This is a genomic window from Salinimicrobium catena (assembly GCF_900102915.1).
In the GTDB taxonomy this organism is placed as follows: Bacteria; Bacteroidota; Bacteroidia; order Flavobacteriales; family Flavobacteriaceae; genus Salinimicrobium; species Salinimicrobium catena.
In genome coordinates, this window is sequence record NZ_FNGG01000001.1 from 634386 (window position 1) to 749728 (window position 115343).

Consider the following 115343-nt stretch of genomic DNA (forward strand, 5'->3'; position numbering starts at 1 on the left):
CGCTGGCCGAATTGAACAGGTTGAACCTGGTCACCGACTGTGGACCGTACACCCTGCTGAGAGAAACAAATTCGGTAATAGGTGCCATTTCTCCACGGTCATTGCGCACATAGATCGAGTTGAGGTCTTCTACAGAAGAGCGATCTTCGGGCAAAGCCTGGACAAATACCCGGTATTGCTTTCCGAAGCGGGCGAAATCTGCTGCATAGACACTACCAATATAGGTTTGAAGCGTGCTAAAGATGCTGCCGATGTCCACCCCGGCTTCTTTGGCCTTGGTTACGTTCAGGTCGATCTCATATTGAGGGTAATTAGTGTTGAAAGAACTTCTGGCATAGAGGATCTCGGGTTGCTGAGAAAGATCGGCCAGGTAATTCTGGGTAGCGGCATCCAGATCTTCAAAACTTCCGCCGGTACGGTCAAGGATCTTCATATCGAATCCCGATGAGGCACCGAATCCGGGTACCGAAGGAGGCTGGAAAAAGAGAATATTGGCGTCGCTTATTCCGGCAGCAGCCTGAAAGAACTTCCCGATAATGGCTTCGGCAGACATGCCTTCTTCAGTCCGCTCATCCCAGTCATTCAGTCTTATGAACCCGATCCCGTAGTTGCTTCCCGCTCCTCCCAAAAAGCTGAAACCGTTCACCAAAGATACCGTCTGTACTCCCGGGATCTGTTCGACCCTCCTGTTCAGTTCAGCTGTTACCTGTACGGTTCGGTCTAAAGAGGCTCCTGCGGGCAGTTCGATATTGGCGAAGATCATTCCGCGGTCTTCATCGGGTACAAATCCCGTAGGCGTATTTGAAGAAGCCCAGAAAATGGCACCAATGGCAGCGATAATGATCGCTCCGGTGATCCATTTGTGCCTGTAGAGGAAGGAAACCGACCTCACATATTTCCTGGTCGTAGCTTCAAATGCCACATTGAAACCGGTAAAAAACCGCTTCAAAAAGCCTTTTCTTTTTCCCTCTTTTTCGTGGTGAGGTTTCAGGAAAAGCGTAGACAAAGCCGGGCTTAAGGTAAGGGCATTCACCGCTGATATGGCGATGGCCACCATCAACGTTACCCCGAACTGCTCATAGAAAACTCCCGTAGGCCCGGTAATGAACGTTACCGGAATGAAAACTGCTCCCATCACCAGGGTGATGGAAACAATGGCTCCTGCGATCTCTTCCATGGCTTTATGCGTGGCTTTTTTAGCATTTTCGGCACCCTGTTCCAGCTTGGCGTGCACCGCTTCCACCACCACTATGGCATCATCAACCACGATCCCGATGGCCAGCACCAGGGCGAACAATGTTAAAAGGTTAATGGAATATCCAAAGAGGTTCAGGAAAAAGAACGTACCAATGATCGAAACCGGAACCGCAATGGCCGGGATAAGGGTGGATTTAAAATCCTGTAAAAAGATGAACACCACCAGGAATACCAAAAGAAAAGCTTCAAAAAGGGTGACAACCACCTTATTGATGGAAGCATTCAGGAATTCATTGGTGTCGAAGTTAATACGCACTGAAAGGCCAGTCGGGAAATTCTGTTCCAGCTGGTCCAATTTCTCATGTACTTCTTCTATGATCTCCTGGGCATTCGAACCCGGTGTCTGGTAAACCCCCATGCTCACTCCGGGATTTCCATTGGTGAAGGAGATCACGTTGTAACCCTGTGCGTCAAGCTCAATATCGGCCACATCTTCCAGTTTGAGGAACCTTCCGTTGTCGAGGGCCTTAATGATGATGTCACGGTATTCTGATTCCTTGTTGTAACGGCCGCTGTATCTAATCACATATTCAAAAGCTTCGGCATTGTTCTGGCCCAGGGATCCGGCTGCGGCCTCCTGGCTCTGCTCGTTGATGGCTCTAATTACATCTGAAGGAATAAGATTATATGCAGCCAGTTTTTCAGGCTTTAACCAAATTCGCATGGCGTAAGTCTTCGCCCCGAAAACATTCACATCCCCAACCCCGTTGATCCTTTTCAGTTCGGGAATCACGTTGATGTTGAGGTAATTCTGAATGAAAGTAGCGTCGTATTCCTCATTTTCAGAAACCACCGTAAAGAACATCAGGGCGCTGGTTTGCTGTTTCTGAGTGGTCACCCCAGACTGGGTTACTTCCCGTGGCAACAACGGCGTGGCCCTTGCCACTCTGTTCTGCACGTTCACCGCAGCGATATCGGGATCTATGCCCTGTTCAAAAAATACCTGAATGCTGGCGCTCCCGTTATTACTAGCGGTAGAGGTGATGTAATCCATTCCTTCAACCCCATTGATCTGTTCCTCAATGGGAATGATCACACTCTCCAGCACGGTCGAAGCATTTGCACCCGGATAGCTGGCATTCACCTGCACCGTTGGCGGCGCGATGTCAGGATACTGGGTTACAGGCAAAGTAGTGATGGCGAGGATCCCCAGCATTACTATGACGATGGAAACTACCGTGGATAATACCGGCCTCTCTATGAAAGTTTTTAACATCTTCTAAAATTGATTATTTAAAAACGGGTTTAATGGAATTGGCGATGCTGTCGAATGGAATTGGCTGCGGGGTGATCGGCGTATTATTCCGAAGTTTTCCAATTCCCTGACCTACGATCAGCATTCCCGGTTCAACCCCGTCTCCCGCTACGATCAGATTTTCAACCCGGTCTCTTACCTGAATAGGTGTGGATATCGCCAGGGTATCTCCCTGCACCTTGTAAACATAAACCCTTCCCTGCTGCTCAAAAGAAGCCGACTCAGGGACAACAGGCACATCCTCATACGTGCGCGGAATGCGGATCTTCCCGCTGTTCCCGCTGGCCAGTAACTGGTTCGGGTTAGGGAATACCGCCCTAAAGCTTACAGTTCCCGTCGCCGGATCCACCTGTCCCGTAACGGTTTCGATCTTCCCTTCCTGTTCGTAAACACTTCCGTTCACCAGCACAAGCTGTACAGGAGGGAAATTGTCTATCTTTTGTGAAAGGTTCTTTCCCGGAGTTTCCTGAAGGAAATTCAGATATTCCTTTTCGTTCATGGAAAAGAAAGCGTAAACCTCTTCAATATCTGAAACCGTGGTAAGCGGCTGAGGGTCGTTAGGACTTACCAGCGCTCCTTCCCTGTAATTAATCGCACCTACAAAGCCGTCAACGGGACTTTTAATGGTAGCATAACCAATGTTGGCGGCGATACTGCTGTAGTTGGCTTTGGCCTGTTCCAGCCGGGCTTTGGCTGTTTCCAGCTGCACGTTGCTGATAATTCCTTTTTCAACCAGGGGCTTCAGTTTATCGACCTCTACCTGGGCAGCATTGACATTGGCTTTGGCCGCTCCCGCATCCTGTGAAAGCGCTTCGGTCTCCAGTCTGAAGAGGGTCTGCCCCTTATTTACTTTTTGACCTTCGTCAACAAGAACATCTGTGATATAGCCGGGGACTTTGGCACGTACGGCACTATTCACGGTACCTTCAAGGCTCACCGGGTAAGAGCTGTAACCGGTAACGGTCCTTACCGGCACCTCAATCACCGGATACGGCATTGCCCCCTGTTGCTGAGGCGCCTGCTGTTCATTCTTACAGGATGCCAGGAGGAAGATACTGAATACGATACTTGCAAAACTGATCTTTTTCATATAGTTAGAATGGCTTAAAGGCCTTTTTTATTTATAAAGTTTGTTTTTAGCTTTTTTAGTGCTCCTGTCGTCTCCTCAAGGAAGACCAGGAGGTTCTTTTGAAACTCAAGATCAAAAAGCGGCAGGTCGTGCTCCCGGTTATATGAATTCCTTTTTTCCTTGTACTCCAGGATCTCCTGATTCACCACCTTTTCTGTTTCCCAGCCCTCGATCATTTCGTCAAGAACTTCGACCGTAAAATTGGTATTAAGTTTAAAATACCTTTTTCGGTCACCCGGTTTGGTGAAGTATTCAATGCGCTTGATATTCTGCAGATGGTCCAGGTTTGTGGAGATGGTGCTTTTACTTGCCTGCAGTTGTTGCACTAGTTCATCAAAGGTAAGAGCCTGTTTCCCGCTCAGGATCAGGGAAGACAGGATGCGTGCCGCGACAGGTGCCAGCTTGTACCTCTTTTCCATGATCACCCCCAGCTTTTCTATAAGGCTCATTTTCTCCTTTTCCAGTTCTTGTTCCTTCATTTTTTCTGAAATAAGGGGGCAAAGATAAGGAATTAAGTTCGCTTATAACCGAACCTTTCAAACCGAAATTTTTGAACATAAAAAAAACAGCTTCCGAAAAAGCTGTTTTTGGTGTCATTTCAACAGGAACTATTCCCCGTAAATACCGATCTCAAGTTCGCCATCCTTATTCATTTTCGCCCGGTACATTCCCGCGGTATTGAATTCCATGGCCACATTTCCTTCATGGTCTATGGCCACAATCCCACCGTCGCCGCCAAGTGCGGGAATTTTTTCCTGAATCACTTCGCGTGCGGCTTCCTGCAGGCTTAACCCTTTGTATTCCATAAGGGCAGAAATATCATGCGCAACCATGCCGCGGATAAAGAATTCACCCCAGCCGGTGCTCGACACGGCGCAGGTGGCATTATTGGCATAAGTACCCGCTCCAATAATGGGCGCGTCCCCAATTCTTCCCCATCTCTTGTTGGTCATGCCCCCGGTGGAGGTCCCTGCTGCAAGATTTCCGTTCTTGTCGAGCGCGGCACAGCCTACGGTTCCGAATTTCGAATCTTTAATAAAAGGATCAACAAAGGCGGTTTTCCCATCGTGATCCAGTTCGGTCTTTTCTTTGTCCCTGATGCGTTGCAGGCTTTTATAGCGATTCTCGGTAAAAAAGTACTGCGGATCTACTATTTCCATCCCCTGTTGTTTGGCGAACTCTTCGGCACCTTTACCGCCAAGCATCACATGTTCAGAATTCACCATGACCTCATAGGCCAGATTTATTGGGTTTTTCACAGTGGTAACTCCGGCGACGGCACCTGCATTAAGGGTTTCTCCGTCCATAATAGAAGCGTCGAGCTCATTGGTGCCGGCATTGGTGAAGACGGCGCCTTTTCCGGCATTGAACAATGGAGAATCTTCCATAACATTAATGGTTCTTTGCACGGCTTCAAGAGCTGTCCCGCCGTTAGCCAGGATCTCGTGCCCGGTCCTGATGGCTTCTTCAAGCTTTGCTTTATAGGCCTTTTCCAGCGAATCGGTCATGTTCTCCTTCAGGATGGTCCCGGCCCCGCCATGGATCACGATACCAAAATTGGGAATTGTGTCATTTTCGGTTGCTTCGGAAGGAGTAGCGATCTGTTTCTCTTCAGTTTTATCGTTACAGCTTATAGCCACTATAACTAATAGTGCAAGTAATACTTTTTTCATGGTTGATCTATTTTGTGCTGAAAGTTATAAAATTTTTATCTCGCTTGATTTCCGCGGAAGGGATTGAACTCAAAAACCTTCGGTTAAGCGAAAAGATTCCGTAAATTTAGGCTTTCAAAAATCCTCAAGAATGCCGACAGCAAAACCTTTCAACCTTAAAAAATGGGTGGAACAGAACCGGGACCTTCTTAAACCTCCGGTAAGCAACAAAAGTTTATATCCAGACTCTGAAGATTATATTGTGATGGTCGTGGGCGGGCCCAATGACCGAAAAGATTACCACTACAATGAGACCGAAGAGCTATTTTACCAGCTGGAAGGGAATATTAAGGTGCATATCCAGGAAGACGGGGAAAAGAAGACCATGGAACTGGGTCCTGGCGATATGTACCTGCACCCGGCAAAGATTCCCCATTCTCCTGTAAGAACAGAGGGTTCTGTGGGGCTGGTCGTAGAAAGGAAAAGGACCGATATCGAGGCCACCGATGGGCTGATGTGGTATTGTGATAACTGCAACAATAAACTTTACGAGGTATTTTTTCCGCTGAACGATATTGAGAATGATTTTCAGAAACACTTCGATCATTTCTACAACAGTGAAGAATTACGTACCTGCAATAAATGCGGGACGGTAATGGAGAAAAAATAAGGGGAATAGGACCTGAAGCAGGATTGGGCCTGGAACAGAGGACTTTCCGTCTTTAATTTTTTATATTCGCAAAAATCCAAACAAAATCATAACAAAACAACAACAACAAATGAGCTCAATAGCTGAAAAATTCGGAATTGATAAAGCGCTTAAGGAATTAGGCATAAATGACATAAATAACGGTACCTCTACCGGAAAGGACTGGTTTTCTCATGGAGAGGAGATCGAATCGTATTCTCCCGTAGACGGAGCATATATTGGAAAGGTAAAGGCCACCACAAAAGAGGATTATGAAAGGGTGATCGAGACGGCTTCTAAAGCTTTCAAGACCTGGAGGAGCATGCCTTCGCCACAGCGCGGGGAGATCGTTCGCAAGTTCAATGATGAGCTGCGTAGACTGAAAGAGCCCCTGGGAAAACTGGTTTCTTACGAAATGGGGAAATCTTACCAGGAAGGTTTAGGAGAAGTGCAGGAGATGATCGACATCTGTGATTTCGCGGTAGGACTTTCTCGACAGCTACACGGATTAACAATGCACTCTGAGCGCCCCGGACATAGAATGTATGAGCAATACCATCCATTGGGAATTGTCGGAGTGATCTCTGCATTCAACTTCCCTGTAGCAGTATGGTCGTGGAACACGGCCCTTGCCTGGGTTTGTGGAGATGTGACCGTGTGGAAAGGTTCAGAAAAGACTCCGTTGACCTCTGTTGCCTGTCAGAACATCGCCGCCAGGGTATTCTCTGAAAACGGACTTCCGGAAGGAATTTCCTGTTTGATCACCGGAGATTACAAAGTGGGAGAGATGATGACCAATGATAAGAGAGTACCTTTAGTTTCGGCGACGGGTTCAATTAGAATGGGTAAAATAGTTGCCCAGGCTGTTGCGGCAAGATTAGGGAAATCTCTGCTGGAACTTGGAGGAAACAACGCCATTATCGTGACTCCCGATGCCAATATAAAGAATACAGTGATAGGAGCAGTTTTCGGAGCTGTAGGTACTTGCGGACAGCGTTGTACTTCTACAAGAAGGCTGATCATCCACGAATCTATTTATGACAAGGTGAAAGATGCCATTGTTGATGCCTATAAGCAATTAAGAATAGGAAACCCACTGGATGAAAATAATCATGTAGGACCGCTTATCGATAAAGATGCCGTTGAAAAATACCAGCACGCCCTTGACAAAGTCGTTGAAGAAGGCGGAAAGATACTTGTTGAAGGAGGTGTTCTTGAAGGCGAAGGTTATGAAAGCGGTTGCTATGTAAAACCGGCTATTGCCGAAGCTCAGAATAGTTTTGAGATCGTACAGCATGAAACATTCGCGCCGGTACTTTACATCATGAAATACAGCGGAGATCTTGAAAATGCCATAGAACTCCAAAACGGGGTGGTGCAGGGCCTTTCTTCGGCTATCATGACCAATAACCTGAGAGAGGCCGAAAGATTCCTTTCTGTTGAAGGGTCTGACTGCGGAATTGCTAATGTAAATATCGGAACCTCTGGTGCCGAAATAGGTGGAGCCTTTGGAGGTGAGAAAGAGACCGGTGGCGGTAGAGAATCAGGTTCAGATGCCTGGAAGGTTTACATGCGCCGTCAGACAAACACAATTAACTACACTACCGAGCTGCCATTAGCACAAGGGATCAAGTTCGATCTTTAGTGGTATAGTGATATTAAAATTGAATGTTGAAAAACCCGCTTCCAGAGAAGCGGGTTTTTTATTTCTATTGATATAAATCATTTAAAATTAATTGGTTAAGCGGTAAATTGAAAAGGTGTATGATGGCCAGTCTGGTCAATTAAAAATTATTGCTATGAAGAAGTTAGTCATTTTTACCGGATTCTTTTTCCTGCTGTTCATTTCCTGTCAGGAGAAGGAGAAAGAAAGAGAAGAGCCTGTGGCTACAAATCAATCTAATTATGAGGTCGCTTCAGAAAAGTATTCAGACCTCAGCGATGAGGCCTTAGATCGTATGTCAACTCTTGACTTTGATGCATGGGGAGAATTACTGGCAGAGGATGTTGAATATTATTTCCCAGATGGAGATGCCAATACCCGTACCATATTAAAGGGAAAAGATGAGGTGGTCAACTGGTGGAAAAGCTGGAAAAACAACACCGGCATAGACAGCATGGAATTCACCGAGAGGGTGCATGTGCCCATTCAGGCTAATACCAGACTTAATTATTCAGGTTTAACGGGAGTGATCGTGATCTCCTATTTTTCCAACAGGATGGTCTACAACGGGCAACCGGCTGACGTAAGGACCAATGTGGCCGTGCATTATACCGAAGACAGTCTTATAGACAGGTTTTACACCTACTATGACAGAACTCCAATTTTAAAGGTTGTTAATGCCAATGTACTTGACATAGTGGTGAAAAAAGATTCGGTGCAGGCAGTGGATTGATCATTGCTGAAGGTTGTCCTGATCGTAATTGCCAGAAAATTTATTCGTGAACCTGGAAAGGATCATCAGTTTTTTCCTGGTGTTAATAAAGTAGACCCCGGTGAGCAGCACGGTTGCTGCCAAACCGGACTGCAGCGTAATTTGCTCGTTCAGGAAATACCAGCCCAGAATCATCGCGATCACTGGATTGACATAAGTAGAAGTAGCCACTTTTTCTGGAGAAACCACCTTTAGCAGGTAATTGAACGCGGTGAAGGCGATTATGCTTCCCAGGAAGATAAGCAGCAACATAGAGATCTGAGTAGGTGCGCTCCAGCTTGTAGGATAGCTCCAGTCTTCCTGAAAAAGGTAACTAGCGATCATCAATTGAATTCCGGCGGTGAACATCTGGTACCCGGTATTGACAAAATGATTTGTGGGTAAATTAGATCTGCCCACGAACAAACTTCCGTAGGACCAGCTAAGCAAACAGGCAAAGATCATGGCTATGCCGGTGAAGGAATTCTCCTGGGATGCCACCTGTTTCTGGCTCACCAGTAGATAGATCCCCACCAGGCCAAGAAAGACACCAACCATTGACATGGGTTGGATCTTTTTCCCGTCGAGGATCAACATTAAAAGAAGAACAACAAGAGGTTGTGCAGAGATCACAAGGGCGGCAAAGCCGCTGTCAATGAATCTCAGTGCCCATACTGCAACCCCATTTCCAAAACCAAGGAACAGAAAACCGGCAATAACGGTATTTGTGAACTGCTGACGGGTTATGCGGAGGCTTTTTCCGGAAAGTTTGGCGAGGATAAAGATGAGCAGCCCTGCAGTACTGAACCTCATTGCTGCCAGCATGAAAGGCGGCAACTCGGTCACCGCGATCTTGTTTAGTACATAGGTAGAGCCCCAGATCACATAAATGGCAAAAAATGCCATGAGTATTAATATCGGACTGCGAGCCTGGGTCATCTTGGATTTTTTAAGAGGTGCAAAATTAGCAATAAACTTCCTCCAAATGATCTTAAAACAATTAATTACTGGCAAAGTTTTCATAACTTTTAAGGAGATGAATAATTGCCATATGTCAATATTTAAACCGCTGTTCTTGCTGTTGATGATCTTCAATGGATTTAACGGTATGGCGCAGGATAAGAAGGAGAAGATGGAGGAAAAAACGATGAAGATATTTCTTTGCGGAGATGTGATGCTCGGCCGCGGGATAGATCAGGCCCTCCCACATTCTGTCGCTCCTGTGCTTTATGAATCCTACGTGAAAGATGCCCGGGATTACATTCGGCTGGCAGAAAGGGAGAACGGCGAGATCGAGCTTCCGGTGAGTTACAACTATATTTGGGGAGATGCCCTTGAAGTATGGAAAGAAAACGCTCCCGACCTTCGGCTTATAAATCTGGAAACCAGCATTACAACTCATGATGTTCCGTGGAAAGGAAAAGGCATACATTATCGAATGCATCCCAAAAACGCAGAAGCCCTTAAGGTGGCAAAGATCGGTCATGTAAGTCTTGCAAATAATCATGTGCTGGATTGGGGCCGAACAGGACTTAAAGAGACCTTTTCTACTCTTAAAGCTGCCGGAATAGGATTTTCAGGAGCAGGGGTAAATGCTAAAAAGGCTTCGGAACCTTCTGTGTTTAGCCGAAAAGGCGGCAGGGTATTAGTGTTCTCCTATGGCTCTCCCAGCAGTGGAATTCCTTATGACTGGGCTGCAGAAAAAGAGCTTTCAGGAGTGAATTTTTTACCCTCTTTAGATCAGGAGCAGATCAATATTATTAAAACAAATGTAAAAGCCTATAAAGAACCGGGCGATCTGGTGATCCTTTCCCTTCATTGGGGTGGGAACTGGGGCTACGATGTTCCTTCTCGGCAACGCAATTTTGCGCACAATCTTATCGACGAAGCCGGAGTAGATGCCATCTACGGGCATTCCTCCCATCACCCCATGGGGATAGAGGTCTACAGGGATAAACTGATCATCTACGGTGCAGGGGACTTCATCAACGATTATGAAGGAATAAGCGGGCATGAGGAATACCGCAGTGAACTCACTTTAATGTACTTTCCTCAATTTGAAAAGAACGGAAAGCTGAAAGCCTTGAAAATGGTGCCGATGAGGATCAAAAATTTACAGCTGCACCGGGCTAAGGAAAGGGAAGCGGTTTGGTTGCGAAACCTGCTGAAAAGAGAGGGCAGGAAATTTGGCAGCTCGGTTAAAATGGATTCAGATCATGCCTTGTGGCTGGTATGGTAAGCTTTAAATTCAGTAATATTGAAGATCAATAGCTCACAAAATGAAATATTTATTGGAAGGAGAGGAGACAGAAAGATTAAAGTTTCGTCTTCTCGAGGAAGGAGATTTTAGGGACTGGGCGCCTTTATTCCGAATCGAAAATGTAGCCGAATTTCTCGCTTTAGATTCTTCCTTGTCGGAAAATGAGCTCTGCGCACTATGGTTTGAAAAGATCTTTCACAGGTACGAGAATGATCTCGGCGGGATGAATGTTCTGATCGATAAACAAACGGGTCGTTTAGTAGGCCAGTGCGGCCTTCTAGTACAATCTGTTGAAGAAGTACAAAGACTGGAAATAGGATATTCCATATTACCTGAATTCTGGGGGATAGGATATGCCTCTGAGGCTGCCCAAAAATGTAAAGATTATGCCTTTTCTAATGACCTTGCAAATTCTCTCATTTCCATGGTACATGTCGACAATATCAGGTCTGAAAAAGTAGCTCGCAAGAACGGCATGTCGCTTGAAAGAACGCTGGAGAATTACAAAGGCACTCGGGCCAATATTTTCAGTATTAACAAAAACGAATGGCTTGCAAGAGAATGAAATGAACTAAAAAATTGCTCCCCTTAATCAATATATAGAATCATGGAAAATGAAAAATGGCCTCGGCTATCATATGAGGAGGGGAAAGCAACTTATGAGACAATTCATTTATGGACCCAGATACTCGGAAAGATCAAATTAACATCTTTACCCTGGATCAGTCATTCCTGGCACGTGACGTTGCTGATCACCCCCACCGGACTTACAACCGGTGATCTTCCTTCTGAAAAAAAAGATTTTCAGATCAACCTGGATTTTTTGGAAAATCAGGTAACGATCACCACAAGCCAAAACGAAAACAGAACCATCAGCCTTCTTGATCTCTCTGTGGCCCAGTTCTATGAAAAATTAATGAGCGAACTTAAGAAACTGGGAATTGCTGTTGTGATCAATAAGGTGCCAAATGAGTTGGTTGATCCCATTGCATTTGATAAAGATCAACTCCATTCCACTTATGTACCTAAGGTGGCCGAAGATTTTCAACACGCACTTTTAAAATCAAATAAAATCTTTACCGAATTTAGATCAAGGTTCATTGGAAAGTGCAGTCCTGTCCATTTCTTTTGGGGCAGTTTTGACCTGGCTGTAAGCAGGTTTTCCGGGAGAAAAGCTCCAGAACATCCTGGCGGCTTTCCTAATTTACCCGACAGGGTGGCCAGAGAGGCCTATTCTCATGAAGTGAGCAGCTGCGGATTTTGGCCCGGAAATGAAATAGTTCCCTTCGCGGCTTTTTACAGTTACATTTATCCGGAACCCGATGGCTTCAGTTCGGCTTCAGTAAAACCTGAAGCTGCCTATTACCACAAAGAAATGGGAGAATTCATTTTACCCTATTCTGAAGTGCAGAGGTCAGAAAACCCGGAGAAAGATTTAATGGATTTTCTTCAAAGTACCTATGAAGCTGCGGCAGACCTGGCAAAATGGGACAGGAAGGAGCTCGAAAGACCTGAATAAGAGTATTCTCAACAAAGCCTTCTATAAAAAAACCCGCGAAAGCGGGTTTGAATATTTTATAAAGTTCCGTTTGGTGCTACCCAGGCAAATTGATGAGGATCCTGCGGTACTTTGATCCTTTCAGCGATCCTGGACATCCTGTCCGGAAGTTTCATCAGGTAATCGCGGGCTTTTTCGGCCCTATCTGTAAGCGAGTTCATCTTGTCGATCTCCCAAAAATCATTCAGCTTCTGAAGAATATCAATGTAATCCTGAGTAGTATACACTCCAAGTCTTTGCGCGGCGTTAGAGAAATTCTCAAAAGCTTCGCCAATTCCCTGGCCAGATTCTCTGATGAATTGCGCCGGCATCACGATCTTCTTCTTCATCATGTCCTCAAAGGCCAGCATCATCTCACTTGGGTCATACTCAAAAATGGTCTTGACAAATTCCCTGTATGCCAAATGGTGTCTCATCTCGTCACCGGCAATAATGTTGCACATCTTGGCCAGCATCTTATTTCCTTTTTTACGGGCCAACTGCCCCACTCTTTTGTGAGAAATATTCGTGGCCAGTTCCTGAAAGCTGGTATAGACGAAATTGCGGTAAGGATCCCTTCCTGTACCTATGTCAAATCCGTCGTTAATCAAGTATTGAGTAGTCTTTTCTATCTCTTTCATGTCTACCCTTCCGGAGAGGTAAAGGTACTTGTTCAAAGTGTCTCCATGACGGTTCTCTTCACCTGTCCAGTGGCGTATCCATTTCGCCCATCCGTTTTGCAGCCCTTTTTGTTGACCGTGCTGCTCCACGCCTTCCATATCCATCAACCAGGATTCGTAAGTAGGCAGGGCCTCTTCAGTAACCATGTCGGCTACCAGGACCACCCAGAAATCATACCCAAGTTCTTTGGCCTCTTCCCTTATCTGCGTTACCTCGTCAAAAAAATTTTCGTCCTGAGAATTAGGCAAAAGATCTGTAGGCTGCCAAATATCTTCTACGGGAACCAGGTATTTCTCCACGAACTCATCTATAGATTTCTCTACAGTTTTCATTACCTCAAGTCTAATATTCTCTAAAGCCATAATTTAATCTTAGGGTTTAATAAGGTCAATAACCAGACCAGGTTTAATTCTGGCGGGCTAATCTACAAATGTAAAAAGATAAAAATGCCCAAAATTTAAAGAAATCTTAATTTCTGCCGTTTTCACTGGGGTATAGCCTCCACACTTCGTCACTTTGATAGACCTCTTTAGAGTAGACATCCATCAGCGATAGCCTGCCTTTAAAGGCAGCCCCGGTGTCGACGTTATAGATATTGGCGGCTTTAAACGGTTTGGTCTGGCCAATGCGGGTCACGGGAGTATGGCCAATAAAGATCTCCTTGAATAGCTCCAGTCTTTTTGGATAGCCAATATCCCCCGGTTCCAGAGCCGGATCTATGCACAAAGCCATTTCCCACAGGGTGCGATCCCAATAGAAGGGAGTGGGAGTGTACTCCTCCTCGGGGCCTTTTTGATTGGTGAAGCCGGCATGTACAAAGAGTCGTTCTTCTTTATCGATGTAATAATTGACCATTTGATCAAAGAACCTGATATGCTCTTCTTTTTCTTCTTCAGAAAACTGCCGGTAAGCGTCAATGCTAGATTGCCCCCCGTGTTGCAGCCATTTTTCATTGAGCTCTCCATCCCTGAGCCATCTGTGCGTTAGGTCGTCATGATTGCCGCGTAAAAAGATGCAGGTGTTCTGTTTGGCCAGTTCGATCAAGTAGGTGACCACATTGGCAGAATCGCTCCACCCGTCTACATAATCACCCAGAAAGATCAGCTGATCATCTGGTGTGACCTCTGCTCTTTCTAACAGCTGCACGAGAGCCTTCAGTCCGCCGTGTATATCTCCTATGACAAGGGTTCTATTCATTAGTTGTATTTCACTTTTCGCAATATTCTAAGGCTTTCCTTGTATTGCTGGTAAACTTTATCATTGTGTTCCTTCAGCTCTTTCCGAGCTTCTTCCATACGTTCAATAGCGTCTTTGAAGCCGTTAAAGTAACAAATAAGATAGGTCGCGGGCAGGTTGAAAAGATCTTTTTCTTCATGCGGGGTCAATTCCAGGCCTCCCCGTAGTTTATTCAGCAATGCGTTATTGGTGTTGAAAATGTGGTGCAGGGTCTTCTTTTCAAATTGAGGAGGTTCAAAAAGCAGATCAGTCTTCATCTCGTAAGTAGCGTTGTCTTTAAAATGGATCTCGACTTCTTCGAGCGGATAATACCTGTATTGCTCCTTTAAACCAAGCCTCACGAATTCGACAATTTTAAAAGCATCTGCTGAAATATTAATGCTCACCTCATCCAGTTCAGAATAGAACAACTTCACCTGTTCGTTGATCAGGGCAATATCAACCCTTGAAAAATAGGTTTTTTCTTTGACCACTTTTTTCTTGCCAGACCAGCATACCACGAAATACTCTTTGAAGACCTTATATCCCGGGTTAAGATCTTCATGTTTCTTGTAAAAATCGAACACCCCGTCAAGTGTTAATTCAATGTTGTTACGGGAGTGAGCTTCAATAGAGGCTACCACTTCCTCGTTGTTATTCTTGAGCTTGGTGCTGAACTCTGCGGGCATGCTGATGCTTCCCTCCCTGTAAAATGCTGTTCCGGCGGTGTATTTCCAGAGGTTCTTCCGCAGAGAACATATTCTTTCATTGTTGGGCCGTACGGTTACCAGGCCCACCACCAGGTCATCGGGTAAATGCGGAAAGGGAATATTCTCATAAGAGATGAGCGGCGGATTCTCCAGGTACGCGTTTACCAGGTTCTGTATCTTGCTGTCGTCAAAGAAATCCACCCCTTTAATGCTGTTATCGGCATCTTCGACTCCAATTACTATGAAAGAATTGTTATGCGGATTGGAATTGGAAAGTGCGCACACATGCTTTAAAAATTTCGCTTTTCCCTCTTTTTCCCCCAGGTCTATCTGGCGCTTCTTGTCATAAAAGCTGTTCTCGCTGTTATGCGCAAGCAGGTTTTTAATGAGAAGCCGTTTGTTGATCATGGGGGATAATCTTTGAACGTTCTATTCCTTGTGAAGAATGGTGGAGCTGGCCTGCGCGGTGGGCAATACCAGCAGGTCGGCGACGTTAACGTGAGGAGGACGGGTCACCATAAAAACGATAATATCGGCAATGTCTTCAGGAGTCAGGGGCTGATAACCTTCATACACAGATTTTGCCCTTTCTGAATCACCTTTAAAACGAACATCGCTGAAGCCGGTTTCCACCAGCCCGGGGTTAATGGCACCAACCCTTATTCCGAGTCCATTGAGGTCTATTCTCATCCCTTTGTTGATGGCATCTACCGCGTGTTTGCTGGCGCTGTAGACATTGCCGTTAGGATACACCTCTTTCCCGGCGATAGATCCTATGTTAATTATGTGGCCCGATTTTCTCTCGGCCATCTGAGGAAGCACGGCATTGCTCACATAAAGTAATCCTTTAACGTTAATGTCTATCATGGCGTCCCAGTCTTCCAGGTCTCCGGTGTGAATGGGGTCCAGCCCATGGGCATTGCCGGCGTTGTTCACCAGGATATCGATGTGGCTGAATTCCTGCGGAAGTTCCTGAATGGCTTTGTTTACTTCTTCTTTATGGCGAACATCAAACCTAAGGGTGTGCACGTTCACCTGGTTTCCAAGTTCTTCTGCCAATTCTTCAAGAGCGTCTTTTCTTCTTCCGCAGATGATGAGGTTATGCCCTTCGGCTGCAAGAGCCTTGGCCGCCGCTCTTCCAATTCCGCTGGTCGCTCCTGTGATGAGTGCTGTTTTTGTCATTTCTAAAATGCTGTTTTTGAATCTATTTTCTTCGGAAGGTTTTTCCAGTCTTCCTCGATTAGTTTTAAATGCTGGCCTTTGGCTGCCGAATTTATCTGCTCTATACTATTAACCTGCAATACCGGATGAAAATGCGCCGGGTGCTGTAAAAACCAGGATAAAAAGATCTCCCGGGCATTATGCTGATATTTTTGTACCAGGGGCTCCAAAAGCCGGTCATATTTTTCAGTTTCCTGGAGGTTTATCCACACCATTTCCGTCATGTCAGCTGTACCGGGTTGTTTCAAAGTTAATGTTTTCATTGAAGCTGAAGTAAAATTCCAGCTGGTGAGACTGGCTTTGACCGAATTTTTCTCCAGGGGAACTGTGGTAGACGGATCATGAAGATCAAAAACTCCCATTTCCACTATTTTTCCCTGTGAGAACAGCCTTTCCACTGCTGGCATCACGATCTCCGCCGGGGTTCGCAGGTCCAGGAAAAAGAGATCCAAATAATCAGTTTTGAGATGGTTTAGAGTTTCTTCTACTTTGGCTATAAGCTCGTCCGGATCTTTTGGGACAGCGTTCATGCCGCCTATAAGCTGAATTTCGTCCCGGCTCAACCCGCTCTCGCTCAATGCAGTTCCCAGAGAATTGTCCTGCAAGATCTCCCTTTGGGGGCCAATGGCCAGGAAGGATGTAATGTCTTTTTCTACGCTGTGTTGAAAGAATCTGATTTTGTCTCCCCAAGTGCTTTTTTCCCATCCGGTTATATCCTGAATTATACGGGAATATGAATTTTTCTGCCTCATATTTTAAATGTATGAAACTAAAAGAGTTCAGGTAAAATGGCGGCTGTTAAAGCAGCTACGAGTAAAGTTAAAAAAAGTTAAAGTCCGTTCGTCGATAAATTAAATCCTTTTATCGGCCGTTATTAAGCCTGAAAACCTAAAAAACCTATTTATGAAAAAGTACAATTTATTTCTAATGCTCTTTGTTTTTGCCGCCACGCTAATTAGCTGTAGTGATGATGAAGACGATTCCATGAATACTGAAGGCACCGCACAGGTGGCTGTAAAACTTACCGATGCGCCCGGCGATTATGAGGAGGTATGGGTAGAAGTGGAAGACGTTATGGTTAAAATGGAAGCAGAAACCACTGCCGAAACCGGAACAGAGTCCGACGGTGAAACGGGCGACGAAGAAGGCTGGGTAAGTTTGGGTATCGCTGAAACCAAAGAGATCAACCTGTTGGAACTAACAGGTGGTGTCACCGAATTTTTGGCTGAAGCCGAAATCCCTGCAGGATATCTTCAGGAGATCAGGCTGGTACTGGGAGACAATAATACCATAGTAGTTGATGGGAATGAGTTGGTATTAGACACTCCAAGCGCACAACAATCCGGACTTAAACTAAAGGTAGGTCAGGAACTTCAAGCCGATACCTACTACACTTTTATTCTGGATTTTGATGTAGATCAATCTGTGGTGAGTCAGGGTAATGGCGGATACAGCCTGAAGCCTGTAATTCGTCTTTCTTTGGATGAGACTTCAGGATCGATCGCCGGCATTGTCACAGGTTCGACAGAGCCTGTACTGGTAGAGGCACAAAGTTCAGCCGGAACTGTTTCTGCTTATACCAATGCAGAAGGAGTATTTCAGCTGCATGGTCTTGAGCCGGGAACTTATGTGTTGACCGCGACTCCTGAAGAAGGACTTGGTCTTGAAGCCGCTGTTGTGAATAATATTGAAGTTGAGCAAGGCGTGGTGACCGAACTGGAGGAGCCTATCATCCTGGAAGGATCTACCGAAACCGAGACTGGTACCGGTACCGAGGGATAATTTTCACCTGACATATACAGATAAAAAAGGCAGCGCTAACCCCGCTGCTTTTTTATTTTAACTTAAATTTAACAAAAAACGGTTGAATATTTGTTGGGCTTGTGGCGTTCCTTTTGGTTGATTATCTTCACCACTCTTAAATTTAACATTCATGCAGGACAATAACAGTGCAATAGACATAGCCAGTATCAACGAAAAAATAGAGCGCGAGAGCGCTTTTGTAGACATTCTTTCCGCAGAAATGAAGAAGGTCATCGTGGGCCAGAAACACATGGTTGAACGTTTGCTGATTGGTCTTTTAGGGCAGGGGCACATTCTTTTAGAAGGAGTGCCGGGGCTTGCAAAGACCCTCGCCATCAATACGCTTTCTAAAGCGGTTCACGGAAGTTTTAGCAGAATCCAGTTCACACCGGACCTGTTGCCCGCAGATGTTGTGGGTACGCTGATTTATAACATGAAGCTGAACGACTTCAGCATTAAGAAAGGGCCGATCTTCGCCAACTTTGTACTTGCCGATGAGATTAACCGGGCGCCTGCCAAGGTGCAATCGGCTTTGCTGGAGGCAATGCAGGAAAAGCAGGTGACCATTGGGGAAGAGACCTTTATGCTTGATAAACCATTCCTGGTAATGGCCACCCAAAACCCGGTGGAGCAGGAAGGGACCTATCCGCTTCCCGAAGCTCAGGTTGACCGTTTCATGCTGAAGACAGTGATCAAGTATCCAGAGATGAGCGAGGAGCAGATGATCATTCGCGCCAATCTAAAAGGGGCTTTTGAGCAGGTGAATCCGGTGGTGAGCCTGGAGCAGATCCTGCGCGCCCAGGAAGCCGTTCGGGAAGTGTACATGGATGAGAAGATCGAAAAATACATTCTGGATATCGTTTTTGCGACGCGTTTTCCTGAAAAATACAATCTTGAAAATCTAAAGCCGCTCATCAATTTTGGAGCATCTCCAAGGGGAAGTATCAACCTGGCTACAGCGGCAAAATGTTATGCCTTTATCAAGCGCCGCGGTTATGTGGTGCCCGAAGACGTGCGAGCCGTTGTACACGATGTGCTGCGCCACAGGATAGGGATCACCTACGAGGCCGAAGCCGAAAATGTGACTTCAGAAGACATTATCAACAAGATCGTTAACGAGATCGAAGTACCTTAACAATGATCAATATTCAATTAGCAATGATCACAACTGCTGTTGGTCATTGTTAATTGTTTACTGTTAATTGTGAATTGTCAATTGAATAAATGGATACTAAGGAACTTCTAAAGAAAGTACGGAAAATCGAGATCAAGACCCGCCGGTTGAGCGATCATATCTTCGGCGGGGAATATCATTCTACTTTTAAGGGTAGGGGAATGACCTTTAGCGAGGTTAGGCAGTACCAGTTTGGCGATGATGTGAGAAATATTGACTGGAACGTGACCGCCCGTTATTCTGAACCCTTTGTAAAGGTTTTTGAAGAGGAGCGGGAATTGACCATGATGCTGGTCGTGGATGTTTCCGGCTCGGGATTGTTCGGGACAAGGAACAGTTTTAAAAAAGACATCATTACTGAAATTGCCGCTACTTTGGCATTTTCAGCAACCCAGAACAATGATAAGATAGGCCTTATCCTTTTTTCAGATACCATTGAATTATATATCCCGCCGAAGAAGGGCCGTTCCCACGTGCTGCGGATCATCAGGGAACTGCTGGAATTCGAACCCAAGAGTCAGAAAACAGATATTTCTGAAGCTCTTAGTTTCCTTTCCAAAGTCATGAAGAAAAAAGCCATCGTTTTTGTGCTTTCAGACTTTATTGCCGAAGATTACCAGCGTACGCTCAAGATCACCAGCGGCCGGCACGATGTGACCGGTATCAGGGTGTATGACGCCAGGGAAGAGGAGATTCCCAACCTGGGAGTGGTGAACATGCAGGACGAGGAAACCGGAAAGACAATTTTAGTTGACACGTCTTCCCGCTCTGTGAGAAACAGCTACGCAAAACATTACCGGGAGAGGGTCGACTACTTTCAGGAAAGTTTTAGGAAAAGCGGGGCAGGAAACTTAAGCGCCCGGGTCGATGAAAGTTATGTCAAGAAGTTGCTCGGATATTTCAAAATGAGAGGGTGACGATAAAAAGTGAAAATGAACGAATTGCAATTTAATAAAACTACCATTTTCAGATGTTTGCTGTTCTTTAGCATGGCATTTTCCGCGCAGCTTACTGCGCAGGAGGTCAGCGCTACCTTAGATACGGCTTCTATGAGAATTGGAGAGCAGATACGCTACAGTATTTCTGTGGAAACCGATTCGACCGACCTGGTGGTGTTTCCCGAAGGACAAACTTTTTCGCCCCTTGAAATGGTAGAGTTTTTTGCCGCTGACACCAGCCGGGTACAGGACAGGTTCAGGCTCATCAAGGAATATGCGCTTACCCAATGGGACTCCGGCAGCTATACCATTCCGCGGCAGAGGGTAAACATCAATGACAATATTTATTACACCGATTCCCTGCTGGTGGAGGTGGGAACAGTGGTAGTAGATACCACCAAACAAAAAATGTATCCCATAAAGCCTTCGGTCGAAGTGCCTTCAGGATTTTCTGTGCCTGAGTGGGCCTGGTGGGTGCTGGCCGTTTTGCTGCTCGGCCTTCTGGGAGCTTACCTCTTCTTCCGAAGAAGAAAAAAGAAAGCAGAAGCCGCCAAAAAATTACCGCCCTATGAACAGGCCATCTTTGAGCTGCAGCAACTCGATAATTCCCATTTGCTGGAAAAGCGGGAAATAAAAGAATACTATTCGCAGCTTTCGGCTGCCGTTCGCCGTTATCTGGATGGGGAAGTTTTTGACCATGCCATGGAAAGCACCACCGGCGAGCTGATCCTTTACCTGGAACATGAGCGGCAGACCGGCCACCTCAATCTTTCAGATGAGACCATTAAACGCTTAAAAACGATCCTGGAAAGGGCCGATCTTGCCAAGTTCGCTAACTCCCGACCAGATGTGATCACGGCAAAAGAAGACAGGAGCAGCGTTGAAAGTGTTATAAACGATACCAAAGCATCCATTCCGCAGCCTTCCGAAGAAGACCTGTTGAAGGATCAGCAGTACAGGGAGCGCCTGGAAAGGAAAAAGAAAGTAAGAAAGATCGTTATAGGGGTCATTGTCTTTGTGCTGATATTCAGCGGGGCCACAGCCTACATTATCTCTACCCAGGGATTCGATTATTTCAGGGATACCTACCTCGGAAATGAGAGCAAGGAGCTGCTGGAAGGGGAATGGATAAGAAGTGAATACGGTTCGCCGGCGGTGACCGTGACCACACCCGAAGTCCTGGTAAGGGTGGTCAACGATTCTACTGCAAGAGCTGCCGGAAAAGAAACTTTTAGGGCAGGCAGCGTGGAAGGCAATTTGTATGTTGATCTCAATACCCGGCCAGCCGGGCAGGACTTCAAACTGGAGTCTGCTGTCGAAGAGGTCTATGCCTATCTCGAAAAAAGGGGCGCCCGAAATATTATTACCAAGCAGGAGGAGATAGCCACCCTTAACGGCGCCAAAGGCCTCAAGATCTTCGGAACCATGGGAATGGAAATGGAAGATTCAGACAAGATCCTTCAAAAGGAATATGCTATCCTCAATTTTGGGGAAGGCGGGGGTTACCAGCAGATCGTGGTGATCTACAATGAAGGGGATTCCTTTGCTGAAGAGATATCTGAAAGGATCACGGCCTCTGTTGAACTAAGAAATGCTGAAAATTAATGTTTGAAAATATCATTTTTGAGGATCCTCATTTTTTCTGGTTTTTGCTGCTGCTTCCGGTAGCCATCGCCTGGTATATTTGGAAGAGGAATAGGCAAACCGCTGAGCTGAAGATCTCCAGTACCCGGGGATTCAAAGCCAATCCAGGATTCCTCGGAAGGTTACGGCCTGTGCTGTTCATCTTGCGGTTACTGGTACTGGCACTTGTAATTACAGCTCTTGCACGCCCAAGAACGGTAGATGTTTCCAGCCGCACCAGCAGTACTATGGGGATCGACATTGCCATGGCCATTGATGTTTCGGCCAGTATGCTGGCGCGCGACCTGGAGCCCAACAGGCTCGAGGCGACCAAAGAAGTGGCCGGGGAATTCATCAAGAATCGGCCGGGAGACAGGATAGGATTGGTGGTCTACGCGGGAGAAAGTTTTACAAAAACACCTATTACCAGTGACAAAAGCATCGTGCTAAGTTCGCTTGAAGATGTGGAATATGACAATGTCCTGGAGAACGGCACCGCGATAGGAATGGGGCTGGCCACTTCAGTGAATCGTCTAAAAGACAGTGAAGCAGAAAGCAAGGTGATCATTCTGCTTACCGACGGGATGAACAACGCCGGCTTTATAGAACCTAAGATCGCCAGTGAACTGGCTGTGGAATTCGGGATCAAGGTGTACACCATTGGAGTAGGGAGCAACGGTACCGCATTATCGCCGGTAGCTATCCGCCCTGACGGTACTTTCCAGTATGGTAGGGTGCCGGTAGAGATCGATGAGGATCTGTTAAAGGAGATCGCAGAGGATACGGGAGGAAAATATTTCCGCGCGACAAACAATGAAAAACTGGAGGAGATCTATGAAGAGATCGACGCACTTGAAAAAACAGAAATAGAAGAGTTTAAATTTTACAATTATGAAGAGAAGTACAGGCCACTCATTTTACTGGCCGGATTTTTCCTGATCTTCGAAGTGTTGTTAAGATTCACCTTTTTCCGAAGCTTTATTTAAAATACGATCGAATGTTCCTTTTAGAAGATAAGACATATTTGTGGTTGCTGCTCATCATTCCGGTGATCGTCCTGCTGTTCGGCATGCTGGTGATCTGGAAGAAGCGCACCCAGCGAAAATTCGCAGATAAGGAACTGCTGCAAAAGCTGAGTCCGGAAAGGTCTTTGGGAAAATCTGTCCTGAAGGTTGTGGTTCTTTCTTTAGCTATCGCCAGTCTGGCTATTGCCCTTGCGAATCCACAATTTGGCACAAAATTGGAAACGGTAAAAAGGGAAGGAGTTGATGTGGTTTTTGCCCTGGATGTCTCTAAAAGTATGCTGGCCGAGGATATCGCGCCCAACCGGCTTGAGAAATCCAAACAGCTGGTAACCCAGATCATCAATAACCTGGCGAGTGACAGGGTAGGGATCATAGCCTATGCCGGAAGCGCTTTTCCGCAGTTGCCTATCACGACAGATTACGGGGCGGCAAAAATGTTCCTCCAGGCCATGAATACAGACATGATCTCTTCGCAGGGAACGGCCATCAAAGAAGCCATTGAGCTGGCCACTACTTATTTTAACGATGAAGACCAGACCAACCGTATTCTCTTCCTTATCAGTGACGGGGAAGATCACGAGGGGCAGGTAGAAGAGATCGCCGAAGAAGCGGCCAGGGAAGGCATAAGAATAGTGACCATTGGAGTGGGAACCGCGAAAGGAGGGCCTATTCCGGAGAAAAGAAGGGGTGTCACCCAGAGTTATAAAAAAGACAACAGCGGTCAAACCGTGATCACCCGGCTTAATGCCGAAACCTTGAAAGAGATCGCCAATGCCGCGAACGGGGAATATATTGACGGAAGTGTGACCACCGAAGTGGTAGAGCAGGTGACAACCATCCTTCAGAACATGGATAAAAAGGAATTCGAGTCTCAGCAAATAGCCGAGTACAAAAGTCAGTTTCAGTGGTTCCTTGGATTAGGGCTGTTCTTTTTGTTCCTGGATATCCTCTTGCTGGAACGTCGCACTTCCTGGCTGAAAAGATTAAATTTGTTCAATGAAGAAAAATAGCCGAAAATGAAGCTGATGAAAATAGCATTTTTGAGTGTTCTTTTGCTGGTATTCGTACCTGCAATGGCTCAGGAAGATCCTGAGAAGGCGGGACGTTTGGCTAAGAAATACATGCAGGAGGCCGAAGCGGCGCTTGAGGAAAATGACCTGGCTGCTGCCGAAGCGCTTTACCGCAAGGCTATCGCCAAAGATCCGTCGAATGCCGAAGCGCGCTATAACCTGGGGAATATCTATTATAATAATGAGATCACCGGCGAGGCAGTCGAAAGACATACCCAATCGGCTAAAGTGGCAGAAGCAAAACCGCTTAAGCACGACGCTTTTCACAACCAGGGAAATTCCTTCATGAAGCAGGAAAAGTACCGGGAAGCCGTGGAGGCCTATAAGAATTCCCTTCGGAATAACCCCAATGACGAGGAGACTCGTTACAATCTCGCCCTGGCAAAAAAGATGCTGGAAGAAGAGAAGAAAGGCGGCGGAGATGAGAATAAGGATGATCAGAAAAAAGATCAGCAGGACCAGAAGAAAGATCAGAAACAAGATAATAAGGATCAAGAGGGAGACGAAGGAGATAAAGAGAAGAATGAGGACGGAAAGCCCGAAGATCAGAACAAGGGCGGAGAAAAGGACGATAAAGATAAAAAAGAAGGCGACGATAAGAAGGAAAATGACGGCAAGCCCAAGGACGATGAGCAGCAAAAGAACCAGGGCGATAAGTCTGATGAAGAGCAGCCAAGGCAGCCACAGCCACGGCCGGGACAATTGTCACCGCAGCAGGTAAAGAACCTGTTGGAAGCCATGGGGAATGAAGAAAAGAAGGTACAGGAGAAAATAAACGCCAAGAAAATGAAAGGCGCGAAGACAAAAACTGAAAAAGACTGGTAATAATCAAATGAAAAGTAAGTTTATATTTTTAGCTTTTTTGATGATCACAGGTTTTGCCTGTGCCCAGGTGCAGTTCGAAGCAAAGGCCAGCAAGACCAAACTGGGTGTTAACGAGCGCCTACGGATAGACTTTACCATGAATGAAGATGGCGATAATTTCAATCCGCCTTCTTTTTCCAATTTTACGGTGGTGGGTGGCCCAAACCAGTCTGTGAGCAACAGCTGGATCAACGGGAAGAGAAGTTATTCCAAAACCTACAGTTATTTTTTAGCGCCCAAAAAGCGGGGTAATTTCACCATCGGCCAGGCAGAGATCACTATTGAAGGCAATGTTTATAAAACCACTCCGGTAGATATTGAAGTGACCGCGGCCGTTGACGAACCTACAGATGGGAATAATTCTGAATACATCGCTTCAGAGAACCTGCACCTGGTAGCCGAGATCTCCAACACCAATCCGTATCTCAACGAAGCGATTACCGTGGTCTATAAGCTGTATGTGAGTCCGCGTATCAATGTGAGCGACTGGCGGCAGATCGACAATCCCAAGTTCAGTGATTTCTGGAGCCAGAACATAGACATGCAGCGCTTGCAGGTAGAGAACGGCGAGTATAAGGGCGAACCTTATCGTTACGTGGTGCTTCGGAAGACCGTCCTTTATCCGCAGAAGACCGGAAAACTCGACATTGAGCCGTTGACGCTTTCAGTTTCGGTAGATGTTCCCGGTGACCGAAGGGATATCTTCGGAAACCGTTTTTACGAAACCGTTGACAAGACCGTCGCGGCCGGTAACCGTACCATCAATGTGAAGCCGCTGCCGGCAGAAGGAAAACCCGCAGGCTTTACCGGTGCCGTGGGGAGAAATCTTAGCTTCAGAGTAACTGCAGACAAGCAGGAGCTCAATGCCACCGAATCATTGCAGGCAAAAGTGCAGGTAAGCGGGCAGGGGAACCTTAAACTGTTCGATCTTCCGACACTTACCGTTCCTGCTTCGGTTGAAAAATATGAACCGGAGTATGTTGAAGATGTCACCACTAACCTAAACGGAATGCAGGGAAGCATTTCCAATACCTATACCCTGGTGCCGCAGGCGAAAGGTAAATACCCCATTCCGCCGGTGTCTTTTTCCTATTTTGACCTTAAGAGTGAAACCTATAGAACCCTAACTTCAGACGAGATACTGCTGAACGTGAACGCTGCACCCGCAGGACAGATTGCGGGAGCTTCTGGAAGTTCAAACGTAGTGACCCAACAGGTGCCTTCCGCAGCAAGCCAGTTCAGGTATATCAAGCTTAATTCAGATTTAACACCCATCGGTCAAACACCTTTTATTAGATCGGTGCTTTTTTGGAGCCTTTTCGCCTTACCGCTGTTGTTGATCCCTGTAGCGATCTTTTTTGGAAAAAGACGGGAAGCCATTGCGGGAGACGTGAAAGGAAACAGGATCAAAAAGGCCGACAGGCTGGCAAGAAAATACCTTTCTGAAGCAAAACGTAATCTGGGTGACCAGAAGAAATTCTATGAATCGCTGGAAAGGGCACTGCACAACTACCTCAAGGCAAAACTGCATATTCAGACCAGCGAAATGAGCAAGGAGCGCATCAGGGAACTGCTCAGCACACGGCGGGTTGACGCCAACACGGTGACACAGTTCATCAAACTGCTTGAAAGCTGTGAATTTGCCAGGTATACCCCGGCTTCAAACGTGGCCATGCGACAGGATTATGACAAGGCTGTAGAAGTGATTTCAGAAATAGATAAACAGGTATGAAAAAGTTGATTTATTTACTGCTGATGTTATTCGGGTTGTCGGGAATGGCCCAGAACGAAGAGGCTTTTGAAAAGGCTAATTCTGCCTACGCCGATGGCGATTATGAAGAGGCCGTGGAGTTATATAACCAGATCCTCGAGAACGGGGAAGCTTCTGTAGCGGTTCATTATAATCTTGGAAACAGTTACTACAAGCTCAACAGGATCGGGCCAAGTATTTATCATTATGAAAAGGCGCTGAAAATGAAACCCGGTGACCAGGATGTGGTTAACAACCTGCAGTTTGCCCGCAACATGGCCATAGATGTCATTGAAGAGCCGCGGGAAGGAGGTTTTTCGCAGTTCCTGGATTCCACCACCCAACTTTTTTCACCTTCCGGTTGGGGCTGGGTCGCTATCTTTTGCATGCTGCTGTTCGTAGCCTTCTTTTTGGCGTATTACTTCAGCCGAAAAACCCTTTTTAAAAGGATGTTCTTCATCACTGGTATGATCTTTCTTTTGCTGGGTATCACTTCCGCAGTGATAGGCAACCTAAAGCAGAACCTGCTTGAAAACCGATCTTTTGCCATCGTTTTTTCTGAAGAAGCCGACGTAAGAAGTGAGCCAAATGTAAGGAGTGACGAAGTATTCCTTCTTCATGAAGGGGCCAAGGTAAAGGTAACCGAAGATTTTCAGGGCTGGTACGAAATCGAACTGCCTAACGGAAGCCAGGGATGGATAGAGAAATCGGCGCTGCGGCTGCTATAGCGAGCTGTTAAAGTCCAAAAAGATGACTGGCATCATTGGATAATTTTATACTTTTGCGCCCGTGAAAAGCATAGCTTACATCTTATCTATAGTTTTCCTGTCGTTCGTGGCAGGTCCTACTATCATCAGTATCATAGATGATTCTGTAGATGTGTCTTTTGCTTTCACTGCCAATGAGGAAGAAAATTCCTCGAAGAATCAGGTGAATTTTGAGTACATTATTGAAAAGGCCTTTTCAAATCACGCCAGTATTGAATATTTAAGAACTCACCAAAAGACGACCTATTCTTATAAAGAGGATTACCACAAGGTTTATCTAGAAGTTACCTCCCCGCCGCCTAAACATTCATAATACCTCCGTTTTTACAGATCTCCTGCACACAGGTCCATTTTCAATGGTCCCGAGAGGCTATTCCTATGCTTTTTAGCAGCTGAATGAGCCGGAGGTCATCAATTTAATTTTTACGTATTTATTTCATTAAGGCAGGTCTTGTCGAGGTCTGTCCCTAAAAACTATTATGAATGTTTAAGCAAATCAATAAAGATTTTCCGGCAAGTATTGTCGTATTTTTTGTCGCCCTTCCCCTTTGCCTTGGTATAGCACTTGCCAGTGGCGCTCCGTTATTTTCTGGTTTAATTGCCGGTATAGTTGGTGGCATCGTAGTGGGTGCATTAAGTAAATCCAGCCTTGGAGTGAGTGGTCCTGCTGCAGGTTTGGCGGCCATCGTCCTTGCAGCCATTGCGAGTTTAGGAAGTTACCAGGACTTTCTGTTAGCCGTTGTACTGGCAGGAGCGATCCAGATCTTATTTGGAGTCCTTAAGGCGGGGGTAATTGGGTATTATTTTCCGTCATCGGTTATTAAGGGAATGCTAACCGGTATTGGGATCATAATAATCCTTAAGCAAATTCCGCATTTCTTTGGATATACCAGTGGGCCAATTGGAGACTGGTATTTCTCTCAATCGGACGGGGAGAATACTTTTTCTGCTATAGGAAAGGTTTTTGATAGCATCAGTTTAGGTTCTACATTAGTAGCAATAGTAGCAATGGCGATCCTTATCTTATGGGATGCGGTACTTACTAAGAAGAGCAAAATTTTCAGGCTAATTCAGGGGCCTGTTGTGGCAGTAGTGGTTGGAATAATTTTTAACTTTTTCACCCAGGACCTTGGGAGTCTTTCAATTGCTAAAAACCTACTTGTAACTGTGCCGGTTCCTGATAGCTTTGATTCCTTTATCGGGCAATTCACTTTTCCTTCATTTCGTATGATAGGAAATTCTGAAATCTGGGTTACCGCATTTACCCTGGCATTGGTAGCGAGTTTGGAAACCTTATTATGCGTGGAAGCGACAGATAAACTGGACCCCCATAAGAGAACCACTCCTACCAATCGCGAGCTATTTGCGCAGGGAACAGGGAACATGGTTTCGGGACTTATTGGAGGACTGCCTATCACCCAGGTGATCGTAAGGAGTTCAGCTAATATTCAGTCCGGTGGACAGACCAAACTTTCTGCTATATTGCACGGAATCTTGCTTTTGATCTCGGTAATTATAATCCCAACAATATTGAACCTGATCCCGTTATCAGTTCTTGCCGCTATTTTATTTTTAGTGGGTTACAAATTGGCAAAGCCGCAACTTTTTGTGCAAATGTATAAGGCAGGCTGGAAGCAGTCCGTGCCTTTCCTGGTTACTGTGGGGGGAATCGTTTTTGCAGATCTTCTGGTTGGTATTACTTTAGGGCTCCTTGTAGGTATAGTTGTCATTCTTATCAAGAGCTACCAGAATTCTTATTTCCTTCACAAAGAAAACGTTGAAAATGGCAGTAAGACAGTGAAGATGACCCTTGCTGAAGAAGTGACTTTCATCAATAAAGGGGCTATCATCAAAGAGCTTAATAACCTCGAGGAAAATTCCTATCTTATCATGGATGTCACCAAGACCCATTATCTTGATAACGATATTGTGGAAATACTGGATGATTTTAAAGTAAAGGCCCAGGAGAGGAACATCAATATTAAAATTGTTTCAGAAAGAGGAATAATTGAAAATCCTGTAAGTTATCAGCAGTTTTTTAATAAGCCAAAAACGGCTTAATTCTGAAGTTAAAGAATTCAGTAAACAATTAATTTTACAATTAAACAGAGAATTATGATAAAAGATATTATTAACAAGGAAAAACAAGACGCATTAAATCCAGAGAAAGTACTTAATGAGCTTTTGGCCGGTAATGAAAGATTTACAGGAAATAAGATGCATGAAAGGGATTTCTCAAGCCAAATAGCCCAGACCAGTGGCGGACAATGGCCGCAGGCCGTGGTTCTAAGCTGTATCGACTCAAGAGTCCCTGTGGAAACCATCTTCGACCAGGGAATCGGAGATATTTTTGTAGCCAGGGTAGCCGGTAACTTTGAAAATACCGACATTCTTGGAAGTATGGAATATTCCTGTAAAGTTGCAGGTAGTAAGCTTGTGTTTGTTTTAGGACATGAAGCCTGTGGGGCGGTAAAAGCAGCCTGTGATCATGTGGAATTGGGAAATATTACTCACCTGCTCTCAAATATTGAGCCTGCCGTTTCTTCAACTAAAACAGATGGAGAAAGAAGCTCTAAAAATGACTCTTTCGTTGCTGATGTTATTGAAAATAACGTAAGGCTTACCATGGAAAGAATAAGAGAAAAAAGCCCAATTCTGAAGGAAATGGAGGAGAAAGGCGAAATAAAGATAGTGGGAGGAGTTTACTCAATTTCGAACGGAAAAGTAAGCCTGTTATAAAAGCGCCTTTTATCGAAGATTTACCAGATCCGGTTTTGGAACTTAGGGGTTCCTGCCGGATCTTTTAATTTATAGCAATTCATATCGGTGATAAAATGGACGAGGGTTGCCAGCTAAACTTCTAAATTGCCCTGTCAAAAGGGAATGTTACGCTTCTTCTTCCTGATCTTCTTCAGAAGGAGTTTCGAATAGTTCCCCTTCTTTTATTTCTTCGATTATAGTCGGCAGCAGCATGGGTGCGAATTCGTGTACCGGCTCATAAAGAATGGATTCTTCCTGAGTTTCTTCATCAACGTGGAAGAGTTCGAAACTTTCCAGGAACATAAAGAAAAGACTGGCCAAAAAAGCCATTTTCAGCATTCCAAAGACCCCGCCCAAAAGCCGGTTTACCAGGCCAAGAGCCAAGAGGTGAGCCGTTTTTGTGAGCACTTTTCCCAGCAGGGATATGAGCAGGGCAACGATAAAAAATGTAATAGCAAACGCAATTATCCCGAGAACCTTTTCATCCCATGAAAAGAAGATAGCCAGAAAATCGAACGTAAGGTGCGAAAAGTGAATGGCTGCATAAATTCCTGCGATAAGGGCAATAAGCGCCGCAAGTTCGGCTAGAAACCCCTTAAAAATTCCCCTAACGATCCCCAGGAGCAGAAAGATGCTAAGGATAAGATCAATGATATTCATGGGCTCAAAGATAGCAATTTCCCGTAGTTAGTAAGTATCTTTGCAGCATGTCAAGAGATGAACAATTAAAACAACGCTGGAACCAGGTAGAAGAGAAACTCTCTCGGCAATTTGCCGATGGGGAGAAACTGGAACTGGACGCCATTATATACTTAATAGGCCTGCAGGAACTGGGGCAGGTGCACAGAAGATTCAAGAAAGATCACAAGCTAGACCTCATGCATATAGCGATCTGCAGGTTACTTGAACCTTATGGTTACTATGAATTCGAGTTTTACGACGATGACGGCTGGCCGCATTACAAGATGCTTGAGCAGCTTCCGCAGTTAAAGGCGGGTGAACAGGCAGTGCTCATGAAAGAGGCAATTGTGCAATACTTCTTAGAGAAAGAGTATATTCAGTAACCTGTTTTGCCTTTTTTAGGACGGTTTTTCCCTCTCACAAAACGCGCAGGAGTTGGGGGCAGTAAATCCCGTATTATTTCTTAAATTTGCGCTTCCTAAAGTAAGGGATCATGATAGATAAAATTGAGAACTATATTTCTGAAATTGAAGCCTTCAAGGCAAAATCAAAAGAGGAAGTAGAAGATTTTCGTGTAAAATATTTAGGCAAAAAGGGAATTTTGAACCAGTATTTTGCCGAGTTCAAAAACGTGCCCAATGACCAGAAAAAGGAATTTGGTCAGGCGGTGAACAACCTTAAGACGGCGGCACAGGATAAGGTGCAGCAGTTAAAGGAGCAGATGGAGAGCAAGGAAGAGGAAAAAGGGATCTATGGTGACCTCACCCGGCCTGGGGAACCTGTTGAGATCGGCGCTCGTCATCCTATTTCTATCGTCAAGAACCAGATCATCGAGATCTTTTCCAATATAGGGTTCAATGTGTCTGAAGGTCCCGAAATAGAGGACGACTGGCATAATTTTACGGCCCTTAACCTGCCCGAGTATCACCCGGCGCGTGACATGCAGGATACTTTTTTCATTCAGACCAATCCAGATGTGCTTTTGCGCACGCATACGTCGTCTGTGCAGGTGCGCTATATGGAAGAGAACAAGCCGCCAATTCGTACGATCTCTCCCGGTCGAGTCTTTAGAAATGAGGCGATCTCAGCCCGTTCTCATTGTATCTTCCACCAGGTAGAAGGGCTTTATATCGACAAGGATGTTTCTTTTGCCGATCTAAAACAGACCCTGCTTTATTTTACCAAACAGCTCTTCGGAAAATCAAAGATCAGGCTGCGCCCGTCTTATTTCCCATTCACCGAGCCAAGTGCAGAGGTGGATATTTATTGGGGGCTTGAAACCGAAACCGATTACCGAATTACAAAAGGTACCGGCTGGCTGGAGATCATGGGCTGCGGAATGGTAGACCCAAATGTGCTTCGCAACTGTAACATAGATCCTGCAGAATACTCTGGTTTCGCATTTGGGATGGGGATAGAAAGAATAGCCATGCTGTTGTACCAAATTGGTGATATTCGCATGTTCTATGAAAATGACATGAGATTCCTCGAACAATTCAAATCTTCAATATGAAAACAGCAGGTTTAATTTTCATCGGTATAATCATAGCAGCGATAATTGTGCTTCTGATCGTCATTGAAATAATTGAACTCGCCCTGGGAGCTATTCTGCTGGGGATAGCGGCACTCATTCTTTGGGGCCTTTGGAAGTGGGCCAAAAAAAAGATCAACGATTAAGTGAAGAAAGATATTGAAATACCGGAAGTTGAAAGGGTATATATTGCTGCTGTTCGGGAGAAGCATGAAGAGTTTCAGTCAATGGACTGGAACGCGTATGTGATCAATGACCGTGATGCTGCTGTGGACACCGTTTTGATCGTTACCAGGGGTTATGATGACACGGATACCACCTCAACCATGCGGCATACCATAAAAGAACTTCCGCCGCAATCCTTTGCTAAAGTCGAATTTTTGCAGGATGATGTTCTTAAATTGAACAATGAATTTTCGGTTTCCTTTTTTTCTGAAGGAAAGATGTACCACAAAAAGTATGTTTTCAGGAAGAATACCATCAATGAAAACGCTCTGCAGGAGATCCCTGTAATGGGCAAAAAAGGTGTTCTGCTGAAGTAATTTTCTACCGCTTCACAGATCTTTCATAAGTGGAGATCCATTCCTGCGGAGTCATTTTGGCGGCGAGTTGGCCGATAAGCTGGTAAGGAATATCCTCCATTTTTTTAAACCGAATACAGCTTTTTCCCATGTCCAGTTTTCTTTTTGAGTAATTTAGATATTCATAGGTGAACCATTCCAAGAGTTCAGGACTGGAATAAAGGCCCATATGGTAAAGTAAAGGGCCACATAACTCTTTTGAGAAGCAAGGTTTATGAAAGGTAGCGGCAGTTCGGGGTTCACATGATATCCCTGCGGATATTTTGATAGCGGCACGTGATAGCTCAACATGGCATAGCCCATGCCTTCCTCGAAACCTTCAGGCAGATTTTCCAGCAGTACTTTGCGCAGCTTTGAAATTGCCTCCTTTCTCTCCTGCGGAAGAGAGTTAATGTAAGCTTCAGGATTTTCAGCTGAAGATCGCATGGGTGTTAATCCAGTTTTTCGGCGAGTTTTTTGAAGACCTTCTTAGGTTCTTTGCCTTCATACAAAATGCCGTGCACGGCATTGATGATAGGGGTCTTGGCGCCTGTCTTCTGCACGATTTTGTAGGCGCTGTCTGTGGCGTAGTATCCTTCGGCTACCATGCTCATCTCCATCTGGGCGCTTTTGACCGTGTAGCCTTTACCTATCATGTTCCCGAACATCCTGTTTCGGCTAAAGATGGAATAACCGGTAACCAAAAGGTCTCCCAGGTAAGCCGAATCATTGATATTCCGCTTCATCTTGTGCACCTTCTTGATGAACTTTTTCATCTCCCTGATGGCGTTACTCATCAAGACACTCTGAAAGTTGTCTCCGTAACCGAGTCCGTGGGCGATACCCGCCGCAATGGCATAGATGTTCTTCAGCATGGCGGCATATTCGGTCCCAATGATGTCATCACTGGTCTTGGTGGTAATGTAGTCGCTGCTGAGGTATTTGGCCACGAGTTTTGCTTTCTCCTCATCGGCACAGGCGATGGTGAGATAGGATAGCCGTTCCAGCGCCACCTCTTCGGCGTGGCATGGGCCGGTGATCACCCCAATATTATCATATGGAATATCGTAGGTCTTGTGGAAATGTTCTCCCACGATAAGGCTGCTTTCAGGAACTATACCTTTTATAGCTGAAAAAATGATCTTTCCGTCGAAAGAGGCAGTGAGATTATCCAGCTCGCGTTTCAAAAAGGCTGAAGGAATGGCAAAAATGAGGATATCGGCCTCATTTACGATCTCATTGATGTCGCTGCTTAAGTGCAGCTGATTGATGTCAAATTCAACCGAACTGAGGTAATTAGGATTGTGCTCCTGCTTTTTTATATGTTCAATGGCATACACGCTGCGCATATACCAGCTTACTTCATCAAGATTTTCGCATAACATTTTGACAATAGCCGTTGCCCAGCTACCGCCGCCCAAAACAGCGAATTTTGGAGATGATTCCATAGAGGTTTTTTTATCTGAATCCAAAAATAAGGAAAATAAAGAGGTTGAGAAGTAGCCCGCTACCAAAGATAAAATTAAAAGTTAAAGCGCCTCCTTAAAACTTTAACATTCAAAAAATTATAAAACACGTACGATAGAAAATAAATGTGCGTTATACCTGTAGAAGGATTATTTTTTAGAAGAGTTTAATCTTTTTGGTTGGTTAGTTAGTGAAGAATTGCCTCCGTCATTCAGATCGGGGGCAATTTTTTTATCGATAGAAGTTCATCTCGTCTATGTACTGCCAAACCACCTGCGGCAGTAACGGCCTTACATCTTTACCTTCTTTTATGGCCTGTCTTATAAAAGTGGATGATATCTCTATCCGCGGGGCGTCAATTCGTGTGATCTTAGGGTGATCCTTAAAAACCTCTTCCACGAATCCTTCAGAATACCGGGGGTAGACCACCAGGGAATAGCGTTCTAAAATGACCTCGTAATTTTTCCATTTTGGAAAGCTCTTTAGATTATCTTCTCCCATGATAAGGGAGAATTCATAGTCGGGATATTTTTCTTCCAGGTGGGCCAGAGTAGAGACGGTATAATTAGGTTGCGGAAGGTTGAATTCTATATCACTTGGCTTTAGGCCCGGATAATCTTCGCAGAGCCTCCACACCATTTCAAACCGATGGTGATCGTTCAAAAGGCTGCTTTTCTTTTTCAGCGGATTGTGCGGAGTGACAACGAGCCACACTTCGTCAAGATCTGAATACTGCCACAAATGATTGGCCAGGATGAGGTGCCCAATATGTACCGGGTTAAAAGTGCCAAAAAAGAGCCCGATCTTCTTTCTCACTTTTCAGCTTTTTTATCTGCACCCACAAATTCTGAAACTAAAGAATAGGCTTCTTCAAGTGCTGTATTAAGATCGTTGTTGATGATGATATGATCGAACTGCGGAGCAGTGGCAAGTTCAATGGAAGCTTTCGCGACCCTCATGTTGATCTTGTCGGCAGATTCGGTTTGGCGTTTTTTAAGCCGTATCTTCAGTTCTTCTATGCTGGGTGGCTTTACAAAGACAGCAAGGGTCTTTTCAGGGTAGATATTCTTGATGTCAAGTCCGCCCACCACGTCTATGTCAAAAATGACGTTCTTGCCTTCTGCCCAGATGCGTTCTACTTCACTTTTTAGGGTTCCGTAGAAATTATCGCGGTACACCTCTTCCCATTCCAGGAATTCGTCATTTTTGATCTTCTTCTTGAACTCTTCAAGACTCAGAAAATAGTAATCTTTACCGTGTTTTTCGTTGCCACGGGGTTCACGGGAAGTAGCCGAAATAGAAAAATCTAGCTTTAGTTCTTCCTGCGCCAGCAGGTAACGTACGATTGTTGTTTTTCCCGACCCTGAAGGTGCCGAAAATACGATGAGTTTTCCGTCGGCCATTAGAGTACGTTTAAAAGTTGTTCCTTGATCTTTTCCAGCTCATCTTTCATTTGCACTACCAGTTGCTGCATGGGCGCGTAATTGGATTTGCTCCCGATGGTATTGATCTCGCGACCCATTTCCTGGGAGATGAAAGCAAGTTTTTTCCCGTTCGAGTCGGCAGAATTCAGCGTTTCAAGGAAATAGTTCATGTGGTTTTCCAACCGAACTTTTTCTTCGGTAATGTCAAATTTTTCAATATAGTAGACCAGTTCCTGTTCAAACCGGTTTTCATCGACATTTTCCTTTAGTTCGGCCACGCCTTTGGCAAGACGGTCCCGTACTCCTGCGATCCTTTCAGGATCCATGGCGATCACCTGCTGCAGTAATTCCTGGATGTTCCTGGCGCGCTGCATCAATTCATCCTCGAGAACTTTCCCTTCAGCCGAGCGAAAATCATTGATCTCTTTCAAAGCTTCTTCCACCGCGGCCTGTATCAATCTGAATTCTTCCTCGTCAATTTCCTCTCTTTCGGTCTTCAGGGCATCGGGCATGCGTACAGCCATTTTCAGCAGTTCGGTCTCATCACCATCTACGATCTCCCTGAGCTGCTCAATGTATTTTTTGACCACGGCACGATTTACCGCTGCGGTGGTCTCCTCTCCCGTTATCTCAACATATACTGAAAGATCCACTTTTCCGCGGGTAAGTGATCTGGAGATCAGGTTGCGCAACAGTAATTCCTTTTCCCTGTACTGCGACGGAATGCGTGCGTTTAGGTCAAGGTTTTTGCTGTTAAGGGATTTGATCTCTACGGTGATCTTTTTGGACGGAAGCTGAGAAATGCTCTTCCCAAAGCCGGTCATTGACTGAATCATGCTTTATCTTTAAAGGTTGGGCAAAGATAAGGAAATCTGTTGCAGTGCAGCAAAGTCTGGCATTTCCAATTTTCTTCGGGAAAAGGTTTCAAAATCTTAGTTAAGGGTGGTGTAGTCGGCGTGCCTTGCGACCATAAGGTTAAATATTCCGTAGCCCAGAAGGCCAAGGGCCGTGGCGCCAAGTAAAAAAGAACCATAGGAGAAACTTAGCAGGTACTGCAGGGCACCTTCGGTTCCTTTATAAGCATCGGCATTGTGCTGTAGGATCACCTTGATGAGAAAGAAGGAGATGATCCCGAAAACAGTACCTCTCGCAGCATATCCCATTCTGCCAGAATTCCTGATGACATCATACTCATGTTTAATGTCAGGGTAATTATCGATCTTTTTCATGAATTTACCCGAATAGCCCAGTTTGAACTGCCAAAGCGCCTGTCCCGCGACAATGATGGCCAAAGCCCAGATCACATATTTTCCCCAGTCGGTTGAAAGCAATTCCCAAAGCGCCGCCTTTTGTTCATTAGCTCCTCCCGATGAGGAACCTGGATTTTTATGGCCACCCAGGTCCTTGATAAGCGGCCTGGCAAAAGAGTAGGCAATGAAGCCGTAAAACACAGCCGAATAAAAGTAACGGAACCTTTTAAAACCCTTTTTTGCTTTTTTAGAACTTCCTGGAATACCTGGAAGAAAAAACATTTCGTAAAGGCGCCACAGGGTGTAAGCCAGCAGGCCCAAAGCCACTACCGCCCCCAGTATTTTACCCAAGGGCAAAGAAAGCAGGAATTTTATCACCCCGTCTGTACTGGCAATGTCACCTCCCAGGTCAAAAGCTGCCATAAAGGTGAGCGCTCCTACCAGGGAATAAACAATGCCCTTGGTGAAAAAGCCGGCAGAACGAATCTTAGCTACATGGGCTTCATCAGGGTTCAGGTTCATAAATAATTTTTCCCTAAAAATAAACCTTCTGCAGCAGGAGGCTTTCGAATCTAAGCGTTTTTAACCTCATTTTAATATTTATGATGCTGGACTGTAACTGCTTTTTCCAGAAAGTGGAGCGCTCTTTTTTCATGATAGAATTCCGGCCCCGGCAGGGTGAAGCCAACATGTCCGCCGTGATCGGGAACCTCCAGGTGAAGGAACTCGGATGCTTCTGCAATACCGGTAGGATAAGAGGAATTGCATAAAAAGGAATCGTCCCGGGCATTGATGAGCAGGGTAGGGAGATGGATGTTTTCCAGGAAATGCAGAGAACTGCTTTTCCTGTAGTACTCTTCCGCGTTCTCAAAGCCATGGGCTTTTGAGGTGTAAAGCTCATCGATATCCCTAAGGGAATTACAGGCTTCTACTTCCTTTTTAGTGAGCTGGTCGGGAAACTTCCTGGCCCGGGACAGTAACTGGGACTTTAATTTGAGTTCAAAACGTTTGGAATAAACGAAATTGCGGGGCCGCCCAATTTCTCCCAATGAACCGGCCAGATCACAGGGTACTGAAACAGTGACTGCAGCTTTGATCTCAGTGGGAATTTTTCTGTTTTCACCAAGATATTTCAGCACTACATTGCCGCCAAGACTGAAACCAATAATGCCGATAACTTCATACTTTCGTGTCTTTAAAATATGATTGATCACCTCCTGCAGGTCATCTGTGGCGCCGCCGTGATAGCTTTTGAAATGTCGGTTCAGTTCCTCACTGCAACCCCTGAAATTCATCGCAACGGCATCCCAGTCATTTCGGCTGAAGATCCTGGCCATGCCTTTCATGTAAGGACGATCTGAACTTCCCGCCAAACCATGCAGGATGATCACCAGCTTTTTGTTTTGGGAACCTTCAGCAAAGCTCCAGTCCAGATCGAGAAAATCCCCGTCCTCTAAGGAAATTCTTTCCCGTTCGTATGGCTTCAGCTCTACCTTTCTTAAAGTGGCAGCATAGATGGTATTCACATCGGCTACCTTATAGATTCCTGAAGGTTGGTATGTGGATCTTTCAAGTGGCATTTCAAAAATTTTGGGGAGAAATTTAAAGAATAATGCTATGCATGCATAATAAAAAAATAGTAATTTTATCCCAAAATTTGAATATGTACAAGAAAAGTTTCGAGATAAGATGGAGCGATATTGATGCCAACCGCCATCTGGCAAATACTGCCTATATCAATTTTATGAGTCATACCCGTATGGGATTTTTGATGGAAAATGGTTTTGGACATGCCGAAATGGCTCAGCATAACCTTGGTCCTGTGGTGTTCTATGAGCACATTTACTATTTCAAAGAGGTATTCGCAGGAAAACCTGTGACGGTTACCTTGCAGTTAAGAGGTCTTTCTGAAGACGGTATGTACTTCGAATTCGTGCACGATTTCTACGATCACAAAGGCCGCAATTTTGCGAGCTGTGAAATGATGGGCGCCTGGATAGACCTAAAGGAGCGAAAACTCACCGGACTTCCTGCCGAACTTTTCGCAAAACTGGATGGCCTGGAACATACTTCAGATTTTAGGGTGCTGACCAAAGAAGATACCCGTAAATTCGGAAAAAAACCTAAGGAAGATCGCCCGGTTTCAGATCTTTAGGCCTGGGTTTCCGCGTTACCATATAAACACCAGCAAAGACCAGCAAGGCCGCAGATATCTTAACCGGGTTAAGACTGTCTGCTCCGGTGGCCACGGCATAAAAGATGGCGATAAGCGGTTGCAGGTAAATAAATGCGCTTATGGTTGCTGCGCTTAGCTCTTTAAGGGCAAAAACGTTGAGCAGGTAAGTCAAAAAGGTGGTACCCACAACCACAAACCCCATTCTTAAAACGGCATGTGCAGGCAGAGCTTGCCATTTCACTTCCATAAATTCAGAAATGGTGATTGGTAAATTGATGATCACCGCGAAAAGAAACAGCCATTTCATCAAGGTGAAAGAGTGGTATTTCGCGGTAAGCGGTTTCACCAGGATGAGGTACAATCCGTAGGAAAGAGCATTGACAATCACAAAGAAATTTCCAAGAGGAATGTTGGGAGCATTAGCTATAGACTCTTTGCTGAAGAAGACCAGCGCCAGCGCTCCTGCAAGACCGGTAACTATGCCCGCAGTCTTAAGCCAGGTGACCCTTTCCCCGATCAATACTGCTGCCAGGATAAGCACCAGGATAGGAGAAATGGTGATGATCACCGAACTGTTGATGGGAGTAGTAAGGCTTAGCCCTTTGAAAAAAAGCAGCATGTTGATCACCATTCCAAAAATGGTACAACCAAGGATCCTGGGCCAGTCGCTGGTGGCGATCTTCTCTTTGGGACCCCAAAAGCTGATGAGCCAGAACAAGATGGCCGCACCCAATACCCTCAACAGGATAAAACCGAATGGTTCAATGTAAACGGGCATCAGGCCTTTGGCAACTGTATGATTGATCCCGTAGATGGTGCTGGCTCCGGTTGCCGCGAAGATCGCCAGCAACCTTTTATTCATGAAGTGATTTTTTGGCGGCTTCTACAGTGCTTTTGGAATTCCCGATGAAAATGTCATTTTCATTCACGATCACCGGCCGCTTTAAAAACGTATAATGTTCCAGCAGCAGGTTCTTGTAATCGTCTTTGGTAAGTTCCTTATTTTTCAGATCCCGCTCCTTGTAAAGCCTCGCCCTCTTATTGAACAGCTTTTCATAACTGCCCGAAAGCTTTTTAAGGTCGTCCAGCTGCTCTTCGGTTAGCGGTTCTTTTTTTATATCCTGTAATGTGTAAGAATCCGGCGCGTCAATTTCCTTTAGAATTCTTTTGCAGGTATCGCAGGTAGAGAGATAGTAGATTTTTTTCATTTCTTTTTTTGCAAAACTATTGATTCTTGAGAAATGGCCTAACCTCTTCTATGGGTATTTCCATGTAGATATCTCCATCGGCGTAAGGAGCGATCTCATATGAGTTGTAGATGAGGATTACTTTCTCATCTGTGAAACCGATGTTTGCCGGTAAATGAAAAGCTTCATTCTCGAACCAGAAGCCGGTACTGTTGATGTTGTCTTCTGCAGGAATCTCATGTTCCTTACGGAAGCGCTGTTCAGCGTATTTTTTGAATTCGGGGGTGAAAATATCTTTCCAGGAAAGCTGTTCTCCCGTTTGAGGGTCAAAATTCAGAAATGAAAGATTCTTATATCCGTGAGCCCCGCCGCTAAAGATCTCGGTGGTGACGCCAATGCAAAGCAGTTGTTCGTCCTGCCTATAAATGCTTTGGTTAAGATAAGCCTCCCACGGCGGTTCACTGCTGAAGCTTTGCAATGCTTTTTTGTAATCGCTGATAAAGCTTTCGGTTAGCTCCTCTAAAGTGTTGATCTTCGGATCTTCTTCGGAAGAGATCGTAGAGATCACATGATCTTTGAGAGCGTTATTGATCTTTTCGGAAACTCCTTGAGGGCCTTTCGCTTTCAGAACCTCGAGCGAAATGATGCTGCAGTCATATTCCGCAGTGTCACAATTCTCACCCGCTTTTTTTACAAAAGTTTGCTTTTCAAAGCGCAGTGGAATTTCTGTTGATTTTTTTTCGTCCTGGCAGGCCGAGAAGAGAAGGACGATCAATAAGATCTGAAGGATTCTCAGGGTCATGAAATTGGTTTGTTAAACTGCTCTGAAAGGTAAGGGCTATTTTGAGAATGCCCAAAGCATATGCTACATTTGTCTCTTATAATCGTGGAAAATATGAAATTCAATACTAAGGCTATTCACGGCGGACAGGAGAACACCGATCCGGCTTATGGTTCGGTGATGCCGCCTATATATCAAACCAGTACCTATAAGCAGAGCACCCCGGGCGGGCACAAAGGATTCGAATATTCCCGAAGCGGCAACCCGACCCGTGCTGCCCTGGAGAAAGCTGTTGCCAGCATTGAAAACGGAAGTTTCGGGCTGGCTTTCGGTTCCGGTCTTGCAGCGATAGACGCGGTGATGAAAATGTTCAAACCGGGAGATGAGATCATTTCTACCAATGATCTTTATGGAGGTTCTTACCGACTTTTTACAAAGATCTTCCAGAACCTGGGCATTAAATTCCATTTTGTGGGCATGAACGATGCCGCGAATATTGAAGATTTTATCAATGAAAAAACAAGGTTGGTTTGGGTGGAGACGCCAACCAATCCAACAATGAAGATCATTGACATTGAAGAGGTCTCTAAAATTGCGAAAAAGCATGACCTGCTGCTGGCGGTTGACAATACTTTTGCCACTCCTTATTTGCAGCAGCCTTTGGAACTTGGTGCCGATATAGTGATGCACAGTGCCACCAAGTATCTTGGCGGACACAGTGATGTGGTGATGGGCTGCCTGGTGGTGAAAGAGGAAGAGCTGGCTAAAAAGCTGCGTTTCATCCAGAATGCCAGCGGCGCGGTTTGCGGACCTATGGACAGCTTTCTAGTGTTGAGAGGGATCAAGACCCTGCACATAAGGATGCAAAGGCACTGTGAGAATGGAGCAGCGGTAGCAGGCTTCCTTAAGGATCACCCAAAAGTAGATAAGGTTTACTGGCCGGGGTTTGAAGACCATCCCAATCACGAGATCGCCAAAGTGCAGATGAAAGATTTTGGGGGAATGATCTCCTTTACCACTAAGGAAGGTTCTTTGGAGAGCGCTGTGAAGATCGTTGAAAACCTCAAGATCTTTACTCTCGCCGAATCTTTGGGAGGAGTAGAATCTCTCGCCGGGCACCCGGCAAGTATGACCCACGCTTCCATTCCAAAGGAGGAAAGAGCAAAGACAGGGATAGTGGATTCCCTAATCCGTCTGAGCGTTGGAATTGAGGACGAAGAAGACCTTATTAATGACCTAAAGCAGGCACTGAAATAAAATCCTGTAAAAATTTAAAACTGGCCGTTCAATTTTTGTGTGGCCTTTTTTGTTAAAAGTTGAGGTAGTAGATATACCCGAAATTAAGCCAGAACATCATGTCGTTGAATTTGTTCTGCGGATTGTCATGATCCAGCCCGTCAATCCAATCGGTGTTGTAATACCGCCATTGCAGGTTTACCACCAGATCGCTAAAAGGAGCGACCTTATAACGGGTGCCGATCCCCAGAACTATGGACCATGTAGAACCGGCCTCCTGACTCACTCCACCCTGGAAGGTATGAAAAAGATAATCTTCTAAAGGTTCGCCTAACTCAGAATAGGTATATGGATCATATTCAACAAAATTGAACCCAAGGCTGGCAAAAGGGGAAATGGGATAGGCGTAAGCGGTATAATCCCTTATGCTGAAAGGGTAGTATTCCAGGTGCGCACCCATTTCAAATACTTTTGTTGATCCTATCATATTCCGTAAAAGTCCATTGGGACCCTCATTTCTGGCTATAGGTCCAAAATGGTTAAGCTCTCCCCAGTGGTAATCCACTTCTGCGCGAATCCTGAAGTGGTCATTAAAATACGTATCGCGGGTGTAGCAGTTACAATCTGCCCGGTAAGCGAAATTAATGTAATAGACCAGCCCCACTCCAATTCCGGTGTTGGAGGTGTTGGTCTCCATGTTGTAGCGCAGGCCGTAGTCGGTGTAATAAGCCACGGGTCCTGCCACGATCCCGATTTCCTGTCCCAGCAAACCTTTTTGTGCAAGAGCGCTCTCTTTTCCGAAGAAAAAAAGAAGCATTACTATGCAAAGGGTTCTGGTTAGGTTGGTCATAAGAAAAACGGTCTTAAACAAATATATAAATTTATAACCCAAGATTGTCCGAATTATTACCCCTTCAGGAATACCTTAAAATAAAAAGGAATATAAAAATTTTAAGACCTTTCTTTTAGAGAAACCGTATATTTGCCGGTAATTAAAAAAACGTTTTCGTTAAAACAAAATTTAGCCAAAACCATGGAAAAAAATGTACAAGAATTCCTGGATAGCGTTTCTAAAAGAAACAGTAATGAACCCGAATTTCTACAAGCGGTTCATGAAGTAGCAGAAACTGTAATTCCTTTCATTGAAAAAAATAAAAAATACCAGAACAAAAAATTGCTTGAGCGCATGGTTGAGCCTGAAAGGGTGATCATGTTTCGTGTACCCTGGGTAGATGACAATGGTGAAGTTCAGGTGAACCGCGGGTTCCGGATTCAGATGAACTCGGCTATTGGACCTTATAAAGGTGGTCTTCGCTTTCATCCTTCTGTAAACCTGTCTATCCTGAAATTCCTTGCTTTTGAGCAGGTGTTCAAGAACAGTTTAACCACTTTGCCTATGGGCGGTGGTAAAGGAGGATCTGATTTTGACCCTAAAGGCAAGTCAGATAACGAAGTGATGAAATTCTGCCAAAGCTTTATGACCGAACTTCAGCGTCACATTGGAGCCAATACTGATGTACCTGCAGGGGATATTGGAGTAGGTGGTCGTGAGATCGGTTACCTTTACGGGCAGTACAAAAGACTTAGAAATGAGTTCACGGGAGTGCTTACCGGAAAAGGGCTTTCCTACGGTGGATCACTTATTCGTCCTGAAGCTACCGGTTATGGAAACGTATACTTCGCCGAGAACATGCTAAAGACCAAAGGAGACAGCATTAAAGGTAAGACCGTAGTGGTTTCAGGTTCAGGGAACGTGGCTCAGTACGCTACCGAAAAAGCCACTCAGCTTGGAGGTAAAGTGGTAACCATGTCTGACTCCTCAGGATACATCCTTGATGAAGAAGGGATCTATGCCGAAAAACTTGCCTTTGTGATGGAGCTTAAAAACGAGAGAAGAGGCAGGATCAAAGAGTACGTGGAGAAATACCCTAACGCCAAATATTTCGAGGGAGAAACCCCATGGAATGTAAAGTGTGATATCGCTTTGCCATGTGCCACTCAAAACGAGCTGCACGAAAAAGACGCTAAAGCTTTGGTTGATAACGGCTGTATCTGTGTAGGTGAAGGTGCCAACATGCCTTGTACTCCAGAAGCTATTGCCGTATTCCAGAACGCGAAGATCCTTTTCTCTCCGGGGAAAGCTTCTAACGCCGGAGGGGTAGCAACTTCTGGTCTTGAGATGTCTCAAAACTCTTTGAGGTTCAACTGGACGTCAGAAGAGGTAGATACCAAGCTAAAGCAGATCATGAACGACATTCACGCGCAGTGTGTGCAGTTCGGAACTGAAGAAGGCGGGTACGTTGACTATGTAAAAGGTGCGAACATTGCCGGTTTCGTAAAAGTAGCCGATGCTATGCTGGCCCAGGGAGTAGTTTAGGACTTCAAATAATAACTTCCTTCTGAAAAAGCCGCTTTTTGCGGCTTTTTCTTTTTTAAAGAGGAATTTCAAATATTGTATTTTTGGGAATCTGAATTCTTCAATAAATGATTCAGGCGGGCAAAACATGTTGATCACCACTAAAGCCATAGTATTTAGCGCACTCAAATATGGGGAGGCCGATCTTATTGTGAAATGTTTCACCGAAAAGAGCGGATTAAAGACCTATCTGCTTCGGGGGGTGCTGAAATCCAAAAAGGGGAAGTTGAAAGCCTCTCTTTTTCAGCCTTTGACGCAGTTAGAGATCGTTGCCCAGCACAAGGATAAGGGCAGTCTGGAATACATCAGGGAAGCTAAGCTGCTTGTGCCTTATGAAAGCCTGCACACCAACATCCTGAAATCTGCCGTGGTGATGTTCCTTTCTGAAGTGCTTCGGAATGCTATCAAAGAGGAAGAGGCGAATTTTCCGCTTTTTACCTTTCTTGAAATGTCTCTGTTGTGGTTCGATCAAAATGAAAAAACTGCGAATTTTCATTTGTGGTTTATGTTGGAGCTAACCCGCTTTCTTGGTTTTTATCCCGATGATTCTCAAAGAGATGGGGAGGTTTTTAACCTGGAAGATGGTAGCTTTGAGTATGCGGAGACCAACAACAGCTGCATTTCTGACGAAAATGTTTTTCAATTGAAGCAGTTCTTAGGCACAAACTTTGATGAAATTTCGCACATTAAAATGAACCAGGTCACCCGTTCCCGGTTTTTATTGATGTTGCTGAATTATTATGAAATTCACCTGCACGGCTTTCATAAGCCAAAGTCCTTAGGGGTGCTCAATGAAATTTACAGTTAATGAGATTGAAAATTACCTTTATCCTGTTATTCCTCACTACTACTATAGCCTGGTCGCAGGAGATCACCGTATTAGATTCAGAATCAGGCGACCCTATCTTTAATGTCGCCATTTTTAACAGGGACAAGACTAAAAGTACTCTTACTAATTTCGACGGTAAGGCCAATATTTCGGCATTTTCTGAAGGAGAGATCCTATTTTTCAGACATGTAAGTCACAGAGAATTCCATGCTACCAAGAAGCAATTGAAGCTTAAAAAAAACCTTGTGTTGCTTGAGCCACAGGATCTCACCCTTGATGAGGTGGTGCTTTCAGTAGCCGGTTTCGAACAGAAGAAAAAAGATCTGGTGCAGAAAGTGGTCACCCTGAACCAAAAAGATATTATCACATCCAGCCCCCAAACCGCTGCCGATCTTATGGAAAAGTCGGGACAGGTATATGTGCAGAAAAGTCAGTTGGGGGGTGGAAGCCCAATGATTCGAGGTTTTGCTACTAACCGGTTATTGATCACCGTAGACGGGGTGCGAATGAATACCGCTATTTTTAGAGGTGGAAATGTACAGAACATTATTTCCATTGATCCCCTGGCGATTGAAAAGACCGAAATAATCATTGGACCGGGTTCTGTTGTTTACGGAAGTGATGCTATTGGTGGGGTCATGAATTTCTATACTCTCAATCCCGCATATTCTCTGAAAAAAGACGGTTCGCTTTCCGGAAAGGCTTATGGGCGCTACGCGACGGCCAACGAAGAAAAGACCGGTCATTTTGATGTGGCTTACGGCAAGGAAGACTGGGCGCTGCTCACCAGTCTCAGCTATTCAGATTTTGGGGACATGAAAATGGGAAGCCATGGGCCGGAGGAATATTTGCGGCCGGAATATGTAGTTCGCAGGGATGGGCAGGATGTTGTAGTTGAGAACGATGATCCAAAGGTGCAGGTGCCAACAGGTTATGATCAGGTGAATTTTCTGCAGAAAGTGAGATACAGACCTACCCAGGACTGGGACCTGAATCTGGGGGTGATCTATACCACGACCTCAGATTATCCCCGCTATGACAGGTTGTACAGAAAGAGGGACGGGCAGTTACGTGCCGGGGAGTGGTATTATGGGCCGCAGCGATGGCTACAGACCAATTTTCAGGTGAACAAACTGGGTGACGGAAGTTTTTATGATGAAGCGAAACTTACGGCGGCCTATCAGTTTTTTGAAGAAGGAAGAAATGACCGGGATTTTGGAAAAGAAACGTTGTTCGAGACCGATGAACATGTAGATGCCTGGTCGGCCAATCTCGACTTTAAAAAAGAGCTCTTCGGAAGTAAGTTCCACTACGGACTGGAATATGTGCTGAACGAAGTGAATTCTGAAGGAAAAGAGACCAATGTGGTAAACGGCAGCAGTGTTTCAGGTTCCTCGCGCTATCCTGATGATAGCCGATGGCAATCTATGGCTGCGTATGGAAGTTTATTCTGGAAATTGTCTCCCGATCTTTCCTTAAACACCGGTGCCAGGTACAACCACGTGCTCCTGAATGCGACTTTTGACGAAGATGTTTATGACTTTCCCTTTTCAGACGCCGATATCAATACCGGAGCCCTTACCGGGAGTGCAGGTTTGAATTGGCAGCAAAATAAAGTCATTGGATGGCAGCTCAATTTATCTACAGCTTTTAGAGCACCGAATATTGACGATGTTGGGAAGATCTTTGATTCGGCACCCGGAATGGTAGTGGTGCCAAACCCCGATCTTAAACCAGAAACCGCTTATAACGCCGAGTTGGGAACCCGTCTGAATTTTTCTAAGGTAGTGCAACTGGAAGTGGCGGGATATTACACTTATCTTGACGATGCCATGGTGCGCCGGGATTACAGCCTTGATGGCGAGACCGTGATCGACTATCATGGGGAACCCAGCAGGGTACAGGCTATCCAGAACGCAGCTCACGCCCGCGTGTATGGAATAGAAGCCGGCACTAAGGTCAAATTTTCAGAAAAGTTGAAATTCACCTCCCAGATAAGCCTTACCGAGGGAGAGGAGGAACAGGATGACGGCAGCACTGCTCCGTTAAGGCATGCCGCACCATTTTTCGGGAGAGCGCATTTGGTTTGGGAAAATGAGAAGTTAAGACTGGATCTTTTTACCGTTTACAATGGCGAAATAGCGTATGAAGATCTTGCGCCGAGTGAGCAGGATAAGGGTTATCTGTATGCGGTTGATGAGAACGGAAATCCTTACTCTCCGGAGTGGTATACGCTGAATTTTACCACTCAATACCAGCTTGGTGATGACTGGCTGGCAACGGCTTCCATTGAAAATATTACAGATCAGCGTTACCGTACCTATTCTTCGGGAATCGCAGCGGCAGGCAGAAATCTGATCGTGGCGTTGCAGTATTCTTTTTAAAGAGGGAAAAACAGCTGGTTCGTTTTCAGAGGATTATATTTCGAAATCTTTTGAAGGTCAACAGGTTTTCCCGATTTAAACCCTTGTTTTTGTCAAAAATCATTATTTTCGCGCATCTATTAGAAAGACCGAAGTAATGAGCGCAAAGTTCCCTGAATATAAAGGACTTGACTTACCAAAAGTGGCAGAAGAAATTCTTCAGTTTTGGAAGGAGAATGATGTTTTTGAAAAAAGTATAACTTCCCGCGAAGGGAAGGAGCCGTTTGTATTTTTTGAAGGCCCGCCTTCAGCCAACGGTTTACCGGGAATTCACCACGTGATGGCACGTGCCATCAAGGATATATTTTGCCGTTTCAAGACCCAGAAAGGTTACCAGGTAAAGCGTAAAGCCGGGTGGGATACTCACGGCCTGCCTATTGAGCTTGGAGTTGAAAAAGAGCTGGGGATCACCAAAGAGGATATCGGCAAAAAGATCAGCGTAGAAGATTATAATGAAGCCTGTAAGAATGCGGTAATGCGTTACACCGATGTGTGGAATGACCTTACCGAAAAAATGGGTTATTGGGTGGATATGGAAGATCCATACATCACCTACAAATCAAAATATATGGAAAGCGTTTGGTGGCTGCTTTCCCAGATATATAACAAAGGCCTAATTTACAAAGGCTACACCATTCAGCCTTATTCGCCAAAAGCGGGTACCGGTTTGAGTTCGCACGAGCTTAACCAGCCGGGAACATACCAGGATGTGACCGACACCACGGTTACTGCCATGTTCAAGGCTAAAAAGGAAACCCTTCCCGATTTTCTTTCGGCTAAAGAAGGGAGCATCTACTTTATCGCCTGGACCACCACTCCGTGGACACTGCCTTCAAATACTGCGCTTACTGTTGGCCCTAAGATCGAGTATGTTACAGTAAGGACCTACAACCAGTATACTTTTGAGCCTATCACTGTGGTGGTGGCAAAAGAGTTGGCAGAAAAGCAGTTTGACAAGAAGTTCAAAAAGACCGAAAATGAAGAGGTGCTCGAAGCCTACAAACAAGGAGATAAGATCCCTTATCTGATAGAGGAGAGCTTCCCCGGAAAGGATCTTGTTGGAATAAAATACGAGCAGTTGTTGCCTTACGCGAAACCATATGAGCATCCGGAAAATGCTTTCCGCGTCATATCAGGAGATTTTGTTACCACCGAAGACGGTACAGGGATCGTACATACCGCGCCTACTTTTGGGGCAGACGATGCCCTGGTAGCCAAACAGGCTTCTCCCGAAGTTCCGCCGCTACTGGTCAAAGATGATAACGGAAACCTGGTGCCGCTGGTAGATCTGCAGGGGAAATTCCGTGAAGAGATGGGAGAGTTTGCAGGCAAGTACGTGAAGAACGAATATTACGACGAGAGCGAGGCGCCCGAAAAGTCTGTTGATGTTGAAATAGCCATCAAACTGAAGGAAGAGAACAGGGCCTTTAAAGTTGAAAAATATGTTCACAGTTACCCGAATTGCTGGAGAACAGACAAACCTATATTATACTATCCGTTGGATTCATGGTTCATCAAGATCACAGATGTGAAAGAACGCATGCATGAACTCAACCAGCAGATAAACTGGAAGCCGAAATCTACCGGAGAAGGAAGATTCGGGAACTGGTTGGCCAACGCGAACGACTGGAACCTGTCCCGGTCGAGGTACTGGGGTATCCCGCTGCCTATCTGGAGAACAGAGGACGGGAAAGAGGAAAAAATGATCGGCACTATCGAGGAGCTGAAATCTGAAATGCAGAAGTCTGTCGAGGCAGGCTTCATGAAAGCCGATCTTTTTGCTGATTTTGAGATAGGTAATCTTTCTGATGAGAATTATGAGAAGGTAGACCTGCATAAGAACGTTGTAGACCAGATCGTCCTGGTTTCTGATTCAGGAAAGCCTATGAAGCGGGAAGCCGACCTGATCGATGTGTGGTTCGATTCCGGATCCATGCCTTATGCTCAGTGGCATTACCCCATGGAAAATGCCGAGAAAGTGGAAAAAACATGGCGAAAAGCCGATTTCATAGCTGAAGGCGTTGACCAAACCCGTGGCTGGTTCTATACGCTTCATGCCATCGCTACGATGATCTTTGATGATGTGGCTTACAAGAACGTGGTTTCCAATGGTCTCGTGCTTGACAAGAACGGGCAGAAGATGTCCAAACGCCTTGGAAATGCTGTAGATCCTTTTGAAACCCTTGCGGCTTTTGGTCCCGATGCCACCCGCTGGTACATGATCTCGAACGCCAACCCGTGGGACAATTTAAAATTTGACATTGAAGGAATTTCTGAGGTGCGCCGCAAATTCTTCGGAACCTTGTACAACACCTATTCCTTCTTCTCATTATACGCCAACATTGATAACTTCAGCTATTCTGAAGCCGATGTACCCCTTGCAGAACGTCCTGAAATTGACCGATGGATACTTTCAGAATTGCACACACTTGTTGATAATGTAGATAAATTCTATGCCGATTATGAGCCTACCAAGGCTACCCGTGCGATCTCGGAATTTGTTCAGGAGAATTTGAGCAACTGGTACGTGAGGTTGTGTAGAAGAAGATTCTGGAAAGGGGATTATGGACAAGACAAGATCTCTGCCTACCAGACACTCTATACCTGCCTTGAGACTGTTGCGAAGGTGGGAGCGCCGGTAGCGCCGTTCTTTATGGACAGGTTGTACCAGGATCTCAATAAGGCTTCTCGAAAAGAGAATTTTGAATCGGTGCATTTGTCAGAATTTCCGAAAGTTCAGAAAGAATATATCGACAAAGGGCTGGAAAGAAAAATGGAGAAGGCACAAACGGTATCATCTTTGGTACTTTCTCTTAGAAAGAAAGAAATGATCAAGGTACGCCAGCCATTGCAAAGGGTGATGATCCCGGTGCTTGATGAGCAGCAGCGCGAGGAGATACAGGCGGTTTCAGACCTTATCAAGTCTGAAGTAAATGTGAAGGAACTGGAGTTGATCGATGATGCTTCGGGCATTCTGGTAAAGCAGATCAAACCGAATTTCAAGGTTCTGGGCCCTCGTTTTGGAAAAGATATGAAGTTTATCGCGCAGGCTATCGGCCAGTTTACTGCCGATGATATTCAGAAAATTGAGCGCGAAGGGCAAATTGAAGTCGATGTTAATGGGAAATTGCTTACATTAGAACTTCAGGATGTCGAGATCACTTCCCAGGATATTGAAGGCTGGCTGGTAGCCAACTCCGGAAATATCACTGTGGCTTTGGATATTACCATTTCCGAAGAGCTGAAAAAAGAAGGAATTGCGAGAGAACTGGTCAACAGGATACAGAACATTCGCAAAGATTCCGGCTTTGAAGTGACCGACAAAATAGATGTGACCCTACAAAAGGATGGTACAGTCGAGGATGCCGTCCAACAAAATATTGAATATATTAAAAACGAGACTTTGACCGCAAATCTCGACCTTGCGGAAGAAGTGGACAACGGCTTGGAAATTTCTTTTGATGAAGTAGCCACAAAGTTGTTAATTAAAAAACATTAAGAACTATGTCAACAGAAGTAAAAGAACGCTACAGTGATGCAGAGCTGGCAGAATTTAAGACATTGATCCTGGCTAAGATCGAAAAGGCCCAGGAGCAGCTTGAACTCTACAAGAGTGCTTACATGAATGACGGGAACAATGGTACAGATGATACCTCACCTACATTCAAGGCCTTTGAAGAAGGAAGTGAGACCATGAGCAAGGAAGCGAATTCCCAACTCGCCATTCGTCAGGAGAAATTCATTAGGGACCTTAAGAACGCTTTGATAAGAATTGAGAGCAAAACGTACGGGATTTGCCGGGTGACCGGGAAATTGATCGCGAAAGAGAGGCTGAAGCTTGTGCCTCACGCCACCTTAAGTATAGAAGCAAAAAATATGCAGCGATAATTACGTTCTAAAATTATTTCAGCGCTCCAAAGCCTAAAAGGTTTTGGAGCGTTTTTTGTTTTTATTGTTTTATGAAATATTTTCTGATAACTTTCCTTCTTCTGAGTTTTTCGGGGAGGTCGCAAAAGGCGACGACTCGTACCATAGATGCCGGTGACATAGAATCAATTGTGTTGAACTCTGAGGAGATCTACAAGGTTTCTATCAGTACGGTTCCCGGGAATGTTATATCCATTAGTTCTAAGACCGAAGGAGAATATTTTAACAATATAAGCCTTGACGAGAAAGTGAGAGACAATACGCTTTACCTGGAATCCCGATTCAGGAAGATCCTGCAAAGCGGCTTTGATAAACTCAGCGCCCACAAAGTATTTGCCATGGAGCTGGAGCTGAAGATCCCGGAAAATATGCGGGTGGAAATACGTTCTAACGTGGCTTCTGTATTTATGGAAGGGGATTATGATGAGGTTTTGATACAATTGAAGTCAGGTTCGGCCTATCTGGAAGATTTCCAGGGAGATGCTGTTATCAATACCTATAACGGAAATATCGAAGTGGAAACGCAAAATACTTTGGTAGAGGCAGAATCCCGTCATGGGGCAGTGGCCGTACCCGATTCTGTTGTTGGCAATTACAGCTTAAAACTTATGAGTATTAACGGCAACATAAAGGTTCGGGAAACTAAATAAAAATAGTATTTTTGGGACCGATCCAAAATAAACCGATGTCTCTAAAGAAAGCAAGCCTTCTCATTTTCCTGATCCTGCTAATCGATCAGGTTTCCAAATTCTATATCAAGACCAATTTCGCCCTGGGTGAAGAGATCAAAGTCTTTGACTGGTTCAGGATATTGTTCGTGGAAAATGAAGGAATGGCCTGGGGAGCAAAGATCCCGGGAGAATACGGAAAGTTGCTGCTCACAAGCTTCAGGCTGGTGGCTATAGTGGGGATCGCTTACTGGCTTTGGGATTCGGTACGCAAAAATGGATCGACCGTACTAATTGTTGCTATTTCTCTGATCTTCGCCGGCGCCTTCGGAAACATCATTGATTCGGTATTCTATGGCGAAATCTTCAATCACAGTTACAACCAGGTAGCCAGTTTTCTTCCCGAAGAAGGAGGTTACGGTACACTGTTGCACGGGAAGGTAGTGGATATGTTATATTTCCCCTTATGGAGCGGCTATCTCCCGGATTGGATCCCGGTATGGGGAGGCCAGTATTTCACCTTTTTTGAGCCTGTCTTTAACATTGCAGATTCAGCGATTACCGTTGGCGTGTTCCTGTTGATCATCTTCAATAAGAAAGCCTTTGCTCACGAGCACAAAGAGGAAAAGGAGAAAAATGAGATGAAGGCCTAAGCCACGTCCCGGTCAAAGATCTTTTCGAATTTCTTTAACTCTATGGGCTTGATCAGATAATCGGTTACCATATTAAAAGATTTGGCTCGTTCAAGATCCCTTGGATCAATAGACGAACTCACCACGTAAAGCGTGATCTTTTTGTTGAAGTTGTTCTTGATCTTGACAAATTCCCCTAAAAATTCCCATCCGTCCATCACCGGCATGTTAAGGTCGAGGAAAATAATATCCGGTAATTGTTCTTCGCTGAGGTTTTCCAGGATAGATCTAAAGTAATCCAGCGCCTCTTTTCCGTTCTTGAAGATGATGAGGTTCTTTGAGAGTTTCTTGATCTCTATGATCTTCTTAACCAGGTTCACGTAGATCCTGTCATCATCTATGATGCAGGCAAGCTCTACCGGATGTTCCATAACAGTTAGAATTTGATTTTGAACGTTGTGCCAATATTTACCGTACTCGTTACCGAAATACTGCCTCCCATGGTCTCCACCTGATTTTTGGTGATGAACAGGCCAATTCCCTTTGCTTCAGGATGCCTGTGGAAGGTTTTGTACATGCCAAACATTTTATCGCCATACTCGTCCAGGTCGATGCCCATTCCGTTGTCGCTAACCTCAAGATAACTGTCGCCATTCTCTGTATAGGTCTGTACATAAATAATAGGTTTTCTTCCTCTTTGCTTGTATTTTATGGCGTTGGTGATCAAATTTAGTAAAATACTCTCCAGATACTCAGAAATGTAATTTATTTCGTTCAACTTATCAAATTCAGCGATGATCTCCGCATTTTCTCGTTTTATCAGAGAAGAGATCGAGGCGATCACCACATCAAGAGCTTCTTTGAAACTTACGTTCTGTCTTTTTTTTCTTAGGGACAGTTGCCTAGTGACCATATTATTCAGCTGTTTGATCGCTTCTTCCAGGTTTTCTGAAATGTCACCGATATTATTGATCAGCTCCAGTTTGTCTTCAGGAGAGCGGGCTTCGTTCAGCAATTGTGAGATAAGGCTGAGATTGCTGCTGTGGCTGCGCAATTGGTGCGATACGATATGTGCGAAATTGAAAAGGCGGGAATTTTGGGAAGCGATGATGTCCAGTGAATTCTGAAGGTTGAGTTCGTTGGTCTTTTGTTCATCAATGTCCTGGTAGACCCCGCGAATGCCGATAATTTCCTGCTCTTCATTATAGACCGGTTTTCCCGTAGCTCTTACCCAGAATTCCCTTTTGTGCAGGCTGAGCATTTTCAGCTCCACCTTAAAAGGTATTCCAAATACAGAGCACTTTTTAAAGAGGTTTTCAACTTTTTCCCGCTGATCTGGAGCATAGAAACGCAGCCTGTCATCAGGATTGGGTTCGTAATCTATAGGGCAGTCCAGGATCTTTTTGGTCACATTGTCCCAGTAGACCACATTTGTCTTGACATCGAGATACCAGCCACCGGTAGAGGTCATTTCGGCTGTTTCCCGATAATAGAAAAAATTCTCTTCTATGGTGTATTGATCCCGTTTTGCCTGGTGAATATTTACGAACAGCAGGACTGCTGCATCGGTAAGACCTTTTTCCCTGCTTTTGAGATTGCGGCATTCAAACCAACGGTACTTTCCGTTCTCTAATTTGAGCCTTACTTCCGCAGTAAAGGGTTTGTGTCTGGCTACCAGGTCTTCAAAATGTTCCCTGAAATCATAACGGTAATCCTTGTGCAGCACGTGCTCAAGAAAATATTCCAGCTTATTGTTGCCGGGGTCGGGATCGCCTATGAGGTGGTTAAAATGTTCAGACCAGGAGATCTCCCTGGTAAGCAGGTTGATTTTCCAGTAAGCAACATCAAAGTCTTCAAGAATATTGTTTAACTGGAGGTCGTTGAGCATTAAAGTCCTTAATTGGTTGGACTAAAAGTAATTGAAAACGTGAAAGTTTACAAATTTTTGAAATTATATATTTTATGAGGCGTGACGCAGTAGTCTAAAGGAACATCTTCGGAAGTGGCCGGGATCTCCTCTTTTTCGGCTTCAAAAAAGGAAAGTCCTACCTTCACCACTTTTCCTGTACACTCTGAAAGAAACCGGTCGTAAAAACCTTTTCCGTAGCCTATACGGTTGCCTCCTTCATCAAAAGCCAGTAGCGGGATAAAGACTACTTCTATATTTGAAGGCGGAATCTCGATTCCCTCTACAGGTTCGGGAATTCCCCAGGAATTTGTTTTGATCACCGTGGAATCCGTTAAAAGATAACTCAGCATTTTTCCGCTCTTGAAATCTGCCTTTGAAAGCACCACGTTCTTATCCTTTCCCTGCAAAATGTGCAGAATGGCCTGCGTATCTACTTCCCTTTTTTCTGAAATACTGAGGAAAAGGTGATAATAGGAGTGGTCCCAAATAGGAAGTTTCAGCAGGTTGTTGGCGATCTCAAGACTCCAATGCTCGATCTCTTCAGGGCTTATGTTCTCCCTTAGTTTTTTATACTGAAGCCTGATCTGATCCTTGTTCATTCTCTTTTGATATGGAAAGATGAAAAATGGCATCTCCCTGGTACACGATGGGAGATTCGTTTACATTGATAATATATCCCTCGTTGGGAGCTTTTACCTTGTGCCGAAGCTTGCCGTACGGGTCCGTTATTGTCGCGATGTATTCTCCTTTTTCCACATGCTTTCCGCAGGGTATTTTCACATGCAGCAGTCCGCTGTATTTGGCCCTCATCCAGGTGCTGTTCTCTATGACGATGGTGTCGGCAATAGGATCGGGTACTTCAAACTTTGGTTTTAGCATCTCAAAATGCGCCAAAATTCGCATTACGCCTTCCACCCCGTGTTTGGCCACAGTTTTATTACTGTCTTTGGATTTTCCGCCTTCGAAAAGCAGAACGGGTTTTCCCTGTTTGGCGCAGGTCTCGCGGTAAGATTTAATGATTGTCTTCGAAATGATGGTAAAGGGCGCGTTAAAGATATTGGCGTAATGCATCGCCATTTCTTCCCCTTTTTTGATCCTTATCTGCGGGGCGTTAAAACGGCTGGCTCCCCCGGTGTGAAAATCGAGGCAAAAATCCGCCACGGGAAGTATTTTATGTACGAACTGATAGGCAAAACGGCTGGCCAATGAGCCATTTTTGGCCCCCGGGAAAACGCGGTTAAGGTCCCGGCCGTCGGGAAATTCCCTGCTCATGTTCAAAAATCCGAAGACATTGATGATAGGAATGCAAATGATGGTTCCGCGGGCAGGTTTATTGATCTCTTTTACGATAAGCTGTCTCACCACTTCAACGCCGTTGATCTCATCCCCATGAATTCCCGCGGTGATCAGGATCACCGGGCCGTGTTTCTTGGAGCGTTCTATGATAATGGGAACATCTACTGCCGTCGTGGTGTAGAGCTTGGCCATGTTAAAGTTGATGGTCGCGCTTTTTCCCGGATGGATCTTCTTGCCTAAAATATCCAGGACATTGTTCTCATCAATATAAGCCATAGCTTACAGGTTTCTTTCTATGTAACGAATAATGGTCTTGGCGATGTCTTTTCCGGTAGCGTGTTCAATGCCTTCAAGTCCCGGAGAAGAGTTCACTTCCAGGATAAGAGGTCCGCGGGCGCTTTGCAGCATATCTACCCCCGCCACGCCAAGTCCCATTGCCTTGGCCGCCTTGATGGCTGCGATCTCCTCTTCATCTGAAAGCTGAATAACAGAGGCCGAACCACCCCTGTGAAGATTACTTCTAAATTCTCCTTCTTTTCCCTGGCGTTTCATGGCGCCCACAACATGGCCATCCACTACGAGGGCCCTAATATCGGCGCCGCCGGCTTCCTTGATGAATTCCTGCACGATCACCCTTGCCTGAAGTCCGTTAAAGGCTTCAATAACCGATTCTGCCGCATTCTTGGTTTCGGCCAGAACCACCCCCAGCCCCTGGGTTCCTTCCAAAAGTTTGATGATGAGCGGCGCGCCGCCTACGTGGTCTATCACTTCTCCTACATCTTTGGAATAGTTGGTGAAAACCGTCTTTGGCAGCCCCAGCCTGGCGCGGGAAAGGACCTGCAGGCTTCGCAGCTTATCCCGGCTTCTTACCAGAGCCTGAGACTCGGTGGTGGTGAAAACCCCCATCATCTCGAACTGGCGCACCACAGCAGTGCCATAAAAGGTCACTGAAGCCCCAATACGGGGAATGACCGCATCGGCATCTTCCAGGTGGCGGCCCTTATAATAGATACTCGGGTGTTTTTTCTCTATTATCAGGTCGCATTTTAAAGGATCAATCACCTCTACGTTGTGGTTTCGCTTTTTAGCGGCCTCCACCAGTCGCTGGGTGGAATACAGATTGCTGTTCCTGGATAAGATCTTTAGGTTCATTCTTGTTTTTGATTGTAAGACAGATCGAAAAATTCGGTGTCTACGATAAATTTTTTAGTGATGAATTTACGTCCCAAAAGTACGGGAAATCTCATTTCCTGACGGGTGGTCAAAGAAAGTGAAATTTTGCTTGTTTTTCCGAACAACGTTATAGTTGTCTGTATCTGGTATCTTTTCTGCACGATCCCGTTGCTGCTCTTGACAAAGACGATATCGTAATCGGTGAATTTGAACTCTTTTCCGTTGTACAAAGGGTGTTCCTCATCCAGAAAAGTGCATTTTAGACAGCCTTTTTCTTCAACTATATTGTCGCAGTGAATAGAAGAAGTGTAAGCCCCGGTATCTACCTTCACCGAAATGTCGTTTAGATGCAGATCGGGAAAATCTGCCTTATCAAAACGTCCGATCGTCTTTTTTTTCATATTTGCAAGGTACTAAAAGATGCTTTGCTCTTTCTTAACAATTTCTGAAAATACTTTTTCCTGAAAATTGCTTGAAAATGAGGTTTTTTGAAGGCTCTGCTTTTAATTGCTGAAGGTTACCTTCAGTGCCTGAGACTGCTTCTGCAGTAAAAAACTTTTGTTCAGAAATCCTCATTTTAACTGAAGCTTTTTCCGAAGCGGATAAGCAGGCCAAGCTGCTGCGGGCCACGGTTTTTGGAAAAATTTTAACAAATTGGAGGGCCGTGATGCTTATCTGCCGTTCTTTAATATTTTACCTTTGGAGTCCATGAGCAACAGTAATGTAGAACTACAGTTGAAGACACTTCCCAGCAGTCCGGGAGTATACCAGTATTTTGATAAGAACGGGAAGATCCTCTATGTGGGGAAGGCAAAAAACCTGAAAAAAAGGGTGACTTCCTATTTCACTAAGAACAACGACAGTCATCGTATTCGGGTGATGGTGAAAAAGATCCACGAGATAAGACATATCGTGGTTTCTTCGGAAACCGATGCTTTGTTGCTGGAGAACAATCTTATCAAAAAACATCAGCCGCGGTTTAACGTCATGCTCAAGGACGATAAAACCTATCCTTGGATATGCATCAAAAATGAACGTTTTCCGAGGGTCTTTCCTACACGAAAACTGGTGAAAGACGGTAGTGAATACTACGGACCGTACACCAGCTTTAAAACCGTGAACACTCTGCTCGAACTAATCAAAGGACTTTACCAGCTGCGCACCTGCAATTACGATCTTTCCGAAGAAAAGATAAGGAACGGAAAATACAAAGTATGTTTGGAATACCACCTGGGGAACTGTTTGGGGCCATGTGAAGCTTACGAGAGCGAGGCTGAATACCTCAAGAAGATCGAGGCCATAAGGCAGATCGTAAAAGGGAATTTTAAGGACTCCTTGCAGCAGTTCAGGAAACAGATGAAAGAGCACGCCGAAAATATGGAGTTCGAAGAGGCGCAGAAGATCAAGACCAAGATCGAAGTGCTGGAGAATTACCAGGCGAAATCGACTGTGGTCAATCCCAAGATCAACAATGTGGATGTGTTTTCCATCGTGAGCGATGAGGGCTACGGCTATGTTAATTTCCTTCAGCTTTCCCATGGGGCCATCATCAGGTCGCACACCATCGAGATGAAGAAAAAGCTCAATGAAAGTGACCGGGAATTGCTGGAGCTGGGAATAACTGAGATTAGGCAGCGTTTCAACAGCCATACCAGGGAGATCTATGTGCCTTTTAAGGTTGACGTGGGCGAGCAGATCAAAGTGACCGTGCCCAAGTTGGGAGACAAGAAGCAGATAGTGGAACTTTCTACCCGTAATGCGAAATACTTCAGGCAGGAACGCTTTAAGCAGATGAAGATCGTGGACCCAGACAGGCACGTGAACCGAATCATGGCGCAGATGAAGCAGGACCTGCGGCTCACTGAAGAGCCGCGCCATATAGAATGTTTTGACAATTCCAATATACAGGGATCCAATCCTGTGGCGGCTTGTGTTGTCTTTAGAAATGGAAAACCCAGCAAGAAAGATTACCGCAAGTTCAATATCAAGACCGTGGAGGGCCCCAATGATTTTGCCTCTATGGAAGAGGTGGTTTTTAGAAGATACCGCCGCTTGCTGGACGAAGGCGAATCTTTGCCGCAGTTGATCATTGTAGACGGAGGAAAAGGTCAGTTATCTTCGGCGGTCAAGGCTCTTGATGTCTTGGGGATAAGAGGAAAAGTGGCCATTATCGGTATCGCTAAGCGGCTGGAGGAGATCTTCTATCCCGGAGATTCTATTCCGTTGTACCTGGATAAAAAATCGGAGACCCTCAAGATCATTCAGCATCTTCGGAATGAAGCCCACCGTTTCGGGATCACTTTTCACCGCAATAAACGCAGCAGTACCGCATTGAATACCGAGCTGGAGAACATCGCCGGAATCGGGGAGAAAACAGTGGTGGAGTTACTGAAAAATTTCCGTTCTTTAAAGAGGGTAAAAGAAGCTTCCGAAGAAAGTCTTGCCGGAGTCATTGGAAATGCCAGGGCCAGGATCATCTATGAGCATTACCATCCCCAAAAATGAAAAAGACCCTTCTCATACTGTCTTTTTTCACCTGCCTCAATCTATTTGGCCAGGAGGATGATCCCAAGGTGGGATTGGTTCTTAGCGGGGGTGGCGCCAAAGGGCTCGCGCATATTGGGGCGCTGAAGGTTATTGAGGAGGCCGGGGTGAGAATTGATTATATTGGCGGCACCAGTATGGGAGCCATTATTGGCGGGCTTTACGCGGCCGGTTATTCGGCAGATCAACTGGACAGCATTTTTCACGAGACTAACTTCAATATTCTTATCCAGGATGAACTTCCGCGGGCTGCAAAGACCTTTTATGAAAAAAGGGATGCTGAAAAATATGCCATTACGCTTCCTTTTGATGATTTTAAAATTTCCTTTCCTTCAGCTTTATCAAAAGGCCAGAACGTTTACAACCTGATGTCAAAGCTTACCCTGCACGTACAGGATATACATGATTTCAGTAAACTTCCCATTCCTTTTTTGGCGATAGCTACCGATGTTGAAACCGGGGAAGAGATTATTCTGGACAGCGGTTATCTTCCGCAGGCGATTTCGGCAAGTGCCGCCATCCCGACCTTGTTCAGCCCGGTGCTGGTAGGAAATAGGCTGCTGACCGATGGGGGAGTGGTGAACAACTTTCCGGTGGAGGAGCTGAGAAAAAGAGGCGCCGATGTCATTATTGGCATAGATGTGCAGGATACACTGGCGGTTAGGAAAGATCTCAACTCGGTCTTTGAGATCCTCACCCAGATAAGCAATTTCAGCACGATCGAAGATATGCGGGAAAAGATCACCAAGACCGATGTGTATATAGATCCCGATATAAAGCCGTTTACAGTAATGTCTTTTGATCGAGGACAGGAGATCATAGAAGTTGGGGAGGAGGCTGCTCAAAAAAAATTAGACGCCCTAAAAGAAATCGCGGCGCGACAAAAGGATCCGGGAATTCTGCGGAACAAGATCCCGCCTGTGGATTCCATTTTGATCACTGATGTTCGCATTGAAGGCAATACTTCTTATCCCCGGGAATATGTTTTAGGAAAACTAAAACTTAAATATCCGACTTCTGTGTCTTACAAAGACCTGAAACTGGGGATAAATAACCTTTCTGCCACCCGAAATTTCAACCGCATCAATTACCAGCTGGTGCCGGTAAACAACGGCTATGTGCTGGTGCTGCAACTGGAAGAGAACCCCAACAAGATGCTGTTGCGCCTGGCGGTGCACTACGACAATGTATATAAAAGCGGCGCCTTGTTAAACCTTACCCGAAAAAGCCTTTTAGAGACCAACGATGTAGCGTCCTTTGATGTGGTGCTGGGGGATAACTTCAGGTATAATTTTAATTATTACCTGGATAAAGGCTTTTACTGGAGCGTTGGATTAAGGAGCAGGTACAATAGCTTTAGCAAAGATGTTTCCTTTGATTTTGCCCGAGAAAATGCGGGATTGGAAGGCAGCGGGATAAACCTGCTTGAAGTGGATTACCAGGATTATACCAGCCAGATCTACGCAGAAACCCTTTTTAAACAGGTTTTTTCGCTGGGAGTGGGGCTGGAGCATAAATACCTGGATATTGCCTCGCAAACCATAGGGGCTGATCCGGCTGAGGACGGTTCAGCCGGTGTTTTCGATAAAAGCAGTTATTACAGCGGATTCGGAACCTTAAAACTGGATAGCTTTGACAATAAATACTTCCCTACAAAAGGTTTTTATTTCGATGGCGATTTTCACTGGTACCTGTATTCCACAGATTACCAGGAGATCTTTTCACCTTTCTCGGTGCTAAAAGGAAGCATGGGCTACGTTTTTTCCCCTTTTTATCACTTTAGAACAAGGATCTCTGCGGAAGCAGGTTTCAGGATAGGGAGTACCCGGAATAATATTTTTGATTTCTTCCTGGGTGGCTACGGAAATGACTTCATCAACACCTTTATCCCTTTCTACGGATATGATTTCATTGGCCTTTCGGGCGATAGTTTTACTAAAGGCCTGATTGAGCTCGACTATGAATTTTTGGATAAGAACCACCTGATCTTAAGCGCGAACTATGCCAATGTGGAGAACGGGCTGTTCCTTAACGGGGACTGGTTCACCATTCCGGATTACTCCGGATATGCTTTAGGATATTCGCTGGATACTTTTATTGGACCCCTGGAGGTTAAATATTCCATTTCTCCCGAATTGAAGGAGAGTCAGTGGTACTTCAGCCTGGGATTCTGGTTTTAGCCCTCCTTTAACTGAAATAAACGTAAAATTTTCAGATATTTGTAGTTGATCATAAAATGTGAAGAGTTAATTGAATTTTTCATCTTCGCAAACGTTTTCAGAACAAAAAATTTAGAAAAATGCCATTTTATCATAAACTGGGAAAGATCCCGCATAAACGGCATACCGTATTTAAAAAACCTGACGGAAGCCTGTACTACGAGCAGCTTTTTGGAACCATTGGTTTTGACGGGATGTCTACCAATATGTATCATGAACAGCGGCCCACCCAGGTGAAAGAGATCAAGGGGAGCTATGATGCCCGGCCAAAGATCGCTGCAGAGCACAATATTAAATCCTATCGTTTCAGGGGATTCCAGATCAAACCTGAACCCGATTTCCTGAAAAGCCGGAAAACAGTATTGACCAATTCCGACGTGGATATTGTACTCGCTTCACCTCAGGAATCCACGAAGGATTATTTCTATAAGAATTCAGATTCAGATGAGCTGATCTTCATCCATCAGGGAACCGGAAAGCTAAGGACTCATCTGGGAAATCTTGATTTCAAATATGGGGATTACCTGCTCATTCCGCGGGGCACCATTTATAAGATCGATTTTGATGATGAGGTGAACAGGTTGTTCATCGTGGAGTCGAGGAGACCTATCTACACGCCGAAGAGGTACAGGAATTATTTTGGGCAGTTACTAGAGCATTCTCCATTTTGTGAAAGGGATATCCGTCAGCCTTACGAGCTTGAGACTAATGACGAGAACGGAGAGTTTCTCATGAAAGTAAAAAAACAGGGGCAGATCTTTGACATGGTCTACGCTTCGCATCCTTTTGATGTGGTGGGATATGACGGGTACAACTATCCGTACGCTTTTTCCATTCATGATTTTGAACCAATAACAGGAAGAATCCATCAGCCGCCACCGGTACACCAGACCTTCGAGACAGATGCTTTCGTGGTTTGTTCTTTCGTGCCAAGGCTGTATGATTATCACCCGGAAAGCATTCCTGCGCCTTACAACCACAGTAATATTGATAGTGATGAGGTGTTGTATTATGTTGACGGTGATTTCATGAGCCGAAACGATATTGAAAAAGGGCATATTTCGCTGCACCCTGCGGGTATTCCGCATGGGCCGCACCCGGGAGCCGTGGAACGAAGCATTGGCCAAACAGAGACCGAAGAGCTGGCGGTGATGGTAGATACCTTCAAGCCGTTGAAGCTTACAGAAGACGCTATGGAAATAGCCGATGAGAGCTATCACCAGTCCTGGCTGGAGCATTGATTTGTGAGAAGCTCCCAAAAACTTTATGTTTGGGCATATTTTTCAGAAAAAGTAAAGAATAATAAGAGTAGGGCAGATAAGCCCTTCCGAATAAATTATAAGAATTATGGCAACAGAGAACACAGCAGAAATAAAAAAGACCGTCCCGCAGGCAGAGGACTTTTTGCCGATCCTGGGAACAGATTTCGTGGAACTTTATGTAGGTAATGCCAAACAGGCAGCCTATTATTATCAGCAGGCCTGGGGCTTTCAACCGGTAGCCTATTCCGGTTTGGAAAGCGGCAGCAAAGACAGGGTGTCTTATGTGCTGCAGCAAGGTAAGATAAGGCTGGTCCTTACTTCTCCTCTTGAACCGGGAGGTGAGATCAACGCCCACATCGATAAACACGGTGACGGGGTGAAAGTTGTGGCACTTTGGGTAGATGATGCCCGTAAGAGTTATGAGGAAACCACCAAGCGTGGCGCTGAGTCTTACATGGAGCCAAAAGAAGTTAAAGATGAGCATGGCCACGTGGTGCTTTCAGGAATCCATACCTATGGAGAGACCGTACACGTCTTCGTGGAAAGAAAGAACTATAGCGGGCCTTTTCTTCCCGGGTATAAAAAGTATAAGCCAAACTTTAAAGTGAAGGATGTTGGTTTGAAGTACATTGACCACATGGTTGGCAACGTGGGGTGGAACGAGATGAACAAGTGGTGTGAGTTCTATGCTAAAGTGATGGGTTTCGCGCAGCTTGTATCTTTTGATGATAAAGATATTTCTACTGAATATACCGCGTTGATGAGTAAGGTGATGAGTAACGGTAACGGAAGGATCAAATTCCCTATCAACGAACCGGCCGAAGGTAAAAAGAAGTCACAGATCGAGGAATACATAGATTTTTATAATGGTGCCGGCGTGCAGCACATAGCTGTGGCTACCGACAATATCATAGAAACCGTGACCGCTCTAAGAGACCGCGGAGTGGAGTTCCTGTACGTTCCTGAAAATTATTACGATGACGTTCTTGACAGGGTGGGAACTATCGATGAAGACCTCGAACCTCTTAAAGAGCTGGGAGTGTTGATCGACAGGGATGATGAAGGTTATTTACTTCAGATATTTACCAAGCCGGTACTGGACAGGCCGACCATGTTCTTTGAGATCATTCAACGAAAAGGAGCGCAATCTTTCGGAAAAGGTAATTTTAAAGCCCTTTTTGAAGCCATTGAGAGAGAGCAGAATTTACGGGGAACATTATAAAATAATCAATCAAATAAACAATTGATAGATTAAAACTTAAAAAAATTCCATTTTAATCGGTGTTCTGTTAAAATTAATTTTCTTGTTGCGTACTACGCACAAATGAAAGACTTTTGCACCGCAATTTTGGAGTGGTTACCAGAATTGAGAAAAAATAAATTTTTTTCATAATTTAAGTTTTAGTTGGTTAATAAGATTAAAAACCCCGTCAGCCTTTGACGGGGTTTTTTTGATTTAATACCTTTGGAACAGAAATTGTAATTATAATTCCCCCGAAAACCAAAGAAGCTTAGCATATGAAGAGATATATAATTACAATTGTAATTTTACTGCTTACCTTTAATTCTATTGCCCAGCAATCGCATCAGGCATATGATACGGGAGAATGGTTCAGGTTCAGGATACATTATGGCATGTTTAACGCCAGTTATGCCACTCTTGAGGTAAAAGAGACCACCCTTTGGAACAAACCTGTTTACCATGTAGTGGGAAAGGGAAAATCTACCGGTTTGCTTCACCTTTTCTTCAAGGTAGATGACAATTACGAATCTTATATTCAAAAAGAAAACGGTGCGCCTTTGAGGTTCATCAGGCAAATCGATGAAGGCGGACATACGAAGGATATCCAGATAGATTTTGATCACAGCGCTAAAACTGCCCATGTCTATAATAAAAAGCACAACACCAGGGAGACTTATTCCATAGAAAATAATGTGCAGGATATGTTATCCTCCTTCTATTATCTACGGAATAACCTGGATGTTGATAATATCTCTCCCGGGGAGATGATGACCATGAATATGTTCTTTGATAATGAGAACCACGATTTTAAGTTAAAGTTCCTCGGAAGGGAGGTCGTAAAGACAAAATTGGGTAATATTGCAACGCTAAAATTTAAACCTTATGTGCTGGCAGGCAGGGTGTTCAAGGAAAAAGAGAGCCTCACGATCTGGGTTAGCGATGATAAGAACCGCATGCCGGTAAAGATCAAAGCCGATCTTGCCGTTGGTTCTTTAGATGCAGATATAGATGCCTTTAAAGGCCTGAAACATCCGCTAAAGATCATAATGAAATAAATAATGAAGGAAATCAAACCTGAGATTGCCGAAAAGGTCCGGCAACTGGAAGAAAAATTTAAAAATTCCGGGCAGGACCTGGGTTCATATCTTGACGGATTGCTGTATGACAAATATCTTACATACTGGGACTACATCAGTCTGGACACTTTACTGAGCCTGCAGAATACCAGGACACATTTTCCCGATGAGAAAATATTCATAGGTTATCACCAGATCACCGAACTGTATTTTAATCTCATCATCCATGAACAGGAGCAAATAGTTGAGGCTGAAGATATATCTGTCGCTTTTTTTACTGAAAAAGTGAACAGGCTGGTGAGGTATTTTAGGATACTTACCCACTCGTTTGACGTAATGATCAAGGGGATGGATAAAGAGCAATTTTTGAAGTTCAGGATGGCGCTGCTTCCCGCCAGCGGATTCCAGTCGGGGCAATTCAGGATGATCGAGATTTTTTCCACTCCACTTGAAAATTTGGTGCACATGGATGTGCGGAAAGACTTCAGCGGAGAGCATTCTGTAGAAGAACTTTATGAGAACATCTACTGGAAAAGAGGAGCTACAGATCTGGCTTCAGGCGAAAAAACGCTGACCTTAAAGCAATTTGAAGAAGAATATACCCCGCGTTTCCTAAGGTTGGCGAACCGGGTGAAGGACAGGACGCTGTATGAAAAATACCAGCAGCTTTCTTCCGAAGATAAGAACAATAAAAATTTAGTTGAGGCGTTGCGTACTTTAGACGTAACGGTCAATGTTAACTGGCTGCTCATGCACATTGGGGCTGCTCATCGTTACCTGATGAGCAAAAAAGGTGCGGTTGCAGCTACCGGAGGCACGAACTGGAAGGATTTCCTTCCGCCGAGCTTCCAACGTATTTCCTTTTTTCCAGAACTATGGAGCGAAGAGGAAATGAAAGAATGGGGCAAAGAATGGGTTGATGAAACGTTTAACAAAAAAATGAACATACATTGAGAAAACTAAGTTACCTGCTACTGTTGATGATGGCTATTACGGCCTGTAATGATGAGCCAAAAAAAGTTGAAATAGCCGATAACACTATCGAAAAACCCGCTCCAAAAATCGTGAAGGAGTACGGTTATGTCCTGAACGATTTTGAAGTAGTGCGGGACACTGTACGCTCTGGTGACAGTTTCGGGATCATTCTGGGCAGCCATGGGGTAAATCCCGGTAAGATCTTCCAGATCGTGGAAAAGGTGAAGGACACTTTCAATCCGCGTAAAGTAGTAATTGGAAAACCTTACGTGATCCTTAAGGAGAATGACTCTGCACAAACCCCGAAAGTCTTTATTTACGAGAACGACCTTATTAATTATACCGTGGTCAATCTTGGGGATAGCATTTCTGCCTACACCGCCAAAAAGCCGGTAACCATTACCAAAAAAACCGTCTCGGGAGTGATCAGTTCCAGTCTTTCAGAAGCCATCGAGGAAGAAGGATTGAATTACCTGCTGGCCCACGAGATGAACAACATATACCAGTGGAGTATTGATTTCTTCAGACTTCAAAAAGGAGATCGTTTCAAACTGGTCTATAATGAGAGATATATCAATGATTCCATTTACGCCGGAATTGAAAATATAGAAGCTTCCGTTTTTTACCACCAGGAGAAGCCATATTATGCTTTTAATTTCCTTACAGATTCCATTTCCGGAACAAGAGAGTACTATGATGAAAAAGCCCGTCCTTTACAAAGCTTCTTTCTGAAGGCTCCGCTTAACTTCAGCAGAATTTCATCCAGGTTCAGTCCAAGGAGATATCACCCGGTTCAAAAAAGATGGAAAGCACATAAAGGAACAGATTATGCCGCACCACATGGCACCCCTATTTGGAGTACAGCTAACGGAGTAGTGATCGCTTCTTCGTATACAGCCGGAAACGGAAATTATGTGAAGGTAAAACACAACGGTACCTATACCACACAATACCTGCACATGTCAAAGCGCGCCGTTAAGACAGGGCAGCGTGTGAAGCAGGGAGATATTATTGGATATGTGGGCAGCACCGGACTGGCTACAGGTCCGCACGTGTGCTATAGATTTTGGGTGAACGGCAGACAGGTGGATCCTTTCAGACAGAATTTACCTGCGGCAGAACCAATTGAAGAAAAATATATCCCGTCCTATTTTGCGGCCATTGAGCCATTAAAAGCAGAGTTGGGAGAAATAGAATTTCAACAGATCAATACAGAAATATAACCACCAGTTAATGAAACATACCAACCCTACACGTACAGAGGCCTGGAAAAAATTAGAAGAACACTATACTGCTTTAAGGGAACTTGGCCTTAAAGAAGAGTTTAGGAATGATCCTGAAAGAGCTGAGGCTTTTACATTAGAGTGGGAGGATTTCTATGTAGATTTCAGCAAGAACCTTATTACCCGCGAAACTCAGAGCCTTTTGCAGGAGCTCGCAAGTGAAACCGGGCTTAAGGAGGCGATAGGTTCGTATTTTGGAGGGGAACAGATAAACAGAACAGAAGGCAGAGCTGTTTTGCACACCGCATTGCGTGAAACAAAAGATGCGCATGTAGAGGTAGACGGCGAAAATGTGACTTCAGAAGTTTTTGAGGTAAAGGAAAAGATCAAAACTTTTAGTAACGATGTTATTGAAGGTTCCAAAAAGGGATATACAGGCAAGGCTTTTACCGATGTGGTAAATATTGGTATCGGCGGATCTGACCTGGGACCGGTGATGGTGACAGAAGCTTTAGAGTACTACAAGAACCACCTCAAGGTGCACTTTGTATCTAATGTTGACGGAGATCACGTGCAGGAGGTGATCAAAGATCTTAATCCTGAAACCACTCTGTTCATCATCGTTTCCAAATCTTTCTCGACGCAGGAAACTTTGTCCAATTCTACAACTATTAGAAGCTGGTTCAGGAAAAAAGCGCCGGCCGAGTCGGTGGCCAAACATTTTGTGGCCGTTTCCAGCAACGTGCCTGCGGTAGAAGAGTTTGGGATCGAGACCGAAAATATTTTCCCTATGTGGGACTGGGTTGGCGGCAGGTTCTCCTTATGGAGCGCTGTTGGTTTGTCCATTAGTCTTTCGGTAGGTTATGATAATTTCGAGTCTCTGCTAACCGGTGCCCGAAAGATGGATGAACATTTTAGGGAAACTCCGTTCAAAGAAAATATTCCGGTGCAATTGGCACTTTTGACGGTTTGGTACAACAATTTCTTTAAAGCCGAAACTCAGGCCATCATCCCTTACACTCAGTACCTTCATCGTTTTCCTGCCTATCTGCAGCAGGCCATTATGGAAAGTAACGGTAAAGGGGTTGACAGAGATGGTAACAAAGTTGATTATCAAACCGGAAATATTGTTTGGGGAGAACCGGGAACGAACTCTCAGCACGCTTTCTTCCAGTTGATCCACCAGGGAACAAAATTGATTCCTGCGGATTTTATCGGCTTTAAGCGTTCTTTACATAACGAGAAGGATCATCACAACAAGTTAATGGCTAATTTCTTTGCACAAACCGAAGCTCTGTTGGCCGGGAAGTCCTCTAATGAGGTAAGGCAAGAACTGGAGTCAAAGAAAATGTCTGAGCAGGAAATTGAAAAACTGCTTCCGTTCAAGGTTTTTGAGGGGAATAAACCAACTACCACTATCCTTATCAACGAACTTACTCCTGAAAGTTTAGGAAAGCTAATAGCTCTTTACGAACACCAGATCTTTGTGCAGGGAGTGATATGGAATGTGTATAGTTATGATCAATGGGGGGTAGAGCTTGGAAAGCAGCTGGCCTCGAAAATTCTAAACGAGATCGAAGAGAATGACGTTCAGGAACATGATTCTTCCACAAAAAAAATGTTAAAATTTTTCCTTAAGTAGAAAATATCGGAATTTTTCCGATGAGCCCTTTGTTTGCAAGCCCTTGTAAATAAAGGGCTTTTTTTATTTTTAACTTCTGGCCGTTAGAGAATTAGCTTCCGAAAAAAATTCTTAACATTCAGTTAAAGCTATTCTTCAAAAAATGCGTTCTTTTGCACTATCATTTTAAACACAAACAAATTACACAATGAGGAAATTTTTAGCATTAGCGTTATTCTTAACGTCAGCTACAATTTTTGCACAGGGAACTATTACTGGTAAGGTAGTTGATTCTGAGATGGAAGGACCGCTTCCAGGTGCAAACATTATGGTGGTGGGAACCAATAATGGTACTGTCACCGATTTTGACGGAAACTTTGCTCTAGAAGTAGACAAGACCTCCGGAGAAATTGAAGTTAGTTTTGTGGGTTACGAACGTAAAGTGATCCCTTTTACAGTAGCAAATGGAGCTACTACAGATCTTGGAAGTATTGTCCTTTCGCCAGATTCTGAGGCTCTTGAAGAAATTGTAATTACCAGTTTCTCCTTAGCTATTGACAGAAAAACTCCTGTTGCTGTTTCTACTATTAAAGCAGCAGACATTGAAACTAAAATTGGGAACCAGGAATTTCCTGAGATCCTGAAGTCTACTCCTGGTGTTTATGCTACTAAACAAGGAGGTGGATTTGGAGATGCTGAATTGAGATTGAGAGGGTTTAACTCAGAGAACATTGCTGTAATGATCAACGGTGTTCCTGTAAACGATATGGAAAATGGTCGTGTTTACTGGAGTAACTGGGCCGGACTTTCTGATGTAACTCGCTCTATGCAGGTTCAAAGAGGTCTTGGAGCTTCTAAAGTTGCCGTGCCTTCTATTGGTGGTACTGTGAACATTGTTACAAAAACTACCGATGCCGAAGAAGGTGGAAACCTTTTTGCAACTACAGGAAATGACGGATATATGAAGTTCGGGGCAACTGTTTCTACAGGAGTTCTTGATAACGGAGTGGCAGCGACAGTTTCTGCTTCAAAAACTACCGGAAACGGATACATTGATGGAACTGAATTTGAAGCCTATTCTTATTTTGTAAATATCGCTAAAGATTTTGGTGATGACCACCAGCTTTCTTTTACGGCTTTTGGTGCGCCGCAAGAACATGGTCAACGTGAAACTCAGCACTTAATCGAAACTTACAGATTGAGTGAAAGAGGAACTAAATTTAACGGTGACTGGGGGTATTTAAATGGAGAGGTAACCCATATCCAGGATAACTTCTATCACAAGCCTCAAATGTCCTTAAACCATTACTGGGATATATCTGAAAGAACCAATCTATCTACCGCTTTGTACGCTTCTTTTGGTACCGGTGGAGGTGGAGGATACCAGGGTAATGCAGATTTAAGAAGCATTGACTCTCCTTATCGAAACGGATTTTTACAACCATTTAATTTGGATTTAGTAGTTGCTGAGAATGTTGAAAACGGAGATCTTGGTTCAGAAACAATTCTTTACAACTCGCGCAATGACCACAAATGGTATGGAGCCCTTTCTACTCTTTCCACAGAAATTACAGAGACTATTGAATTGCTTGGAGGAGTAGATTTCAGGTACTATAAAGGAGAGCATTTTCGAGAAGTAAAAGATCTTTTAGGAGGGACATACTGGTTAGAAGATAGCGATATTAATAATCCTAACAACGTTGCTAGAGTAGGAGATAAAATGAGTTACTACAATGATGGAATTGTCCTTTGGGAAGGAGGATTTGCTCAATTGGAGTATTCAGAAAATGACCTGTCTGCTTTTGTTTCTTTAGCGGCTTCAAACACTTCTTACAAACGTGTTGATTATTTCAACTATCTTGATAGTGATCCTGAACAAGAAACAGATTTTATCCACTTCTTCGGGTACAGCGCCAAAGGTGGGGCTAACTATAACATTGATAATAATCATAACGTGTTTGCTAATATTGGTTATTTTGAAAAAGCACCTTTCTTCAATGCCGTTTTCCAAAATTTCCAAAATGATATTAACGAAGATGCGGAGAACCAGAAGATCTTCAGTGCTGAACTTGGATATGGTTTCAGAAGTACTGGTTTCAGAGCTAATGTAAACGTATATAGCACTCGTTGGAGTGATAGAACCTTTACTCAGTCTTACTTTGACAGGGCTAGCGATCAGACCTACTTCGCGAATATTCTAGGAGTAGATGCATTGCACCAGGGGATTGAAGTAGATTTCTCTTACAGACCGTTCTCTACTCTTACCATTACCGGTATGGCCTCTATTGGAGACTGGAACTGGGATAGTGATGTGACTGATGTATTTGTGTATGATGAGAACCAGGATGTTTTAAATCCAGATTCTCCAATTAGTTTACTACTTCAGGATGTTCCTGTTGGAGGTTCAGCTCAACATACATTTGCTCTAGGCTTTAATTATGAAGCCCTACCAGGAACAAATGTCAGAATGGATTATAACTACTACGACAATCTTTTTGCAGATTTTGATCCTAATAATGTTGATGAGGGTTACATGCCGTGGGAGGTTCCCGCTTATGGAGTGGTAGATTTCGGTCTAACACACAACTTTGCCTTCGGAGATTTTGAGGCAACATTAATAGGAAACGTCAATAATTTGCTTGATACTGAGTATATTGCAGTAGCTGATGACGGACCGCAGTCGAATGCCCGTACTGCACAGGTATATTACGGTTTTGGACGCACGTATACTGTGGGAGCAAAAATTAAATTTTAAATAATACAAGATGAAAAAGATATTCTATTTACTATTCTTGTTCACAGGCCTGGTTTTCACCTCTTGTGAACCCATGGAGGATATCCATGATGAAATTGATGCCGATATTGAAGGTAAGATTGCAGGAACTATAGATTCTTATACTCTTACTGAAGATGATTATAAAGAGACTTTAGATCTTTCTTTTGCAAACTTTGGTAGCGTTGAGGAAGCAAAAGAATTAATCCCTGTTGTCCTTAATGATGTTTTTCCAAGCTTTGGTGCTGAGTCTTCTGTGAACGTTGTTTTTGATATCTACGCTCCAAAGAGGGATGAAAAAGACCTGATCGTTTATTATGCTAACGAAACAGATTATGCTACTTATGGAGACGATACCTATCCAAACTTCGATAGCATGTGGCAGGTGTTTGACCTCGTCGAAGACAAATTTGGAGATGTGGCTAACAGAACATTAGTCTCTCTTACTTATGATTATTATGATGGACGGACTACTGAGCGTAATGATGGATTCTTATTAGTTGATGGCGAATGGATTTATGCTTTTGGATTCACTGACGATGAATATGCTGCCATGGGAGAAAGTTATCCAAACTTCTCAAATGAAGATGAAGCAGAAACTAAGATCCCTATTTACTTGGAAGAAAAGTTCAAATACGAGCCAAAAGAAAAAGGCGCTATAGTGCCAGTAATGTACAAATTGTACACTGATGATATTTATGATATTGATGAGGATGGGAATACTGAAGAGAATAAAACCGTAAGCTTCGTTAAGTATTTTATTTTCAACGGTACTAGCTGGGAAGTATACAATAATCTTCTTACTCAGTCATTACAATTTGGTCATGATGGAAATGATTGGGTACCTGATAATACAATCAGATACACCTTAACTAAAGCCGATTTTGGAATCATTTCTTCAGCGTTGATCGATAAATATCCTGGTCCAGCTGATAATGCTGGTTTCTTTGGAAGTTTTGATGTTAGAAAGAGTTCAGATAACTACTGGTCCGACGAAATGTTGCTTGAGGCTTTCAACATTTTCTTGAACGAAATAAACCCAAATGCCGAAATAGGTCAGAAGTATGTACTTAGCTATGCAGTGTATAACGGCGCCACAGTTACCATGCAAACTAGCCTTATTAAAACCGAAGAAGGTTGGGTTATAAACGAATAATTCTCCTTCCTTTGATATAAGTAAAAACCTCTTGTCTATTTTAGGCAAGAGGTTTTTTAATAATACCTTTGTAAAAACAATAATTGATGAAGAAGTTATACTATGTGGTGATAAGTCTAGTCTTAATTGGGTGTTCCGGTGAAGAATCACCACAACCAAGACCAGAGCCTGAACTAAAAGACAGCCCTGTCGCCAATAATGATACTCGAATGGCCTATGAAAATGAGGAGACAATTATTGCCGACCTTACGGAAAATGATGAAATTGTCGAAAATTCCAGGATCATGAGTTTTGATTCCCAGACCACAGAAGGGGGAACAATAGAGGATAACCGTAATGGCACCTACACCTATACACCTCCAGCAGATTTCGTAGGAGAGGATTCCTTTTCTTATACGCTGTGCGTCCCAGGTGATTCTGAAAGATGTTCTTCAGCAGAAGTTATTTTAGAAGTAGTAGATGGAGGTGATCCTGAAACTACTGATGACAGCGTGAGCACCATGGAATCCTTGAGTATAACCATAGAAACTTTGCTGGCTAATGATGCACTCGTGGATGGAAGCACAATTTCTTCTGTAAATGGGGATAATTCTTCTGGAAGTGTTCTGCTCAATGAAGATGGAAGTGTGACCTATATACCTGCCGAAGGTTTTACAGGTGAAGATCAATTTTTTTATACCATATGCGATAATGATCAGCCTGAGCCAACATGTGCGACAGGTACCGTCACTGTAAGGGTGTATGGTAGAATAACTATGAATGTTCCGGCTGCACTCCAGAATTACTACAGTGATTTTGCCGTTAGCTCAAATCAGGAGATCAATCTTGCTTTTATTTCCGATTTTACAACCGATAAACATACTCAACCTCTGAATTCTTACGGTGAAAGACATGAATATCTTTATGAGGCAGATGAGGATTTGAATAATCCAGACAATGTGATCCTGATGTATTCCGGAGAATCCAGATATTGGGAGGAATACTGGTCTGATTGGAATGATTATGAGCCACAAACTTTTAATACAGAACATATCTATCCGCAATCTTATCTGGGAGGTAATGAAATGGCAGAGAACGATATGCATCACATGCGCGTAGCCGATGCCGACCTTAATTCCTTAAGATTAAATTATCCTTATGTAGAAAGTTCTGGCGAGTATGGCCTTGTGGGAGAGGAAACTTTTTATCCGGGTGATGAATGGATAGGAGATGTAGCCAGAATGGTGATGTATATTCACATCAGGTATGGGGAACCGTTTAGCGATGTTGGAACTTTGGAAATGTTCTTGAGATGGAATGCTGAAGATCCTGTTTCTGGTTTTGAAGTTCAGCGCAATAACGTGATAGAAAGCGCCCAGGGGAACCGAAATCCATTTATTGATAATCCATACCTTGCGACCCTTATTTGGGGCGGAGAACCTGCTGAAAATAAGTGGCAGTAACATTTTTCTAATATGATATCTAAACCGCCCCTTTTTCAGGGGCGGTTTTTTTATACAAAAAAGTTACCTTTACCCGTAAAACATAATCTATGTACTCTACCGTTTTCTTTATTCATTCCTGGTGGGCCTATTTGGTGCTCCTTATTCTTGTGATCGCCTCTATTAATTCCCTTATCGGGTTTTTCTCCAAAAAGGAATATTCAGCCACAGATTTCAGAATCGCTCTTTTTACGCTGATCGTTTCTCACATACAGCTTTTAATTGGGCTTATACTTTATTTTGTTTCGCCTTATTTTAACGCCTTTTCTGAAGGCGGAATGGGAGAGGTGATGAAAGACTCAACTCTGAGGCTGTACCTTGTAGAGCATCCTCTTATGATGATCCTGGCGGTGGTGTTAATTACTGTTGGCTACTCAAAGCATAAGAAGAAGCTAACTTCCCGTCCAAAGTTCAAGATGCTGGCCATTTTTTACACCCTTGCGCTGGTATTCGTTCTTTCCAGGATTCCCTGGGGTGCCTGGTTCTAAGGTTTTTCTTTGATCAGCAAAACATACACCGGAAAATGGTCACTATATCCTCCGGTGAATCCCCCGTCGCCAAAACTTCGGAAGGGATATCCTTTGTACTGGCCTGAAGGGGTCACCAGAAACTGTTCGTTAAAAATTCCCGCCTTATAAAAAGTAAAACGGGAATAATCAGAATCCAAAAAGGGACTGGAGACGATGATCTGGTCAAAAAGATTCCAGCCGTCACGATATGCCAAACTGCCAATACCTTTCTTGGCTAACGCGGCCATGGGATTATACAGTTCTTTAAACCCGACCTCCTTTTTTTCTGATTTTGCACCCAGTACTTTTTTCAGGCTTTTGTTGTGCGGATCATCATTAAAATCCCCAACTGAAATAATTCTTGCATAAGGATCTGTCCGAAAAAGCGAATCCACGATCTGCCTGTTCAGCAGTGCGGCTTTTTCCCTTTTCGGGCTGCTGGCTTTCTCGCCACCGCTTCGGGATGGCCAGTGATTAACGATCACATGTACTCGCTCTCCCTGCAATAGTCCGGCGACCACCAGCTGGTCTCTGGTATAAACCCGTTTATCAGGTTCCTCTGGATCATATAAGATCAGTTCATGTGAAACGGAATGCTCCGGCATGAACAATTGCTTCCGGTACAGCAGGGCAACATCTATCCCTCTCAGGTCAGGCGAATCATAATGTATAATTCCGTAATTGAAGGGTTCTAAAGCCGGTTCTGCAACAAGGTCTTCGAGAACCTGCAGATTTTCTATCTCACATACTCCTATAATTGCAGGTGGAGCATTTGTTTCTGAAAACCCGATCCTGCTGATCGCATAGGCCATGTTCTTTAGCTTGTCCCGGTATTTTGCTTCAGTCCAGCGGTCTTTTCCTTGCGGAGTCCGATCATCATCAAAAGTTTTGGGATCATCGTAGATGTCAAAAAGGTTCTCCAGGTTGTAAAAGGCGACAGCAGTAATGTTATACTCCTTTTTTTCCTGCCCAAAAATGCCTTCAGAAAAGCAACAGAGAATGAAAATTATGAAAAGATGGGATCTGCTCCTTTGCATGTTAAGTGTCTGGATAATAAATTGTTAAAAACAAAAGGGAGCGGTTCAAAGATAGATTTTTTAATGTAATATTGTTTCATAAATAATGACTCCCCCTGTTAATTTATTATGGATAAATTTTTACAAGTCAGGCGGGAGCTCCTGTTACTACTTTCTTTTTATTCTTTTACTGCCTCTGCGCAAACCGCCTCTTTGGAAGGAAGGGTATTGGATGAGCAGACGTCAAAACCCGTTCCCGGAGTTCTGGTAAAAATAACCGGTACTGCTTTTTTAAAGGAAACAGATGCAGAAGGACATTTTTCCTTCAGCGGAAATCTTCCTTTAGGAGAACAGCTCCTGGAATTTTCCCGAAGCACTTATTTTACAAAACGCTATCCGGTTATCATTTCCGAAGAACAAAAGAACCTGAAGACTATTTACCTTAAGCCCGACCTGCTGGAAGTTCAGCAGCAGACAGCAGTGATCAGTCTTTCTGACCAGGAGCTGGATGAAGAGGATGGCGGCTACGTAAATGTTTCCGGTTTACTGCAAGCATCCCGGGACATTTTTTTAAATGCGGCCGCCTTTGATTTTAGCCCTGCCTTCTTCCGACCCCGCGGTTATGACAGTCAATATTCAACACTGCTCATAAATGGGGTGGAGATGAACAAATTTTTTAACGGCAGGCCGCAATGGAGCAACTGGGGCGGACTGAACGATGTGCAGCGCAACCAGGTTTTCTCAAGAGGTTTGGATCCTTCTGATGTTGCCTTCGGAAGTATTGCGGGAACCACCAACATCATTATGCGCGCTTCAGAATATGCCCCCGGGGGAAAAATATCTCTGGCCGCAGCAAATCGCGCATATTCCGGAAGGCTTATGGGTAGCTACCATACCGGGATGAATGAAGCCGGCTGGGCTTTTTCAGTATCTGTAGCCCGAAGGTTTGCTGAAGAAAGTTATATAGAAGGCAGTATATACGATGCCAATTCATTTTTTGCTTCCGTAGAAAAGAAATTTAGTGAGGCTCATAGTCTTAATTTCACCGGTTTTTACACTCCCAATATCCGCGGTAAGAATTCTCCCAACACGCGGGAAGTTTACGATCTGAAAGGCAACAGGTATAATTCATACTGGGGACTGCAGGAGGGAGAGATAAGGAACAGCAGGATCAGAAAGATCCAGGAACCGGTATTTATGCTGAATCACATTTGGAAATTTTCGGATAGAACCAGTCTTAATACCAACCTGGCCTATCAGTTCGGGAAGGTAGGCAACAGCCGTATTGATTACGGTGGAAGCAGGCTGGTTACCGGTCCAAACGGGGAGGAGATCTTTGTAGGAGGAGGCAGCAATCCCGATCCTGCTTATTATCAGAAAATGCCCTCTTACTTTCTGCAAAATACCACAGACCCTGATTATCGCAGCGCCTATTTGGCTCAAGAAGATTTTCTTGCTGACGGGCAATTGGATTGGCAGGCGTTATACCTGGCAAACCAGACCTCTATGGCTGCAGGCGGAAATGCCCTGTATGTATTGTATGAAGATAGAAGTGACGACAGACAGCTCTCCGCCAGTTCCATTTTGCTTTCAGAACTGAATACGCATCTCACTTTGAACGCGGCACTCAATTTCAGGGTTCTTGAAAGTGACAATTTTGCTAATGTTCTTGATCTTTTTGGAGTACAGGCCTGGCTCGATGTGGATTCTTTTTCTGAAGGCTCTGAAGCCCAGAACAACCTGTTAACTCCAAATCGGCTGGTGGGAGAAGATGACCGCTTTAAATATAGTTATGAATTATCGGCAGAGACTGTAGATTCCTTTGCACAGCTGCAGTATTTTTCAAAAACAGTAGACTCCTATGTAGGTGCTGAAGCTTTCTATACCCGGTATCTAAGAAACGGCCTTTACCAGAATGGTAATTTTCCCGAAAATTCTCTTGGGAAGAGTGAGCTGCTGGATTTTTGGAACTACGGAATTAAAAGTGGACTGGTTTATAAATTTTCCGGAAGACATATTCTTGATCTTGATGTAGGGTATTTTACAAAACCACCCACGCTTCAGAATTCCTTTTCGAATTCCCGGCAGAACAATTTGGTGGTCCAAAACCTGGAAAGTGAAAACGTTACTTCCATTGATCTGGGTTACATTTTTCGCTCCTCTTTTCTGAAGGGAAGAATTACAGGCTTCTATGGTAATTTTCAAGACGGCACAGAGCTCTCTTTTTATTTTGCCGATGGAATTTCAGGCCTCGGGCGCGGCAACACCACCGCTTTTGTGCAGGAAGTTCTCACAGGTATTGATCGGCGGCATCTGGGGGTGGAATTCGGTTTTGAGGTACCGGTCACCTCTACCTTAAAATTGAAAGCTGCAGGCTCTATTGGAGAGTACATCTACAGCAGTAACCCGCGGCTGTACCTTACTTCAGATGATTTCACTGAAACAAGGGAGCTGGGGAAATCTTTTCTTCGGAATTATCATGTACCTGGAGGTCCGCAACGGGTTGGGCAGATAGGCTTTGAATACCGCGATCCCGACTATTGGTGGATAGCCTCTACCTTTAATTACTTTTCTCATGCTTTTATAGATGTGGCACCGCTCACCAGGACAAAGAATTTTGTCACCGATGCCGACGAACTTCCCATAGTCGATTATGACCCGGGTACGGCCAAAAATCTGCTGCAGCAGGAACAGTTGGATGATTACACGCTTCTTAACCTGGTAGGCGGGAAATCCTGGAGGCTGAAGGATAAATATGTAGGAGTATTTTTCAGCATCAACAACCTTCTGGATTCCGAATACGTCACCGGCGGTTATGAACAATCGCGAAATGTGAATTACACCCTGCTAAAAGAGGACAGGGAGAGGGAAAATGCTTTGTTCGGCCCTAAATACTGGTTTGGCCTGGGTACCACGTATTACGCTCATGTTTATCTAAGATTTTAAAAATGAAAAATTTGAACCAAATTTTTATTCTGCTTCTCCTTTTACTTAATGCCTGCGTGGCACATGATGATTTTGATCTTCCCGAGACTGTTCATTTGAGTGATGTGGATCTTGAACCTAATTCTGATCTCAATGCGGTGCTGGGATTATTTTATCAGGACCCTGACGAAATAATCACTTTTCAGGGAGATCTTATTTTTGAAGCCTATGTAGTTTCAAGTGATGAAGCAGGGAATTTTTACAAGGAACTCATCGTTCAGGATAAGCCAGAAAACCCGACAGCCGGTTTAAATATCAGGATCAATATGAATTCATATTCCCAGTTTTATGACTTCGGAAGAAAGTTGCTCATTAACGTAAATGGCTTGAGCATCGGCGAAATGAACGGAGTGCCGACTTTGGGCGTAGTCAATGGGAAGCAGATCGAAAACATTCCGCAGGCAAAGATCTCCGACCATCTTTTCCGCACAGGTATAGTCGCCGAGATCGTTCCGTTGCAGATAGAAGCCCTGCAATTCAATGACCGTTATGAAAACCTTTTTGTAGAGCTTAAAAATGTGCAATTTTCGGACTTTCTGGTGGATCCTCAAAATCCGTTCACCTATGCCGCTGAAGATGTGGATGAATTTGACGGAGAGAGATTGTTGGAAAGCTGTACAGCAGATTTCCCTTTCATATTAAGCACCAGTACCTATGCCGATTTTAGCTCCTTTAGGCTGCCGGCAGGATCGGGTGATCTACAGGGGGTGCTTACTCGGGACTTCTATGATGAGTTTTATACGATTTATCTAAATTCTCCAGATGATATTCGGTTCACAGAATCGAGGTGTGAAAAACAAACTTTAGACTGCGGTCTTGCTGCTGCTCATGGTTCAAAAATACTTTTTTCGGAAGACTTTTCAGAACAGACTAATAACAAACCTATAAAGGGCAGCGGTTGGAAGCAGATAGTTCAGGAAGGCTCAAAGGAATGGGAAGCCTTCACCGCTACCGGCGCGAATGCTTCGCTGGGAAGATCGGCACGGTTGCGACCGGCTGGTTCCGGAGATAGAAAAACCGTAAGCTGGTTGGTAAGCCCGGCCATAAATTTTGATACTAACACCGGCGAGGTGCTCTCCTTTAAAACCTCCACCAGCTTTGCCAATGGCAGTATGCTGGAGGTGTTGATCTCCACCGACTGGGACGGTAATGAAGAAAATTTTCTTCAGGCAAACTGGAAAATGCTTTCGGCAGCTTATATAGCGCAGAACTCAGATTTTTTCGGCGATTGGATCTCTTCCGGACATGTGGACCTGTCCTGTGTGGAGGGGAAAGGCTATATCGGGTTCAGATATACCGGAAGCGATTCCCCTTACTATAACGGGATTTATGAACTTGATGATGTCCTAGTAACCGCTAATTAGTGCCGGCAGGTTTATCGGGGACCAAGCCTTCCAACTTCAGCAAAAAGGCATATTCCAGGGCAACTTCTTTGTAACGTTCAAACCTTCCCGATGCCCCGCCGTGACCTGCTTCCATATTGGTGTGCAGGAGCAACAAATTATCGTCTGTTTTTTTATCTCTCAACTTAGCCACCCATTTTGCAGGTTCCCAGTACTGCACCTGCGAGTCGAACAAACCGGTAGTGACCAGCATATTAGGGTAATCCTGTGCGGTGACATTGTCATAAGGCGAGTAAGAAAGCATATATTCATAGCTGTCTTTGTTCTTAGGATTTCCCCACTCATCAAATTCATTGGTGGTAAGGGGAATGCTTTCATCAAGCATGGTGGAAACCACATCTACAAAAGGAACAGCAGCTATCACGCCGTTGAAATTCTCCGGAGCCATGTTCACCACGGCACCCATTAACAAACCGCCCGCACTACCGCCCATAGCATATAAATGGTCAGCTGAAGTATAGTTGTTGTCGATCAAATATTCCGCGGAATCCACAAAATCTGTGAACGTGTTCTTCTTGTTGAACATTTTTCCGGCCTCATACCATTCTCTGCCCATTTCCTGACCGCCGCGAATGTGAGCTATGGCAAAGATAAAGCCACGATCCAGCAGACTCAACCTGTCTGAACGAAACCATGGATCCATCGAGGAACCGTAGGAACCATAGGCATAGAGGAGGAGTGGAGTTTCTTTGCTTTTTTCCGTGGATTTTTTGTAAACCAGGGTAAGAGGAATTTTCGTGCCATCACGAGCTTCGGCAAAGATCCTTTCGGTAACATATTCCCCAGGGTCATGTCCCCCGATGATTTCTTCCTGTTTCAGGACTTTTTTGGCCTTTGTTTCCATGTCATATTCAATGGTTGACATTGGAGTTGTGAGTGAAGAATAGATATACCGGAGTTTATCAGTGTTGAATTCAGGGTTAACAGAGGTGTAGGCGACGTAGGCGGGTTCATCGAATTCCAAATAATGTTCTTCTCCGTTCTTCTGATTCATGATCCGCAGTTGTGTGAGTGCATTGCTTCTCTCGCTTACCACCAGGTGATCATTAAAGATCTCGATCCCGGTCAACAGCACATCCTCCCTGTGAGGGATCACTTGCTTCCAGTTCTCTTTGGAGGTGGCATTTTCAGGCGTTTCCATCAGCCGGAAATTTTTTGCATCCCAGTTGGTCACCACGTAGAATTTATCTTTGAAATGGTGGATCGTATATTCATGATCCCTTTCTCTGGAGGCGAACTGGCGGAATTCGCCGGTTGGATCGTTCGCATCCAGAACGTAGTAGTCATTGCTTACCGTACTGCTGGTGCCAATGATAATGAATTCATCAGATTTCGATTTATAAACGCCAATGTAAAAGGACGGGTCTTCTTCCTGATAAACTAGATCATCCTGCTTGTTAGGCTCCCCAAGTTTATGCCGGAAAATTTTTTCCGAAAGCAGGGAAACCTTGTTTTTCGTGGTGTAGAAGTAAGTTTCATTATCATTTGCCCAGGCTCCACCTCCGGTAGTATTTTCCAGTACATCATTCAGGATCTCTCCCGTTTCCAGATTTTTGAACTTGATATGGTAGATCCGTCGGCTTAACGTATCAACTCCAAAAGCCAGCAGGTTATTGTTTGGGCTTACCTCCAGGCCTGTAACGCTGAAGTAATCGTGACCCTCTGCCATTTCATTAACGTTGAGCAGGATCTCTTCCTCAGCCTCCATGCTGCCTTTTTTGCGGGCATAAATAGGATATTCACCCCCTTTTTCATACCGGGTGTAGTACCAGTAGCCATTTTTGAAATAAGGAACAGATTCATCTGTTTTCTTGATGCGCCCCACGATCTCTTCAAAAAGCTCTTTTTGAAGGGAGTCTGTATCCTTCATCACCGTTTTGGTGTAGGCATTCTCCGCTTTTAGATATTCCAGTACTTTTTGGGTCTGGGCATCGGGATCTTCAGCCATTTTCTGCTCGTCAGAGAGCCGCATCCAGAAATAAGGATCTGTACGGGAATCTCCGTGAATGGTGAGGATCGAATCCTTCTGCATGGCATCTGGTGCTTCAGGATAGGATGAAGCGCGCGGTTTTTGGGTATCTGTGACCTGAGCCAAACCTGCGGAAGCGGTTGTCAAAAATGCGACAAAAGTGATGTAAAGAAATCTCTTCATGATAAAATATTTTAAAAAGCAGGGGTATTCGCTAAATACTTCGGAAAAATTGCATTTAAGATATAAAAAAATGAAATACCGAAGCTAATTTTTTGAAATCAGGAATTTCTTATTGTTTAGTTGCTGAAGATCATGCACTGATCTATAAACCTGTTGTTCACCTGAAGATTATTTGAAGCTGGTATTTGGTGAAGATAGATTGAAAAATCCCTTTTTTAGGAAAATGTGCCGGAAGTTTACTCTTCCCTTTTGTAGAATTCCCGGTAAGGTGTCCAGATCTCGAACAGGGGTTCGCCCTTGGAGCTTTTCCCGGAATGATGCCACTCCCCATCCTCGACCTTATAATTGAACTGCAATTCTGCGCCAACGCGGCTGTTATCGCGTGAGAAAAATTCGATGTTCTCTGTATACTTTCCATCTTCAGCCGAATATGTTCCGCCACCGCTGCCGTAAAACTCTCCTGTATCTGAATTAAAAGCCGCCCACTGGAACCTGTCTCCACTAAGGATCTTGATGGTTCTTCTTGCTCCCGGGGTGCTGCGCTGTAGCTCTCCGTTGCGTTGCCTGCCGGTGATTATCCAGTTGCCGGAAAGATCATCCTTGTCTGTGGAGATCCTTTTCCAGGTCTTTTCCGGGCCGTCTGCTATTTCCTGAAGAACGAGTCCGTCATACCTATGATAGCCGGTAAAAGTCACCTCCTGTCCTACCAGGGTGGAATCCTCGGTATGGAAATCATAAACTTCAGAATAGCCATTGTCAAGGAAAAACTCTCCACCGCCTGCCGCCAAAAATTCATTGGTTTCAGCTTCTTTTGAGATGAATGCAAAATAGCCATCCTGGTAGATCTTAATGACTACCCTGTCATTGACTTCCTTCCCGTCTTCGTGGGTGAGCTTCCAGGCACCTTCCATATCCTGCGCATTGAGAAGTGTTGATAGAAGGAGAGAAAGCAAAAGTACTAATGTCTTCATATACATGAAATTAGTTCCTCTAAAGGTACGGCTTTTTCCAAAAAAATAGCTTCTGTTTTGCAGAAGCTATTTGAATAATAAGGTGGATTGTTTTATTCCTCTTCGCCATAAGCATCATATTCAGGATAAAGAAAGTTGTTGTACGGGAAGCGGGTAATGTGGATCTTCCGGACCGCTTCATACACTTTCTTCCTGAACTCCTCTAAATTTTCCTTATTCAGCGCCGAAATGAACAGCACATCTTCTCCCAGCCGGTTCATCCATGTCTTTTCCCATTCGGCAAGGGTGTAGTGAGAGGTTGTTCTTTCGGTCATAAGGTCATCTTCCTCGATCTTTTCGGCTTCATAGGCATCGATCTTGTTAAAGACCATCAGCGTTGGCTTGTCTGCACTTTTTATTTCTGCAAGGATCTGGTTCACAGAAGCTATATGTTCCTCAAAATTCGGATGGGAAATATCCACCACGTGCAGCAGCAGGTCGGCTTCCCGTACTTCATCAAGAGTAGATTTAAAGGATTCCACCAGCTGGGTTGGAAGTTTCCTGATGAATCCAACAGTATCGGTCAACAGGAATGGCAGGTTACGTATCACCACTTTTCTAACGGTGGTGTCAAGGGTGGCAAAAAGCTTGTTTTCTGCAAAGACCTTGCTTTTACTTATTACGTTCATCAATGTAGATTTCCCTACGTTGGTGTATCCTACAAGCGCTACCCGCACCAGTTGTCCACGGTTACCACGCTGCACCTCCATTTGTTTGTCAATGGTCTCCAGTTTTTTCTTGAGCAGGGAGATCTTATCACGAACAATACGACGGTCAGTTTCGATCTCTGTCTCCCCCGGTCCGCGCATCCCGATACCCCCGCGCTGTCTTTCAAGGTGGGTCCACATACCCGCAAGTCTGGGTAGCAGGTATTGATACTGGGCCAGTTCTACCTGGGTACGGGCATAACTGGTCGTGGCGCGTTGGGCGAAGATGTCCAATATGAGGTTGGTTCTGTCAAGCACCTTGCAATTAAGGATCCTCTCAATATTCTTTTGTTGTGCAGGTGAAAGTTCATCATCAAAAATGGCGGTTCCCACTTCGTTCTCTTGTACAAAATGACGTACCTCCTCCATTTTTCCCGAGCCAATGAAGGTCTTCGGGTTGGGCATGTCCATCTTTTGGGAAAAGCGTTTGACCACTTCTCCTCCTGCGGTGTAGGTCAAAAACTCCAGTTCGTCAAGATACTCCTCTAACTTCTCTTCATTCTGTTCGCGGGTGACGATCCCTATCAAAACAACTTTTTCGTATTCTAAATTGCTCTTTTCTAACATAGACGTATTAAGTGTAACTACAAAGTTACACAATTGGGTGGTTCCTATAGGGTGAAGAAAGCCGATGCTTTCTTAAACATTCCCTAATGTTGGTTTATTAAAAGGTGTAATTAAAACCTGCACCAAAAACTTCCCTGATCTGGAAAGCGGCAACGGTATTATCATCATAGATGGCCTGGAAAATAAGATTGGCTGAAAGAAATTTATTGATAGCCATTTCCAGGTTCATGAGGTAGTCAATATCGACGTTTCCGGGTTTGTCAAGGTAGTTTGAGTACAGGCTAAGCGTGTTTTCCATCGTAACATTGGTAACGACCTCGAATTTTCCGTAGCCGGTGAAAGAAGCACCCAGTTCATATCTTGAGGATTTTCCCTGATCTACTCCAAAGTAGCTGCCGTCAACATATCCTGGCGCAGAGGTGAAATCTTTATCCACAAAGATGAAGCGGGAAGTGGCGGGCGCTATGTTGAACCAGAAATTATCATTTTTCTTCCACATCATACCGGGACCAACCTGCAGGTATGCGGGAGAAAGAAAGTGAGTGGTCTCAACCCTGTTCTCGGTTCCTGAGGCAGGATCTTCAAAATATTCATAACCTTTGCTGAACTGGGTCCTGAAATTGGTGAAAAACGAATAATACCAGTTGGTCTGGTTGATCTGTTTCCCGGCGATGGAATTAAGCTCCAGGCGGTCACTGGTCTTGCGGGTGAATTCGTCCCCGTTAAGCTTGGTTAGTCCGTAATTGGCCAGTAATTTATTGTCCCAGGTGAAACTGCCTTTTTTGTAGTTCAACTGATAGTCAAGCATCAGATTTCCCGCCACACTCGAGGTTCCTCCTCCGGTCCATTCCTTGTTGAATGCAGACTGGTTGAAGAGCAACTGGAATTTTCCCTGTGAATGCCACCCATCAGGCAAGGGTTCTTCTTCCTTTTCCTGGGCAGTTCCAATAAATCCAATTAACAAGAGTGCAGAGAGTAAAATTCTTTTCATAGTCTATCTTTTATAAAGGGGTACCGAAGAACAGGCTTCCCCGTACATGATACTTTTTGCTACAGGTTGTAATTTATTTATAAGCTGAAGATAAGCATTTTTGGGAACAGGTTTGCGGGAACAACCTTTTACAATGACCGGCAGGTCCTGATATTCGGAAACATCAAATTCCTGAAGAACCTCAGTGTAGAGTACTGTTTCCAGCATTTCAAGGTCACCTGTCACTACTTTTTTTGCTACTGGAGCCAGGTAGGTGCTTAATAACATGTATGCCCAGCCGGGAATAATGGCATCTGTAGAGCAGGTTAGGGCAACATAGGCGCCTTCATACTGAGACCAGTCATGTTCTTTGGCGCTTTTTCTGAATTCCTTTTCCCTTAATACCAGCCCTTCCAGCAACCAGTCCTTAATGTCAAAAAGGACCCTTGGCCCCTCGGGGTAAAGATCCTCAAGATCAACAGTTACCAGCTTGCTGTTCGCTACTCTGTTTACAATTTCATCTGCCATAGTTGACTAAAGCATTCCGAGTTCCAGTTTGGCTTCTTCGCTCATCAGTTCCTGGCTCCATGGCGGATCAAAAGTGATCTCCACTTCACAGTCTGTCACCTCATCCATTGATTTTACCTTTTCTTCAACTTCCATAGGTAAAGATTCGGCTACGGGACAGTTTGGAGTAGTAAGGGTCATAAGGATCTTGATCTCGTTGTCTGTGCTTACCATGACGTCGTAGATCAATCCCAGTTCGTATATATCAACAGGAATTTCGGGGTCGTAAATGGTCTTTAAGACGGTAACGATCTTCTCTCCCAGAACTTCTGAATTCTTTGCGTGTTCCATTTTAATTCAATTGTGTTTGATATGCCACGGCATACATCTTTAACTGTTTGATCATGCTGACCAGCCCGTTGGCGCGGGTGGGTGACAAATGCTCTTTAAGGCCAATTTCATCAATGAAAGTGGTATCTGCCTCAATGATCGCCTTTGGCGGCTGATTTGAAAATGCCCTCACCAGGATGGCAATAATACCTTTGGTAATGATGGCATCACTGTCGGAGGTGAACACCAGCCTGTCGTCCTCCAGTTCGGCATGAACCCAGACCTTGCTTTGACATCCTTTGATCAGGTTGTCATCGGTCTTGTATTTTTCTTCTATAAGCGGAAGAGATTTTCCCAGCTCGATCATATGCTCGTAGCGCTGCATCCAGTCATCGAACATTTCGAACTCGTCAACTATCTCTTCCTGTATCTCTTTAATTGTCTTCACAGTATTTCCTATTTAAGCTTCGGAATCTTTCCGAAGAAATCTTATGACAACATATTTTTTGCCCGTTCCACGGCTTTCACGAAAACGTCTATTTCCTCTTTGGTATTGTAAAAGGCAAAAGAGGCGCGCACCGTTCCCGGAATTCCGTAGAAATCCATAACGGGCTGGGCGCAATGATGCCCGGTTCTAACGGCTATGCCCAGCTTATCTATGATCGTCCCAATATCATAGGGGTGGATATCTCCAATATTGAAGGAAATAACCGCCGTTTTTTCGCCGGAAGTTCCATAGATCTTCAAACCTTCAATTTCCCGAAGTTTTTCTGTGGCGTACTCCAGCAGCTCCTGCTCATAGGCGGCAATAGTGTCAAAACCGATGTTGTTCATGTAATCCAGCGCCGCGCCAAATGCGATACCGCCGCAGATATTAGGGGTGCCGGCTTCAAATTTGTGCGGAAGGTCGGCATAAGTAGTTTTCTCAAAAGTCACTGTGGCGATCATCTCCCCTCCTCCCTGGTAGGGCGGAAGTTTATTGAGCCACTCTTCTTTTCCGTAGAGCACTCCCACTCCTGTTGGTCCGCACATTTTATGGGCGGAAACAACGTAAAAATCCACATCCAGCTCCTGAACATCGGCTTTGATGTGTGGTGCTGCCTGTGCTCCGTCTAACAATACTGCGGCGCCAACTTCATGAGCTTTCTTAATGATCTCTTTCACGGGATTCACCGTTCCCAGGGCGTTGGAAACGTGATTTACAAATACCAGCTTTGTTCTTTCTGAAAGAAGGGCTTCAAATTCATCCATTTTTAAAGCTCCCTCCTCACCCATAGGGATCACCTTCAACTGAGCGCCTGTTTTTTCACACAACATTTGCCAGGGCACGATGTTGGAATGATGTTCCAGGGCAGAAACAATGATCTCATCGCCTTTTTTCAGCAGGGAAGCGAATCCGCTTGCCACCAGGTTGATGGCATGAGTAGTCCCCGAAGTGAAAATGATCTCGTGAGACTTTTCCGCGTTAAAATGTTTCTGAATCTTGATCCTCGCTTCCTCATAAGCGTCAGTAGCCTCCTGGGATAAGGTATGCACCCCGCGATGAATGTTGGCATTATAACGGGAGTAGTAATCAACTATAGTATCAATTACCTGCTGCGGAGTTTGTGAAGTAGCGGCATTGTCAAAATAGACCAGCGGATACCCGTTCACTTTCCTGGAGAGGATGGGGAAATCCTTTCGAATGGTCTCTACATTAAAATGCGCTTTTTCTGTGGCAACTTTCATTTCAGGAAATCTGGGTTTATTTTTTACAGGTTGAAACCAATGTTCACCCCAAGCTTCTCAGCGATGATATTATTGATGCGTTTTTTTAGCTCCGGAATTTTCACACTTTCCAGCACGTTGTTCGCAAAAGCGTACATTAACAAAGCTCTTGCTTCTTTTGCAGGCACCCCACGCGATTGCAGGTAGAACAAAGCTTCATCATCAAGCTGCCCTATGGTACACCCGTGGCTACATTTCACGTCATCTGCAAAGATCTCCAGCTGAGGCTTTGAATTGATGGTCGCCTTATCGTCAAGCAAGATGTTGTTGTTGCTCTGGAAGGCATTGGTCTTCTGGGCCTCTTTTTCAACCACGATCTTTCCGTTAAACACGCCGGTAGAGCTTTCGCCATAAACCCCTTTGTAATCCTGATGACTTTCACAATTGGGCTCTGCGTGGTGCACAAGGGTGTTGTGATCTACATGCTGTTTTCCTTCGATCACGGTTACCCCTTTCATGGTAGAATCTATTCTTTCTCCTTTCTGATAGAAGTTCAGGTTGTTCCTTGTAAGGTTTCCGCCGAAAGAGAACGTATGCACAGAACATACACTTTCGCGTTGCTGCTCAATAAAGGTATTGTCGATCAACGAAGCCTGGTGATTATCGTTCTGTATTTTGTAATAGTCTACAATCGCTCTCTTGTCTGCAAAGATCTCGGTAACCGAATTGGTCAATACCGGATGATCTGTAAGGCTCTGATGTCTCTCAATGATCTGTACGTGTGAGTTCTCTCCCACTACGACAAGGTTTCTTGGCTGCACCATCAATGCTGACTCATTCCCTGTAGAAAAATTGATGATCTGGATTGGTTTATCCGCCATCGTATTCTTGGGAATGTTGATATATGCTCCTTCATGTGAGAAGGCGGTATTCAGGGAAGTAAGGCTTTCCTGTGGCGCTACTTTATTGAAGTAATTGTCGATCACCGGCTTGTACTTCGAGCTGTTCATAGCCGACGACATCAGGCAGGCATCGATCTTCTCGTGGGTGGTCGATGAAAGATGAGATGAGTATATACCATCGATAAATACGATCTTATAAGTGTCGATATCATCGATGAAATACTTCTCAACATCTCTGTATTCTATGGTATCCTCTTTCTTCGGAAAAACGGTATAGTCGTGATTCAGGACCTTGTTCAGCGAGGTATATTTCCACGCCTCCTGCTTCCTGGTCGGGAAACCTGCAGCTTCAAAATCTTTTATCGCGCGGCTCCTGATCTCGTGAATTTCTGAATTCATGTTCACGTTCTCTTCAAAAGCCAGAAAAGAGGATAATAATTTATCTTTTAATTCCATTTCTTTAATTTATTGTTCCCAAATCGGGAAACGGTGGACAAAATCAATTTTTTCTGAAGTATGGGCCTCTTAAGCGCCTACTTCTTCTTTGATCCAGTCGTAACCTTTTTCTTCCAGTTCCAGGGCCAGTTCCTTGGTTCCAGATTTTACGATCCTTCCGTCATACATCACGTGTACAAAATCGGGCACGATGTAATCTAACAGCCTTTGGTAGTGAGTGATCACTAAAGTGGCATTTTCAGGAGTCTTTAATTTGTTAACCCCGTTAGCCACGATCCTTAGCGCGTCAATATCTAATCCTGAATCGGTCTCGTCTAAAATAGAGAGTTTAGGCTCTAGCATCGCCATCTGGAAGATCTCGTTTCGTTTCTTTTCCCCTCCCGAAAATCCTTCGTTCAGCGAACGGGAAAGGAATTTGCGGTCGATCTCTAAAAGTTCAGATTTCTCCCTGATCTTTTTCAGCATCTCATTGGCCGGCATATCTTCCAGGCCTCTGGCTTTCCTATTGGCGTTGATCACCGTTCTCATAAAATTGGTCACGGTAACCCCGGGAATTTCAACAGGATACTGGAAAGAAAGGAAGATTCCTTTGTGTGCTCTTTCTTCGGGCGCGTCTTCACCAAGATCTTCCCCCTCAAAAAGGATTTCTCCGCGGGTCACTTCATACTCTTCTTTTCCGGCAATTACCGATGACAGGGTACTTTTTCCTGAACCGTTAGGGCCCATGATGGCGTGAACTTCCCCCGGATTGATCTCCAGGTCAATGCCTTTTAATATTTTAAGACCTTCTACTTTGGCGTGTAAATTCTTTATTTTAAGCATAATTTCTATTGAATTTCCTGTTAATCAGGGTTTTTCTAATTGTTGTTTATAACCGGTGCTTCTACGCTGTCGGTTTGTCTTTCGGGGATCTCAAGGATCTCCCTTATTTGCGCGATCTCATCCCATCCTTCCTGTCTGGGGTTTTCGATCACTTTTGCTCTTACCACTACCGGAACCATGTCAAATTCATCCCTTTTTAAAGGTTCTACTTTTTTGATGAGCTCCCGCGAAACCGAATCCATTTCTACTCCGTAGATAAAACTTCGGCCTTTTAGGACCGCAGCATCTGCCAGAAAAATGAATTCGGCTTCTATTGTAGTGAGGCTATCCTGAGCAACTTCAGGAACAGCCGGTTCTATTTCTTCTTTTGTTTCGTCTCCGCAAGCGGAAAACATGAATAATCCTATTAGTAATGCGAATAGTTTTGTTTTCATGCTTTTTCTTTTATCCCACAGATCCTTCCAGAGATATTTCCAATAGTTTTTGAGCCTCTACGGCAAATTCCATCGGTAATTTGTTCAATACCTCTTTACTGAATCCATTCACGATCAACGCGATCGCTTTTTCTGTATCTATCCCGCGCTGGTTACAGTAAAAGATCTGGTCTTCCCCGATCTTACTGGTAGTAGCCTCGTGCTCCACCTTGGCGGTCTTGTTCTTGGCCTCTATGTAAGGGAAAGTGTGCGCGCCGCACCGGTTCCCCATCAGCAACGAGTCACACTGCGAGAAGTTTCGGGCGTTCTCGGCCCTGCTGTTTATCTGTACCAGTCCGCGGTAGCTGTTCTGGCTTTGTCCTGCCGAAATTCCTTTTGAAATGATCGTGCTTCTGGTGTTTTTTCCAAGATGGATCATTTTTGTCCCTGTATCTGCCTGCTGAAAATCGTTGGTAACCGCGATAGAGTAGAATTCTCCTACCGAGTTATCACCTTTCAGCACACAGGATGGATATTTCCAGGTAACGGCCGATCCTGTTTCTACCTGCGTCCAGCTTATCTTCGCGTTCTTCTCGCAAAGTCCTCGCTTGGTCACGAAGTTGAATACCCCTCCTTTTCCTTCTTTATCTCCCGGGTACCAGTTCTGTACCGTTGAATATTTTATCTCTGCGTCGTCAAGAGCGATAAGTTCCACCACTGCGGCGTGAAGTTGGTTCTCATCACGCTGTGGCGCGGTACAACCCTCAAGGTAGCTTACATAGCTTCCTTCATCGGCAACCACAAGCGTTCTCTCGAACTGTCCTGTTCCTGCCTGGTTGATCCTGAAATAAGTTGACAGTTCCATAGGACATTTTACTCCCTTCGGAATATAACAGAAGGAACCATCACTGAATACTGCGGAATTCAAAGCCGCGTAAAAATTATCTTTTTGAGGCACTACGGTTCCAATGTATTTCTTTACCAGTTCTGGATGTTCCTGAATGGCTTCGGACATGGAACAGAAAATAATGCCTTTTTCGGCCAGGGTTTTCTTGAAAGTAGTGGTTACCGAAACGGAGTCCATTACCACGTCTACTGCCACCCCTGCGAGTTTTTTCTGCTCATCTAAGGAGATACCAAGCTTCTTAAAGGTGTCCAACAACTCCGGATCAACCTCGTCAAGACTGTCGTACTTTGGCTTTTTACTCGGCGCCGAATAATAGGAAATGTTCTGAAAATTTGGCTTTTCGTAATGCACATTGGCCCAATCGGGCTCATCCATCTTCTCCCAGGCCCTGAAAGCCTCAAGTCGCCAGTTGGTCATCCATTCCGGCTCGTTCTTCTTCTTGGAGATCGCCCGCACAATATCCTCGTTCAATCCCACCGGAAAAGTATCCGATTCTATATCGGTATAGAACCCGTATTTATACTCTTTCTGGTCGAGTTCCTTTTTTAAATCGTCTTCAGTATATGCCATCTCGTTAGTTTAATGTTTAAGGTTCATGGTTCAAGGTCATGTTGGCCTTTGAACTTCTGCCCCTTCAAGTCACTTTTCTTCAGGTAAGTCATAAAAGTGCTTATCTGCTTACTCAGCTTGATTAATTTGTTAGAATGCTTGTCAAATTCCTCTTTGTCTATATAATTCCTGTCAGCTACTCGGTATAGTTGTGATCTCGTTTCGCCCGCTGAAGCCTTGGCTATTGCCAGAAATTGATGGAATTCTTTATTTCCATTCCTTTCAAAGCCTTCAGCTATATTATCCATAACAGAACCGGAGGAGCCGTTTATCTGGTTGTAAAGTTTAAAGTCATTTTTGAGGTCTGTGCCTTCTTTCAGTAAAAAAATATCCTGGCAGATCTCTCTTGCCCGATTCCAAATTTCCAGATCCTCAAAATTTTTATAGCTGCTCACTGCCAATATTGAATTTTAAATATTAAATCCGGAACCTATAAGGAGAAACTCTCCCCGCATCCGCAAGTTCGCTGCGCATTTGGATTATTGAATACAAATCCTTTGCCATTTAGGCCTCCGGAGTACTCTAATATGGTTCCGGCGAGGTAAAGGACACTTTTTTTGTCAACAACGATCTTGATCTCGTTGTCCTCGATCAGTTTGTCCCCTTCAGCCTGAGTCTTGTCAAACTTCAATTCGTAGGAAAGACCAGAGCATCCACCGCTTTTAACACCGACACGAACAAAGTCCTGCAGGGAATCAAAACCATCCTCGGCCATGAGGGCAGTTATCCTTTTTTTGGCGCTTTCACTTACCTTGATCATACTCTTATAAAGATTAATTCTAAATTAAGTGCAAATATAATACAAAGGATAGGTTTAACCATGCTAAAAGGCATTAGAAAAAGGAATACTTGCATTATGGGAGGCTATTAAAGAGTTGTGGATGGAAAATGTTCTTTTTATTCGGAAAAAGTTGATACACAGAAAGATGTGCTTTGGTGCTGAAGATTATTCTGATCGAGGTTGATCTGAAGTTTGGATTTTTAGAACATCTGCCTTGTTTTGAAGTTATATGCCTTAATTTTGCAGTAAATAAAGCAGAAGTTATGTTCGAAAATAAAGGGGAAAGCAGGACGAGTCTTTCAGAATATGGGGAATTTGGCCTCATTGACCATCTTACCGAAAATTTCAAGATCACCCAGGAAACCACGATCAAAGGGATTGGAGATGATGCCGCTGTGCTGGATTTCAAAGGGGAGAAGGTTGTTGTGACCACCGATATGCTTGTGGAAGGCGTGCATTTTGACCTGTCCTACATGCCTCTTAAACATCTTGGCTACAAGGCGGTGATGGTAAATTTATCCGATGTTTATGCCATGAACGCCATCCCGCACCAGATCACGGTTTCCTTTGCTGTTTCCAATCGTTTCCCGGTCGAGGCGCTGGAAGAATTGTACGCGGGGATAGAACTGGCTGCTGCGCTTTACAAAGTCGACGTGGTGGGAGGAGATACTTCTTCTTCTACTTCGGGCTTGATCATTAGTGTTACTGCTTTGGGTTCTGCAAATGGCGAAGAGATCGTTTATCGCGACGGGGCCGGAGTGAATGATCTGCTGGTAGTAACGGGAGACCTTGGCGCTGCCTACATGGGGTTGCAGGTATTGGAGAGGGAAAAAGAGGTTTTTAAAGTGAATCCTCAATCTCAGCCCGATCTTGATCCTTACACCTACCTTATTGAAAGACAATTAAAGCCCGAGGCGCGTAAAGATATTCCGCCGCTGTTCAGGGCTCTTGGTGTGCAGCCTACCTCAATGATCGATATTAGCGACGGTCTCTCTTCAGAAACCATTCATATCTGTAAACGGTCTAAAAAAGGGGTTTATTTATATGAAGAAAAGATCCCGCTTGATCCTGCCGTTATCTCTGTCTGCGAGGAATTCCAGCTTGACAGTACCACCATCGCGCTAAGCGGCGGTGAAGATTATGAATTGCTGTTCACTATTGCGCAGACCGACTACGAAAAGATCAAGGGGAATCCCAATTTTACGGTCATTGGGCACATAGCTGAAGAAAGTGAGGGTATGCACCTTATTACCCGGGCAAATCAAAAAATTCCTTTGATCGCTCGCGGGTGGAATGCCATGAGAGAGAATGACTAAGAAGCCTTAAGGATCATTTTTCTGTTACGGCGCCGTTCGTGGATCTTGGCCAAAAAGGTGTTGGTTTCCTGAAGCCTCGGGGTAAGGTTGGCTAAAAAGCCGTTTGCGGTGTCTGTCATTTCCTGTCCGCATCTGGTGCAGGAATACTCTTTAATGTGGTTGGTGATCCTTCTGGAGATGTGAAGGCGATGACCAAAATAGCAACAAAACAATCTGCCGATCGAAAACATAAGGTGGGGCTTTTTCGTAATCATGCTTTTAGAAGTTTTGGTTAGTGATAGTTAAAATTATGTAAACAAAATCAAAAAATCGATAAAAAGGTTATTTTTTCGATGAAATACACAATTTTATAAAATTTTTCCTACTTTCAAGATAGCTGAGATGCCCTCCCGGAAGTGTGAAAAACCTGCAGTTACACTTGTCTGCTATTGATTTTATTGCTTTTAATTCTATCAAAGGATCATTTTGACCGGTCACAATGACTTTTGTGCCGTTGAATTGGGCCAAAAGCTTCTCTTTATTTGTACGAATTTTCATACCTTTTAGAGCAGCAATGATCCCTTCAGCCGGAAATTGATAAGCTCTTTCCTTAATTTCGTTAACTTCTTTAACAAATTTTTTATCATTTTCAGGAGTAAGTAGATTTGAGATGGCCATGCTAATAAAAGCCCTTTTGTTCTTTTTGACCACTTCAATGGCCCGTTCCCGATTTGTCTTTTTTTCTCTGGAATCTTCCTTCGGAGTAGAATTGAGCAGCATGAACTCGTGCATCATTGAAGGATGTTTTTCAAGAAAGGCCAGCGCCACATATCCTCCCATGGAATGACCTATGAAATTTGCCTGCTGAACTTTCTCCTCCTTCAGAACTGCATAAACTGCGTCGGCCATGAGTTCCATGGTGTGGACCTCTTCAATGACCTCCGATTCTCCGTGACCGGGAAGATCTATGGTGATAACTCTTCCATATTTCAGAAACTCCGGAATGAAGTCGGTCCAGATCTCTTTGGATTCTAAAAAGCCGTGCAGTAGGACCGCGGTCTCTCCCGTACCTTCGCTGGTGTAATGAATGTCTTTATTTCTATACCTTATTTTCATGCAGGGGAAATTTCAGAAAAAACAAAAGCCACAGAATTCAATTTTAAAAGTTTTCTGTGGCTTTCAGTTTAGCGTGACATAATATTTATGAGTTCATGATGTCTTCGATCTCATCAGCCTCAATAGGAATGTTTCTCATGAGGTTGAAAGGTTCTCCTTTTTCCTGGATCACCACATCGTCTTCCAGCCTGATTCCGAAGCCTTCATCGGGTAGATAAATACCCGGCTCTACCGTGAAGACCATGCTGGCTTCCATTGGTTCGTGCAGCAGGCCGTAGTCATGCGTATCCAGCCCAATGTGGTGAGAAGTTCCGTGCATAAAGTACTTCTTATAAGCCGGCCAGTCAGGATTCTCATTCTGAACATCAGCTTTGTCCAGCAGGCCAAGCCCGAGTAACTCAGAAGTCATCAGTTTTCCAACTTCTACGTGGTAGTCGGCCCAGATGGTTCCCGGAACCAGCATTTTGGTAGCTTCGTTCTTTACCCTGTTCACCGCATTGTAAACTTCCTTCTGGCGCTTGGTATATTTTCCTGAAACAGGAATGGTTCTGGAAAGGTCACTGGAGTAGTTGGCATATTCGGCTCCGGTATCCAACAGGATCAATTCTCCTTCCTTACACTGCTGGTTGTTCTCTATATAATGTAGCACGTTTGCATTCTGTCCGCTGGCAATAATAGGAGTGTAAGCGAATCCTCTGGAGCGGTTTCTTATCATCTCATGCCAGTACTCGGCTTCGATCTCATATTCCCAAACCCCCGGCTTTACGAATTTCAGAGCTCTGCGGAAGGCTTTTTCGGTAATATCGCAAGCCTGTTGCATAAGATCAAGTTCTATGGGATCTTTGATGGAGCGAAGTCTTTGGAGAATAGGATTGCTTTTTGCTACGCGGTGCGCAGGATATTGTTCCTTACACCATTTGATGAACCTGGCTTCCCGGGTCTCGGTCTCCACGTTGGCGCGGTAGTGTTCGTTGGTGTTGAAGTAAACTGTGTCGCACTGGGTCATCACTTCAAAGAACACTTTTTCAAAATCCTTCAGCCAAAAGACATTTTTAATGCCTGAAACTTCAAAGGCTTTCTCCTTCGTCAGTTTTTCACCTTCCCAAACGGCAATATGTTCATTGGTTTCGGTTAAAAAGAGCATTTCGCGATGCTTTTCATTGGGGGCATCGGGAAATAAAACCAGAATGCTTTTATCCTGGTCTACACCGCTCAGGTAGAACAGGTCTCTGGCCTGTTCAAAAGGCATGGTGCTGTCAGCTCCAATAGGGTAAATGTCATTTGAATTGAAAACCGCGAGACTTTTGGGCTGCATTTTGGCCGTGAAGTTTTTTCGATTCTTTATAAAGAGATTCTTGTCTATTTGGTGATATTTCATGGGTGAAATTTTAGTGTGTGCCACAAATTTAAAAAATTAAAGGGGAGAAGTCTTGAAATACCCTATAAATCCGAAGAACGAATAAGTGCCAAAAAATGCTTTTTTCTGAAGTCCAAACAAGAATATATTTCGGGTAAGGAAATCCTCTTTAAACCCATTCTAAATAGTGGTTAATTAAAGAAGTAAAATTTGCTAATGAGGTGAAAGGGCGTATTTTTGTTTCACTTTATTAAAATAATCATAAAATTTATGGCAAAATCTGCGCTATTAAAGTCATCTCTGGCCAAGAAGTACTGGATGGCTTTCACCGGCCTTTTTCTATGTTTGTTTCTGGTGGGGCACCTTGCAGGAAATCTTCAGTTGTTGGCTTCCGGAGCGGGTGCAAGGGACCAGTTCAATGAATATGCACTTTTCATGACCACCAATCCGGCGGTAAGAGTACTTTCCATCGTAACTTTTGCGAGTATTCTTTTTCATGTGATCGACGGTATCATTCTTACTGTAAATAACCGAAAGGCCCGGCCTCAAGGTTATGTGAGCTTTAAACCTGCAACCAACTCCAAATGGTCTTCACGGAACATGGGGATCCTGGGAACAGTTATTCTGGCTTTTATTGTTATTCATCTTATCAACTTCTGGGGAGAAATGAAGTTCGGAGGTCTCGATAACACCGTTTACACTACTGCAAGTGGTGAAGAAGTAAAAGATCTGTACACCCTTACCGTAAAAACCTTTCAGGATCCTGAAATGGGACTGGTTTGGGCAGTTATTTATTTAGTGGCGATGATCGCAATCGCTTTTCATTTGTATCATGGCTTTGGAAGTGGCTTTCAGTCTCTGGGTGTGAATCACCCCAAGTACAACAATTTCATTAGGAAAACGGGAGTGGCTTTCGCGATTCTTGTGCCGTTGGCATTCGCCATTATACCTTTTTACATCTATTTTGTACTAGAAAAAATTTAAGCTATGGGAGTTTTGGATTCTAAAGTACCACAAGGGCCCCTGGCCGAAAAGTGGGTAAAACATAAAAATGACATTAACCTGGTAAACCCTGCCAACAAACGTAACATAGATGTTATCGTTGTAGGAACAGGACTGGCGGGAGGAAGTGCGGCCGCTACTCTTGCAGAGCTTGGTTATAACGTTAAGACTTTTTGCTACCAGGATTCCCCAAGACGTGCGCACTCTATCGCGGCGCAGGGAGGGATCAACGCGGCAAAGAATTACCAGGGAGACGGCGACTCAGATTACCGTCTTTTTTACGATACGGTAAAAGGAGGAGATTATCGTGCCCGTGAAGCCAACGTATATCGTTTGGCCGAAGTTTCCGGAAATATCATTGACCAATGTGTGGCACAGGGGGTTCCTTTTGCCCGCGAATATGGAGGGTTGCTTGACAACCGTTCTTTTGGAGGGGTACTGGTTTCCCGTACTTTCTATGCGAAAGGACAAACCGGGCAGCAGCTGCTGTTAGGATGTTATTCTGCCATGAACAGGCAGATCAACCGCGGAAAGATCAAATCTTATACCCGTCACGAAATGCTTGATGTGGTGATCGTTGACGGGAAAGCCCGTGGGATCATTGCGCGTAACCTGGTAACGGGAGAGATCGAAAGACACAGTGCACACGCAGTGGTGATCGCTTCGGGTGGATACGGTAACGTGTTCTTTCTTTCTACCAACGCAATGGGAAGTAACGCGACTGCTGCCTGGAAGGTGCATAAAAAAGGAGCGTTTTTCGCTAACCCTTGTTTCACTCAAATTCACCCTACCTGTATCCCGGTTTCAGGAGATCATCAGTCTAAATTGACGTTAATGTCTGAATCTCTTCGGAATGACGGTCGTATCTGGGTCCCGAAGAAACTGGAAGATGCGCAGGCCATTCGCGAAGGAAGGCTTAAGCCTACAGAACTTGCCGAAGAAGACCGTGATTACTACCTGGAAAGACGTTACCCTGCATTTGGTAACCTCGTTCCTCGTGATGTGGCTTCAAGGGCTGCAAAAGAGCGTTGCGATGCAGGTTTTGGAGTTAACAAGACCGGGGAGGCAGTTTACCTTGACTTCAGCAGTGCCTTTATGCGCTACGGAAAAGAGGCTGTTGCTACACAAAAGATCGAAAATGCTTCCGAAGAAAAGATCCTTGAGCTTGGTAAACAAGTGGTAGAGGCTAAATACGGAAACCTTTTCCAAATGTACGAGAAGATCGTTGACGAGAATCCGTACGAAACTCCAATGAAGATCTATCCTGCGGTTCACTATACCATGGGTGGACTTTGGGTTGATTATAACTTACAAACTACAGTTCCAGGATTGTTCGCCGCGGGAGAAGCCAACTTCTCAGACCACGGGGCTAACAGGCTTGGAGCATCTGCTTTAATGCAGGGGCTTGCCGACGGATACTTCGTGCTGCCTTATACTATGGGAGATTACCTTGCTGCCGATATTCGTACCGGGAAGATCCCTACAGATTCCAAGGAATTTGATGAAGCTGAAAGCAGGGTGCGCGAGCAGCTTGAGAAGTTCATCAATTCAAAAGGAACCAGGTCTGTAGACGATTTCCACAAGCGTCTTGGAAAGATCATGTGGAACAAAGTAGGTATGTCCAGAAACGCTGAAGGTCTTAAAGAGGCGATCGAGGAGATCAAAGCCTTGAGAGAAGAATTCTGGAAAGATGTTAAAGTACCGGGAGGTATTAATGAAATGAACCCTGAACTTGAAAAAGCCGGACGTGTTGCCGATTTCCTTGAACTTGGGGAGCTTTTCGCAAAAGATGCCCTGCACAGGGAAGAATCTTGTGGAGGACACTTTAGAGAAGAATATCAAACCGAAGAAGGGGAAGCCCTTAGGGATGATGAGAACTTTATGTATGTGGCTGCATGGGAATTTACCGGAAAACCGGGAGATGCCATCCTGCATAAGGAAGAGCTCAAGTACGAGAACATCGAAGTTAAAACAAGGAGTTATAAATAGATTTGAGATATGAGATTTGAGAAGTTAGATGCTCAATTCTCATTACTCACTACTCAATACTGTAGAATATGAATCTTACACTAAAAATATGGCGTCAAAAAGATGCCAACGCAAAAGGAGGTATTCAAACCTACCAATTAGGAGGTGTTGATCCAGATATGTCATTTCTTGAAATGCTTGATGTTCTCAACCAGGAGCTGATAGAAAAGGGAGATGAACCTGTGGTTTTTGACCATGATTGTCGCGAAGGGATCTGCGGTACCTGTAGTTTGCAGATCAACGGAGAACCGCACGGACCAGACCGCGGAATCACTACCTGCCAGCTTCACATGAGAATGTTCAAAGACGGGGATACTATTACTATCGAACCTTTTAGAGCTGCGGCATTCCCGGTGATTAAGGATCTTGTGGTAGACAGAACTTCATTTGAAAGAATTCAGCAGGCCGGTGGGTATATTTCTGTGAACACTTCAGGAAATACGCAGGATGCGAACTCTATTCCGGTTGCTAAAGACAAGGCAGATGCTGCTTTCTATGCCGCTACCTGTATTGGTTGCGGGGCATGTGTGGCAGCCTGTAAGAATGCCAGCGCCATGCTGTTCACTTCGGCTAAGGTAAGCCAGATGGCTTTACTGCCTCAGGGAGAGGTGGAAGCTACCCGAAGGGTTTTGGCCATGGTAGAGCAAATGGATAAAGAAGGCTTCGGAAATTGTACCAACACAGGAGCCTGTGAAATTGAATGTCCTAAAGGAATTTCTTTAGAGAACATCGCGCGCATGAACAGGGAATACCTGAAGGCGAGCGTAAAATAGTATTTTTGAACTGTTATCAGGAAGGGTCCCGGACTTTGCAGTCCGGGATTTTTTTTGCACCTTAAAACAAAAAATTAATGTCAGCAGTAACTCAATTTTCCTCCAAACTTCCGAAGCATCAAACCAGCATCTTTACTGTAATGGGAAAGATGGCGAGAGACCACGGCGCGGTCAATATGTCGCAGGGTTATCCCAATTTCGAGACCGATGTACGGCTGAAGGACCTGGTCACCAAAGCCATGAAGGACGGCTATAACCAGTACGCGCCTTTGGCGGGAATTCCGCAGCTTAGGGAACAAATCGTGAACAAGATCGAGGCGCTGCACAAAAAGACATACGATCCTAATAAAGAGGTCACGGTAACAGACGGTGCTACCCAGGCCCTATTTCTTGCTATTACCGCTTTCGTGCAGCCGGGTGATGAGGTGATCGTGCTGAAGCCCGCTTACGATAGTTACGAGCCGGCCATAGAATTAAACGGTGGTAAGCCCGTGCTGGTGCAGATGAAGGGCAAGGATTATGAAGTGGACTGGGATGAGGTGAAAGCAAAGATCTCTTCTAAAACCAGGATGCTTATCATCAATACGCCTCACAACCCGAGTGGGAAAGTATTTTCTAAGAGAGATATGCAACAGCTTGAAGCTTTGCTTAGGGATACCGACATAATCCTGCTAAGTGATGAGGTATATGAACACATCATTTTTGATGAGCTGCAGCATCACAGCGCATCTGCATTCCCCGGACTGGCCGAAAGAGCGGTTGTTTGCGCCTCATTTGGAAAGACCTTTCACAATACAGGCTGGAAAATGGGTTATTGCGTGGCTCCTGCAGAATTGATGGCGGAGATCTGGAAAGTGATGGAAGTGAACGTTTTTTGCGTGCATCATCCCACTCAGCGGGCCTTTGCTGAATATCTTAAAGAACCTTCGCATTACCTGCAACTGGGAAAATTCTACCAGGAGAAGCGGGACAGGTTCCTGGAGCTGATACAGGATACGGCTTTTAAAGCCATTCCGGCACAGGGAACTTATTTTCAGCTACTGGACTATTCTGATGTCACTCAGGAACACGATGTGGATTTTGCCCGCAGGTTGATCACTGAATATAACCTTGCGAGCATTCCTGTTTCTGTTTTCAACAAAGATCAACTCGATCAAAAGCAGCTAAGGTTCTGCTTTGCTAAAACAGAGGAAACTCTGGTAGAGGCGGCAGAGATCCTGAAAAAGGTGAGATGATTATTATTCTTCTTCCAGTCGCTGCTTCAGTTTTTCGTTGACGAAGCCGCGAACAACTTCGGTGGTAACTCCAAAGATCACATGGGCCAGCAGCTCATGCATCTGGGTTTTTAACGGGATCTTTTCCGGGCTGCGGTCCAGTCCCATCAATGGCAGACTGGTCTCATGGGTGGAAGCCCAGGTGGTACCGCCAAGAATCGCGCCGTCCAGGATATTAACCTCGGTATTATCTCTTTTTCCGTAACCGTAAACCGCGCCTACCGTAGCGCCTAAAGGAATATTTACAAGCTGTTCCGCGATACCTTCATTCTCCAGTTTTATTGGAGTCCCGGTCAGTTTCACGGCAAGCTGGTCCATCACTTTCACCTGTGCAGATTTTTCATCGATCTTTCTCACCTGCAAAAAGCGTTCTACGGTCGATTTCAAAGCGCTGCCGGCAAGGCCGCCGATAAATCCCGCCAGGATCCCGCGGGAGGCATTAGTGGGAAAAGAATCTTTATCAAAAAAATTATTTAAACTCATAGCAATTGAAGTATTAGGCAAATAAAGCTATTCATTGTATGCATTGTTTACAAGCATTTAACATGCATTTAGCAGCGTCCGCCGAATTTTTGATACATTTACGTATGGCACAAAATTTAAAGACAGCACTGCTTCAAGTCGACCTGGTTTGGGAAGATATTGAAGCCAATAAGAAGATTTTTGAAGAGAAGATAAAAGCACTTTCTGCAGATGTGGACCTTATAGTCCTGCCCGAAATGTTCACCACCGGATTCTCTATGAATGCCGAAGAGCTTGCCGAACCTCCAACGGGACCTTCTTTTGAATGGATGCGGCAAATGGCTTCGGAAAAAGACGCAGCCGTGACGGGTTCTGTAATCACTTCTGAAAAAGGAAATTTTTACAACCGTTTGTATTTTGTCTTTCCCGATGGTTCTTCTGAAAAATATGATAAAAAGCACACTTTTACCCTGGCAGGGGAACATGAGATCTATGCCTCGGGTACAGAACGGTTAATAGTGAACTATAAAGGTTGGAAGATCTGTCCGCTGGTGTGTTACGATCTCAGGTTTCCGGTGTGGGCCAGGAACACCGAAGATTACGATCTTTTACTATATGTGGCCAACTGGCCTGCCCCGCGGGTTCACGCCTGGGATATTCTTCTTCAAGCCCGCGCTATCGAGAACATGAGTTATTGCATAGGTGTGAACCGGGTAGGTAAGGACGGCGAAAATCTGGATTATGTGGGGCATTCTGCAGCCTATGATGGACTTGGAAAACGGGTCTCAAAAACCACTTCTGAAACCGAATTTTCTGAAGAGGTCATTCTGGAAAGATCTCATCTTCATGAGATTCGAACCCAGCTGAAATTTCTGCAGGACCGCGATCGCTTTACTCTACATTGAAGGTCTGGGTGACGTCCCAATTCGCGCGCACCTCTAAAGGATCTGGGAAGTAAACCACTTTTTCGGGCTGCCTTCTTTGCAGGAAGCTTCCGCTGTCCCAAATCCTGTTTTCATTTGAGTCATAGATCAACCTTAGCAGGTATTTTCCGGGTTTAATATTTTGGAAATTAATGCTGGTACTGCCTGTGCTGTATTTTTCGGCCTGTACCTCGCCTTTTTCAGTGGTAAGCTGCAAGATCACCGGGAACTCTTGCACGTTTTGCAGGTTGATCACCAGGTTTCCGTAATCGGCGTAAGCCTGCGTTCTTATCTGGGTCTTTAGCGTATCGTTCTCCTTTCCGAAGAAATCTGTAAAAGCTCCCGGTAAAGCGGTGAGCCTGTATACCTGGCTTTCCTTTTTTTCAAATGAGATTACTAATTCATTTTTCCAGTTGTCATATTTAGTAGTAAAAGCTACCGGCAAAGTGTCTTTATCTACAATGTTGATCAGAGAATCATTGGTGCTGCTCAACGGAATGTTTGGCAGGATCTGCAGGTTTTGAGCAAAATTGATGGTAGACTTTGGCTCAAAAGTGAATTGCAGGGAATCCATTTTCATTTCTTTTCTTCGGGTGAGCAAAGTGTCTCTATAGCCGGGCATTTCTGCAATAAACCTTAACGAATCCCTTTCAATAGTCGGTTTATACCAGTAGTGTAAAGTATCTTTTTCGCGGTCTTTGGTGATCCTGCTTTCAAAACCTTCCGGTTTGGGTGAGATCATTTCGATAGTAAGGCTATCCGGTTGTGCAAGACCTTCATAGCCGAAAAGCAGGTGCTGAGCGGATTTTTGCTGGGGTCGCATAAACCTGAAATTCGGATCTTCAGAAAAGAGAATGAGATCGAACACACTCTCTGTGGGAATGGTGATGTACTCATCGGCAAAAGCCACTTTATCTGTAGCCGGGTCAAAAATGTAATTATTGTTCACATCTCTCATTCCCACCAGCTGATAGGTTCCTTCTTTCAAATTCCTTAGTTCAAAAGTGGTCAGGCTGTCAAGGGTGTTGGTGACGTAGCGGGGAATCCTGTTGTAGATCACAGAATCTGAATAGGTGGAATCCACCTCATACAGCATGACCGAAATGTAAGGGTCGGGCATCTTCAGCAGGGCGTCGGAAACATTTCCGGCAACGGTAAGGGAGTCTATATAAGGGCCGGTTGAAAAGGCGTAAGTGAAATAGTCCAGAGGATTTCCCTCATTATTGTCGGTGATACTCCTTCCGAAGTTGATGGTATAAGTGGTGTTGGGCTGCAGGGTATCATTGATATTGATCGTAATAGATTTGCTGGCCGTTCCCAGCGGCGTGATATCCGGCTTGGGGTCCATGGGCGGGGAAATGATGATCTGCCGCTGCGGATCCTGCATCTTGATGTACTCGTCAAAATAGATCCTGATCTCTCTGGCGTCAAAATTCGTGGTGAAATTTTCCGGACGGGCGCGTACGTACTGCGGCGGGATTTCATCTATAGGGCCGCCTTCTGGAGTGCCGCGTTTCGCACAACCTGCGGAAATTATGACGATCAAAAAGAATAAATAACCTGCGGATTTTTTCATGTTACAAAGAAACAATTAATTCTTTTATTTCTGAAGCCACTCAGTGAGTGACGGCCATGGTGGCGATACTGATCTTTACGCCCCTCACCTGAAGCAGTTTTTCTGCGCAGGCCTCTAAGGTTGCCCCGGTAGTGACCAGGTCGTCAACCAGAAGAATGTGCTGATCTTCAATTTCTTCGGGGTGTTCCAGCACAAAGGTCTCTCCAATACTCCCCCAGCGGGCGAAGCGTTTTTTGACCGTCTGGGTCTGGGAGGATGAGACCTTCAGAAGAATTTGATCTTTGTATGGCACTTCAAGGGCTTTGGCGATCTCTTTTCCGAACGCCTCTACCTGGTTGAAACCTCTTTTTTTTAACTTGGTTTTATGTAACGGCACGGGAATGACCATCGATACATTCCTGTAGAATTCTGACTGCTTCAGCTCATTGCCCAGCCAGTTTCCCAGGTAGGCTCCGATTTCCTCGTGACCTCTGTACTTCAGGTTGTGAATGAGCTTTTGCACCATTTCCTTTTTCTCAAAAAGCAGGAGCGAAGTGGCATTTTCAACAGGCATCCTTCCGTAGAAGATCGCTTCCACCGGATTCCCTTTTTCAAGATGGTAGTTCGTTACCGGCAAGGCGTGTAAACAACGGGTACAGAGCACTTTTTCATTCCGCTTTAGGATGATTTCACAACTTTGGCACAGCCTTGGGAATAAGAGATCTTTAAAATCGTGAAACATTTGTTAAGGAATTAGTAAAAACAGGCGCAAAACCTATAAATTTACAAACTAAACCGAAAACCCAAGAATTATGGCTGAAGAAAAAAGTAATAATGCTTTGAAGATCCTAACCGGGGTATTGGCAGTGGCTCTCATCGCATTAGGTATCTACACAGTGAAATTCTACAACGAAGAACAAGAGAACCGGGAAATACTGCAAAAGGAAAAAGCAGTGATCGAAGGGGAACTAAACGATCTTATCGTAAAATATGACGAGGCCATTGCTGAAAATGAGGGTCTTGATAGCGAACTTGTCGCGGCCAGGGAAAGAATAGTGTCTTTAAGGGACTCTGTGGAGAACATGGAGGCAAACCTTGCCGTGCTGGCGAGATACCGTCGCGAGGTGAGCAACCTTAAAGCTGAAAAAGAGGAGTTATTCAGAGTTGTAGATAGCTTGAGCAACCAAAACAGGATGCTCATCACCGAAATTGACAGTACCAATAATGTGCTGCTGGAAAGAACCAGGGTCTCTGACTCTCTTAAAGCCCAAACTCAGACCATGGCCAATAAGATTGACCGTGCCGCGCAGCTCAAGGTGAGTAACCTGCGAGGTGAGGGGGTGATCGAAAGAAACAGCGGACGTTTGGTTGAGAATGATAAGACCAGAAGAGTAGATAAGATAAGAACCTGCTTTTCATTAACTCCTAACGCCCTGGCCGAAGCCGGCGAAAAAGAGCTTTATGTGCAGGTGTACAATCCTAACAATAATCTTGTGGGAGACCAGATAGCTGTGCAGCATGAAGGCGGGGTGATGGTGTACAGTGCTGCCACAAAAGTGTTCTATGAAAATGAGGAACTTGATGTATGTATTTTAGCTAATACTTTGGAAGAAAACCTGATCGAGGGAACTTATAAGGTGTTGGTTTACAATGGTGCCAATCTTATAGGAGCGACCACCTTTGATCTAAGGTAAAAACACCTGACTAAATTATAAAGCCGCTTTGATAGTAATCAGGGCGGTTTTTTTATTTTTGTGCTATGGCAAAACAAGAAGATCTTTTTAAAAATGTTATTTCCCATGCCAAGGAGTATGGGTATATATTCGCTTCAAGTGAAATTTACGACGGACTAAGCGCTGTCTATGATTATGGACAAAACGGGGCCGAGCTGAAAAAGAATATCCGCGATTACTGGTGGAAGAGCATGGTGCAGCTGCACCAGGAAATAGTTGGTGTAGACGCCGCTATTCTGATGCATCCGGCCACCTGGAAGGCTTCAGGGCACGTTGACGCTTTCAACGATCCGTTGATCGACAACAAAGATTCAAAAAAGCGATATCGCGCCGATGTTCTGGTGGAGGACCATGCGGAAAAGATCTATCAGAAAGCGCAAAAGGAAATTGAAAAAGCCCGTAAGAGGTTTGGAGATTCCTTTGATGAAGAGCAATTCGTCACCACCAACGATAGGGTTCAAAGATACCTGGGACAAAGAAAGGAGATCCTGGAGAGATTGGGTCAGTCTTTGACCAATGAAGACCTCAAGGATGTAAAAGATCTTATTGAAGAACTTGGAATAGCCGATCCCGAAACCGGTTCAAAGAATTGGACCGAAGTAAGACAGTTCAACCTGATGTTCGGCACCAAGCTTGGTGCGTCGGCAGACACGGCTACAAATCTTTACCTGCGCCCTGAAACCGCCCAGGGTATTTTCGTGAACTTCTCCAACGTGCAGAAGACCGGAAGGATGAAAATTCCGTTCGGGATCGCGCAGACCGGTAAGGCCTTCAGGAATGAGATCGTGGCCAGGCAGTTCATCTTCAGGATGAGGGAATTCGAACAAATGGAGATGCAGTACTTCGTTCGTCCGGGAGAGGAATTGAAGTGGTATGAACACTGGAAAGAGCTCAGGTTAAAGTGGCATTTGTCGCTTGGTTTGGGTGAGGAGAACTATCGTTTCCACGACCATGATAAACTGGCGCATTATGCCAATGCAGCTGCAGATATTGAATTCAATTATCCTTTCGGGTTCAAAGAGCTGGAAGGAATACACTCCAGGACAGATTTTGACCTTAAAGCTCACGAAGAGCATTCAGGTAAAAAACTGAGATTTTACGATCCCGAACTTAAGGAGAACTACGTGCCTTACGTGATTGAAACATCCATTGGCCTTGACAGGATGTTCCTTGCCGTACTTTCCGCAGCACTTAAAGAAGAAGAGCTGGAAGATGGAAGTTCCAGAACAGTTCTTAAATTACCAGCCATTCTTGCGCCATATAAAGCTGCTGTTCTGCCGCTGGTGAAAAAGGACGGACTTCCCGAACTTGCCAATGAGATCATTGAAGATCTTAAATGGGATTTCAATGTGCAGTATGACGAAAAAGATGCCATTGGAAGAAGATATCGCAGACAGGATGCAGCCGGTACACCGCTGTGTATCACCGTTGACCACGAGTCACTTGAGAACAGGTCTGTAACTGTTCGTTTCAGGGATACCATGGAACAAAAGCGGGTTCACATTTCAGAACTTTCAGCAGTCATTGATGCCGAAGTGAATTTTAAGCACTGGATGAAGAAGTAGGTAATTTTTCTATAATTAAAGTTAAAAAAAGGATAATTCAGCTTTGGATTATCCTTTTATTGTTTGCACTCTTTTTTAAATCTGTAAATTTAGGCGTTCTAAAAGGCCTCCCTGCATGATGAATAAATACTGTTTTTTTCTTTTGCTGATGTTCTTGGTGTGCGGGAAAACCTTCTCTCAGATCAATGAACGTGCCCGGCCGGTTTTGTCGGGCTCTGCCCAGGCTGTAAGTACAGAGGCTATCTCCACTAAAGATTTACTGCCGCCTTCAGGCGAATTCAAAATCTATAACCCTAAGAACAGGAGTTCCAATATCGTGGTTCCCGGCAAAGGATATCCCAAAACGATGGATGCCGCCTGGCAGAAAGATGCAGGAAAAATTCCAAACAAAAAACCTATTTTGACCTTTGGTGCGGCGACGTCGGGCTCTACGCCTACAGATCCTACCGGCGCGGTGGGACCAAACCATTATGTTAACGCCTGGAACTCGGCTTTTGCCATTTATGACAAACAGGGAAACCTGCTATTACCGCCTGCCGACTTGAAATCTATTGGAGGAAATTTCGCAGATGAAGATCTTGGTGATCCCATTGTGTTCTATGACAGCTTTGCTGACAGGTTTTTGATAACCCAGTTCAGTGACTCTCCTAACAGTCTGTTAGTGGCGGTTTCAAAAGGACCCGACCCAGTCAATGACGGCTGGTATACTTACCGCTTTGCAACAGGTACTTTCCCCGATTATCCCAAGTTCTTTGTGTGGGGAGATGGTTATTACGTGACCACCAACCAGGACCCAGACGAGATCAGGGCGCCCGATGATCAGGATGACGGGCTCAATGAAGTGGTTTACGTGCTGGAAAGGGACAAGATGCTGCAGGGCGAAGAAGCCCAACATTTAGGTTTTCCTTTGCCGGGGATAAGGGTGAACGGTTTTTACAGTCCCGCGGGGTTCTTCGCTGTTGGGGAAGAGTTACCGCCGGTAGGCAATTCCCCCATCATTTATTACCAGGATGACGCGTGGCTGGGGGTGAATGAAGACCATCTCAAGATGTGGCTGGTCAATGTGGATTGGAAGGATCCCTTGAACTCGACAATTGAAGAATCGCAAACCTTGGGTCCTTCGGAAGGAGTTACGCCGTTCCATTCGGTTTTTGACGGAGGATCATTTCAGAACCTTTCCCAACCCGGGAACTCTCCCGATGTGGATGCTTTGCAAGGGGCTGTCATGTATCCTACTGCATTCAGGCAGTTTCCTACACATAATTCCGTCGTTTTCAATTTTGTGGTAGATGTTGATCCTTCCGTAGTGGAGCATGCAGGAATACGCTGGTACGAGCTTCGGCAGGATGCCACCGGGCAGCCCTGGACCGTCTATCAGGAAGGGACTTATGCTCCCGATAACAGCGACCGTTGGTGCGGAAGTATAGGTATTGATAAGAATGGAAATATCGGGCTTGGATTCACCATTCTTGACGACAACCCTACAAACCCCATTTATCCTTCTCTTCGTTACACCGGAAGATATGCTGATGATCCCCTGGGCAAAATGACGCTGCAGGAAGAGACCATCGTTGAAGGTGTAGCTCCCGATCCCAGCAACAGGTATGGAGATTATTCGCACTTGAGCATCGACCCAGTTGACCAGGAGACCTTCTGGTTCATTGGGGAGCATTTTGGAGCCGGTTCAAGGCTCAATACTGTTGGAGTTTTTAAAATAGCCCCGGAATTTAGCAATGACGTGGGCATCGTGGATATCGTAGCACCTGAGAATGGTACGTTGGGCAACAATGAACAGGTTACGGTCACTATTCGTAACTTCGGAAGTAATCCGCAGTCCAATTTCCAGGTGTCCTTTTCGGTAGATGGTGGCACCGAAGTGACCGAAACTTTTACCGGAACCATCGCGGCAACAGATCAGGTGAATTTCACTTTCTCCACAAGAGTTGACCTTTCAGAAATAGGAGAAAATTACGAATTTTTGGCAAGTACAAATCTGGCCGGGGATGAAGATCCCGAAAATGACACCTACACAGAAATTATCAAGAATCTGCCGCCCAACGACGTTGGGGTAACTGTGATCCATTCTCCCGAAACAGGAGAGAACCTGGGACAGGAAGAGGTTATAGTAACGGTTGAGAATTTTGGCGGGGAACCGCAGAGTTCGTTCCCGGTGGCGTACAGCGTCAATAATGGCGATCTCGTTACCGAAACTATCAACGAAACCCTGGGCGTAGGCGAAGAACTCTCTTATAAATTCCAGAGCCTTGTGGATCTTTCGGCTCCCGAAAAATACCTGATCTACGCGACCACTCTCCTTGAAGAGGATTCCAACAAGGAGAATGACGACACAGAAAAGATCGTGGCCAATCTCAATTGTATCCCCGAAGGCTCAGACTGTTCCTTTGGAGACGGGATCTTTGATTTTTACCTGCAGGACATTGTGAACGAAAATATTTTCTGCACCAACGGTTATCATGACTTTATAGGTCTCTCAACAAGGCTTGACCGCACCCAGGGCACTTTCCAGGTGGGTGTTTCCAGCCGTTTTTCGGGGAATCGTTTCTCTCTTTGGATAGATTTCAACGATAATGCCTTTTTTGACAGGAATGAGCTGCTCATAAGTTCTGCGCTTATTCCTACAGCCGATGAGGTTCATGTTTTCGAATTCAGGATTCCTGAAAACGCGCCCCTTGGCGAGCATTTAATGAGGGTAAGAGCCGGAGATACCGATTATGGAGGAGATCTTAACGATCCTTGTGACGTAATGGATTACGGAAACACCATGGATTATTCGGTGGTGATCGTGAGTGATATTGAAGAATCTGCGCTTGAAGATTCAAAACTTACCATCAGCTCTTTTGATGGGGAGATCTTTGATGTGAACTTTACCACCGGGTATCAGCAATCCTTGTGGGTCACGGTTCACGACCTGCTGGGGCAAAAACTGGTAGAGAACAAGATCGAAAAAGGCCTTCGCGGATACGAATACACGCTCGATATGTCTTACGCGGCCACCGGCGTATACCTGGTTAGAGTCGGTACCCGCAACGAGGGAAGGGTCAAAAGAATCATCGTTCGGTAATTTTTCTTCGGAAGATTCATTGGTCCAGATATCCCGAAAATGCTATTTTTGAGCTTCAGGAAAAATAGATTACATGAAGATCATCTCCTACAATGTTAATGGGATAAGGGCAGCCATCAGAAAAGGTTTTGTGGAATGGCTGGAGCAGGTAGACGCCGATGTGGTTTGTCTACAGGAAATAAAAGCCAATCCCGAACAATTTGACCAGAGCCTTTTTGAAGATATAGGCTATAAATACAATTCATGGTTTCCGGCCGTCAAAAAAGGCTACAGCGGCGTGGCTATCCTAAGCAAGATAGAACCCAGAAATGTGGTTTTTGGGACCGGGATAGATTACATGGATTTTGAAGGAAGGAACATCAGGGCCGACTTTGAGGACGTGTCGGTAATGAGCCTTTATCTGCCTTCCGGTACCAATATCCAGAGGTTGGATCACAAGCTGCAGTATATGGATGATTTTCAAAAGTATATTGATGAGCTGAAAATGGATTTTCCGCACCTCGTCATTTGCGGCGATTACAACATCTGCCATGAGGAGATCGACATTCACGATCCCGTAAGGCTGAAGAACACTTCTGGTTTCCTTCCGGTAGAGCGGGAGTGGATCGCCAATTTCATAAACAACGGATTTATTGATGCCTTCAGACATCTCAACGATGAACCGGGGCATTACTCCTGGTGGAGCTACCGTGCGGGAGCCAGGGGCAATAACAAAGGCTGGCGCATTGATTACAGTATGGTGAGCGAACCCTTACAAGAAAAGATCAAACGCGCCGTTATATTACCTGAAGCCAAGCACAGTGACCATTGTCCTGTACTGCTGGAACTTCATTCAGAAATTTAAATTTTAAAGCCCTCCAAAATGAAAAAAATCACCTTTTTTGCCCTTTTCAGCAGCTTAGTACTTACCTCTTGCGTATCTTCTAAGGTCTATAAAGATCTGGAAGGGCGACACGCTCAATTACAGCAGGAAAATGCCGAACTTACCGAAGATTTTCAGGAACTGCAGGCCAAGAACACGCAGAACGAGCAGGACCTGGCTGCATTGAAAGCCCAGTATGAAACCCTTCTTGCTGAAAGGGACAAACTTCAGCAGGATTATACCAACACCAAGAAAAGCCTGGACAAGCTGCAGAATTCGTACGATGCGCTCGAAGCCAACAGTTCTTCGGCCTTAGCCGAAAATTCAAAGAGAAATCGTGAGTTGCTTGCCGAGCTTGACGAAAAGGAGAACGCTCTTTCCGCGGAAAAAGCAAGACTAGAAAAGCTTGAAAAAGATCTTGCCGCAAGATCTAAACGCATTGATGAGCTCGAAGGAGTGATCGCTGCGAAAGACGCAAAAATGAACGCGCTTAAAAATTCCCTTTCCCGAGCCCTGACCAATTTTGAAGGCAAAGGCCTTACAGTAGAACAGAGGGATGGAAAGGTCTATGTTTCTATGGAGAACAAACTTCTTTTTAGCTCGGGTAGCTGGTCTGTCGGTGCCGAAGGTAAGCAAGCCGTGGCTCAGCTTGGATCGGTTCTCGCTGAAAATCCTGATATCGCCGTGCTTATTGAAGGTCATACAGATAATGTGCCTTACAATGGCAGCGGGCAGCTAACCGATAACTGGGACCTGTCTACAAAAAGGGCTACGGCTATTGTGCAGCTGCTAAGACAAAACAATAATATAGATCCTCAGAACCTCACGGCAGCAGGTCGCGGAGAATATGCTCCCGTTGCGAACAACGACACTGCCGAAGGCCGCGCCAGGAACAGAAGGATCGAGGTGATTCTCACTCCGAAACTCGATGAGATCAATAAACTATTGCAGGAAATAGAATAATTAGAGCGGACTTGCCAGGCTTTCGTGGATAAAATAATTCTGGTCCTCAAGGCGGGTGTGATACCAGTCACTGGTCTTGCCTAAAAGCTGCAAGGTATCCTGAGCTTTTGCCTGTCTGCCAATAACGGCTTTCGTGGATGGCCCTTTTCTAAGATTCGCAGTGGCACTGCTTATTATAAAGGTTGAATTACTGTCTTTCGAAAAAGGCAGTTTTTCAACCTTTTTTATTTGATACACGTAAGGCAGTGGATTCTGGGCACCACGATAGCCTTTGTAGATTCCGAAGTGCAGGTGCGGCGGAGTGGTGCGGGCGTTTCCTGAATTACCTACTAACCCCAGAGTATCGCCCACTTTTACCCTCATCCCGGAGGTGGCGATAATGCTGTCCAGATGCGCGTAATAAAGAGAATTTCCTCGCTTGCTGTCCCTTAGCCAGACCTGCTTTCCGCCCAGGCCTTTATTTCCGGTAGAGGAAACTCTTCCGGGAGTAACTGCAATTACAGGAGTTCCTCGTGGAGCAAAAATGTCAATTCCCTCGTGACTTCTGCGGCCGCCATCTCTTACGGCACCCCAGTAGCTTTGCACGGCGGAATTTCCTTTTGAAACTACCGGAAAAGAATATACCGGCTCTTTCGAAATTTGAATTCTGAAGGGGGTAGTGGCTCCAATCTCGGGCTGCACGATCACTTTATATACTCCCGAAGCGGTTATTTCTTCTGAAATACCTGTTTCTGAAAAGTCGGCGCTTTTAATATGCTCATAAACCGAATCGTTCTCCTTCTTAAAAAGGTCGAGAAACACTAATTGTTGGAGGGAATCCTTCTCGACCTCTACCTGTAGCCGCTCTCCCTGGTCCAGCGTCATTTCATAAGAATAAACAGGGTATGTAACAGGTGAGAAATTCCCAAATTCCGAATAGGGCAGGCTAACTGTGATGCTGTCCAGGACAGCCTTGTCGAATTCCTGCTGCCAGTTGCCTAAAGCCGGAGCATCATCTTCAAATTCTCTCTGGTATTTTTCCCTTGCTGAAGTGTTGGTGACCAGATCGGTCACCTTGTTCAGCCTGGAGCAAGACGTTGTAACGACGATGACGGAAATAATAAGAAATAAATGTGGGTAGGTAAGCTCTATTCTTTTCACGTTCTTGAAAAATCAGAAACTATGCCAGAAAGTTCATTTTCAGCCGAATAGAAAGCTCACCACATCTTCTATTTTGGATGCCTTCTGAAGTTTTATGTTGTACTGACTTTTCGGGATCTTACTTTGTTTAGACACGATAATGGTGCTGAAACCTAGTTTTTCTGCTTCCAGTATACGTTGTTCCACACGCGTTACCGGCCTTACTTCCCCAGCCAGACCAACTTCTGCGGCAAAACAGATGTCCTTGGGAACGGCGATATCTTCGTTGGAAGACAGTATAGCCGCTACCACTGCAAGATCAAGCGCCGGATCATCTACAGAGATCCCGCCGGTGATGTTCAGGAAAACATCTTTCGCGCCCAGCCTAAAACCGGCCCTCTTTTCCAGCACCGCCAAAAGCATGTTCAGGCGTTTTGAATTATAGCCTGTGGCAGAACGCTGCGGAGTTCCATAAACTGCGGAACTCACTAAAGCCTGTATCTCGATCATCAAGGGGCGCATTCCCTCCAGGGTTGCCGCGATGGCTGT

General features: G+C 44.7%; 107 protein-coding genes (2 of these 107 cut by a window edge). 56 read left to right on the top strand and 51 right to left on the bottom strand.

The features are described from left to right. The 4 genes from BLS64_RS02870 to BLS64_RS02885 form a co-directional block, all read right to left on the bottom strand. Positions 1–2473, bottom strand: partial view of an efflux RND transporter permease subunit gene (locus BLS64_RS02870; RefSeq protein WP_093111511.1) — the 5' portion only. The gene continues 671 nt to the left of window position 1, outside the view; the window shows 2473 of its 3144 coding nt (coding positions 1–2473); the start codon lies at positions 2471–2473; its stop codon lies off the left edge, out of view. A gap of 13 nt (positions 2474–2486) precedes the next feature. After that, a complete protein-coding gene (locus tag BLS64_RS02875) occupies positions 2487–3602 on the bottom strand; it encodes an efflux RND transporter periplasmic adaptor subunit (protein ID WP_093111513.1) in 1116 nt (371 codons plus the stop codon). Positions 3603–3616: 14 nt separating this feature from the next. After that, positions 3617–4120, bottom strand: a complete 504-nt coding sequence (locus BLS64_RS02880; protein ID WP_093111515.1) for a GbsR/MarR family transcriptional regulator — start codon at positions 4118–4120, stop codon at positions 3617–3619. 129 nt (positions 4121–4249) lie between these two features. Beyond that, entirely contained in the window at positions 4250–5314 is a 1065-nt protein-coding gene (locus BLS64_RS02885) for an isoaspartyl peptidase/L-asparaginase family protein (protein WP_093111517.1), read from the bottom strand. 130 nt (positions 5315–5444) lie between these two features. Here BLS64_RS02885 and BLS64_RS02890 point away from each other — a divergent pair, with 130 nt between their 5' ends. The 3 genes from BLS64_RS02890 (at position 5445) to BLS64_RS02900 (ending at position 8377) form a co-directional block, all read left to right on the top strand. Then, positions 5445–5963, top strand: coding sequence for a 3-hydroxyanthranilate 3,4-dioxygenase (locus BLS64_RS02890; protein ID WP_093111519.1), 519 nt, complete (start codon positions 5445–5447; stop codon positions 5961–5963). Between the two features lie 109 nt (positions 5964–6072). Further along, positions 6073–7626 (top strand): L-piperidine-6-carboxylate dehydrogenase, encoded by a 1554-nt coding sequence (gene amaB, locus BLS64_RS02895; protein ID WP_093111521.1) that lies wholly within the window; start codon positions 6073–6075, stop codon positions 7624–7626. 154 nt (positions 7627–7780) lie between these two features. Next, positions 7781–8377 (top strand): nuclear transport factor 2 family protein, encoded by a 597-nt coding sequence (locus BLS64_RS02900; protein WP_093111523.1) that lies wholly within the window; start codon positions 7781–7783, stop codon positions 8375–8377. Here BLS64_RS02900 and BLS64_RS02905 read toward each other — a convergent pair whose 3' ends face one another. Next, positions 8378–9334 (bottom strand): EamA family transporter, encoded by a 957-nt coding sequence (locus BLS64_RS02905; protein ID WP_093112287.1) that lies wholly within the window; start codon positions 9332–9334, stop codon positions 8378–8380. It abuts the gene before it with no gap. Between the two features lie 112 nt (positions 9335–9446). On the opposite strand from BLS64_RS02905, the gene BLS64_RS02910 reads away from it, so the two are divergent. From BLS64_RS02910 to BLS64_RS02920, 3 genes are read left to right on the top strand one after another with little or no spacing between them, the layout of a single operon-like run. Next, the gene (locus BLS64_RS02910) at positions 9447–10634 is read left to right on the top strand and encodes a CapA family protein (RefSeq protein WP_245693363.1); all 1188 of its coding nucleotides are present in this window, start codon (positions 9447–9449) and stop codon (positions 10632–10634) included. A 40-nt stretch (positions 10635–10674) separates the two neighbouring features. Next, positions 10675–11220: a GNAT family N-acetyltransferase gene (locus BLS64_RS02915; protein ID WP_093111525.1), complete on the top strand. Its 546-nt coding sequence runs from the start codon at positions 10675–10677 to the stop codon at positions 11218–11220. Between the two features lie 42 nt (positions 11221–11262). After that, on the top strand, positions 11263–12174 hold the full coding sequence (locus BLS64_RS02920) for a DUF5996 family protein (RefSeq protein WP_093111527.1): 912 nt from the start codon (positions 11263–11265) through the stop codon (positions 12172–12174). 56 nt (positions 12175–12230) lie between these two features. On the opposite strand, the gene BLS64_RS02925 is transcribed toward BLS64_RS02920, so the two are convergent. The 5 genes from BLS64_RS02925 to BLS64_RS02945 all read right to left on the bottom strand — a co-directional run bounded on the left by BLS64_RS02925 (position 12231) and on the right by BLS64_RS02945 (position 16771). After that, positions 12231–13235, bottom strand: coding sequence for an acyl-ACP desaturase (locus BLS64_RS02925; RefSeq protein WP_093111529.1), 1005 nt, complete (start codon positions 13233–13235; stop codon positions 12231–12233). Positions 13236–13341: 106 nt separating this feature from the next. Continuing rightward, on the bottom strand, positions 13342–14070 hold the full coding sequence (locus BLS64_RS02930) for a metallophosphoesterase family protein (RefSeq protein ID WP_093111531.1): 729 nt from the start codon (positions 14068–14070) through the stop codon (positions 13342–13344). Then, entirely contained in the window at positions 14070–15206 is a 1137-nt protein-coding gene (locus BLS64_RS02935; protein WP_093111533.1) for an ATP-binding protein, read from the bottom strand. Before BLS64_RS02935 ends, BLS64_RS02930 begins: the two co-directional genes overlap by 1 nt. 21 nt (positions 15207–15227) lie before the next feature. Continuing rightward, positions 15228–15980, bottom strand: a complete 753-nt coding sequence (locus BLS64_RS02940; RefSeq protein ID WP_093111535.1) for an SDR family NAD(P)-dependent oxidoreductase — start codon at positions 15978–15980, stop codon at positions 15228–15230. Between the two features lie 2 nt (positions 15981–15982). Next, a complete protein-coding gene (locus tag BLS64_RS02945; protein ID WP_093111537.1) occupies positions 15983–16771 on the bottom strand; it encodes an aldo-keto reductase family protein in 789 nt (262 codons plus the stop codon). Positions 16772–16922: 151 nt separating this feature from the next. On the opposite strand from BLS64_RS02945, the gene BLS64_RS02950 reads away from it, so the two are divergent. The 12 genes from BLS64_RS02950 (at position 16923) to BLS64_RS03005 (ending at position 29772) form a co-directional block, all read left to right on the top strand. Further along, positions 16923–17801: a DUF4382 domain-containing protein gene (locus BLS64_RS02950; RefSeq protein WP_093111539.1), complete on the top strand. Its 879-nt coding sequence runs from the start codon at positions 16923–16925 to the stop codon at positions 17799–17801. A 151-nt stretch (positions 17802–17952) separates the two neighbouring features. Then, positions 17953–18957 (top strand): AAA family ATPase, encoded by a 1005-nt coding sequence (locus BLS64_RS02955; protein WP_093111541.1) that lies wholly within the window; start codon positions 17953–17955, stop codon positions 18955–18957. A gap of 89 nt (positions 18958–19046) precedes the next feature. Then, complete coding sequence (locus BLS64_RS02960) at positions 19047–19913, top strand: DUF58 domain-containing protein (RefSeq protein ID WP_093111544.1); 867 nt, start codon at positions 19047–19049, stop codon at positions 19911–19913. Between the two features lie 15 nt (positions 19914–19928). Then, complete coding sequence (locus tag BLS64_RS02965; RefSeq protein WP_093111546.1) at positions 19929–21539, top strand: DUF4381 family protein; 1611 nt, start codon at positions 19929–19931, stop codon at positions 21537–21539. After that, the gene (locus BLS64_RS02970) at positions 21539–22543 is read left to right on the top strand and encodes a vWA domain-containing protein (protein ID WP_093111548.1); all 1005 of its coding nucleotides are present in this window, start codon (positions 21539–21541) and stop codon (positions 22541–22543) included. The genes BLS64_RS02965 and BLS64_RS02970 overlap by 1 nt, the downstream gene beginning before the upstream one ends. Positions 22544–22554: 11 nt before the next feature. Continuing rightward, positions 22555–23592 (top strand): vWA domain-containing protein, encoded by a 1038-nt coding sequence (locus BLS64_RS02975; protein WP_093111550.1) that lies wholly within the window; start codon positions 22555–22557, stop codon positions 23590–23592. Positions 23593–23607: 15 nt separating this feature from the next. Further along, positions 23608–24477 carry a tetratricopeptide repeat protein gene (locus tag BLS64_RS02980; RefSeq protein ID WP_245693364.1) on the top strand — a complete coding sequence of 290 codons (870 nt, stop codon included), beginning with the start codon at positions 23608–23610 and terminating at the stop codon, positions 24475–24477. A 7-nt stretch (positions 24478–24484) separates the two neighbouring features. Further along, complete coding sequence (locus BLS64_RS02985; protein ID WP_093111554.1) at positions 24485–26248, top strand: BatD family protein; 1764 nt, start codon at positions 24485–24487, stop codon at positions 26246–26248. After that, on the top strand, positions 26245–26994 hold the full coding sequence (locus tag BLS64_RS02990) for an SH3 domain-containing protein (RefSeq protein WP_093111556.1): 750 nt from the start codon (positions 26245–26247) through the stop codon (positions 26992–26994). The genes BLS64_RS02985 and BLS64_RS02990 overlap by 4 nt, the downstream gene beginning before the upstream one ends. Positions 26995–27055: 61 nt before the next feature. Next, on the top strand, positions 27056–27346 hold the full coding sequence (locus BLS64_RS02995) for a hypothetical protein (RefSeq protein ID WP_093111558.1): 291 nt from the start codon (positions 27056–27058) through the stop codon (positions 27344–27346). A 170-nt stretch (positions 27347–27516) separates the two neighbouring features. Then, entirely contained in the window at positions 27517–29094 is a 1578-nt protein-coding gene (locus BLS64_RS03000; RefSeq protein WP_093111560.1) for a SulP family inorganic anion transporter, read from the top strand. A gap of 54 nt (positions 29095–29148) precedes the next feature. Further along, positions 29149–29772 carry a carbonic anhydrase family protein gene (locus tag BLS64_RS03005; protein ID WP_093111562.1) on the top strand — a complete coding sequence of 208 codons (624 nt, stop codon included), beginning with the start codon at positions 29149–29151 and terminating at the stop codon, positions 29770–29772. 147 nt (positions 29773–29919) lie between these two features. On the opposite strand, the gene BLS64_RS03010 is transcribed toward BLS64_RS03005, so the two are convergent. Further along, the gene (locus BLS64_RS03010; RefSeq protein ID WP_093111564.1) at positions 29920–30453 is read right to left on the bottom strand and encodes a CvpA family protein; all 534 of its coding nucleotides are present in this window, start codon (positions 30451–30453) and stop codon (positions 29920–29922) included. Between the two features lie 47 nt (positions 30454–30500). Here BLS64_RS03010 and BLS64_RS03015 point away from each other — a divergent pair, with 47 nt between their 5' ends. The 4 genes from BLS64_RS03015 (at position 30501) to BLS64_RS03025 (ending at position 32547) form a co-directional block, all read left to right on the top strand. Next, positions 30501–30857 (top strand): hypothetical protein, encoded by a 357-nt coding sequence (locus BLS64_RS03015; RefSeq protein WP_093111566.1) that lies wholly within the window; start codon positions 30501–30503, stop codon positions 30855–30857. 110 nt (positions 30858–30967) lie between these two features. Continuing rightward, positions 30968–31987: a phenylalanine--tRNA ligase subunit alpha gene (gene pheS / locus BLS64_RS03020; protein ID WP_093111568.1), complete on the top strand. Its 1020-nt coding sequence runs from the start codon at positions 30968–30970 to the stop codon at positions 31985–31987. After that, positions 31984–32151, top strand: a complete 168-nt coding sequence (locus BLS64_RS15135; protein WP_176763411.1) for a hypothetical protein — start codon at positions 31984–31986, stop codon at positions 32149–32151. Before pheS ends, BLS64_RS15135 begins: the two co-directional genes overlap by 4 nt. After that, positions 32152–32547, top strand: coding sequence for a hypothetical protein (locus BLS64_RS03025; RefSeq protein WP_093111570.1), 396 nt, complete (start codon positions 32152–32154; stop codon positions 32545–32547). Positions 32548–32700: 153 nt separating this feature from the next. On the opposite strand, the gene BLS64_RS03030 is transcribed toward BLS64_RS03025, so the two are convergent. From BLS64_RS03030 to BLS64_RS03060, 7 genes are all read right to left on the bottom strand, one after another. After that, positions 32701–33012, bottom strand: coding sequence for a DUF1801 domain-containing protein (locus BLS64_RS03030; protein WP_317039625.1), 312 nt, complete (start codon positions 33010–33012; stop codon positions 32701–32703). A 5-nt stretch (positions 33013–33017) separates the two neighbouring features. Beyond that, the gene (locus BLS64_RS03035; protein WP_093111572.1) at positions 33018–34013 is read right to left on the bottom strand and encodes an NAD(P)H-dependent glycerol-3-phosphate dehydrogenase; all 996 of its coding nucleotides are present in this window, start codon (positions 34011–34013) and stop codon (positions 33018–33020) included. A gap of 250 nt (positions 34014–34263) precedes the next feature. Continuing rightward, positions 34264–34848, bottom strand: a complete 585-nt coding sequence (gene nadD / locus BLS64_RS03040; RefSeq protein WP_093111573.1) for a nicotinate (nicotinamide) nucleotide adenylyltransferase — start codon at positions 34846–34848, stop codon at positions 34264–34266. Further along, on the bottom strand, positions 34845–35435 hold the full coding sequence (gene gmk, locus BLS64_RS03045; RefSeq protein WP_093111575.1) for a guanylate kinase: 591 nt from the start codon (positions 35433–35435) through the stop codon (positions 34845–34847). The genes nadD and gmk overlap by 4 nt, the downstream gene beginning before the upstream one ends. Next, positions 35435–36292, bottom strand: coding sequence for a YicC/YloC family endoribonuclease (locus tag BLS64_RS03050; protein ID WP_093111577.1), 858 nt, complete (start codon positions 36290–36292; stop codon positions 35435–35437). The genes gmk and BLS64_RS03050 overlap by 1 nt, the downstream gene beginning before the upstream one ends. A gap of 96 nt (positions 36293–36388) precedes the next feature. Further along, positions 36389–37228: a DUF1206 domain-containing protein gene (locus tag BLS64_RS03055; RefSeq protein ID WP_093111579.1), complete on the bottom strand. Its 840-nt coding sequence runs from the start codon at positions 37226–37228 to the stop codon at positions 36389–36391. Between the two features lie 71 nt (positions 37229–37299). Continuing rightward, on the bottom strand, positions 37300–38286 hold the full coding sequence (locus tag BLS64_RS03060; protein WP_093111581.1) for a YheT family hydrolase: 987 nt from the start codon (positions 38284–38286) through the stop codon (positions 37300–37302). Between the two features lie 83 nt (positions 38287–38369). On the opposite strand from BLS64_RS03060, the gene BLS64_RS03065 reads away from it, so the two are divergent. After that, on the top strand, positions 38370–38861 hold the full coding sequence (locus BLS64_RS03065; RefSeq protein ID WP_093111583.1) for an acyl-CoA thioesterase: 492 nt from the start codon (positions 38370–38372) through the stop codon (positions 38859–38861). On the opposite strand, the gene BLS64_RS03070 is transcribed toward BLS64_RS03065, so the two are convergent. From BLS64_RS03070 to BLS64_RS03080, 3 genes are read right to left on the bottom strand one after another with little or no spacing between them, the layout of a single operon-like run. Then, the gene (locus BLS64_RS03070) at positions 38830–39744 is read right to left on the bottom strand and encodes a DMT family transporter (protein ID WP_093111585.1); all 915 of its coding nucleotides are present in this window, start codon (positions 39742–39744) and stop codon (positions 38830–38832) included. The genes BLS64_RS03065 and BLS64_RS03070 overlap by 32 nt on opposite strands. Beyond that, positions 39737–40090, bottom strand: a complete 354-nt coding sequence (locus tag BLS64_RS03075) for an arsenate reductase family protein (protein ID WP_093111587.1) — start codon at positions 40088–40090, stop codon at positions 39737–39739. The genes BLS64_RS03070 and BLS64_RS03075 overlap by 8 nt, the downstream gene beginning before the upstream one ends. Positions 40091–40106: 16 nt before the next feature. Beyond that, positions 40107–40871, bottom strand: coding sequence for a DUF3298 and DUF4163 domain-containing protein (locus BLS64_RS03080; RefSeq protein WP_093111589.1), 765 nt, complete (start codon positions 40869–40871; stop codon positions 40107–40109). A gap of 93 nt (positions 40872–40964) precedes the next feature. On the opposite strand from BLS64_RS03080, the gene BLS64_RS03085 reads away from it, so the two are divergent. Next, entirely contained in the window at positions 40965–42107 is a 1143-nt protein-coding gene (locus BLS64_RS03085; protein ID WP_093111591.1) for a cystathionine gamma-synthase, read from the top strand. Positions 42108–42159: 52 nt separating this feature from the next. Here the strand turns inward: BLS64_RS03085 and BLS64_RS03090 are convergent, their stop codons facing one another. After that, the gene (locus BLS64_RS03090; protein ID WP_093111593.1) at positions 42160–42936 is read right to left on the bottom strand and encodes a THC0290_0291 family protein; all 777 of its coding nucleotides are present in this window, start codon (positions 42934–42936) and stop codon (positions 42160–42162) included. Positions 42937–43119: 183 nt separating this feature from the next. Between BLS64_RS03090 and gdhA the strand changes: the two genes are divergently transcribed. From gdhA to BLS64_RS03125, 7 genes are all read left to right on the top strand, one after another. After that, entirely contained in the window at positions 43120–44463 is a 1344-nt protein-coding gene (gene gdhA / locus BLS64_RS03095) for an NADP-specific glutamate dehydrogenase (protein WP_093112291.1), read from the top strand. A 127-nt stretch (positions 44464–44590) separates the two neighbouring features. Next, on the top strand, positions 44591–45310 hold the full coding sequence (gene recO / locus BLS64_RS03100; RefSeq protein WP_093111595.1) for a DNA repair protein RecO: 720 nt from the start codon (positions 44591–44593) through the stop codon (positions 45308–45310). Further along, positions 45310–47715: a TonB-dependent receptor gene (locus tag BLS64_RS03105; protein ID WP_093111597.1), complete on the top strand. Its 2406-nt coding sequence runs from the start codon at positions 45310–45312 to the stop codon at positions 47713–47715. The genes recO and BLS64_RS03105 overlap by 1 nt, the downstream gene beginning before the upstream one ends. A 136-nt stretch (positions 47716–47851) precedes the next feature. Further along, entirely contained in the window at positions 47852–51253 is a 3402-nt protein-coding gene (ileS, locus tag BLS64_RS03110) for an isoleucine--tRNA ligase (RefSeq protein ID WP_093111599.1), read from the top strand. A 5-nt stretch (positions 51254–51258) separates the two neighbouring features. Continuing rightward, positions 51259–51642 carry a TraR/DksA family transcriptional regulator gene (locus tag BLS64_RS03115; protein ID WP_093111601.1) on the top strand — a complete coding sequence of 128 codons (384 nt, stop codon included), beginning with the start codon at positions 51259–51261 and terminating at the stop codon, positions 51640–51642. A gap of 71 nt (positions 51643–51713) precedes the next feature. Beyond that, on the top strand, positions 51714–52331 hold the full coding sequence (locus BLS64_RS03120; RefSeq protein ID WP_093111603.1) for a DUF4097 family beta strand repeat-containing protein: 618 nt from the start codon (positions 51714–51716) through the stop codon (positions 52329–52331). 35 nt (positions 52332–52366) lie between these two features. Continuing rightward, positions 52367–53002 (top strand): lipoprotein signal peptidase, encoded by a 636-nt coding sequence (locus BLS64_RS03125; protein WP_093111605.1) that lies wholly within the window; start codon positions 52367–52369, stop codon positions 53000–53002. On the opposite strand, the gene BLS64_RS03130 is transcribed toward BLS64_RS03125, so the two are convergent. From BLS64_RS03130 to BLS64_RS03155, 6 genes are read right to left on the bottom strand one after another with little or no spacing between them, the layout of a single operon-like run. Continuing rightward, entirely contained in the window at positions 52999–53412 is a 414-nt protein-coding gene (locus BLS64_RS03130; protein ID WP_093111607.1) for a response regulator, read from the bottom strand. The two genes, BLS64_RS03125 and BLS64_RS03130, sit on opposite strands and share 4 nt — an antisense overlap. Positions 53413–53417: 5 nt before the next feature. Then, positions 53418–54869 carry a sensor histidine kinase gene (locus BLS64_RS03135; RefSeq protein WP_093111609.1) on the bottom strand — a complete coding sequence of 484 codons (1452 nt, stop codon included), beginning with the start codon at positions 54867–54869 and terminating at the stop codon, positions 53418–53420. Positions 54870–54916: 47 nt separating this feature from the next. Beyond that, positions 54917–55489: a 5-formyltetrahydrofolate cyclo-ligase gene (locus BLS64_RS03140; RefSeq protein ID WP_093111611.1), complete on the bottom strand. Its 573-nt coding sequence runs from the start codon at positions 55487–55489 to the stop codon at positions 54917–54919. After that, positions 55458–56462, bottom strand: coding sequence for a succinylglutamate desuccinylase/aspartoacylase family protein (locus BLS64_RS03145; RefSeq protein ID WP_093111613.1), 1005 nt, complete (start codon positions 56460–56462; stop codon positions 55458–55460). Before BLS64_RS03145 ends, BLS64_RS03140 begins: the two co-directional genes overlap by 32 nt. 3 nt (positions 56463–56465) lie before the next feature. After that, positions 56466–57338: a 30S ribosomal protein S6--L-glutamate ligase gene (gene rimK, locus BLS64_RS03150; RefSeq protein WP_093111615.1), complete on the bottom strand. Its 873-nt coding sequence runs from the start codon at positions 57336–57338 to the stop codon at positions 56466–56468. After that, the gene (locus tag BLS64_RS03155) at positions 57335–57760 is read right to left on the bottom strand and encodes an ATP-dependent zinc protease family protein (RefSeq protein ID WP_093111617.1); all 426 of its coding nucleotides are present in this window, start codon (positions 57758–57760) and stop codon (positions 57335–57337) included. Before BLS64_RS03155 ends, rimK begins: the two co-directional genes overlap by 4 nt. A 307-nt stretch (positions 57761–58067) precedes the next feature. Between BLS64_RS03155 and uvrC the strand changes: the two genes are divergently transcribed. The 12 genes from uvrC to BLS64_RS03220 all read left to right on the top strand — a co-directional run bounded on the left by uvrC (position 58068) and on the right by BLS64_RS03220 (position 75420). Then, positions 58068–59864: an excinuclease ABC subunit UvrC gene (gene uvrC / locus BLS64_RS03165; protein WP_093111621.1), complete on the top strand. Its 1797-nt coding sequence runs from the start codon at positions 58068–58070 to the stop codon at positions 59862–59864. Beyond that, on the top strand, positions 59861–62083 hold the full coding sequence (locus BLS64_RS03170) for a patatin-like phospholipase family protein (RefSeq protein WP_093111623.1): 2223 nt from the start codon (positions 59861–59863) through the stop codon (positions 62081–62083). The genes uvrC and BLS64_RS03170 overlap by 4 nt, the downstream gene beginning before the upstream one ends. Before the next feature lie 119 nt (positions 62084–62202). Next, positions 62203–63363, top strand: coding sequence for a homogentisate 1,2-dioxygenase (locus BLS64_RS03175; RefSeq protein WP_093111625.1), 1161 nt, complete (start codon positions 62203–62205; stop codon positions 63361–63363). A gap of 106 nt (positions 63364–63469) precedes the next feature. After that, complete coding sequence (gene hppD / locus BLS64_RS03180; RefSeq protein WP_093111627.1) at positions 63470–64606, top strand: 4-hydroxyphenylpyruvate dioxygenase; 1137 nt, start codon at positions 63470–63472, stop codon at positions 64604–64606. Between the two features lie 296 nt (positions 64607–64902). Further along, positions 64903–65682 (top strand): DUF3108 domain-containing protein, encoded by a 780-nt coding sequence (locus tag BLS64_RS03185; RefSeq protein WP_093111629.1) that lies wholly within the window; start codon positions 64903–64905, stop codon positions 65680–65682. 3 nt (positions 65683–65685) lie between these two features. Beyond that, entirely contained in the window at positions 65686–66657 is a 972-nt protein-coding gene (locus tag BLS64_RS03190) for a tryptophan 2,3-dioxygenase family protein (protein WP_093111631.1), read from the top strand. Then, positions 66654–67901, top strand: coding sequence for a M23 family metallopeptidase (locus BLS64_RS03195; protein ID WP_176763412.1), 1248 nt, complete (start codon positions 66654–66656; stop codon positions 67899–67901). The genes BLS64_RS03190 and BLS64_RS03195 overlap by 4 nt, the downstream gene beginning before the upstream one ends. Before the next feature lie 10 nt (positions 67902–67911). Continuing rightward, entirely contained in the window at positions 67912–69543 is a 1632-nt protein-coding gene (gene pgi / locus BLS64_RS03200) for a glucose-6-phosphate isomerase (RefSeq protein ID WP_093111638.1), read from the top strand. Positions 69544–69730: 187 nt separating this feature from the next. Further along, the gene (locus BLS64_RS03205; RefSeq protein ID WP_093111640.1) at positions 69731–72277 is read left to right on the top strand and encodes a TonB-dependent receptor; all 2547 of its coding nucleotides are present in this window, start codon (positions 69731–69733) and stop codon (positions 72275–72277) included. Between the two features lie 10 nt (positions 72278–72287). Beyond that, complete coding sequence (locus tag BLS64_RS03210; RefSeq protein ID WP_093111642.1) at positions 72288–73451, top strand: hypothetical protein; 1164 nt, start codon at positions 72288–72290, stop codon at positions 73449–73451. Positions 73452–73537: 86 nt separating this feature from the next. Continuing rightward, positions 73538–74893 (top strand): endonuclease, encoded by a 1356-nt coding sequence (locus tag BLS64_RS03215; RefSeq protein ID WP_093111644.1) that lies wholly within the window; start codon positions 73538–73540, stop codon positions 74891–74893. Positions 74894–74982: 89 nt separating this feature from the next. Then, positions 74983–75420 carry a hypothetical protein gene (locus tag BLS64_RS03220; RefSeq protein WP_093111646.1) on the top strand — a complete coding sequence of 146 codons (438 nt, stop codon included), beginning with the start codon at positions 74983–74985 and terminating at the stop codon, positions 75418–75420. Here the strand turns inward: BLS64_RS03220 and BLS64_RS03225 are convergent. Next, complete coding sequence (locus BLS64_RS03225; RefSeq protein ID WP_176763413.1) at positions 75417–76478, bottom strand: endonuclease/exonuclease/phosphatase family protein; 1062 nt, start codon at positions 76476–76478, stop codon at positions 75417–75419. The genes BLS64_RS03220 and BLS64_RS03225 overlap by 4 nt on opposite strands. Before the next feature lie 108 nt (positions 76479–76586). On the opposite strand from BLS64_RS03225, the gene BLS64_RS03230 reads away from it, so the two are divergent. Continuing rightward, a complete protein-coding gene (locus BLS64_RS03230) occupies positions 76587–79403 on the top strand; it encodes a carboxypeptidase-like regulatory domain-containing protein (protein ID WP_093111648.1) in 2817 nt (938 codons plus the stop codon). Positions 79404–79405: 2 nt separating this feature from the next. Continuing rightward, entirely contained in the window at positions 79406–80806 is a 1401-nt protein-coding gene (locus BLS64_RS03235) for a DUF5689 domain-containing protein (RefSeq protein ID WP_093111650.1), read from the top strand. On the opposite strand, the gene BLS64_RS03240 is transcribed toward BLS64_RS03235, so the two are convergent. From BLS64_RS03240 to BLS64_RS03305, 14 genes are all read right to left on the bottom strand, one after another. Beyond that, entirely contained in the window at positions 80799–82997 is a 2199-nt protein-coding gene (locus BLS64_RS03240; protein ID WP_093111652.1) for a S9 family peptidase, read from the bottom strand. The two genes, BLS64_RS03235 and BLS64_RS03240, sit on opposite strands and share 8 nt — an antisense overlap. Before the next feature lie 236 nt (positions 82998–83233). Continuing rightward, positions 83234–83968, bottom strand: a complete 735-nt coding sequence (locus BLS64_RS03245) for a hypothetical protein (protein ID WP_093112295.1) — start codon at positions 83966–83968, stop codon at positions 83234–83236. A gap of 92 nt (positions 83969–84060) precedes the next feature. Further along, on the bottom strand, positions 84061–85281 hold the full coding sequence (hflX, locus tag BLS64_RS03250; RefSeq protein WP_093111654.1) for a GTPase HflX: 1221 nt from the start codon (positions 85279–85281) through the stop codon (positions 84061–84063). A 97-nt stretch (positions 85282–85378) separates the two neighbouring features. Then, entirely contained in the window at positions 85379–86272 is an 894-nt protein-coding gene (locus tag BLS64_RS03255) for a DUF3078 domain-containing protein (protein ID WP_093111656.1), read from the bottom strand. A gap of 3 nt (positions 86273–86275) precedes the next feature. Then, the gene (locus BLS64_RS03260) at positions 86276–86779 is read right to left on the bottom strand and encodes a DUF2480 family protein (RefSeq protein WP_093111658.1); all 504 of its coding nucleotides are present in this window, start codon (positions 86777–86779) and stop codon (positions 86276–86278) included. 6 nt (positions 86780–86785) lie between these two features. Continuing rightward, positions 86786–87109: an SUF system Fe-S cluster assembly protein gene (locus BLS64_RS03265; protein WP_093111660.1), complete on the bottom strand. Its 324-nt coding sequence runs from the start codon at positions 87107–87109 to the stop codon at positions 86786–86788. Between the two features lies 1 nt (position 87110). Further along, entirely contained in the window at positions 87111–87488 is a 378-nt protein-coding gene (locus tag BLS64_RS03270; protein WP_093112297.1) for a SufE family protein, read from the bottom strand. Between the two features lie 89 nt (positions 87489–87577). Beyond that, positions 87578–88816, bottom strand: coding sequence for an aminotransferase class V-fold PLP-dependent enzyme (locus tag BLS64_RS03275; RefSeq protein ID WP_093111662.1), 1239 nt, complete (start codon positions 88814–88816; stop codon positions 87578–87580). A 23-nt stretch (positions 88817–88839) separates the two neighbouring features. Further along, the gene (gene sufD / locus BLS64_RS03280) at positions 88840–90153 is read right to left on the bottom strand and encodes a Fe-S cluster assembly protein SufD (RefSeq protein WP_093111664.1); all 1314 of its coding nucleotides are present in this window, start codon (positions 90151–90153) and stop codon (positions 88840–88842) included. A 69-nt stretch (positions 90154–90222) separates the two neighbouring features. Next, positions 90223–90975, bottom strand: coding sequence for a Fe-S cluster assembly ATPase SufC (gene sufC / locus BLS64_RS03285; protein WP_093111666.1), 753 nt, complete (start codon positions 90973–90975; stop codon positions 90223–90225). A 35-nt stretch (positions 90976–91010) separates the two neighbouring features. Then, complete coding sequence (locus tag BLS64_RS03290; RefSeq protein WP_143019265.1) at positions 91011–91409, bottom strand: hypothetical protein; 399 nt, start codon at positions 91407–91409, stop codon at positions 91011–91013. A 10-nt stretch (positions 91410–91419) separates the two neighbouring features. Further along, the gene (gene sufB, locus BLS64_RS03295; protein ID WP_093111670.1) at positions 91420–92865 is read right to left on the bottom strand and encodes a Fe-S cluster assembly protein SufB; all 1446 of its coding nucleotides are present in this window, start codon (positions 92863–92865) and stop codon (positions 91420–91422) included. A gap of 23 nt (positions 92866–92888) precedes the next feature. Beyond that, entirely contained in the window at positions 92889–93299 is a 411-nt protein-coding gene (locus BLS64_RS03300; RefSeq protein WP_176763424.1) for a four helix bundle protein, read from the bottom strand. A 35-nt stretch (positions 93300–93334) separates the two neighbouring features. Then, positions 93335–93664: a HesB/IscA family protein gene (locus BLS64_RS03305; protein WP_093111672.1), complete on the bottom strand. Its 330-nt coding sequence runs from the start codon at positions 93662–93664 to the stop codon at positions 93335–93337. A gap of 284 nt (positions 93665–93948) precedes the next feature. On the opposite strand from BLS64_RS03305, the gene thiL reads away from it, so the two are divergent. Continuing rightward, positions 93949–95001 (top strand): thiamine-phosphate kinase, encoded by a 1053-nt coding sequence (gene thiL, locus BLS64_RS03310; RefSeq protein WP_093112299.1) that lies wholly within the window; start codon positions 93949–93951, stop codon positions 94999–95001. On the opposite strand, the gene BLS64_RS03315 is transcribed toward thiL, so the two are convergent. The 3 genes from BLS64_RS03315 to BLS64_RS03325 form a co-directional block, all read right to left on the bottom strand. Continuing rightward, the gene (locus BLS64_RS03315; RefSeq protein ID WP_093111674.1) at positions 94998–95255 is read right to left on the bottom strand and encodes a hypothetical protein; all 258 of its coding nucleotides are present in this window, start codon (positions 95253–95255) and stop codon (positions 94998–95000) included. The genes thiL and BLS64_RS03315 overlap by 4 nt on opposite strands. A gap of 67 nt (positions 95256–95322) precedes the next feature. Continuing rightward, positions 95323–96096 (bottom strand): alpha/beta fold hydrolase, encoded by a 774-nt coding sequence (locus BLS64_RS03320; RefSeq protein ID WP_093111675.1) that lies wholly within the window; start codon positions 96094–96096, stop codon positions 95323–95325. A gap of 85 nt (positions 96097–96181) precedes the next feature. Beyond that, a complete protein-coding gene (locus tag BLS64_RS03325; RefSeq protein ID WP_093111677.1) occupies positions 96182–97474 on the bottom strand; it encodes an aminopeptidase P family protein in 1293 nt (430 codons plus the stop codon). Positions 97475–97723: 249 nt separating this feature from the next. Here BLS64_RS03325 and BLS64_RS03330 point away from each other — a divergent pair, with 249 nt between their 5' ends. The 4 genes from BLS64_RS03330 (at position 97724) to BLS64_RS03345 (ending at position 102491) form a co-directional block, all read left to right on the top strand. Next, positions 97724–98437 carry a succinate dehydrogenase cytochrome b subunit gene (locus BLS64_RS03330; RefSeq protein ID WP_093111679.1) on the top strand — a complete coding sequence of 238 codons (714 nt, stop codon included), beginning with the start codon at positions 97724–97726 and terminating at the stop codon, positions 98435–98437. A 3-nt stretch (positions 98438–98440) separates the two neighbouring features. Further along, positions 98441–100444, top strand: coding sequence for a fumarate reductase/succinate dehydrogenase flavoprotein subunit (locus BLS64_RS03335; protein ID WP_093111681.1), 2004 nt, complete (start codon positions 98441–98443; stop codon positions 100442–100444). Between the two features lie 68 nt (positions 100445–100512). Continuing rightward, positions 100513–101256 carry a succinate dehydrogenase/fumarate reductase iron-sulfur subunit gene (locus BLS64_RS03340; RefSeq protein WP_093111683.1) on the top strand — a complete coding sequence of 248 codons (744 nt, stop codon included), beginning with the start codon at positions 100513–100515 and terminating at the stop codon, positions 101254–101256. 77 nt (positions 101257–101333) lie between these two features. Next, positions 101334–102491 (top strand): methionine aminotransferase, encoded by a 1158-nt coding sequence (locus BLS64_RS03345; protein ID WP_093111685.1) that lies wholly within the window; start codon positions 101334–101336, stop codon positions 102489–102491. A gap of 3 nt (positions 102492–102494) precedes the next feature. On the opposite strand, the gene BLS64_RS03350 is transcribed toward BLS64_RS03345, so the two are convergent. Continuing rightward, positions 102495–103013, bottom strand: a complete 519-nt coding sequence (locus tag BLS64_RS03350) for a DUF1440 domain-containing protein (RefSeq protein ID WP_093111687.1) — start codon at positions 103011–103013, stop codon at positions 102495–102497. A 104-nt stretch (positions 103014–103117) separates the two neighbouring features. Between BLS64_RS03350 and BLS64_RS03355 the strand changes: the two genes are divergently transcribed. Continuing rightward, positions 103118–103897, top strand: coding sequence for an amidohydrolase (locus tag BLS64_RS03355; protein WP_093111689.1), 780 nt, complete (start codon positions 103118–103120; stop codon positions 103895–103897). On the opposite strand, the gene BLS64_RS03360 is transcribed toward BLS64_RS03355, so the two are convergent. Both BLS64_RS03360 and BLS64_RS03365 read right to left on the bottom strand, forming a co-directional pair. Continuing rightward, positions 103884–105491, bottom strand: a complete 1608-nt coding sequence (locus BLS64_RS03360; protein WP_093111691.1) for an Ig-like domain-containing protein — start codon at positions 105489–105491, stop codon at positions 103884–103886. The genes BLS64_RS03355 and BLS64_RS03360 overlap by 14 nt on opposite strands. 40 nt (positions 105492–105531) lie before the next feature. Further along, entirely contained in the window at positions 105532–106212 is a 681-nt protein-coding gene (locus tag BLS64_RS03365; protein ID WP_093111693.1) for a ComF family protein, read from the bottom strand. A 70-nt stretch (positions 106213–106282) separates the two neighbouring features. On the opposite strand from BLS64_RS03365, the gene BLS64_RS03370 reads away from it, so the two are divergent. The 5 genes from BLS64_RS03370 (at position 106283) to BLS64_RS03390 (ending at position 113675) form a co-directional block, all read left to right on the top strand. Further along, positions 106283–107164 carry a hypothetical protein gene (locus BLS64_RS03370; protein WP_093111695.1) on the top strand — a complete coding sequence of 294 codons (882 nt, stop codon included), beginning with the start codon at positions 106283–106285 and terminating at the stop codon, positions 107162–107164. Positions 107165–107229: 65 nt separating this feature from the next. Next, positions 107230–108768 carry a glycine--tRNA ligase gene (locus BLS64_RS03375; RefSeq protein ID WP_093111697.1) on the top strand — a complete coding sequence of 513 codons (1539 nt, stop codon included), beginning with the start codon at positions 107230–107232 and terminating at the stop codon, positions 108766–108768. Between the two features lie 115 nt (positions 108769–108883). After that, on the top strand, positions 108884–111850 hold the full coding sequence (locus BLS64_RS03380; protein ID WP_093111699.1) for a GEVED domain-containing protein: 2967 nt from the start codon (positions 108884–108886) through the stop codon (positions 111848–111850). Between the two features lie 73 nt (positions 111851–111923). Further along, positions 111924–112694, top strand: coding sequence for an exodeoxyribonuclease III (locus tag BLS64_RS03385; protein WP_093111701.1), 771 nt, complete (start codon positions 111924–111926; stop codon positions 112692–112694). Positions 112695–112712: 18 nt separating this feature from the next. Further along, on the top strand, positions 112713–113675 hold the full coding sequence (locus tag BLS64_RS03390; protein WP_093111703.1) for an OmpA/MotB family protein: 963 nt from the start codon (positions 112713–112715) through the stop codon (positions 113673–113675). Here the strand turns inward: BLS64_RS03390 and BLS64_RS03395 are convergent, their stop codons facing one another. Beyond that, a complete protein-coding gene (locus BLS64_RS03395) occupies positions 113676–114815 on the bottom strand; it encodes a M23 family metallopeptidase (protein ID WP_245693365.1) in 1140 nt (379 codons plus the stop codon). A gap of 39 nt (positions 114816–114854) precedes the next feature. Next, a protein-coding gene (gene radA / locus BLS64_RS03400) for a DNA repair protein RadA (protein ID WP_093111705.1) crosses the window boundary here: on the bottom strand, positions 114855–115343 show its 3' portion. 879 nt of this gene lie beyond the right edge of the window; only the last 489 of its 1368 coding nucleotides appear in the window; its start codon lies beyond the right edge, outside the window — the gene reads right to left on this strand; the stop codon is at positions 114855–114857.

What these genes read in the sequence shown, in the direction of transcription:
- BLS64_RS03035 (WP_093111572.1), bottom strand. Translation starts at nt 34,013, where the DNA reads ATGGAATCATCTCCAAAATTCGCTGTTTTGGGCGGCGGTAGCTGGGCA.
- BLS64_RS02970 (WP_093111548.1), top strand. Translation starts at nt 21,539, where the DNA reads ATGTTTGAAAATATCATTTTTGAGGATCCTCATTTTTTCTGGTTTTTG.
- recO (WP_093111595.1), top strand. Translation starts at nt 44,591, where the DNA reads ATGTTGATCACCACTAAAGCCATAGTATTTAGCGCACTCAAATATGGG.
- BLS64_RS02975 (WP_093111550.1), top strand. Translation starts at nt 22,555, where the DNA reads ATGTTCCTTTTAGAAGATAAGACATATTTGTGGTTGCTGCTCATCATT.
- BLS64_RS03320 (WP_093111675.1), bottom strand. Translation starts at nt 96,096, where the DNA reads ATGAAAATAAGGTATAGAAATAAAGACATTCATTACACCAGCGAAGGT.
- BLS64_RS03000 (WP_093111560.1), top strand. Translation starts at nt 27,517, where the DNA reads ATGTTTAAGCAAATCAATAAAGATTTTCCGGCAAGTATTGTCGTATTT.
- BLS64_RS03115 (WP_093111601.1), top strand. Translation starts at nt 51,259, where the DNA reads ATGTCAACAGAAGTAAAAGAACGCTACAGTGATGCAGAGCTGGCAGAA.
- BLS64_RS03120 (WP_093111603.1), top strand. Translation starts at nt 51,714, where the DNA reads ATGAAATATTTTCTGATAACTTTCCTTCTTCTGAGTTTTTCGGGGAGG.
- BLS64_RS03080 (WP_093111589.1), bottom strand. Translation starts at nt 40,871, where the DNA reads ATGACCCTGAGAATCCTTCAGATCTTATTGATCGTCCTTCTCTTCTCG.
- hflX (WP_093111654.1), bottom strand. Translation starts at nt 85,281, where the DNA reads ATGTTAGAAAAGAGCAATTTAGAATACGAAAAAGTTGTTTTGATAGGG.
- BLS64_RS03005 (WP_093111562.1), top strand. Translation starts at nt 29,149, where the DNA reads ATGATAAAAGATATTATTAACAAGGAAAAACAAGACGCATTAAATCCA.
- BLS64_RS03065 (WP_093111583.1), top strand. Translation starts at nt 38,370, where the DNA reads ATGTACAAGAAAAGTTTCGAGATAAGATGGAGCGATATTGATGCCAAC.
- BLS64_RS03075 (WP_093111587.1), bottom strand. Translation starts at nt 40,090, where the DNA reads ATGAAAAAAATCTACTATCTCTCTACCTGCGATACCTGCAAAAGAATT.
- BLS64_RS03345 (WP_093111685.1), top strand. Translation starts at nt 101,334, where the DNA reads ATGTCAGCAGTAACTCAATTTTCCTCCAAACTTCCGAAGCATCAAACC.
- BLS64_RS02920 (WP_093111527.1), top strand. Translation starts at nt 11,263, where the DNA reads ATGGAAAATGAAAAATGGCCTCGGCTATCATATGAGGAGGGGAAAGCA.
- BLS64_RS02955 (WP_093111541.1), top strand. Translation starts at nt 17,953, where the DNA reads ATGCAGGACAATAACAGTGCAATAGACATAGCCAGTATCAACGAAAAA.
- sufC (WP_093111666.1), bottom strand. Translation starts at nt 90,975, where the DNA reads ATGCTTAAAATAAAGAATTTACACGCCAAAGTAGAAGGTCTTAAAATA.
- BLS64_RS02965 (WP_093111546.1), top strand. Translation starts at nt 19,929, where the DNA reads ATGAACGAATTGCAATTTAATAAAACTACCATTTTCAGATGTTTGCTG.
- BLS64_RS03330 (WP_093111679.1), top strand. Translation starts at nt 97,724, where the DNA reads ATGGCAAAATCTGCGCTATTAAAGTCATCTCTGGCCAAGAAGTACTGG.
- sufB (WP_093111670.1), bottom strand. Translation starts at nt 92,865, where the DNA reads ATGGCATATACTGAAGACGATTTAAAAAAGGAACTCGACCAGAAAGAG.
- BLS64_RS03140 (WP_093111611.1), bottom strand. Translation starts at nt 55,489, where the DNA reads ATGAACAAGGATCAGATCAGGCTTCAGTATAAAAAACTAAGGGAGAAC.
- BLS64_RS03315 (WP_093111674.1), bottom strand. Translation starts at nt 95,255, where the DNA reads ATGATTACGAAAAAGCCCCACCTTATGTTTTCGATCGGCAGATTGTTT.
- BLS64_RS02980 (WP_245693364.1), top strand. Translation starts at nt 23,608, where the DNA reads ATGAAAATAGCATTTTTGAGTGTTCTTTTGCTGGTATTCGTACCTGCA.
- BLS64_RS03240 (WP_093111652.1), bottom strand. Translation starts at nt 82,997, where the DNA reads ATGAAGAGATTTCTTTACATCACTTTTGTCGCATTTTTGACAACCGCT.
- BLS64_RS02915 (WP_093111525.1), top strand. Translation starts at nt 10,675, where the DNA reads ATGAAATATTTATTGGAAGGAGAGGAGACAGAAAGATTAAAGTTTCGT.
- BLS64_RS03335 (WP_093111681.1), top strand. Translation starts at nt 98,441, where the DNA reads ATGGGAGTTTTGGATTCTAAAGTACCACAAGGGCCCCTGGCCGAAAAG.
- BLS64_RS03260 (WP_093111658.1), bottom strand. Translation starts at nt 86,779, where the DNA reads ATGGCAGATGAAATTGTAAACAGAGTAGCGAACAGCAAGCTGGTAACT.
- BLS64_RS02935 (WP_093111533.1), bottom strand. Translation starts at nt 15,206, where the DNA reads ATGATCAACAAACGGCTTCTCATTAAAAACCTGCTTGCGCATAACAGC.
- BLS64_RS03375 (WP_093111697.1), top strand. Translation starts at nt 107,230, where the DNA reads ATGGCAAAACAAGAAGATCTTTTTAAAAATGTTATTTCCCATGCCAAG.
- pgi (WP_093111638.1), top strand. Translation starts at nt 67,912, where the DNA reads ATGAAACATACCAACCCTACACGTACAGAGGCCTGGAAAAAATTAGAA.
- rimK (WP_093111615.1), bottom strand. Translation starts at nt 57,338, where the DNA reads ATGAACCTAAAGATCTTATCCAGGAACAGCAATCTGTATTCCACCCAG.
- BLS64_RS03130 (WP_093111607.1), bottom strand. Translation starts at nt 53,412, where the DNA reads ATGGAACATCCGGTAGAGCTTGCCTGCATCATAGATGATGACAGGATC.
- BLS64_RS03370 (WP_093111695.1), top strand. Translation starts at nt 106,283, where the DNA reads ATGGCTGAAGAAAAAAGTAATAATGCTTTGAAGATCCTAACCGGGGTA.
- BLS64_RS02890 (WP_093111519.1), top strand. Translation starts at nt 5,445, where the DNA reads ATGCCGACAGCAAAACCTTTCAACCTTAAAAAATGGGTGGAACAGAAC.
- BLS64_RS03270 (WP_093112297.1), bottom strand. Translation starts at nt 87,488, where the DNA reads ATGTTCGATGACTGGATGCAGCGCTACGAGCATATGATCGAGCTGGGA.
- BLS64_RS03090 (WP_093111593.1), bottom strand. Translation starts at nt 42,936, where the DNA reads ATGACCAACCTAACCAGAACCCTTTGCATAGTAATGCTTCTTTTTTTC.
- sufD (WP_093111664.1), bottom strand. Translation starts at nt 90,153, where the DNA reads ATGGAATTAAAAGATAAATTATTATCCTCTTTTCTGGCTTTTGAAGAG.
- BLS64_RS03105 (WP_093111597.1), top strand. Translation starts at nt 45,310, where the DNA reads ATGAGATTGAAAATTACCTTTATCCTGTTATTCCTCACTACTACTATA.
- BLS64_RS03225 (WP_176763413.1), bottom strand. Translation starts at nt 76,478, where the DNA reads ATGCAAAGGAGCAGATCCCATCTTTTCATAATTTTCATTCTCTGTTGC.
- BLS64_RS02945 (WP_093111537.1), bottom strand. Translation starts at nt 16,771, where the DNA reads ATGAGGCAGAAAAATTCATATTCCCGTATAATTCAGGATATAACCGGA.
- BLS64_RS03275 (WP_093111662.1), bottom strand. Translation starts at nt 88,816, where the DNA reads ATGAAAGTTGCCACAGAAAAAGCGCATTTTAATGTAGAGACCATTCGA.
- thiL (WP_093112299.1), top strand. Translation starts at nt 93,949, where the DNA reads ATGTTCGAAAATAAAGGGGAAAGCAGGACGAGTCTTTCAGAATATGGG.
- BLS64_RS03010 (WP_093111564.1), bottom strand. Translation starts at nt 30,453, where the DNA reads ATGAATATCATTGATCTTATCCTTAGCATCTTTCTGCTCCTGGGGATC.
- BLS64_RS02940 (WP_093111535.1), bottom strand. Translation starts at nt 15,980, where the DNA reads ATGACAAAAACAGCACTCATCACAGGAGCGACCAGCGGAATTGGAAGA.
- BLS64_RS03265 (WP_093111660.1), bottom strand. Translation starts at nt 87,109, where the DNA reads ATGGAACACGCAAAGAATTCAGAAGTTCTGGGAGAGAAGATCGTTACC.
- BLS64_RS03305 (WP_093111672.1), bottom strand. Translation starts at nt 93,664, where the DNA reads ATGATCAAGGTAAGTGAAAGCGCCAAAAAAAGGATAACTGCCCTCATG.
- BLS64_RS03360 (WP_093111691.1), bottom strand. Translation starts at nt 105,491, where the DNA reads ATGAAAAAATCCGCAGGTTATTTATTCTTTTTGATCGTCATAATTTCC.
- BLS64_RS02880 (WP_093111515.1), bottom strand. Translation starts at nt 4,120, where the DNA reads ATGAAGGAACAAGAACTGGAAAAGGAGAAAATGAGCCTTATAGAAAAG.
- BLS64_RS03340 (WP_093111683.1), top strand. Translation starts at nt 100,513, where the DNA reads ATGAATCTTACACTAAAAATATGGCGTCAAAAAGATGCCAACGCAAAA.
- BLS64_RS02900 (WP_093111523.1), top strand. Translation starts at nt 7,781, where the DNA reads ATGAAGAAGTTAGTCATTTTTACCGGATTCTTTTTCCTGCTGTTCATT.
- BLS64_RS03210 (WP_093111642.1), top strand. Translation starts at nt 72,288, where the DNA reads ATGAAAAAGATATTCTATTTACTATTCTTGTTCACAGGCCTGGTTTTC.
- BLS64_RS03245 (WP_093112295.1), bottom strand. Translation starts at nt 83,968, where the DNA reads ATGAAGACATTAGTACTTTTGCTTTCTCTCCTTCTATCAACACTTCTC.
- BLS64_RS03175 (WP_093111625.1), top strand. Translation starts at nt 62,203, where the DNA reads ATGCCATTTTATCATAAACTGGGAAAGATCCCGCATAAACGGCATACC.
- uvrC (WP_093111621.1), top strand. Translation starts at nt 58,068, where the DNA reads ATGAGCAACAGTAATGTAGAACTACAGTTGAAGACACTTCCCAGCAGT.
- BLS64_RS03190 (WP_093111631.1), top strand. Translation starts at nt 65,686, where the DNA reads ATGAAGGAAATCAAACCTGAGATTGCCGAAAAGGTCCGGCAACTGGAA.
- BLS64_RS15135 (WP_176763411.1), top strand. Translation starts at nt 31,984, where the DNA reads ATGAAAACAGCAGGTTTAATTTTCATCGGTATAATCATAGCAGCGATA.
- BLS64_RS02985 (WP_093111554.1), top strand. Translation starts at nt 24,485, where the DNA reads ATGAAAAGTAAGTTTATATTTTTAGCTTTTTTGATGATCACAGGTTTT.
- BLS64_RS03380 (WP_093111699.1), top strand. Translation starts at nt 108,884, where the DNA reads ATGATGAATAAATACTGTTTTTTTCTTTTGCTGATGTTCTTGGTGTGC.
- BLS64_RS03145 (WP_093111613.1), bottom strand. Translation starts at nt 56,462, where the DNA reads ATGGCTTATATTGATGAGAACAATGTCCTGGATATTTTAGGCAAGAAG.
- BLS64_RS03365 (WP_093111693.1), bottom strand. Translation starts at nt 106,212, where the DNA reads ATGTTTCACGATTTTAAAGATCTCTTATTCCCAAGGCTGTGCCAAAGT.
- BLS64_RS02910 (WP_245693363.1), top strand. Translation starts at nt 9,447, where the DNA reads ATGTCAATATTTAAACCGCTGTTCTTGCTGTTGATGATCTTCAATGGA.
- BLS64_RS03070 (WP_093111585.1), bottom strand. Translation starts at nt 39,744, where the DNA reads ATGAATAAAAGGTTGCTGGCGATCTTCGCGGCAACCGGAGCCAGCACC.
- BLS64_RS03050 (WP_093111577.1), bottom strand. Translation starts at nt 36,292, where the DNA reads ATGATTCAGTCAATGACCGGCTTTGGGAAGAGCATTTCTCAGCTTCCG.
- gdhA (WP_093112291.1), top strand. Translation starts at nt 43,120, where the DNA reads ATGGAAAAAAATGTACAAGAATTCCTGGATAGCGTTTCTAAAAGAAAC.
- gmk (WP_093111575.1), bottom strand. Translation starts at nt 35,435, where the DNA reads ATGGCCGACGGAAAACTCATCGTATTTTCGGCACCTTCAGGGTCGGGA.
- BLS64_RS03015 (WP_093111566.1), top strand. Translation starts at nt 30,501, where the DNA reads ATGTCAAGAGATGAACAATTAAAACAACGCTGGAACCAGGTAGAAGAG.
- BLS64_RS03255 (WP_093111656.1), bottom strand. Translation starts at nt 86,272, where the DNA reads ATGAAAAGAATTTTACTCTCTGCACTCTTGTTAATTGGATTTATTGGA.
- BLS64_RS03350 (WP_093111687.1), bottom strand. Translation starts at nt 103,013, where the DNA reads ATGAGTTTAAATAATTTTTTTGATAAAGATTCTTTTCCCACTAATGCC.
- BLS64_RS03085 (WP_093111591.1), top strand. Translation starts at nt 40,965, where the DNA reads ATGAAATTCAATACTAAGGCTATTCACGGCGGACAGGAGAACACCGAT.
- BLS64_RS03215 (WP_093111644.1), top strand. Translation starts at nt 73,538, where the DNA reads ATGAAGAAGTTATACTATGTGGTGATAAGTCTAGTCTTAATTGGGTGT.
- BLS64_RS02875 (WP_093111513.1), bottom strand. Translation starts at nt 3,602, where the DNA reads ATGAAAAAGATCAGTTTTGCAAGTATCGTATTCAGTATCTTCCTCCTG.
- BLS64_RS02950 (WP_093111539.1), top strand. Translation starts at nt 16,923, where the DNA reads ATGAAAAAGTACAATTTATTTCTAATGCTCTTTGTTTTTGCCGCCACG.
- BLS64_RS03390 (WP_093111703.1), top strand. Translation starts at nt 112,713, where the DNA reads ATGAAAAAAATCACCTTTTTTGCCCTTTTCAGCAGCTTAGTACTTACC.
- BLS64_RS02990 (WP_093111556.1), top strand. Translation starts at nt 26,245, where the DNA reads ATGAAAAAGTTGATTTATTTACTGCTGATGTTATTCGGGTTGTCGGGA.
- BLS64_RS03135 (WP_093111609.1), bottom strand. Translation starts at nt 54,869, where the DNA reads ATGCTCAACGACCTCCAGTTAAACAATATTCTTGAAGACTTTGATGTT.
- BLS64_RS03355 (WP_093111689.1), top strand. Translation starts at nt 103,118, where the DNA reads ATGGCACAAAATTTAAAGACAGCACTGCTTCAAGTCGACCTGGTTTGG.
- BLS64_RS02925 (WP_093111529.1), bottom strand. Translation starts at nt 13,235, where the DNA reads ATGGCTTTAGAGAATATTAGACTTGAGGTAATGAAAACTGTAGAGAAA.
- BLS64_RS02905 (WP_093112287.1), bottom strand. Translation starts at nt 9,334, where the DNA reads ATGACCCAGGCTCGCAGTCCGATATTAATACTCATGGCATTTTTTGCC.
- BLS64_RS02930 (WP_093111531.1), bottom strand. Translation starts at nt 14,070, where the DNA reads ATGAATAGAACCCTTGTCATAGGAGATATACACGGCGGACTGAAGGCT.
- ileS (WP_093111599.1), top strand. Translation starts at nt 47,852, where the DNA reads ATGAGCGCAAAGTTCCCTGAATATAAAGGACTTGACTTACCAAAAGTG.
- BLS64_RS03235 (WP_093111650.1), top strand. Translation starts at nt 79,406, where the DNA reads ATGAAAAATTTGAACCAAATTTTTATTCTGCTTCTCCTTTTACTTAAT.
- pheS (WP_093111568.1), top strand. Translation starts at nt 30,968, where the DNA reads ATGATAGATAAAATTGAGAACTATATTTCTGAAATTGAAGCCTTCAAG.
- BLS64_RS03170 (WP_093111623.1), top strand. Translation starts at nt 59,861, where the DNA reads ATGAAAAAGACCCTTCTCATACTGTCTTTTTTCACCTGCCTCAATCTA.
- BLS64_RS02960 (WP_093111544.1), top strand. Translation starts at nt 19,047, where the DNA reads ATGGATACTAAGGAACTTCTAAAGAAAGTACGGAAAATCGAGATCAAG.
- BLS64_RS02885 (WP_093111517.1), bottom strand. Translation starts at nt 5,314, where the DNA reads ATGAAAAAAGTATTACTTGCACTATTAGTTATAGTGGCTATAAGCTGT.
- BLS64_RS03060 (WP_093111581.1), bottom strand. Translation starts at nt 38,286, where the DNA reads ATGCCACTTGAAAGATCCACATACCAACCTTCAGGAATCTATAAGGTA.
- BLS64_RS03385 (WP_093111701.1), top strand. Translation starts at nt 111,924, where the DNA reads ATGAAGATCATCTCCTACAATGTTAATGGGATAAGGGCAGCCATCAGA.
- BLS64_RS03290 (WP_143019265.1), bottom strand. Translation starts at nt 91,409, where the DNA reads ATGAAAACAAAACTATTCGCATTACTAATAGGATTATTCATGTTTTCC.
- BLS64_RS03030 (WP_317039625.1), bottom strand. Translation starts at nt 33,012, where the DNA reads ATGCGATCTTCAGCTGAAAATCCTGAAGCTTACATTAACTCTCTTCCG.
- BLS64_RS03185 (WP_093111629.1), top strand. Translation starts at nt 64,903, where the DNA reads ATGAAGAGATATATAATTACAATTGTAATTTTACTGCTTACCTTTAAT.
- BLS64_RS03055 (WP_093111579.1), bottom strand. Translation starts at nt 37,228, where the DNA reads ATGAACCTGAACCCTGATGAAGCCCATGTAGCTAAGATTCGTTCTGCC.
- BLS64_RS03155 (WP_093111617.1), bottom strand. Translation starts at nt 57,760, where the DNA reads ATGAAAAAAAAGACGATCGGACGTTTTGATAAGGCAGATTTTCCCGAT.
- BLS64_RS03325 (WP_093111677.1), bottom strand. Translation starts at nt 97,474, where the DNA reads ATGAAATATCACCAAATAGACAAGAATCTCTTTATAAAGAATCGAAAA.
- BLS64_RS03205 (WP_093111640.1), top strand. Translation starts at nt 69,731, where the DNA reads ATGAGGAAATTTTTAGCATTAGCGTTATTCTTAACGTCAGCTACAATT.
- BLS64_RS03220 (WP_093111646.1), top strand. Translation starts at nt 74,983, where the DNA reads ATGTACTCTACCGTTTTCTTTATTCATTCCTGGTGGGCCTATTTGGTG.
- BLS64_RS03230 (WP_093111648.1), top strand. Translation starts at nt 76,587, where the DNA reads ATGGATAAATTTTTACAAGTCAGGCGGGAGCTCCTGTTACTACTTTCT.
- amaB (WP_093111521.1), top strand. Translation starts at nt 6,073, where the DNA reads ATGAGCTCAATAGCTGAAAAATTCGGAATTGATAAAGCGCTTAAGGAA.
- hppD (WP_093111627.1), top strand. Translation starts at nt 63,470, where the DNA reads ATGGCAACAGAGAACACAGCAGAAATAAAAAAGACCGTCCCGCAGGCA.
- BLS64_RS03125 (WP_093111605.1), top strand. Translation starts at nt 52,367, where the DNA reads ATGTCTCTAAAGAAAGCAAGCCTTCTCATTTTCCTGATCCTGCTAATC.